General features: G+C 37.9%; 96 protein-coding genes, 1 tRNA gene and 1 pseudogene. 88 read left to right on the top strand and 10 right to left on the bottom strand.

Translation table 11 applies throughout. The annotated features are described in order from the left end of the window. Nucleotides 1-304: 304 nt before the first annotated feature. From IPL24_16530 to IPL24_16475, 12 genes are all read left to right on the top strand, one after another. A complete protein-coding gene (locus IPL24_16530) occupies nucleotides 305-574 on the top strand; it encodes a zinc ribbon domain-containing protein (GenBank protein MBK8365210.1) in 270 nt (89 codons plus the stop codon). 108 nt (nucleotides 575-682) lie between these two features. Then, the gene (locus IPL24_16525; GenBank protein ID MBK8365209.1) at nucleotides 683-1,036 is read left to right on the top strand and encodes a hypothetical protein; all 354 of its coding nucleotides are present in this window, start codon (nucleotides 683-685) and stop codon (nucleotides 1,034-1,036) included. Between the two features lie 46 nt (nucleotides 1,037-1,082). After that, complete coding sequence (locus tag IPL24_16520) at nucleotides 1,083-1,226, top strand: hypothetical protein (protein MBK8365208.1); 144 nt, start codon at nucleotides 1,083-1,085, stop codon at nucleotides 1,224-1,226. Between the two features lie 600 nt (nucleotides 1,227-1,826). Then, nucleotides 1,827-2,864: a hypothetical protein gene (locus IPL24_16515; protein ID MBK8365207.1), complete on the top strand. Its 1,038-nt coding sequence runs from the start codon at nucleotides 1,827-1,829 to the stop codon at nucleotides 2,862-2,864. Between the two features lie 185 nt (nucleotides 2,865-3,049). Beyond that, on the top strand, nucleotides 3,050-3,520 hold the full coding sequence (locus IPL24_16510; GenBank protein MBK8365206.1) for a DUF1801 domain-containing protein: 471 nt from the start codon (nucleotides 3,050-3,052) through the stop codon (nucleotides 3,518-3,520). 5 nt (nucleotides 3,521-3,525) lie between these two features. Continuing rightward, nucleotides 3,526-3,981 (top strand): hypothetical protein, encoded by a 456-nt coding sequence (locus IPL24_16505; protein MBK8365205.1) that lies wholly within the window; start codon nucleotides 3,526-3,528, stop codon nucleotides 3,979-3,981. A gap of 227 nt (nucleotides 3,982-4,208) precedes the next feature. After that, on the top strand, nucleotides 4,209-5,114 hold the full coding sequence (locus tag IPL24_16500; GenBank protein ID MBK8365204.1) for a pentapeptide repeat-containing protein: 906 nt from the start codon (nucleotides 4,209-4,211) through the stop codon (nucleotides 5,112-5,114). 107 nt (nucleotides 5,115-5,221) lie between these two features. Beyond that, nucleotides 5,222-6,025 (top strand): hypothetical protein, encoded by an 804-nt coding sequence (locus tag IPL24_16495; GenBank protein MBK8365203.1) that lies wholly within the window; start codon nucleotides 5,222-5,224, stop codon nucleotides 6,023-6,025. Between the two features lies 1 nt (nucleotide 6,026). After that, nucleotides 6,027-6,524 (top strand): T9SS type A sorting domain-containing protein, encoded by a 498-nt coding sequence (locus IPL24_16490; protein ID MBK8365202.1) that lies wholly within the window; start codon nucleotides 6,027-6,029, stop codon nucleotides 6,522-6,524. Between the two features lie 81 nt (nucleotides 6,525-6,605). Continuing rightward, nucleotides 6,606-7,175 carry a hypothetical protein gene (locus IPL24_16485; protein ID MBK8365201.1) on the top strand — a complete coding sequence of 190 codons (570 nt, stop codon included), beginning with the start codon at nucleotides 6,606-6,608 and terminating at the stop codon, nucleotides 7,173-7,175. Then, entirely contained in the window at nucleotides 7,172-8,113 is a 942-nt protein-coding gene (locus tag IPL24_16480; protein MBK8365200.1) for a class III cytochrome C family protein, read from the top strand. The genes IPL24_16485 and IPL24_16480 overlap by 4 nt, the downstream gene beginning before the upstream one ends. A 156-nt stretch (nucleotides 8,114-8,269) precedes the next feature. Then, nucleotides 8,270-9,547: a hypothetical protein gene (locus IPL24_16475; GenBank protein ID MBK8365199.1), complete on the top strand. Its 1,278-nt coding sequence runs from the start codon at nucleotides 8,270-8,272 to the stop codon at nucleotides 9,545-9,547. Nucleotides 9,548-9,746: 199 nt separating this feature from the next. Here IPL24_16475 and IPL24_16470 read toward each other — a convergent pair whose 3' ends face one another. After that, nucleotides 9,747-10,646 carry a hypothetical protein gene (locus tag IPL24_16470; protein MBK8365198.1) on the bottom strand — a complete coding sequence of 300 codons (900 nt, stop codon included), beginning with the start codon at nucleotides 10,644-10,646 and terminating at the stop codon, nucleotides 9,747-9,749. A gap of 297 nt (nucleotides 10,647-10,943) precedes the next feature. On the opposite strand from IPL24_16470, the gene rnr reads away from it, so the two are divergent. Continuing rightward, complete coding sequence (rnr, locus tag IPL24_16465) at nucleotides 10,944-13,271, top strand: ribonuclease R (GenBank protein MBK8365197.1); 2,328 nt, start codon at nucleotides 10,944-10,946, stop codon at nucleotides 13,269-13,271. Nucleotides 13,272-13,487: 216 nt separating this feature from the next. After that, nucleotides 13,488-14,006: a biopolymer transporter ExbD gene (locus IPL24_16460; protein MBK8365196.1), complete on the top strand. Its 519-nt coding sequence runs from the start codon at nucleotides 13,488-13,490 to the stop codon at nucleotides 14,004-14,006. 284 nt (nucleotides 14,007-14,290) lie between these two features. On the opposite strand, the gene IPL24_16455 is transcribed toward IPL24_16460, so the two are convergent. Beyond that, nucleotides 14,291-15,805: a hypothetical protein gene (locus IPL24_16455; GenBank protein MBK8365195.1), complete on the bottom strand. Its 1,515-nt coding sequence runs from the start codon at nucleotides 15,803-15,805 to the stop codon at nucleotides 14,291-14,293. 24 nt (nucleotides 15,806-15,829) lie between these two features. Next, entirely contained in the window at nucleotides 15,830-16,834 is a 1,005-nt protein-coding gene (gene nadA / locus IPL24_16450) for a quinolinate synthase NadA (GenBank protein ID MBK8365194.1), read from the bottom strand. A gap of 507 nt (nucleotides 16,835-17,341) precedes the next feature. Between nadA and rpiB the strand changes: the two genes are divergently transcribed. The 44 genes from rpiB to IPL24_16230 all read left to right on the top strand — a co-directional run bounded on the left by rpiB (nucleotide 17,342) and on the right by IPL24_16230 (nucleotide 72,085). Beyond that, entirely contained in the window at nucleotides 17,342-17,782 is a 441-nt protein-coding gene (gene rpiB / locus IPL24_16445) for a ribose 5-phosphate isomerase B (GenBank protein MBK8365193.1), read from the top strand. 90 nt (nucleotides 17,783-17,872) lie between these two features. Next, nucleotides 17,873-19,318 carry a M28 family peptidase gene (locus tag IPL24_16440; protein ID MBK8365192.1) on the top strand — a complete coding sequence of 482 codons (1,446 nt, stop codon included), beginning with the start codon at nucleotides 17,873-17,875 and terminating at the stop codon, nucleotides 19,316-19,318. 352 nt (nucleotides 19,319-19,670) lie between these two features. Beyond that, the gene (locus tag IPL24_16435; GenBank protein ID MBK8365191.1) at nucleotides 19,671-20,165 is read left to right on the top strand and encodes a hypothetical protein; all 495 of its coding nucleotides are present in this window, start codon (nucleotides 19,671-19,673) and stop codon (nucleotides 20,163-20,165) included. A gap of 13 nt (nucleotides 20,166-20,178) precedes the next feature. After that, nucleotides 20,179-21,792 carry a S8 family serine peptidase gene (locus IPL24_16430; protein ID MBK8365190.1) on the top strand — a complete coding sequence of 538 codons (1,614 nt, stop codon included), beginning with the start codon at nucleotides 20,179-20,181 and terminating at the stop codon, nucleotides 21,790-21,792. A 2-nt stretch (nucleotides 21,793-21,794) separates the two neighbouring features. Further along, the gene (locus IPL24_16425) at nucleotides 21,795-22,490 is read left to right on the top strand and encodes a hypothetical protein (protein ID MBK8365189.1); all 696 of its coding nucleotides are present in this window, start codon (nucleotides 21,795-21,797) and stop codon (nucleotides 22,488-22,490) included. A 581-nt stretch (nucleotides 22,491-23,071) separates the two neighbouring features. Further along, nucleotides 23,072-23,482 carry a hypothetical protein gene (locus tag IPL24_16420; GenBank protein MBK8365188.1) on the top strand — a complete coding sequence of 137 codons (411 nt, stop codon included), beginning with the start codon at nucleotides 23,072-23,074 and terminating at the stop codon, nucleotides 23,480-23,482. A gap of 25 nt (nucleotides 23,483-23,507) precedes the next feature. Next, nucleotides 23,508-23,984, top strand: coding sequence for a DNA starvation/stationary phase protection protein (locus IPL24_16415; protein ID MBK8365187.1), 477 nt, complete (start codon nucleotides 23,508-23,510; stop codon nucleotides 23,982-23,984). Nucleotides 23,985-23,987: 3 nt separating this feature from the next. Then, nucleotides 23,988-24,578, top strand: a complete 591-nt coding sequence (locus IPL24_16410) for a TetR/AcrR family transcriptional regulator (GenBank protein ID MBK8365186.1) — start codon at nucleotides 23,988-23,990, stop codon at nucleotides 24,576-24,578. Nucleotides 24,579-24,581: 3 nt separating this feature from the next. Next, entirely contained in the window at nucleotides 24,582-25,655 is a 1,074-nt protein-coding gene (locus IPL24_16405) for a hypothetical protein (protein ID MBK8365185.1), read from the top strand. After that, nucleotides 25,624-26,199 carry a T9SS type A sorting domain-containing protein gene (locus tag IPL24_16400; protein ID MBK8365184.1) on the top strand — a complete coding sequence of 192 codons (576 nt, stop codon included), beginning with the start codon at nucleotides 25,624-25,626 and terminating at the stop codon, nucleotides 26,197-26,199. Before IPL24_16405 ends, IPL24_16400 begins: the two co-directional genes overlap by 32 nt. Before the next feature lie 5 nt (nucleotides 26,200-26,204). Continuing rightward, a complete protein-coding gene (locus IPL24_16395) occupies nucleotides 26,205-26,594 on the top strand; it encodes a hypothetical protein (protein ID MBK8365183.1) in 390 nt (129 codons plus the stop codon). Continuing rightward, nucleotides 26,591-27,052 (top strand): hypothetical protein, encoded by a 462-nt coding sequence (locus IPL24_16390; GenBank protein MBK8365182.1) that lies wholly within the window; start codon nucleotides 26,591-26,593, stop codon nucleotides 27,050-27,052. The genes IPL24_16395 and IPL24_16390 overlap by 4 nt, the downstream gene beginning before the upstream one ends. Further along, nucleotides 27,049-27,336, top strand: coding sequence for a hypothetical protein (locus IPL24_16385; GenBank protein MBK8365181.1), 288 nt, complete (start codon nucleotides 27,049-27,051; stop codon nucleotides 27,334-27,336). Before IPL24_16390 ends, IPL24_16385 begins: the two co-directional genes overlap by 4 nt. 13 nt (nucleotides 27,337-27,349) lie before the next feature. Further along, on the top strand, nucleotides 27,350-28,681 hold the full coding sequence (locus IPL24_16380; protein ID MBK8365180.1) for a TolC family protein: 1,332 nt from the start codon (nucleotides 27,350-27,352) through the stop codon (nucleotides 28,679-28,681). An 8-nt stretch (nucleotides 28,682-28,689) separates the two neighbouring features. Next, the gene (locus tag IPL24_16375) at nucleotides 28,690-29,760 is read left to right on the top strand and encodes an efflux RND transporter periplasmic adaptor subunit (protein MBK8365179.1); all 1,071 of its coding nucleotides are present in this window, start codon (nucleotides 28,690-28,692) and stop codon (nucleotides 29,758-29,760) included. Between the two features lie 12 nt (nucleotides 29,761-29,772). Then, nucleotides 29,773-32,865 carry an efflux RND transporter permease subunit gene (locus IPL24_16370; GenBank protein ID MBK8365178.1) on the top strand — a complete coding sequence of 1,031 codons (3,093 nt, stop codon included), beginning with the start codon at nucleotides 29,773-29,775 and terminating at the stop codon, nucleotides 32,863-32,865. A gap of 394 nt (nucleotides 32,866-33,259) precedes the next feature. Continuing rightward, nucleotides 33,260-34,366, top strand: coding sequence for a hypothetical protein (locus tag IPL24_16365; GenBank protein MBK8365177.1), 1,107 nt, complete (start codon nucleotides 33,260-33,262; stop codon nucleotides 34,364-34,366). A 231-nt stretch (nucleotides 34,367-34,597) separates the two neighbouring features. After that, nucleotides 34,598-35,581 (top strand): hypothetical protein, encoded by a 984-nt coding sequence (locus IPL24_16360; GenBank protein ID MBK8365176.1) that lies wholly within the window; start codon nucleotides 34,598-34,600, stop codon nucleotides 35,579-35,581. A gap of 224 nt (nucleotides 35,582-35,805) precedes the next feature. Continuing rightward, nucleotides 35,806-36,141 (top strand): hypothetical protein, encoded by a 336-nt coding sequence (locus IPL24_16355; GenBank protein MBK8365175.1) that lies wholly within the window; start codon nucleotides 35,806-35,808, stop codon nucleotides 36,139-36,141. Between the two features lie 246 nt (nucleotides 36,142-36,387). Then, a complete protein-coding gene (locus tag IPL24_16350) occupies nucleotides 36,388-38,001 on the top strand; it encodes a T9SS type A sorting domain-containing protein (protein MBK8365174.1) in 1,614 nt (537 codons plus the stop codon). Nucleotides 38,002-38,088: 87 nt separating this feature from the next. Further along, on the top strand, nucleotides 38,089-38,601 hold the full coding sequence (locus IPL24_16345; GenBank protein ID MBK8365173.1) for a hypothetical protein: 513 nt from the start codon (nucleotides 38,089-38,091) through the stop codon (nucleotides 38,599-38,601). Between the two features lie 114 nt (nucleotides 38,602-38,715). Beyond that, complete coding sequence (locus tag IPL24_16340; protein ID MBK8365172.1) at nucleotides 38,716-38,952, top strand: hypothetical protein; 237 nt, start codon at nucleotides 38,716-38,718, stop codon at nucleotides 38,950-38,952. Nucleotides 38,953-39,168: 216 nt separating this feature from the next. Next, nucleotides 39,169-41,061: an NADH-quinone oxidoreductase subunit L gene (nuoL, locus tag IPL24_16335; GenBank protein MBK8365171.1), complete on the top strand. Its 1,893-nt coding sequence runs from the start codon at nucleotides 39,169-39,171 to the stop codon at nucleotides 41,059-41,061. A 40-nt stretch (nucleotides 41,062-41,101) separates the two neighbouring features. Next, nucleotides 41,102-42,559, top strand: a complete 1,458-nt coding sequence (locus IPL24_16330; GenBank protein MBK8365170.1) for an NADH-quinone oxidoreductase subunit M — start codon at nucleotides 41,102-41,104, stop codon at nucleotides 42,557-42,559. Between the two features lie 10 nt (nucleotides 42,560-42,569). Continuing rightward, on the top strand, nucleotides 42,570-43,940 hold the full coding sequence (locus tag IPL24_16325; protein ID MBK8365169.1) for an NADH-quinone oxidoreductase subunit N: 1,371 nt from the start codon (nucleotides 42,570-42,572) through the stop codon (nucleotides 43,938-43,940). A gap of 363 nt (nucleotides 43,941-44,303) precedes the next feature. Further along, nucleotides 44,304-45,119 carry a MotA/TolQ/ExbB proton channel family protein gene (locus IPL24_16320; protein MBK8365168.1) on the top strand — a complete coding sequence of 272 codons (816 nt, stop codon included), beginning with the start codon at nucleotides 44,304-44,306 and terminating at the stop codon, nucleotides 45,117-45,119. Nucleotides 45,120-45,174: 55 nt separating this feature from the next. Then, nucleotides 45,175-45,789, top strand: coding sequence for a biopolymer transporter ExbD (locus IPL24_16315; GenBank protein ID MBK8365167.1), 615 nt, complete (start codon nucleotides 45,175-45,177; stop codon nucleotides 45,787-45,789). 25 nt (nucleotides 45,790-45,814) lie between these two features. Beyond that, nucleotides 45,815-46,459, top strand: a complete 645-nt coding sequence (locus tag IPL24_16310) for a biopolymer transporter ExbD (GenBank protein MBK8365166.1) — start codon at nucleotides 45,815-45,817, stop codon at nucleotides 46,457-46,459. Nucleotides 46,460-46,469: 10 nt separating this feature from the next. Then, nucleotides 46,470-47,264, top strand: a complete 795-nt coding sequence (locus tag IPL24_16305; GenBank protein MBK8365165.1) for an energy transducer TonB — start codon at nucleotides 46,470-46,472, stop codon at nucleotides 47,262-47,264. Between the two features lie 11 nt (nucleotides 47,265-47,275). Further along, complete coding sequence (locus IPL24_16300; GenBank protein ID MBK8365164.1) at nucleotides 47,276-47,479, top strand: hypothetical protein; 204 nt, start codon at nucleotides 47,276-47,278, stop codon at nucleotides 47,477-47,479. Nucleotides 47,480-47,482: 3 nt separating this feature from the next. After that, nucleotides 47,483-48,433 carry a substrate-binding domain-containing protein gene (locus IPL24_16295; GenBank protein MBK8365163.1) on the top strand — a complete coding sequence of 317 codons (951 nt, stop codon included), beginning with the start codon at nucleotides 47,483-47,485 and terminating at the stop codon, nucleotides 48,431-48,433. An 8-nt stretch (nucleotides 48,434-48,441) separates the two neighbouring features. Beyond that, nucleotides 48,442-49,233 (top strand): tetratricopeptide repeat protein, encoded by a 792-nt coding sequence (locus IPL24_16290; protein ID MBK8365162.1) that lies wholly within the window; start codon nucleotides 48,442-48,444, stop codon nucleotides 49,231-49,233. Continuing rightward, on the top strand, nucleotides 49,230-50,138 hold the full coding sequence (locus IPL24_16285) for a hypothetical protein (protein MBK8365161.1): 909 nt from the start codon (nucleotides 49,230-49,232) through the stop codon (nucleotides 50,136-50,138). Before IPL24_16290 ends, IPL24_16285 begins: the two co-directional genes overlap by 4 nt. Before the next feature lie 174 nt (nucleotides 50,139-50,312). Next, the gene (locus IPL24_16280; GenBank protein MBK8365160.1) at nucleotides 50,313-51,761 is read left to right on the top strand and encodes an amino acid permease; all 1,449 of its coding nucleotides are present in this window, start codon (nucleotides 50,313-50,315) and stop codon (nucleotides 51,759-51,761) included. A gap of 80 nt (nucleotides 51,762-51,841) precedes the next feature. Next, on the top strand, nucleotides 51,842-53,338 hold the full coding sequence (locus tag IPL24_16275; GenBank protein MBK8365159.1) for a hypothetical protein: 1,497 nt from the start codon (nucleotides 51,842-51,844) through the stop codon (nucleotides 53,336-53,338). A gap of 130 nt (nucleotides 53,339-53,468) precedes the next feature. Beyond that, nucleotides 53,469-54,635: a PAS domain-containing protein gene (locus IPL24_16270; protein ID MBK8365158.1), complete on the top strand. Its 1,167-nt coding sequence runs from the start codon at nucleotides 53,469-53,471 to the stop codon at nucleotides 54,633-54,635. 44 nt (nucleotides 54,636-54,679) lie between these two features. After that, nucleotides 54,680-55,867, top strand: a complete 1,188-nt coding sequence (locus tag IPL24_16265; GenBank protein MBK8365157.1) for a response regulator — start codon at nucleotides 54,680-54,682, stop codon at nucleotides 55,865-55,867. Between the two features lie 296 nt (nucleotides 55,868-56,163). Then, entirely contained in the window at nucleotides 56,164-56,928 is a 765-nt protein-coding gene (locus tag IPL24_16260; protein MBK8365156.1) for an ABC transporter ATP-binding protein, read from the top strand. After that, on the top strand, nucleotides 56,928-58,073 hold the full coding sequence (locus IPL24_16255) for an ABC transporter permease (GenBank protein MBK8365155.1): 1,146 nt from the start codon (nucleotides 56,928-56,930) through the stop codon (nucleotides 58,071-58,073). The genes IPL24_16260 and IPL24_16255 overlap by 1 nt, the downstream gene beginning before the upstream one ends. Before the next feature lie 202 nt (nucleotides 58,074-58,275). Further along, nucleotides 58,276-64,392, top strand: coding sequence for a PKD domain-containing protein (locus IPL24_16250; GenBank protein MBK8365154.1), 6,117 nt, complete (start codon nucleotides 58,276-58,278; stop codon nucleotides 64,390-64,392). 205 nt (nucleotides 64,393-64,597) lie between these two features. Continuing rightward, nucleotides 64,598-66,571 carry a TonB-dependent receptor plug domain-containing protein gene (locus IPL24_16245; protein ID MBK8365153.1) on the top strand — a complete coding sequence of 658 codons (1,974 nt, stop codon included), beginning with the start codon at nucleotides 64,598-64,600 and terminating at the stop codon, nucleotides 66,569-66,571. 18 nt (nucleotides 66,572-66,589) lie between these two features. Further along, nucleotides 66,590-67,129: a YfiR family protein gene (locus IPL24_16240; GenBank protein MBK8365152.1), complete on the top strand. Its 540-nt coding sequence runs from the start codon at nucleotides 66,590-66,592 to the stop codon at nucleotides 67,127-67,129. 11 nt (nucleotides 67,130-67,140) lie between these two features. Further along, the gene (locus IPL24_16235; protein ID MBK8365151.1) at nucleotides 67,141-70,845 is read left to right on the top strand and encodes a response regulator; all 3,705 of its coding nucleotides are present in this window, start codon (nucleotides 67,141-67,143) and stop codon (nucleotides 70,843-70,845) included. Between the two features lie 151 nt (nucleotides 70,846-70,996). After that, nucleotides 70,997-72,085 carry a response regulator gene (locus tag IPL24_16230; protein MBK8365150.1) on the top strand — a complete coding sequence of 363 codons (1,089 nt, stop codon included), beginning with the start codon at nucleotides 70,997-70,999 and terminating at the stop codon, nucleotides 72,083-72,085. 22 nt (nucleotides 72,086-72,107) lie between these two features. Here the strand turns inward: IPL24_16230 and IPL24_16225 are convergent, their stop codons facing one another. Together IPL24_16225 and mnmG are read right to left on the bottom strand one after the other, a co-directional pair. Next, the gene (locus tag IPL24_16225) at nucleotides 72,108-73,016 is read right to left on the bottom strand and encodes a class I SAM-dependent methyltransferase (protein ID MBK8365149.1); all 909 of its coding nucleotides are present in this window, start codon (nucleotides 73,014-73,016) and stop codon (nucleotides 72,108-72,110) included. Nucleotides 73,017-73,056: 40 nt separating this feature from the next. Next, nucleotides 73,057-74,931, bottom strand: coding sequence for a tRNA uridine-5-carboxymethylaminomethyl(34) synthesis enzyme MnmG (gene mnmG, locus IPL24_16220; GenBank protein MBK8365148.1), 1,875 nt, complete (start codon nucleotides 74,929-74,931; stop codon nucleotides 73,057-73,059). Between the two features lie 222 nt (nucleotides 74,932-75,153). Here mnmG and IPL24_16215 point away from each other — a divergent pair, with 222 nt between their 5' ends. Together IPL24_16215 and IPL24_16210 are read left to right on the top strand one after the other, a co-directional pair. Continuing rightward, nucleotides 75,154-77,055, top strand: a complete 1,902-nt coding sequence (locus IPL24_16215) for a KUP/HAK/KT family potassium transporter (GenBank protein ID MBK8365147.1) — start codon at nucleotides 75,154-75,156, stop codon at nucleotides 77,053-77,055. 42 nt (nucleotides 77,056-77,097) lie between these two features. Next, nucleotides 77,098-77,613, top strand: a complete 516-nt coding sequence (locus IPL24_16210; protein ID MBK8365146.1) for an acyl-CoA thioesterase — start codon at nucleotides 77,098-77,100, stop codon at nucleotides 77,611-77,613. A 128-nt stretch (nucleotides 77,614-77,741) separates the two neighbouring features. Here IPL24_16210 and IPL24_16205 read toward each other — a convergent pair whose 3' ends face one another. Then, the gene (locus IPL24_16205) at nucleotides 77,742-79,502 is read right to left on the bottom strand and encodes a T9SS type A sorting domain-containing protein (GenBank protein ID MBK8365145.1); all 1,761 of its coding nucleotides are present in this window, start codon (nucleotides 79,500-79,502) and stop codon (nucleotides 77,742-77,744) included. 327 nt (nucleotides 79,503-79,829) lie between these two features. On the opposite strand from IPL24_16205, the gene IPL24_16200 reads away from it, so the two are divergent. Both IPL24_16200 and porU read left to right on the top strand, forming a co-directional pair. Continuing rightward, entirely contained in the window at nucleotides 79,830-82,217 is a 2,388-nt protein-coding gene (locus IPL24_16200) for an immune inhibitor A (GenBank protein ID MBK8365144.1), read from the top strand. A 242-nt stretch (nucleotides 82,218-82,459) separates the two neighbouring features. Further along, nucleotides 82,460-85,447 (top strand): type IX secretion system sortase PorU, encoded by a 2,988-nt coding sequence (gene porU / locus IPL24_16195; GenBank protein ID MBK8365143.1) that lies wholly within the window; start codon nucleotides 82,460-82,462, stop codon nucleotides 85,445-85,447. 169 nt (nucleotides 85,448-85,616) lie between these two features. Here porU and IPL24_16190 read toward each other — a convergent pair whose 3' ends face one another. Then, nucleotides 85,617-86,600, bottom strand: coding sequence for a glycosyltransferase family 9 protein (locus IPL24_16190; protein ID MBK8365142.1), 984 nt, complete (start codon nucleotides 86,598-86,600; stop codon nucleotides 85,617-85,619). Between the two features lie 86 nt (nucleotides 86,601-86,686). Here IPL24_16190 and IPL24_16185 point away from each other — a divergent pair, with 86 nt between their 5' ends. The 16 genes from IPL24_16185 to IPL24_16110 all read left to right on the top strand — a co-directional run bounded on the left by IPL24_16185 (nucleotide 86,687) and on the right by IPL24_16110 (nucleotide 103,030). Further along, nucleotides 86,687-87,454 carry a TatD family hydrolase gene (locus IPL24_16185; GenBank protein ID MBK8365141.1) on the top strand — a complete coding sequence of 256 codons (768 nt, stop codon included), beginning with the start codon at nucleotides 86,687-86,689 and terminating at the stop codon, nucleotides 87,452-87,454. A 120-nt stretch (nucleotides 87,455-87,574) separates the two neighbouring features. Continuing rightward, nucleotides 87,575-88,585 carry an asparaginase gene (locus IPL24_16180; GenBank protein ID MBK8365140.1) on the top strand — a complete coding sequence of 337 codons (1,011 nt, stop codon included), beginning with the start codon at nucleotides 87,575-87,577 and terminating at the stop codon, nucleotides 88,583-88,585. 119 nt (nucleotides 88,586-88,704) lie between these two features. Then, nucleotides 88,705-89,067 (top strand): sulfite exporter TauE/SafE family protein, encoded by a 363-nt coding sequence (locus IPL24_16175; protein MBK8365139.1) that lies wholly within the window; start codon nucleotides 88,705-88,707, stop codon nucleotides 89,065-89,067. A gap of 60 nt (nucleotides 89,068-89,127) precedes the next feature. Next, entirely contained in the window at nucleotides 89,128-89,448 is a 321-nt protein-coding gene (locus IPL24_16170) for a DUF3817 domain-containing protein (GenBank protein MBK8365138.1), read from the top strand. Between the two features lie 50 nt (nucleotides 89,449-89,498). Then, on the top strand, nucleotides 89,499-90,065 hold the full coding sequence (locus IPL24_16165; GenBank protein ID MBK8365137.1) for a hypothetical protein: 567 nt from the start codon (nucleotides 89,499-89,501) through the stop codon (nucleotides 90,063-90,065). A 2-nt stretch (nucleotides 90,066-90,067) separates the two neighbouring features. After that, nucleotides 90,068-90,418 (top strand): hypothetical protein, encoded by a 351-nt coding sequence (locus tag IPL24_16160; protein MBK8365136.1) that lies wholly within the window; start codon nucleotides 90,068-90,070, stop codon nucleotides 90,416-90,418. Between the two features lie 1,279 nt (nucleotides 90,419-91,697). After that, the gene (locus tag IPL24_16155) at nucleotides 91,698-92,051 is read left to right on the top strand and encodes a hypothetical protein (protein ID MBK8365135.1); all 354 of its coding nucleotides are present in this window, start codon (nucleotides 91,698-91,700) and stop codon (nucleotides 92,049-92,051) included. Between the two features lie 304 nt (nucleotides 92,052-92,355). After that, on the top strand, nucleotides 92,356-92,889 hold the full coding sequence (locus IPL24_16150; GenBank protein ID MBK8365134.1) for a carboxypeptidase-like regulatory domain-containing protein: 534 nt from the start codon (nucleotides 92,356-92,358) through the stop codon (nucleotides 92,887-92,889). Between the two features lie 84 nt (nucleotides 92,890-92,973). After that, on the top strand, nucleotides 92,974-93,270 hold the full coding sequence (locus tag IPL24_16145; GenBank protein ID MBK8365133.1) for a hypothetical protein: 297 nt from the start codon (nucleotides 92,974-92,976) through the stop codon (nucleotides 93,268-93,270). Nucleotides 93,271-93,321: 51 nt separating this feature from the next. Further along, on the top strand, nucleotides 93,322-93,921 hold the full coding sequence (locus IPL24_16140; protein MBK8365132.1) for a TonB-dependent receptor: 600 nt from the start codon (nucleotides 93,322-93,324) through the stop codon (nucleotides 93,919-93,921). A 19-nt stretch (nucleotides 93,922-93,940) separates the two neighbouring features. Then, entirely contained in the window at nucleotides 93,941-94,582 is a 642-nt protein-coding gene (locus IPL24_16135) for a TonB-dependent receptor (GenBank protein MBK8365131.1), read from the top strand. A 258-nt stretch (nucleotides 94,583-94,840) separates the two neighbouring features. Next, nucleotides 94,841-97,114 carry a pre-peptidase C-terminal domain-containing protein gene (locus IPL24_16130; GenBank protein ID MBK8365130.1) on the top strand — a complete coding sequence of 758 codons (2,274 nt, stop codon included), beginning with the start codon at nucleotides 94,841-94,843 and terminating at the stop codon, nucleotides 97,112-97,114. Further along, complete coding sequence (locus IPL24_16125; protein MBK8365129.1) at nucleotides 97,093-100,866, top strand: T9SS type A sorting domain-containing protein; 3,774 nt, start codon at nucleotides 97,093-97,095, stop codon at nucleotides 100,864-100,866. The genes IPL24_16130 and IPL24_16125 overlap by 22 nt, the downstream gene beginning before the upstream one ends. 364 nt (nucleotides 100,867-101,230) lie before the next feature. Beyond that, nucleotides 101,231-101,950: a ferritin-like domain-containing protein gene (locus IPL24_16120; GenBank protein MBK8365128.1), complete on the top strand. Its 720-nt coding sequence runs from the start codon at nucleotides 101,231-101,233 to the stop codon at nucleotides 101,948-101,950. 10 nt (nucleotides 101,951-101,960) lie between these two features. After that, nucleotides 101,961-102,776, top strand: coding sequence for a ferritin-like domain-containing protein (locus IPL24_16115; GenBank protein ID MBK8365127.1), 816 nt, complete (start codon nucleotides 101,961-101,963; stop codon nucleotides 102,774-102,776). A gap of 80 nt (nucleotides 102,777-102,856) precedes the next feature. Further along, nucleotides 102,857-103,030, top strand: a complete 174-nt coding sequence (locus IPL24_16110; protein ID MBK8365126.1) for a twin-arginine translocase TatA/TatE family subunit — start codon at nucleotides 102,857-102,859, stop codon at nucleotides 103,028-103,030. Nucleotides 103,031-103,160: 130 nt separating this feature from the next. Here the strand turns inward: IPL24_16110 and IPL24_16105 are convergent, their stop codons facing one another. The 3 genes from IPL24_16105 to dusB all read right to left on the bottom strand — a co-directional run bounded on the left by IPL24_16105 (nucleotide 103,161) and on the right by dusB (nucleotide 105,239). Then, entirely contained in the window at nucleotides 103,161-103,835 is a 675-nt protein-coding gene (locus IPL24_16105) for a universal stress protein (GenBank protein MBK8365125.1), read from the bottom strand. Next, nucleotides 103,793-104,053 (bottom strand): universal stress protein, encoded by a 261-nt coding sequence (locus IPL24_16100; GenBank protein MBK8365124.1) that lies wholly within the window; start codon nucleotides 104,051-104,053, stop codon nucleotides 103,793-103,795. Before IPL24_16100 ends, IPL24_16105 begins: the two co-directional genes overlap by 43 nt. A 196-nt stretch (nucleotides 104,054-104,249) precedes the next feature. Beyond that, complete coding sequence (gene dusB / locus IPL24_16095; protein MBK8365123.1) at nucleotides 104,250-105,239, bottom strand: tRNA dihydrouridine synthase DusB; 990 nt, start codon at nucleotides 105,237-105,239, stop codon at nucleotides 104,250-104,252. Between the two features lie 881 nt (nucleotides 105,240-106,120). On the opposite strand from dusB, the gene IPL24_16090 reads away from it, so the two are divergent. The 10 genes and pseudogenes from IPL24_16090 to IPL24_16045 all read left to right on the top strand — a co-directional run bounded on the left by IPL24_16090 (nucleotide 106,121) and on the right by IPL24_16045 (nucleotide 115,343). Continuing rightward, on the top strand, nucleotides 106,121-106,522 hold the full coding sequence (locus tag IPL24_16090) for a CPBP family intramembrane metalloprotease (GenBank protein MBK8365122.1): 402 nt from the start codon (nucleotides 106,121-106,123) through the stop codon (nucleotides 106,520-106,522). 75 nt (nucleotides 106,523-106,597) lie between these two features. Beyond that, nucleotides 106,598-106,683: transfer RNA gene (locus IPL24_16085), tRNA-Ser, on the top strand. Between the two features lie 290 nt (nucleotides 106,684-106,973). Beyond that, nucleotides 106,974-107,273, top strand: coding sequence for an SPFH domain-containing protein (locus tag IPL24_16080; GenBank protein ID MBK8365121.1), 300 nt, complete (start codon nucleotides 106,974-106,976; stop codon nucleotides 107,271-107,273). A gap of 386 nt (nucleotides 107,274-107,659) precedes the next feature. Further along, nucleotides 107,660-107,923, top strand: a complete 264-nt coding sequence (locus IPL24_16075) for a hypothetical protein (GenBank protein ID MBK8365120.1) — start codon at nucleotides 107,660-107,662, stop codon at nucleotides 107,921-107,923. Nucleotides 107,924-108,582: 659 nt separating this feature from the next. Then, nucleotides 108,583-108,735, top strand: a complete 153-nt coding sequence (locus IPL24_16070; GenBank protein MBK8365119.1) for a hypothetical protein — start codon at nucleotides 108,583-108,585, stop codon at nucleotides 108,733-108,735. A gap of 863 nt (nucleotides 108,736-109,598) precedes the next feature. After that, nucleotides 109,599-110,300: a hypothetical protein gene (locus IPL24_16065; protein ID MBK8365118.1), complete on the top strand. Its 702-nt coding sequence runs from the start codon at nucleotides 109,599-109,601 to the stop codon at nucleotides 110,298-110,300. 110 nt (nucleotides 110,301-110,410) lie between these two features. Next, nucleotides 110,411-110,806: a hypothetical protein gene (locus IPL24_16060; GenBank protein ID MBK8365117.1), complete on the top strand. Its 396-nt coding sequence runs from the start codon at nucleotides 110,411-110,413 to the stop codon at nucleotides 110,804-110,806. 974 nt (nucleotides 110,807-111,780) lie between these two features. After that, a complete protein-coding gene (locus IPL24_16055; protein MBK8365116.1) occupies nucleotides 111,781-111,975 on the top strand; it encodes a hypothetical protein in 195 nt (64 codons plus the stop codon). Then, complete coding sequence (locus IPL24_16050) at nucleotides 111,969-112,592, top strand: hypothetical protein (GenBank protein ID MBK8365115.1); 624 nt, start codon at nucleotides 111,969-111,971, stop codon at nucleotides 112,590-112,592. Before IPL24_16055 ends, IPL24_16050 begins: the two co-directional genes overlap by 7 nt. Nucleotides 112,593-114,057: 1,465 nt before the next feature. Beyond that, a pseudogene (locus tag IPL24_16045) lies at nucleotides 114,058-115,343 on the top strand (type I restriction-modification system subunit M).

The raw sequence follows: 115,343 nt of genomic DNA, 5'->3' as shown, positions 1-115,343 counted from the left end.
ATCTTTTCGCTTTTTGGGGGATCTGTTTTATTCTCGTGAGTTGCGTTAATCCTCTTAGAAAAGGAGCGTGGGATCCCCTTCCGTTAAAAAAATCAAAGAGTGAAATAACACTTTTCTCAGATACCAATAAAACTAAAACGAATAAAATAAAATAACTGCCTCTGGATCTATCAGCGCATTGCCACAACATAATTATTTTACTCTTTAAATGTTTATATTTCGGTAAAAAAATGATGCTTCGGCAATGCTAAACGTTAGGTGCAACCCAACCAAGAACTCTACCAAAATAATAACAACGCTAAAAATGGATAAAGAATTTAAAAACTGTCAGTCTTGCGGAATGCCATTAAAACGAGACGAAAAAGGAGGTGGAACAAATGCGGACAAAAGTATTAGCAAAAAATATTGTTCCTACTGCTATGAAAATGGCGAATTTGTTTACAAGGGAAATAATGTCTCAGAATTTCAAGAATATTGCCAGAAAAAAATGATGGAAGGTGGACATTCAAGATTTGTTTCTTGGCTCTTTACAAGAGGAATGAAACGATTAGACAGGTGGAAAGCTCAAAAATAAGTATGTAGTTTGAAGAAATATTTAACAACAAGTCGAAGTCAGGTGCAATGATTGATTATAATACCGAGACGTGTAGTACTTCAAGAAACAATTACAATGATATAAATAATGAATACAGTAGATACCACATTTTTATTCAGGCCTGTAAATCAAGTCGAACTCGACTTAATTGAAAAATCGGGCTGGACAAAATTTCCGCCAAGATTACCTGAACAACCAATCTTTTACCCGGTGATGAACGAAGAATACGCAATACAGATTTCAAAAGAATGGAATGTTCCGGCATATGGTGTCGGTTATGTGACAAGGTTTGCTGTCAGGAAAGACTACTTGTCGAAATTCAAAATCGAAAACGTAGGCGGACTAATTCACAATGAACTTTGGATTCCTGCTGACAAACTAGAAGAATTTAATAACAACATTGTTGGGAAAATTGAAGTAACAAAAGAGTTCAAGAAGTAAAATCAGTGATGGAACTTTTATTGTAATTTATCAAAACAAAATACACATGAAAAAGATTTCAACTTTAATCTGTCTCCTACTCACTTTTTTTCTGGTAAAAGGTCAGGAAGAAGCACAGAAAGCATTTAGCGCGGGCGTCAAACTTCTCAAAGAAACTAATTATGTTGAAGCAGAAATAAAATTTCTGTAGAAGAGAAAACTTCAAAAATAATTAAAAGTCTGGAAGGGCCATGCAGTGATCTTTTGAAAGCATAGTTCAAGTCGAGTGAAACAACTTTGAAAGCGATGAAGAACCACAATATAGAAATCAAAAAATTCAAATTGATCAATTTGAATAAAGTTGTAAGTTATGGTAAGGAATTGCAGTGTTTGATTGAGCAGGGGACCTTTATGTCGATGCCGTCCCGTGACTTCAGTTTTAAAAGTAAATTGATTGCAATTTCCGAAAACGGGAGCAATTGGTTGTTTATGAATATTGGCGAAAATTCAGCCGAGAATGTCATAAAGTTAGCACCCAATGTATGTCCTCTCGTTTTTGAGGAATAGAATTTCAGCTGCGAAGGATTTTCAATCCTTTGCTCCCGAGCTGTGGATTTTTAATCCACACCCATCCATGATTGACGTTTTATGTTTATAATTGTATTACTTCAAAATCAACATTGCCTCTTATGTACTTGGGTATGCTAATTCAAACGTTTTCAAGAATCATAAATCCAACAACATGACAAACATTGCCAGCAAGAAAATTTCTACAATAAAAAATATATTTCTCTTTGTTTGGGTTTGTCAAATGTCATCTTGCTCAGGACAGGTGAAAGAAAAACCGGTTGATGATAAAACAGAAATTGGAACTAACAATCGGTCAAGTAATCTAAATCAAAACACAACGTTTCCGCAAATTCACACCAATTTAAATGGAATGGTATCGGAGTTTGTAAGGACAATGTACCAGGATAAAAAAGGAAACTATTGGTTTGGAACTAATACTGATGGGATTATACTATACGATGGTCAGAAACTTGAAAATGTTACCATTGAACAAATACGAAAATGGTTTTCGGTTAGAGAAATTGTTGAAGATAAGGTTGGCAATATCTGGTTTGGAACATCTTCCGGACTTATAAAATATGATGGAGAAAAGTTTACAGTATTCTCCACAGAAGTTGGATTGCAAAATGAAGAAATTTGGGGTCTAGAAATTGACAACACAGGACTCATTTGGGTTGGGTCGATAGGCGGAGTTAGTCACTTTGATGGAAAAAAGTTTACTCCTTTTCTATTGCCTGAAACAAAAGTGGAAGATCCAAAACCTATGCTTTCCGATAAATTGGTTTTAAAATTTGTTGAAGATAAAAATGGAACGATGTGGCTTGTTACCGATGGTAATGGGATTTTCAAATACAAGAATGGCGAGTTTACACATTTAACAAATAAGAATGGGCTAACCGACAATAATACTGCAGATATTTTGGAAGACAAAAAAGGAAATATTTGGATCGGAACTTTTTATGGTGGTGTCAGTAAATATGATGGCACAACGTACACCAACTTTACGAAAGATGGAATTATTGAAGGTGTAGAAACCTATAATTTTTGCGAAGACAGCCGGGGAAATATTTGGTTCACGGCCGAAGGAGCTGGTGTTTACTGCTATGATGGTTCTGCTTTCACGCGATTCACAACTGAAAATGGCTTAACTTCCAATGTTACGTTAAGTATTTTAGAAGACAACAAAGAACAAGTCTGGTTTGGAAGCTGGCAAGGACTAAGTATTTATGATGGCCAAAAAATTATGGATGCCAAATTAAAAGAGCCCTGGACAAAATAAAAATATCAGCTGCGAAGGATTTCCCGCTGTGAAGGAATTTCAATCCTTTGCTTCAAGCTGTGGATTTTCAATCCCCCGTTGCGAAGGATTTTCAATCCTTTGCATTCGAGCTGCGGATTTTTAATCCGCATTTACCGTTTTAGTAGTATAGATTCATTTGTATATTTGAACTATAAATAATTCCCATGAAAGCCCAAGGCAAGACCGTTAATGAAATTTTAATCAACCTTCCGGAAGACAGAGTTGAACCATTCAACAAACTTCACGAAGTAATAGTTAAAAATCTGCCAAAAGGATTTGAGCCTGCGATTAGTTATGGTGGACTAGGTTATGTTGTTCCGCACAAGTTATATCCTGCCGGTTATCATTGCAAACCTGAAGAGCCTCTTCCGTTTGCCGGAATCGCTTCACAGAAAGGATCCATTAATTTCTATCACATGGGAATTTATGCTGATCCTAAATTGCTAAAATGGTTTGTTAGTGAATATCCAAAGCACAGCAAACAAAAACTTGACATGGGCAAGAGTTGCGTTCGGTTTAAAAAGATGGATGAAATTCCTTATAAACTCATTGGTGAATTAATGAAAAAAATGAGTTCAAAGGAATGGATCGAGATGTATGAGAAAAATCTGAATCCTAAATCAAAAAAGAAATAATTATTTTGAAACCTGTCATCTTTTTCATCTTTGTATTTTTGTGCGCATTTTCAGCCGTTCAAAGTTCAGCCGGGACATGTATTGTAGATTTTGCTTTCGTTCGCCTCGATTCTAATTATAATAAATATCCCACCAGCGAGCGATTTTTTAAATTAACAGAAACAGGAAAATCCGCAATCATTGGAAAGTGGAAAATTGTCGATATCCTAAACAAGCAGCCCGGTTGGCATGTTGATATTACCGGAAGTATATATGATTTCAAAAGCGATCAAAGTTTAGTTGTCACTCCGGCTGATTCGCTTTTTGAGGCTCAGACATATAAATATCACAAAGATGAAACTCGGGTTACTGTGATTACCGACGACGGAAACTCCTTTGAATATCATTATACACTGCATGAGGATGGGCGACTTGAACTTGATTCTTCCACAGAAAACATTATATTAAAACCTGAAAATTAAACACTGCATTTACCGGGATTCAATGGATTTCCGGATTGCCCGGAAGCTGTCGCTTTAAAAGAAAACTTTTCGTTTGTTGCTTTTTATTCTCCCTTCTCCTTAAAACAACTTAATATTGTCAAAAAACTACTGATGGTTGTGCAATTACAACTATAAGTAGCAGAATGGATTTGCATTTTGTTCATCGGGCAAAATAACTTTGCAACATCAATTTAAAACAAAAAAAGATGTTAAATTCTAAATCACTCGGCAATAAAATTGCCACAGCAAGGAAAAAAATCAATCTCTCCCAAGCTGATCTTGCTCAGCAAGTATCTATTAGTTCACAAGCCGTTGGTAAATGGGAACGGGGGGAATCAATGCCTGACATTACAACCCTAAACCGTCTGGCAGACATTTTCGGCGTTGACTTGAACTATTTTTCAGACAGTGCTCAAAACGACAACATTGTTACTCCCACATCAGGCAGCGCCGATGAACCAAGAATCCCAAACAAGGTAGAAGAGCCGGTTAAAAAATTCGAATTGAATTGGGACATGTCGCAGGGAAACTGGACTGATGCTGACTTTTCGGGATTAAAGAATCTGAAAGAAAAATTCAGTTCGTCAAATATGAAGAACTGCAAATTCATGCATTCCGATCTCTCCGGACTTGTTCTTGGAAAGAATAACATTGAACAATGTGATTTTTCATTCTCAGACCTGAGTAGTAGTAAAATTCAATCTTCCAATTTATCAAAAAATCAATTTGTCAAATGTTCATTCATAGACGCCGAGCTTTATAAAAACAATATTGAAAAATGTAATTTCACAGAAGCTGATTTTTCGGCAGCAAAAATATTGGGCCTGAATTTCGAGAGCAACGATGTCAAAAATGCTGTTTGGAAACTTACAATTTTCAATAATACAAATCTTAGTAACATTATTTTTGAAGGAACTTTTGAGGACTGTCATTTTGAAAACTGTTCTTTCTATGGGGTTAAATTTCAAAACGCCACAATACTAAATACTTTTTTCAAAAATAATGATCGGTTTAAAAAAGTCAAATTTATAAATTGTAACGTGGACAAAATTACTTATGCCTTTTTGAAAAACAACATGGCAGATATGACCGGAGTAACATTAATAAATTAACGAAATTTTCAAACAATAATAAATTTACACGGAATAAATAAATATTTGAGCACAATGCGCCATTCAATTATAATTTAATTACATTCGTTACAAATCCACAAAACAAAATGAAAAATTTATTTTCTACGCTATTGTTATTAATAACTTTTACAATAACTTCCTTTGCTCAACCCCAAGCTATACCCTTTCAGGGAGCAGCAAGAAATTCACTGGGAAATATATTAAGTAACAGGGCTATTTCTCTTCGGTTAAGTATACTCGATAGTTCTGCAACAGGACCGGTTGTATACTCAGAAACACACTCCACCACAACAAGCTTGCTTGGATTGTTCACTGTAAATGTTGGACAAGGGGTTCTTGTTTCAGGTACTTTCGATCAGATCGATTGGGGAAACGCTGACAAATACTTATCTGTTGAGCTGGACACAAACAATGGTTCAGCCTTTGTACAAATGGGGATTACACAAATGCTCAGTGTTCCATATGCACTACATTCTAAAACTTCGGGAACGAAAATTGGATTTCGTGCAAATATAATTCCCGTAACAGTTGGTGTTGGATCAGCAACACCATTGCAATTGGGCGCTATTGAATACAATGATGGGAATGGTGCTGACTCATCCGGATTCACAGCTCCTGAAGCGGGTGTATATCAATTCAACGTCAGTATCTTTTGGAATCCTTTTTCTGCATGTACACGTGTGTCTACATATCTTATAACAGGAACAGTGGCCTTAGATCATCAACAAGATTATTTTTGCGATATGGCAGTTCTAAATTCTAAGTTTTCTGATCAACTGTATTTGCAAGCCGGTCAAACGGTCAAGGTCCGGATTTTTCACAACCAATCAGCTGGTGCTACAATAGCAAATGGATTGCCATGTATTTTCTCCGGTTATAAAGTTTACTAATATGAATTTCACTTATCGCAATATTGTCATCCTTGCATTCCTTGTTGCATGCATTCATGGACCTGCTGTGTCGCAACAGATCACCCGATCTGCTCTTGTAACATCCGGTGGAACAGGAAATACACTTGAATATACAATCGGTGAACCGTTCTCCTCAACAATGATCACCGGAAACTATATGCTGACGCTGGGCATGCAGCAAATGGATCAGTCCCTTACGTTATCTGTCAACGAACTTTCGGGCAATATCATCAATCTTGTAGCTTTTCCAAATCCCTCTGACGGCAATTTTAATGTCAGAGTAAATTCGGAAACTGTTGTTGATGCAAGCCTTACAATTGTTGACGGTTTTGGAAAAGTTGTCAGGCAAAAAAAATTAAATCTCATTCCCGGAATTTCAGAATTGCACATAACAATTGATGAAGCAACTCCCGGAGTTTATTTTCTTTTTCTTTATTCGGATACCCATTCTTATCAAATGAAGGTTGTGGTTTTATAGATTGTTATCCGGTTTAATGACCATCATCATAGTCAGTATTATATTCAATTACGACATTTGAGTAATTGAGTGCTGCATGATATGAAACCTTTGTTTGTAAAATATGTTTTGCCCTTCTTTCAATGGTATGGGTTAATGATCTTGCTGGCAATTCTGGTGGATTATGCTCTTCATAAACTAGACATGATATATATTGGCCGGAGGTTAGGAATAATTGGAACGGCAGTTATTTTATTTTCATTCATATACTCATTAAGGAAAAGAAAAATAATTCAATCCGGTTCTCCAAAAAAACTTTTAGCTCTGCATGAATATCTTGCCTGGTCAGGTTCTGTAATGCTTCTTGTTCATGCGGGAATACACTTCAATGCTTTGATCCCATGGTTGGCTATTTTCATGCTATTAATAGTTGTCGCAAGCGGCCTCATCGGAAAGTTTTTATTGAAAAAAGCAAATGAATCGCTCAAAGAAAGAAAGCAAAGCCTCATTATAGAAGGACTAAATCCGGATCAAATAGAAAAGAAACTCCACTTCGATTCTCTGACAGTTAATACAATGAAAAAATGGCGTCAGGTACATATGCCTATTGCCATGGTCCTTGCTGCTCTATCTCTTTTACATATTATATCAATACTGATCTTTACAAAATGAAAAAGACGATTGCATTTGCAATAGTAATCGTTTGCATTGGACTAATGTATTTTTTTCCGCATTCAACAATCAGTCCCGGAGAATTGGTTGAAGGCCATCAATCATTGAATCAAAAATGTCTGTCTTGTCACATTCCATTTAAAGGTGTTTCAAATGCTAAATGTATCGCCTGCCATAAATTATCCGAAATAGGAAAAGATACGATAAAAGGAAAAGACGTCATTAATAGTAAAGTTTTGTTTCATGAAAATCTTTCTGATCAAAAATGTACAGCATGTCATACAGATCACAAAGGAAAAATGCCGGAAAGCTCATTGAGCGATTTCAAGCATGATCTTTTAACAGAAGCAGTAATCAGCAACTGTAATGCTTGTCACAATAAACCAACAGATAAGCTCCACAGTCTGTTATCTGGTTCCTGTAAAGATTGTCACAATACTTCAGGATGGAAATTTGAAGGGACGTTCAATCACGATATGATCACAGCAACAGAGAAAAATAATTGTGCAACGTGTCATTCGCGTCCTGATGATTCGTTTCATGCTTCACTCAAAGACAACTGCGATAAATGTCATTCTACGGATAAGTGGAAACCGTCTACTTTTGATCATTCGGATTATTTTGTTCTTGACAAAGATCACGATGTAAAATGTAACACCTGTCATACAAATAATAATTTTAAATCCTATTCATGTTATGGTTGTCATGAACACTCAGAAAACAAAATGATTGAAGAACACCGTGAAGAGGGAATTTTAAATATTTCCGATTGTGTTTCTTGTCACAAAAGCGGAAACGAACACGACATTAGAATGAATGGACGTTCAAATAAAAGATTGGATAAAAATGAAATGAAAAAAGTCCGTGATGTAATTCAATCAGATAAAAAAGAAAACAAAAAGAAAGATTCTTCAAAGAAGGAAGATGATGCAGATTGAGCTTTCTAATTATTTATTTGACGCTTTCGTTTAATTTGTTCTAATTTGTAGACAATTCCTTGTCAAGAGAAAATAAGGAAATCTCATCAATAATTTACAAAATGTTAAATATTAAAATACCGTTTTCGTTAAAAGCTCTTACTAAACATAGACATCGTGATTAAATATCTGGCGGGATTTTTTCTATTCATAACTTTAATTACCATTGCCAACGACGTACATTCATGCAGCACTTACAAAGTAACAGTAGGTGACAAAACCATGGTCGGCAGCAACTACGACACCTGGTTTGAAACTCCCAGAATCTGGTTCGAAACCCGTGGCTATGGGACAGCTTTTTCCGGAGCAAGAACTGATGAGTTTGGTTTTGTTCCTCAAACCGGCATGAACGAATTCGGACTTGCCTTTGTGACTCTGGCAACTGCCACTCCAGATAATAAACGTGACTTTTCGGATAAAAAACAAATCACAAGTCGTACGAATTATTTAAAAGACATTTTACATACTTGTAAAACTGTTGAGGAGGTTAAAATCTATATCGAAAAATATGATCACAGCACCCTTAGTAACGATGTGTTTTTCTATGTGGATAAATCCGGAAAATATCTTGTAGTCGAACCCTACGAATTAACTTTAGGAAATGACCCGAAATATGTCCTGGCGAATTTCTGTCCATCTACAATTAAAGATTTCAAAAGCATCAAACAAGCGCGATATAAAAATGGTTCCGCTTTCCTTGAAAACAAAATCGATACGTCTTTGGCATTTTGCACAGCTCTTTCCGATACAATGCATGTGTGCAGGCAAAAACATGGCGATGGCACATTGTTAACTTCTATCCTGGATTTGAATGCGGGTATTACATACCTGAACTTCTATCATGACTACGATAAACAAATCAAATTCGTTCTGAAAGACGAGCTTGCTAAAGGAGATCATTCATTAGAAATTCCTGCTTTGTTTCCTGCTAATGCGGAGTTTCAAGACCTAAAGGACTTCAAAACACCGTTGAATAGTCCGGGACTAAGTATCTTTCTCGGTCTTTGTCTGATGTTCTTTCTTTTATCAACCGTTATTTTTTCTGTCTATCATTTTCTAAAGAAAAAAGGCACGCCCTACCCGATCTTCGGTACGTTGATGATTCCTTTAAGCATTGCTATGTCATATTACATTTATCTGTTAGCTACAGAAATGAACATCTACTACTTTCCCGCGCCATATTCCAATGGATCGTTCTCTATTGTAAGCGTTGCATCATATATACCATTCGTTTTGTTACTGCTTATCATTCCCATTCTGAATATCAACAGAAAAATTCTCAAAGATTCAAGCTGGGCTTTTTTTCCAAAATGGATTTTTACTTTGAATAGTGTTGTTTACCTGGTGTTGATTGTTTTGTTTTCTTATTGGGGGTTCTATAGTGTTTTATCCTAAAAGTAAACAGGGTGATTTAACACAGAGAACACAGAGAAAAAAAGGGAGAAAAAAGGAGAATAAAATATTTCTCTTTTTTCTCCCTTTTTTTCTCTATGTCTCTCTGTGTTTAATTTTTTCTCTGCGTTTTATTCTCTCTAAAACAAAAATGCACGACCTTCCGACCGTGCATTCTTAAAAAAAATATCTCTGTTTCTAATTACCGAAGTACAGCAGAGCCGGCGCCACTTAATACACCGTCAATGTACACTTCAACCATATAGGTTCCCGGAGGAAACATTTTGTCTTCCTGCTCTTCGTAATCCATACAAACATTTTGTTTAACACCTGTATAAGAAAGCGTAGATGAAGCAGCATACATTACTTCTTCTCCAGTCGACGTTTTGAATGATGCAGAACCTGTACTCTTGTTTCCGATCTGTTTTCCACCCGGTTCAGTGATCTTCAGATAAACTGTCTTGTCACCTGTCTTAGCAATTTTATTGTCCAGTACATCGAAACACACGCTCAATTTATGAGTACGTTTTGCAAGAGCTGTCTCTGTGTATTTTCCATTTCCCTTTCTCTTGAAAGTCGCAACTTTAATGTATTCTGATTTTAATACCGATGCAGTAGCAACTGTTGTTTCAAGATTCTTTGTTAGATTCTGATTTGTGCTGGTCAATTCTTCTTTCTCATTAACCAATTGTTTATTGGCCATCAACAACGAATCGATTCGCGTAAGATATTCATCACGTAGCATCTGAAGATCTGCTAATTGTTGTTTCAGCTTCTCGTTCAGCTCTTTTGAATTTTTAGCATTCGCGCCAAGTCCTCTGATTTTTTTTGCTTGCTCGTCGATCTTTGCCTGAGCCTCATTCAGCAAGCTGTCAAGATTAGAAGAAATACCGCGGTATTTTTCCAATTCTGATTTTGTTTCTGACAACTCCTGCTCCACATTTACTTTTTCTACAACGAGAGTATCAACTTTGGATTCGTAGTTGCTTACCGATGTTGTGTGGTTTCTCCACTGGTAAATGTTCAGAACGGCAGACAAGATCAACAATACGATCCATATCGTGCCTTTGTTCTTGCCTTGTTCCTGATTCTTGTTTTCCATTTTTTCTGGTTTTGGTTGGTATTAATTGGTATTGTTTAGTTGGTCTTCGTAAATTTACGTCTGCGGTTAGCGTAGACTTAACTGAATTTTAAAAGTTATGAAACGCTTTTTTCACACATTCGTTGCATTATTACAGAGATTTTTTTGAAGGTTATTAACGGGCAAGGGTTATAATTATTTAGCCGGAGTTGGCATTCTACGGTATGAAACTGTAACTTTATGTTGTCACGTGAAACTAACAAAATAAATTGTTGTTGGTCCTGATGAATAATGACCAAAACAGAGATTATCTAAACGATGAGTAAAAACAAAAAAAAGGCCGACGATCCGTCAAGAACTTTTTTACTTGCGGAAATATTTAAGAGTTTTAACCGCCACCCTAATACGCTGTACAATTACAAGCAGCTTACCCGAATTATAAAACCTGCTTTCACTGAATTTCTTCGTCAAACGAAGGGTCCCGATGCCAGTATGGATGACCTTAACGGTGAACTGAAAACAGAAATTCTGTTTATTCTTGCTGAACTCCAGGATAAAGGCGATGTCATTGAAACTGAGCGAGGAAAATTTCAACTGAAACCGAAACATGCCTATCTGGAAGGTATAATTGATATTACAAATGGCGGAGCTGCGTATATTCTAAGTGAAAACGATGAAGACGATGTTTATATCGCTCCTAAAAATGTAAAAAACGCTTTACATGGCGATAAGGTCAAGATCTATCTCTATGCCAGACACAGGAATCAAAGGATAGAAGGAGAAGTTGTTGAGATTCTTGAACGCGCAAAGACAGAATTCGCCGGTATGGTTCAGCTCTCGGGAAAATATGCTTTCGTAGTTCCCGATAGTTCTAAAATGTTAGTGGATATTTTCATTCCACAAAACATGATCAACAATGCTCAGCACGGACAAAAAGTGATTGCAGAAATTGTTGACTGGCCAAAAGGCACAAAGAATCAAATTGGAAAGATCACTAAAATACTAGGATGGCCGGGCGAGAACGATGTGGAAATGAATTCAATTTTGTCTGAATACGGTTTCCCGCTGGAGTTTCCGAAACGTGTCGAAGAGGAGGCCGAAAAGATTCCATTGGCAATTCCTGAAGATGAAATCAAACGTCGCCGCGATTTCAGAAAGATCACAACATTTACGATTGATCCCGTCGATGCAAAAGATTTTGATGATGCACTTTCAATACAGAAATTACCAAACGGAAATTACGAGATAGGAGTACACATTGCTGATGTTTCACATTATGTAAGACCGACATCTCAGCTTGACAAAGAAGCATATTACCGCGCCACATCCATCTATCTTGTCGATCGTGTAATTCCCATGTTGCCTGAAAAATTATCAAACGGCGTGTGCTCGCTTCGTCCGCATGAGGAAAAACTTTGTTTCGCTGCAGTCTTTGAAATGAACGACAATGCAGAAGTTGTAAAAAAATGGTTCGGTAAAACTGTAATCTACAGTGATCATCGCTTTGCTTATGAAGATGCGCAAGAGGTTATTGAAACAGGTGAAGGCCCATTGAAAGAAGAGATACTCACAATGGATCGACTTGCAAAAATACTTCGCAAAGAACGCTTCAAAGATGGGGCAATTGCTTTTGAAAAAGTAGAGGTCCGCTTTCGTCTCGATGAAAAAGGAAAACCGCTTGGTATTTATCTGAAAGAAAGTAAAGATGCCAATAAACTCATCGAAGAGTTCATGTTGCTTGCCAATCGTTCCGTTGCAGAATTTGTAGGAAAGAAACACGACATTATTTCTGAAGGAAAAAACAAATCAGGTAATCAGGAAGAAACAATTCGCGTAGAGAAAAAACCATTCGTATATCGTGTTCACGATTCACCGGTAAGCGACAGACTTGAAAACTTTGTTGGCTTTGCAAGGAAGTTCGGCTATACATTAAAGATCGGTAATGACCGTGAAATTGCAAGTTCATTGAATGGATTGATGAAAGACGTTCATGGCAAAAAAGAACAGAACGTACTTGAGTCGCTTGCCATTCGAACAATGTCGAAAGCCGTTTATACAACAGAAAACATCGGCCACTACGGACTGGCTTTTGATTATTATACACATTTTACTTCGCCCATTCGCCGTTATCCGGATGTGCTCGTTCATCGTCTATTGGAACATTATCTCGCTGGTGGAAAAGGCGCTGATGCATCGTTATTAGAAGAGCAATGCAAACACAGCACGCAGATGGAGATCAAAGCATCAGAGGCAGAACGCGCATCAACAAAATACAAACAAGTCGAATATCTGCAAGACAAGGTCGGTGAAGAGTTTGATGGTGTGATCAGCGGAGTTACTGAATGGGGATTGTATGTAGAGATCATAGAAAACAAATGCGAAGGTATGATCCGCCTCCGCGATCTGGATGATGACTTTTATGAATTCGATGAAACGAATTATTGTGTTATCGGTTCACGCACAAAACATAAATACACAATGGGCGATGTCGTCCGCATTCAGGTCATGCGTTGCGATCTCCTCCGCAAGCAAATCGATTTCAAAATGATCTCGCGCATCTCCGAACAAGGTGATGTAACCATGATCAAAAAACCAGTGAAGGTTTTAAGAGGGGGAAATAGTTATCATCGGAAAAAGAAAAGGTAGGTTTCTGTGAAACAACCATTTTGTTCCCCGTGAAACAATATATTTAAACACAAGAACACTAAGTTGACAAAAGTGCACGGAATTTATCCGTGATCTTATTGTGCGCAGTGTTCTTGTGTTAAATTTTTTTCAAACATACGAGCACACGCCTTTTCTTTTCCCTCCATTTAATTTATGGAAATTTTAAATACTCTTCTCTAACATATAAACCACAACATGTCAGAGATCCAAACCACCAACACAGACCTTTCCTCCGGCCACCGGAAAGTTCGTCAGAAAAGATCCTCCACTCATATCGATATGACACCAATGGTCGATCTTGCATTTTTACTCCTGACTTTTTTTATCATGACAACGACTTTCAAGAGTCACAAGATCATTGATCTGATCATGCCCGATAATCAGTCAACCAAAAGCCCAACTCTGCTCGCTGAATCAAAAGCCTTCAACCTGTTGATCATGAACGACCGTAAACTAAAATGGTACATGGGCGCTGAAGACAAAGCAGCTAGGGCATTACCGGCAACTTTTTCAGAGGGACCGAATTCAATTCGTAAAATCTTAATGCAAAAAAATAAAATTGTCAATGACTCTGTTTTTGTCCTGATCAAGCCGTCAGATAATTCATCCTATAATGACTTAATAAACGTTTTTGATCTGATGACGATATGCAACATCAATTCATACACGATCATGAATCTGAATGAAAGCGATAAAAAGGTTATTGAGTTATGAATGGAGTGTTCCTCGTGAAACATTAAAAATAAAACACAGAGTTCATAAAGAAAAAAATTAGTGGTTCACAGAGTCTTTCTTGTAAGTCATTCCGTGTTCTCATTGTGTTCTTAGTGTTCTCCGTGTTTAAAGAAATTAAAGTTTCGCACTTTAATTTACCAACTCGGTTCCCCGTGAAACATTCAACTCCGGTAAATCTATTTCAAAATAAAAAGAAAATAGAATCCTGAAATTATCTCTCCGTGAACTTATTTTTTTTCTCCTTTTTCTCCGTGTTAATTCTACTATTCCCCACCCTCCGGCGTCGCCTCCGCCTCTATCTTCCGCGAATTCCCGCTTGAAAAAGTTTCTTTCAGAACTTCAGCACCATTCTCATCATACGTCTTCCATTCACCATCAGGTAATCCCAACCGATACGAACGGATCTGGCGGATACGGCCATTGTCCCAATAGAACTTATGTACTCCCGTTTCTTGTCCGTCTAAAAATTCGCCTTCGAAAGCAAGTTTGCCATCATCATAAAACTGTTTCCACATTCCATCTTCACGACCTTCGATGAATTTTCCTTCAGCAACATATTCACCGATTGAATATTTCCAGTCGCCCTCCTGCTTTCCTTCAACAAAATTTCCTTCGGCCATTACAATTCCTTCGTTGGAATATTCTTTCATCAGACCATCTTCCAGTCCGTTCTTATATACTTCTTCTCTTCGCACAGAACCATCTGCATAAAACCATTTCCAGGGACCATTTGGTTTTCCTTTTACATATGCACCCGTCTGTTCCAGAGAATCATTTTCATAGGTAAACTTCCAGATACCATCACGCTTTCCATCAACATAATTTCCGATTGCACGAAGCTGTCCGCTTTCGTAATATTCTTTCCATTCACCTTGCTCTAATCCCTGGTTATCCATTCTTCCTACACGAAGCAATTTTCCTTGAGTAAAAACTTTTGCGCTGTCGATGTTTCCTTTTTCATCATACATTCTGAACACACCTTCAGGAACTCCTTTTTTGTAAGTGCCGACGATCTTCGTTGCACCAGTCGGATAATACTTTCTCTTGACTTCAAACTTTTCTTTGTCTTCTACCAATGTCGGAATCAAAACATCCATCCTGTATTCTTCCTTTTTTATCACACGACCTTCTGCATTGTATTCTTTAAAGATTCCGTCTTTCTTATCGTCTTTATAAAATCCCTCCGTTTTTACTTTATCATTTTCAAAATACTCACGATAAAGTCCCTGACGTAAACCATTTTTATCGATGCGGTTTATTTTTTCTTCTTTTTGAAAATAACCATTTCTATAATTTGTCACTGTTATCAACACACCGTCTTTTCTGTATTCCTTTGCCAGACCGTTTTCAACACCACTTGTAAATGGAATTACTTTATAAAGTTTTCCTTCTGTATCATACAATTTAAAAAGTCCGTGCTTCACACTCATGGAATCCATTTCTTCCGATTGAATGATTCCGTTTTCATAATAAGTTTTCTGAAGTCCGTCTTTCAATCCTTCTCTGTAATTATATTCTGCAGTAACAAATCCGCTGTCATTATAAAACTTCCATAAACTATCGAGTTTAAAATTCAATCTGTTACCCTCTGATTTTATTCTTCCGCTTTCAAAATAACTTTTCCAGTAACCATCCGGTTTACCTTTCAGCAAGCGGCCTTCACTGGAAATAGTTCCATTCGGATAATAAAATTTACTGATGCCTGCAGAATCGGTATCCTGAGCAACAACATTCATGAAAGAAAAAAACAGACAGATATAAAATATTCGGAATTTCATAGTGTTATTTTTAGTTGAATAAAATTACAATCCAAGATCTTTGGAAATTTGTAACATTCTTTTTATCGGAATTAATGCTTTTACTCTGATCGCTTCGTCCATCAGTAATTCAGGCAGTTCTTCTTTCAGACATAAATATAATTTTTCAAGCGTATTCAATTTCATATGCGGACAATCATTGCAGGCACATGCATTATTCGGTGGAGCCGGAATGAAAGTTTTATCGGGCGAATTTTTTATCATCTGATGTAAAATTCCTGTTTCAGTTGCAACGATGAATTCTTTATCCTGACTCTTTTTTGTGTAATTCAATAATCCTGTTGTTGATCCAATAAAATCTGCAACATCAAGAACAGGTGTTTCACATTCAGGATGAGCGATCAGTTTAGCATTCGGATGCATTGCTTTCAGTCTTGTAATTTTTTCAAGAGAAAAGATCTCATGCACCATACATGCACCATCCCATAACAACATCTCTCTGCCTGTTTTCTTTACGATGTAACGTCCCAGGTTCTTGTCAGGTGCAAAGATGATCTTCTGATCAGGAGGCAAGCTGTTAACGATTCCTATTGCATTTGAAGAGGTGCAGATGATGTCGCTCATAGCTTTGATCTCTGCAGAACAATTGATATACGAAATTACAATGTGATCAGGATTTTTTGCTTTGAAAGCTGCAAAGTCAACCGGCTGACAAGCATCTGCGAGTGAACATCCTGCGCGCAGATCCGGTAAAACAACTTTTTTGGTTGGGTTTAAAATTTTCGCCGTTTCGGCCATGAAATGAACACCGGCGAAAACGATGATCGAAGCTTCAGTTCGCTCTGCTTCCTGCGAAAGTCCGAGACTGTCTCCGATAAAATCAGCAACATCCTGGATGTCTGCATCTTGGTAATAATGGGCGAGAATAATTGCATTTTTTTCTTTTTTCAGTCGAGCGATCTCTGCAAAGATATCGATTGTCGGATCAACTTTCACATCCAGCCATCCCCGCTTGCCTACCCGATCCAACTTTTCATCAATAGTAATCATAACATATTTTATTTTTTAAATTTATAAAATCTACTACTATTATTAGCCTGTTCATACTGTTTGTAATTCGACTTCATTTTGCTTGACTTCTGAGTTACACACTTTTTTATTTGAGTAATGAACACTTTATCATTTCACAATCGTTTGAATTGTAAATTCATCCTTAGATATTAACAAGTGGTGAATAATGACTCGTTGTATAAAAAGTCAGAGCACTCCGGTTCATAACCACCCTGAATTTTGTGCGTAAGTCGGTATACAACTCTAACATCTTTTCCTTGACTGCTGTTTTAATTTGATTAAGGCGATTAACAAGTGAACAAAACAAGACAATCTTCTCACATCTTAATAACCGTTTATACAATGAATGCACAAAATTACTGTTAATAAATTGTTTTGCACTCGCTTTATTTCCAGCTTTATAATTATTGACTTTTCCATGATGTTGAAAACAAAATACTACTTTTGTTATTAAGCATATAGTCATTTCCCTTAATTTCAAATACGATGAAAACACCCAGAATTGCAATAGGTTGCGATCATGCAGGATTCGCTTACAAGGAAATTGTTAAAGAATTCCTTATTTCGGAAGGTTATGAAGTTAAGGATTTTGGAACCAATTCTGAAACCTCTGTCGATTATCCCGATTTTGTACATCCACTGGCGGAAAGTATTGAAAAGAACGAAATGGATCTTGGAATCTTGTTGTGCGGAAGCGCAAATGGTGTAGCTATTACAGCAAACAAACATCAGCAGATTCGGGCAGCAATTGCCTGGCGAAATGATCTGGCATCGCTGGCTCGTCAGCATAATAATGCTAACGTACTTTGCTTACCGGCTCGCTTTATTTCACCAGACGAGGCAAAAGAATTCACAACAACCTTTATTTCAACTGATTTCGAGGGCGGAAGGCATCAAAACCGTGTAAACAAAATAGCTCTTTGTTAACAAAGTATGCGTTTACGAAACTTACTCCTACTCTTTAACTTACTCTTACTTTTAAATTTCTTCCCCCGGAAGTCAGCATTTTCACAGTCTTTGAAAAAAGATTATGCCGATGCCCTTTCCGAAGATTCCATCAGATCTTACCTATCTGTTTTAGCCTCAGACTCATTAGAAGGCCGTGAAACCGGTTATCCCGGACAGAAAAAAGCGGCCGCTTTTTTAGCCTCAAAATATTCCGGATGGGGAATTCCTGTTCAAATTCAAAAACACTCTTTAAGTATTAGGGCAAATACAGGAAGAAATCTGGCGATCGATGGTAAATATTTCATTTACTATAATCACTTCTATTATGTTGGTCCACCTAAAGACACTTTTCTGATATTAAATAATATTCTGATCACCGGTTTTGGAATTTCAAGTAATACCTATAATGATTTCCAGGAAAAAAACATAACAGGAAAAAATATTTTAGTCCGCTGGAAAAAACCGGAATGGAAAGAAAAGCTAAAAGATTCTTCGCTTCCTGAGTCCGGACAAGAATTGATTCCCTATATAAAAAGTTTAAAAGAAAAAAATCCCGCCACTATTTTTATTGTAGTTGATAGCATTCCGGAAATTATTCACCGCATCGAAAACGACTCTTTATTATCCTCCGAACTAAGTCGCTCATTAATTCCGATACTTTTTTTAAGCCCGAATACAGCAGAAAACTTCCTACCGCACCATAAAAAAAAACTGTATGATGCATATATAAAGAAGCTTGAAAAAAAAGGCAAACCGAAAATCATCAGCAAGATCGTTGAGTGTAGTCTTAAAATGATTAGTGAAACCAAATCTCTCGTCGGTGAAAACGTTCTGGCAATAGTTTCAGGAAAATCAAAGAAAGATGAATACATCGTTATCTCGTCTCATTACGATCATTTAGGCATCAGAGATTCTCTGATAAACTATGGTGCTGATGATAACGGAAGCGGAACATCTGCAGTTCTTGAAATGGCGCGACTTTTTCAGAAAGCAAAAAACGAAGGACATGGTCCGGAAAGAAGTATTTTGTTTATGAATGTTAGTGGAGAAGAAAAAGGACTACTCGGATCTTCGTTCTACGTGAAACATCCGATTGTTCCTCTGGAAAAAACTGTAGCCAATCTGAATATAGATATGATCGGAAGAACAGACGAAAAGCATGATAGTCTGAAAGTCACCGACTACATATATCTTATTGGCGCCGATCGCCTGAGTAAAGAACTTGCCCAAATCAATTTTAATACGAATTCAGAATTTACAAAACTTGAACTTGATTCAGCTTTTGATAATGATAAAGATCCCAACAGATACTATCAGAGAAGCGACCACTATAATTTTGCAAAAAATAATATTCCGGTCATTTTTTATTTTAATGGTACCCATGCCGACTATCATAAACCAAGCGATACTTTGGAAAAGATAAACTTCCCACTATTAAGAAAGAGAGCCCAGTTGGTTTTTTTAACAGCGTGGGAATTACTCAACCGTCATGAAAGAATAAAGCTGAATAAGTAATTAGTAAAGTTTTGTTTTAGGTGTTCAAGACTATACATATTTTACCCCGGGGGCCGCGAAAAAAAATCGCTGCCTTTGCTTACAAGCAAACCCAATAAGTTGAATAGATATGTAATAAAAAAACGCCGCTTTCGCCGGCAAGAAGCCCCACGATTTCCCCTCTTGCACGACTATCCACCACATGGCAGACAGCAATGATAAATGGCCAAAGGACAAAATTTAAAACCGGAATCGTAACCGCGTAAATGTGGGTTCTTTTTTGCAACAAGAACCTCAACTTATCACCCATAACTGTTTGTGGATTGCCGTTGTTTTATCTCTTTGTAATAAATAAAAGTGTATTTTTGAAATCGTGAGAAAACTATTTACCGCACTTCTACTATTGATCAGCATTCATTCGAATGGTCAGGAACTTTTATCGGAAGAATCGTTCCGCACTTACTTCGTTTCAGGAAAAGATTCCCTTGATCCTATCGAAGGAATCTGGAACGTTTCCACAACCCAGGAATTTTATCGATATGATACCTTGTACGATGTCCGTAAATATCCAAAGGCAGCGAAAGTCGCTGTCGTTAAAAAAGAAGACGGCTATGAATCATACAATCTCACCGGAGAATCATACGATGTGCAGTTTTTAACTACTGATGTGAAAGGTGTGTATCTATACAAAAATTATTTCCCCGAGATCAAACAGTATTCAAAGGCAAAAGCAATCATCAGTAAAGGCCAGGAAATGGAATACACCTATGACTTCCCTGATGATTACCTCCGCATAAAATTTGGTGATACATATGAAGATGGAACACGTGTAGTAAATATTCTTAAGTGGACAAAAAAGTTTTCCTGAAACAAGATAATGAATGGCAAACAGACTGAAATATGTAATTGTCATTATTCTGCTTATTCATTCACGGAATCTATTTGCTGAAAAATATTGGATAAGTTTTACTGACAAATCAGGTGTGGAATTCGATCCATACGCTTATTTTTCTCAACGAACGATTGACCAAAGGTTGTCACAAGGATTGAATCTTTGCGATGAAAAAGATTTTCCGGTCAACGAAAATTACTGTTCACAAGTACTTTTATTAAGCGATTCTGAAAGTTATTCCAGCAGGTGGTTAAATGGAATAGCAGCGTATACTTCTCCAGATAGAATTGAATCCATCAAAGCACTGCCTTTTGTTTCTTCTGTTCGCGAAATGAACGGACAAGTTGTTTTAGCCTTTAAAACAGAAGAGTCGAAAGATCTAAACACATACAATCGTGCGCTCTTACATTATCAGACAGATCGTTTGGGTGGCAAGCTTTTCAACGAAAGAAACATCGATGGAAAGGGGATTCGTATAGCAGTATTGGATGCCGGTTTTAAAGGAGCAGATGAAAATAGCGTATTCACTAAATTGAGAAATGAGAAACGGATCATTGCTACTTATGATTTTGTAAGAAAGAAAGAAGACGTTTTCGTCAGCCATTGGCATGGAAGCGCCGCTCTCTCATGTATTGTTGGTGAGCTCGATACTGTTAAGATCGGACTCGCTACAGGTGCAGAAGTGTTGCTGGCAAGAACAGAAAAAGTTTTTTCAGAAACCATTAGCGAAGAAGAGAATTGGCTGGTAGCAGCTGAATGGGCAGATAAAAATGGTGCGAATATTATCAGCAGTTCATTAGGATATACATACAACAGATATTTCAACGATGAAATGAATGGCCGGAATAGTCTCATCGCAATGGCAGCTACAGTTGCTGCATCGAAAGGAATTCTGGTTGTAAATTCAGCGGGAAATGAAGCTCGCGACAACTGGCACTACATCGATACACCTGCTGATGCTGATAGTGTTTTGGCAGTAGGTGGCACAGATCCCGGAACCGACCTACATATTTATTTCAGTTCATTTGGTCCAACAAGTGATGGACGTCTGAAACCAAATGTAACTGCACCCGCAGATATCATAGCAGCAAGCGTTAGCGGTATAAAGGAGGCTTTCGGAACATCATTCTCTGCTCCCTTGGTTGCAGGATTTGCAGCATGCGCCTGGCAGACGAACAGATCACTTTCAAACATGCAATTGTTTCGCGAGATTGAAAAGAGCGGACATCTTTATCCATATTTTGATTATGCACATGGCTACGGAATTCCTCAAGCGAAATATTTTACTGACACGACCAGAACGATAGAGCCTACATTTGATTTCGTAATTGTGAATGATCAGATAAAAGTTGTCCTCCGCGAAAAGTATTCTTATCCCGACCAGGAAATCGCATTAGGTTATAATGCTCAAAGAAATCTTTTCTATAAAGTAACAGATAAATACGGATCAGTAAAATCGTATACTGTTTTTCTTGCCGGTAGAAAAGAAATGCTGAACCTGCAGGCGCAGGATTTTAACGAAGGCGATGAAGTTACAGTTCATTTTGAAGGCTATACCAGCAAACTGGATTTTCCAAAATTAGAATCTGAAGAAATTAAATAAGAATGAAAAAGCTAACACAAATTTTATTCCTGATTTTTATTCTAAACGCAGTTTCTGCACGGGCACAAACTGTTTTATTAAACTACGACAGAGCTCTCGAAAAGAAATACGATAAAGGACCCAATCAGGAAAAATTCACACAAGGGTTGATAAAATTCGGATTTGTGCTTCCGGTTTCAGACAGACAGGAAATTATTGCAGGCAATTCTGTTTCATGGGGATTTGGTCTCAGGAAAAAATTTAAGATCAGTCCGCTCTATTCATTAGGTTGGGAATTTCAAATCGACTTTACGAATTATAAACTGAAAAGAGCACCCGGAGCACTTTCACCTTACGGAACTCCGATTGAAGACAGACGTTTTGATGTGTCGGCTGTTTCGCTTGGACAATTCAATCGGTTTAACTTCGATGTGAACAGAGGTAATTTCATGGGAACTTATTTAGATCTCGGAGTAACAGGAAAATATTGTTTGTCTATGTCGGAAGTCTATAAGTATGAAACAGGATATGGCACCGCCCGTACCGAAGTCGACGATCTCGATTACGTAAAAAAAATACAGGCTGAAGCGTTTGCCAGATTCGGATATAGCCATATCAGCCTCTGGGCGTCTTATCGTTTTACCGATTTGTTCAAATCCAAATATCAGATGCAGGAGATGCCGCAGGTGATTTTGGGACTTGAGATTGGGCTTTATTGATTTTACAAAAGTGTTTATGTGCCTCCGTGTTTTAGGTAAAAGCCGGATTTAGTGGGAGATTTAATTTGTATACTTGTTTACTAGAATTAATTTTATACTATTTCTATAAAGGCAATTAGTTTCATAAAGCCTGCTTAAATAGAGGGTTAATGCAACTGATGCGTAAACACAAACGTTATAAGCAAGCCTAAAAGACGACCGTGCAACCGTAAGACGGACACCAAAACGACCAGACTTTTGACTGCCAAATAAATTCTCGGACGACAAAAACTCGGTTGACAATTTCGCTGTAACTCGACACCGCCAGACCATTTTGCCGACACTAAAGCCAACGCATTTGTTTTAAAAATTTCCCCACCGCACATTTTAAAAAATAATTTTAGCCAGCCCACATTGGCACATTTGGGGTTTGCCCCTTCACACAAGCCGACACACAGGCAAACCCCAAAAGAGCCAATTTCCCACCGCACCAGATGATTTTCGTCATATTTTAAAGTTTTCTCAAAAAAAACTTGCAGGCGTGAATATAATTCAATTACCTTTGTGAGTGAATATTCACTAACATTATAAATACAATCAAAATGAACGGCAAAAACAACATCGCAATTGGCTTCCTGACAATGGGGCTTTTTATGGCTTATGGCTTTCTATTAATCTACCTCCGTGACTTTGCTCCGGGTAAAGAAGAATGGGCAAACTCATACAGTATCGGAAAACATTTTGAAAGCAGACTGGCTCACGTTCACGGGAACTTGTTTGCCTTTCTAAACATCCTAATTGGTTATTTGCTTCTACATTTCAGAGACAAACTCCAAAACGTGAAAGTCATTTCTTGGTTGGCACTTACTGGATTGTTAATGCCAATAGGAATACTAACAGAGGTGTATTTTGGTTTGCCTCCTGCTTTAGTATTAATCGGAGCAATTGCAATGACAGCTTCGGTAATTTGGTTAGGTGTTGCCTTTTTGAAAATGAAATCTGTCACTCAATAAATCATAAACTCTAAAATAAATAAAGATGAAAAAAATAAATGCAATTGGTTTACACCAAGACAAAGCCGAAGATTTGGCAAATAAATTAAACAAGTTATTGGCAAACTATTCAATCTTTTATCAAAACACGAGGGGCTTTCACTGGAACATCAAAGGTGAAAAGTTTTTTGAGCTGCATTTAAAATTTGAAGAACTCTACAATGATTTGTTGCTAAAAATTGATGAAGTTGCTGAACGTATATTAACATTGGGGCATACACCCGAGCATAGTTATTCTCAATATTCTAAAACATCAACAATAAAGGAAAGCAAGAAAATTTCTGATGGTTTAATTGCAGTTGAACAAATTCTGGAAGCATTTAAAACAGTAATCGTAATGCAAAGAGAAATTCTTGCATTAGCTACTGATGCGAACGATGAAGGAACAAATGCTTTAATGAGCGATTATATCCGTTTTCAGGAAAAACAAGTATGGATGTATTCTTCATTCTTAAAAAAATAACAAATGACAACAGCAATTTCAGACAGACAACTTGAAATTATAGAAGCAGCAGGTAAAATACTTACTACTTCGGGAGTAAGTGGCTTAACAATTAAGAACCTTGCTAAGGAAATGAAGTTTTCTGAAAGTGCCATTTACAGGCACTTTACAAGCAAGGAAGAAATAATTATTGCCTTGCTCGAATATCTTGCTAAGAGTATGGATGAACGCTATACTAATGCAATTTCCAGCGATCAATCACCCGAAGAAAAATTCATAACGCTGTTTCAAAATCAGTTTTCATTTTTTAAAAAGAACCCACACTTTGTAGTGGCGGTATTTTCTGATGGACTTATGGAAGAAAGTCAACGCATAAACGAAACTATATTGAAAATAATGGGTGTAAAAATGAAACACTTAATGCCTATAATTTTGGAAGGGCAACAAAAAAAAGTTTTTACAAATTCTATAACATCTGATGAATTAATGCATATCGTGATGGGAACTTTCCGACTGAAAATGTTTAAATGGAGAGTTGCAAATTTTCAATTTGACATAAGTAGAAACGGTGACAATATGATACAATCGGTTTTAACATTAATAAAAAACAAATAGATGATGAACAGAATTAAAATTTTAGCAATACTATTAATTGCTTTCACCTCACAAGGCAATGCTCAAACTGCACCATTTCATATTGCTATTGAACCAATGAATATAAGTGGCTTGGGTGGTTTACAAGCTTATGCTTGGGGTCAACACAATGGTAAGTGGTTAATTATTGGTGGACGATTAGATGGCTTGCACCGTAGACAACCCTTTGCTGCATTTGATGTGGCGGGACACAACAATCAATTAATAGTTGTTGACCCAGTTGCACAACAAAAATGGACGGCTCCATTATCATCACTTCCAATTGGTTTGCAAGAACAATTAAGTTCAACCAATATGGAATTTTTTCAGGAGGGAAATTATTTATACTTGGTAGGCGGCTATGGTTACAGCAACACTTCTGCTGACCATATCACCTACCCAAATCTTAGTGCAGTTAAAGTTCCCGATGTTATAAATGCAGTTATCAATGGAACATCGTTTGCAACAAATTTTAGGCAGATAACAGACACAATGTTTGCTGTTACTGGCGGTTATCTCAATAAAATCAATAACACTTTCTATCTTACTGGCGGTCAAAAATTTATCGGCAGGTATAACCCAATGGGTCCAACTCATGGACCTGGATTTGTTCAAATCTATACTAACGCAAGCAGAAAATTTACAATCTTCGATAATGGTGTAACGCTTTCTGTTACACATCTACCTGCAATAGTAGATGCTGCAAATCTTCACAGAAGAGATTATAATGTAGTTCCGCAAATAATGCCAACAGGCCAAGAAGGTTTAACTGCATTTTCGGGAGTATTTCAAGTGGGTGTTGATTTACCTTATTTAAATTGTGTAAATATAGACAGCACAGGGCATACAGTAAACAATGCTTTTTCTCAATATTACAATCACTACCACTGTGCTCATATTCCAATATATAGTGCTTCAAACAACGAAATGCACACGGTGTTTTTTGGTGGTATTGCTCAATATTATGATAGTTTAGGAATATTGGTTCAAGACAACAATGTTCCATTTGTAAAAAACCATAGCACGAGTGACAAGAGATGCAAGTGGCACAATGGCTGAATATAAATTACCTATTGCAATGCCTACTTTACTCGGTGCAGGTTCTGAATTTATTCCCATAAATACATTGCCACATTATAGCAACGAAGTATTTAAATTAGATAATTTTACGGCTGACACAACTTTGGTTGGTTATATCTATGGCGGTATAAGCAGCACAGCAGCTAATATCTTTTTTACAAATACTGGCACGCAAAGCAGTGCAAGCAGTCAAATATTTAAAGTATTTGTGATAAAAAATTCAACGGTTGGCATTCACGAGTTGAACACTCATAGCATTGGAACATTGCAAATGCAAGTGTATCCAAATCCTAACAATGGCAATTTCATGGTGAAATTTAATCTTAGGGATAAAGGTGAAGTAAAACTTACAATTAGCGATGCCAGCGGGAAATTAATTGAAAATACAGTTCTTAAAAACTTACAAGCAGGAGAAAACACCTACTCTAAAAGAATTAAAAACCTTATCAATGGCGGAATTTATTACATCACCATTGAAACCACTTATGAAAAAGCAACTCAAAAAATAATTGTAGAACCATAAAGATTATGAAAAAAATACTTCCATATTTATTTGCAATTATTTTAGCCGGATTTGGCTTGCTTACTTTATTCCTAAGCACTTCCGTAATATTTGATTTGTTTGGCATTAGAGCCAAAGAGGGCAATTATGTTCTGTTTGTGGTTTGGTCAAATTTCATCAGTAGCATTCTTTATCTGTTAGCTGCTTATGGGTTTATTAAAAGCAAGAAATGGACTACATCGCTTTTAGGAATTTCAACACTTATTCTACTAACAGCTTTTATCGGTCTTAAAATTCACGCAAGTTCAGGCGGTATTTATGAAGAAAAAACCATCGGTGCAATGATTTTTAGAATTGCTGTAACTCTAGCATTTGCAAGTATTGCTTATTTCACAATTACAAAAAAGAAAATATGAAAACAAAAATAATTTCACTTCTAACATTCAGTTTGATTCTTATCGGTTGTGGAAACACAACTAATGTAAAATCAAAAGTACAAACGAAATCGGCCAATCACAAGGAACACCTGCACGATGAAGAAAGTGAAGCCATCGAACTTAATAATGGAGAAAAATGGAAAGTTGATTCCAATATGATAATACATATTCGCAATATGGAAACTGATATAAATTCATTTATTAAGGTTGAGCAAAAAGATTACAAATCATTATCTGAAAAATTACAATCCAATATTGATTTACTTACTACTAATTGCACAATGAAAGGCAAAGCACACGATGAACTTCATAAGTGGCTTTTGCCATACATTGATTTAGTAAAAGAACTTTCAGAAGCTAAAGACGAAACAGAAGCATCAAAGCAATTTGAAAATATTCAAACTTCATTCACAACATTTAATCAATACTTCCAATGAACATAAAAGAATTACACACACAAGAAAAACCAGTTTCAGCAACTTCTCTTTTTAAAAGCGAATTAGGAAATGCAACTGCCATACAAATTTTGGAAGGCGAAAAACTAAAAGAACATATCACCAAAACTCCTGCACTTTTGATTTGCATAAAAGGAGAAGCGATTTTTGAAAACGAAAACGGTGTAAGAGAAACATTAAAAACTGGAGATTATGTAAACATTGAACCAATGGTAAAACATTGGGTTGAAGGAAAAATTGAATGTCAATTAATACTCATCAAATAAAAAAAATTGACCAATGAAGTTAGCGAATATTCACAAACACATTTTAATTCTACTTTTAACGATAGGATTTCAAACTGCCCAAGCACAAACTTGGACTTTGCAACAATGTATTGATACGGCAAAGGTTCGGAATAAAAACCTACAAATAAGTAGAAATAATATTTCCATTGGTGATCAAAAAGTAAAAGAAGCAAAAGCTAATTTAATTCCAAAGCTTTCTATCAATGCAGACTATAAATATTTTACAAATCTGCCATATCAGTTGATGCCTATGTCTGTTTTTAATCCTTCGGTTCCAGAGGGGCAATTTAAAGAAGCTCAATTTGGTGTTCCACACAACATCAATGCAAACTTACAATTGTCAATGCCATTGTATAATCCGCAAGTTTACGGGGCAATTCAAACGACAAAAATTGCATCGCAATTGAACGAATTACAATCCCAAAAAACCGAAGAACAAATCTATTTTGAAATCTCAAATCTGTATTACAACGCACAAATACTGCATCACCAATTAGCTTTTATTGACAGCAATCTTATAAATGCCACTCGACTGGTAAAAAATATGCAATTGCTCAATGAACAATTGGTTGCCAAAGGAACTGATGTAAGCAAGGTGAAATTGCAGGTTGCACAACTAACAACCCAAAAAGAAAGTATCAGCAGCAAATACGAGCAAGTTCTGAATGCGTTAAAATTTGCAATGGGTATTTCCATTGAACAAAATCTACAAATTGAACCAAACATTCAATATCAAAACACAAATGAATATACTCCTTCATCAACTTTAGATATTCGTATTATAAAAACTCAAAACCGTATATTGTCGAGTGAATTAAGCATGTTAAACAGATCAAGGTTTTTACCTTCGCTTAATCTTATTGGAATGTATGGAACAACAGGTTTCGGTTATGACAAACAACCGAATGATTTTCTAAAATTCTACCCTATTGGTTTTGCAGGTATTCAACTCTCTTATCCACTATTTAACGGAACCGTAACACAAAGAAAAATAAATCAGAAAAAAATTGAACTTCAAAACAATGAACTTCAAAACGGTTTACTCTCTGAACAAAATAATATGCAGGTTCAAAATGCAAAAATGCAAAGAGAAGTTGCTAAAAAAACAGTAGAAACAACAACGGAACAAATTGAACTGGCGAAAACTATTTACAAGCAAACTATTCTCCAGCAAAAACTAGGAACAGCAAGTTTAACAGATGTTTTACTTGCGGACAATGCTTTGCGTGAAGCACAACAAACCTATCTATCTGCTGTAATTGATTATCTAAAAGCAGATTTAGAACTTAAAAAACTAACTGGGAATATTTCAACAAATAAATAACATCAACAATGAATTCAAAATCATCACTGCTAAAAAAAGCGCTATTTATCATTATACCGTTGGTATTGATTGCCATTGTTGTAATTAAATTGAAAAACAACAAAGAAATTACGATGAGTAAAGTGTATCGATACAATAAAGAAGAAGCTGTAAATGTTCAGGCAGATACAATACAATTTGAAAATGTGAATGCAGAATATTTTTATTCAGGAACATTTGAGCCCAATAAGGAAACAAAAATAAGTGCAGAATTACAAGGGAAAATCAATACTTTTTTAGTTGAAGCTGGAAGTGTGGTTCGAAAAGGTCAAACTTTAATTCAATTAGATAATTCATTGCTAAAATTGCAACTTCAAACTATTGAAGTGCAAATAGAAGGATTGGAAGCAGATGTAAATCGTTATTCCATTTTGGTTAAAGCAGATGCCATTCAAGGCATTCAGTTAGAAAAAGCAGAGTTAGGTTTAAAATCTGCAAAAGTTCAGAAAGCAACTTTACTTGAGCAAATAAATAAAACCATAATCAAAGCCCCTTTTAATGGGGTAGTTACCGCAAAGTTAAGTGAGGAAGGTGCATTTGCAGCACCCGGTGTTCCATTGCTTCAAATTACTGAAATTACAACTTTAAAATTCACCATAAATGTTCCCGAAAAAGATTTAAGCCAATTCAAATTAAATCAAATCTATTCTCTAACTGTAGATGCTTATTCTGAAATTCTATTAACTGGAAAAACTAATATGATAGGCAGTAAATCCAATATGGGTAATAGTTTTCCTGTTCAATTTATGGTAAATAACACATCCGATTTGAAAATAAAATCAGGAATGTTTGGCAAAGTGAATTTGAAAAACGACATACAAGAAAAGGGAATTATTATTTCGTCCTCTTCTATTCTTGGATCCGAAAATCAACCACAAGTTTACATAGTAAAAAATGGCAAAGCCCATTTGCAAAATATCACTATTTCAAAAAAGATAAAGAACAAATCAGTATTGTCAAGCGGTTTAAAAACAGGTGATGTAATTGTAACGAATGGCTTTATAAATCTTTTTGACGGTGCAAATGTTACTGTTAAATAAAATCAGCGAAAAATGAACATTACAGAAATTTCAATCAAACGACCTTCGCTCATAATAGTGCTTTTTAGCGTATTTACTTTATTAGGATTTATCGGTTATAAAAATTTGAGTTACGAGTTAATGCCCGACTTTAATCAGCCCGTAGTTGTAATTAAAACTGTTTACCCTGGTGCCGAACCTAACGAAGTAGAAACATCGGTGTCACGAAAAATAGAAGATGCCTTATCCAATTTGGAAGGTGTAGATTACTTGGTTACAAAGTCGTTACCAAACGCTTCCATCATCATCGCAAATCTGAAATATGGAACAGATTTAGATAAAACAATGCAAGATGCTCAACGCTATATTGACAACATTCGTAAAGATTTACCACAGGATATTTTAAGTCCTGTAATGAGTAAAGTTTCGCCAAATGATTTGCCGATAATGTCCATCAGTGCTACAAGTAATTTGTCTGCCACCGAGTTTTATCAAAAAATGAAAGACGATTATCTTCCACAAATTCAACAAATAAAAGGTGTTGCAGAAATTACCATTTTAGGAGGAGAAGAAAGAGAAATACAAGTAAAAATAAATCAAGACAAACTGAAATTGTATAAAATTTCAATGATTCAGGTTGTTGAAGCTATCAATCGTTCGGGCTTAGACTTACCTGCTGGAAAAGTGCAAACTGAGAAAGAAAGTAATTCAGTTCGTTTAACTGGAAAATTTACATCATTAAAAGACATTAAAAACGTTCAAGTGGCTATGCCTGTTTTAGGAAGTCCAGTTTATGTAAAAGATATTGCAGATGTTATTGATGGTATAAAAGAAACGACTTCCATCAGTCGCTACAACGGTAAAAACGGCATTGGTTTAATGCTGAAAAAACAAGGTGATGCAAACGCTGTAGATGTTTCAAAAGCGGTTCGGGAAAAATTTCATTCAATTGAACAACAAAATGAAAGTTCAGGAGTAAAATTTATTATAGCAGACGATAGCACCGACAACACGATTGCAGCGGTTAATTCTGTTATTTTTGATTTGATTTTGGCGGTTATATTGGTTTCATTAGTAATGCTTTTATTCCTAAGAAGTTTAAGAAACTCATTGATTGTAATAATTGCAATTCCTACTTCATTGGTTACAGCGTTTGCGGTGATGTGGCTTTTGGGTTACACACTTAACCTAATGACTTTGCTTGCAATGTCTTTAATCATTGGGATTTTGGTAGATGATGCCGTGGTAGTTTTAGAAAATATTCAAAAACATTTAGACAAAGGAAAAGATAAACGAACTGCTGCAATGGATGGTCGTATGGAAATTGGCTTTGCTGCATTATCAATCACTCTGGTTGACGTAGTGGTATTTTTACCAATTCTTTTTTTACAAGTATTTGTTGCTGATATGCTCAAGCAGTTTTCGGTTGTTGTAGTAACTTCTACACTTACCAGTTTATTGGTTGGTTTTACTCTTACACCTTGGCTGGCTTCACGAATTGGAAAGAAAGAAGATTTACAACCGACAAATATTTTCAATCGTTTCTTACTTTGGTTTGAGAATCAATTAGAAAAATTTACCAATTGGTATGGTAGACAATTAGAATGGGTTTTGAGCCATAAACTAATTTTTACTGGAATTGTTTTATTGCTTTTTGTAATGACTTTGGGCATTATGAAACAAGGAATTATTGGTAAAGAATTAATTTCAACAGGCGACCAAGGAAAGTTCAGAATGGCTTTGGAGTTTGACAAATCAACTTCCATTCAGCAAAATAACTTGATTGCTCAAAAAATTGAAACATACATTATTCAACAACCCGAAGTAGCAACGGTATTCAGCAACATTGGTGGACCAAGCACAGGCATTGGAAGTTTGGGTGTAGGTTCTGCAAACAAAACAGAATTTACCATTCAATTAAAATCTAAAAAGGAACTTAAAAATGTGCCGACCGAAACATTTATGAAAAATCTTCGGGATGAATTGAAGTCAAAATTTCCGAGTATCAATTATTCAATGGCAGCATTGGGCTTAATACCTCGTTCTGCACCCATTGAAATTACCTTAAGCGGAAGTAATTTGGATTTGGTGATGAAAACTGGTGATGAACTAAAAGCGGTAATTGAAAAAATTCCAGGTGCTGATAATGTTCGCTTATCAGTTGAAGCAGGTAGTCCTGAATACAAAATAATTCCCGACAAAGATAAAATGCAACGATTAGGTTTAACAACGACTTATGTTGGATTGAACCTAAGAACAGCGTTCACTGGAAATGATGATGCCACACTTACCGAGAACGGAACAGAATATCCAGTGAGAATTTGGTTGAATGAATTTAGCCGACAAAACTTTGAAGATGTTCAACAACTTTCCATTGTTAATCCGATGGGTTTGCCAGTGGAAGTTTCACAATTTGCAACAGTTGAACAAGACAATTCCCCTTCATTATTGGAACGAAAAGACCGTCAGCCCGCTATTACACTTACCGCTGACGCATTGGGTAGACCATCAGGAACTGTGGCAGATGATGTAGTGGCTTATCTAAAAGAAAATCCGCTACCAAACGGGATACAAATGACTTGGGGTAGCGACATCAAAAGACAGAATGATAGTTTTGGAGCATTAGGTTCAGTGTTGCTCATTTCGTTTTTGCTGATTTACTTGATTATGGTAGCACTATATGACAGCTTTGTTTATCCATTTGTAGTTTTGTTTTCTATACCAGTTGCAGCAATTGGGGCTTTTTTCGCTTTGAATTTATCTTTAAGTAATTTGAGTTTATTCGCCCTATTGGGTTTAATTATGCTAATGGGCTTAGTGGTAAAAAATGCTATTCTAATTGTGGATTTTACCAATCAATTAAAAGCAGAAGGTAAACATTTTAAAGAAGCCTTAATCATAGCAGGAAAAGGTCGTATGCGACCAATTCTAATGACAACCCTTTCAATGGTAATTGGTATGCTTCCTATTGCAATGGCAACAGGAACAGCAGCAGAATGGAAAAACGGACTTGCTTGGGTAATCATTGGCGGACTTCTATCATCTTTAATTTTGACTGTGTTTTTAGTACCTATGATCTATTATTTAGTGGACACAGCAAAAGAGAAATTAAACAGAAGAAAATAGCCATCACACAGGTGTAAGCACATTTGCAATTCGCACAAGCCAACGCACAAACCAAAAATTGCAAAAGAGCTTACACCTTTACCACCCAAATAAAAATTATTTTTTAAAATTTCCTTCCCTTATAAAATTTTTAAAACCGCTACCCACAGCCGACACAAACAGACCCAATCTTAACTCGACAACAACACCGAAACTCACAGTGGACAAGGACTTTACAACTTCGACAGACAGAAGGCCAGCTTATAACATCACCTATACGCAAGCAGGGGTTTCGTGCTTCGTAGGACAGAAAAGTGCTATATTTGAAATTCAGTTCTTCGTAGGAAGTTCAGTGGTGAAAATCCCTGCCTGCGTATAGCTGAGAACCGTTAGCAACAATTATTTAACCGATGCTATGACAATCATTAAAAGAACGGAAATATTCATCGCAAGAAATCTCTTTGTGCTTCTAATGACTTTTAAAATCACGTCAAGCACAGGACAAGTGACAGAAAAATCGGATAATATTATAATAGAAAATGACGTAAACACCCAAGCACACATATTAAATCAAAGCACTACATTTCCGCAAATTCACACAAATTTAAATGGAATGGTAAGAGAGTTTGTAAGGACAATGTATCAGGACAAAAAAGGGAATTATTGGTTTGGAACAAATGGAAATGGTATTATCCGGTATGATGGGCAAACACTTCAAAAAATTTCAATCGAAGGACTCCGCCCATTAAAAGTTGTTTATGAAATTGTTGAAGACAAGGCTGGCAATGTTTGGTTTGCAACTTCTACCGGACTAGTAAAATTTGATGGTGAGAAATTTGCGTCATACTCGACAGAAGTCGGTCTTCAAAAAGAGGAAATCTTTAGTATTTGTATTGATAAAAAAGGCTTGATATGGATAAGTAATGGCGAAGGCGTCAGTCTTTTTGATGGTAAAAAATTTACACCTTTTATCTTACCTGAAACAAAGGTCGAAAGTCCAAAACCTATGTTATCAGAAAAATTGGTTTTTCAATTTTTAGAAGACAAAAATGGAACGATGTGGTTTGTTACCGATGGAAACGGAATTTTCAAATACAAGAACGGGGAGTTTACTCATTTAACAACTAAAAATGGACTTGCCGACAATAATGTCTTTGATATTTTAGAAGACAAGCAAGGAAATATTTGGATTGGTACTTTTAATGGTGGTGTAAGTAAATATGATGGAAAAACATTCACTAACTTCACAAAGGACGGAATTATTGAAGGTCTAGAAACCTATAATTTTTGTGAAGATAGCAAAGGTAATATATGGTTTACGGCAGAAGGATATGGAGTGTATCGTTTCGATGGAACAGATTTCACCCAATTCACAACTAAAGACGGATTAACCACAAACGTGGTTCAAAGTATACTTGAGGACCACAAAGGTCAACTATGGTTTGGCACTTGGCAAGGAATAAGTATTTATGATGGACAAAAATTTATGAATGCTAAAGACAAAGAACCTTGGACGAAGTAAAAATAACTGTTGCTAACAGCACATTTGCAATAGGCGGGGTTTCGTTCTCCGTAGATAGTTTGTGGTTACATAAAGATTGTATCTTTTCGATTAAACATTTGTGCTGAAAAGCCCGCCCATAGCAAATATGTGGAACGTTGTGCGTTATATTAAAACAGAAAATAAATGAAGCTGATTATTCTATTAACGTTAACAATTTTATCAGCTTCTTGTAACTTACAAGAAAAGAGAGTGAACACTAATAAAAAAAGTGATTCAGATAAAGTAGAAATTGAATCTCAAATTGGAGAATATGTTACAAGTGCATTTGAAGATTCGAAAGGTAATTTATGGTTTGGAACAAATGGAAATGGAATTGCAAGGTATGATGGTGAAAAATTAAAGTACTTTACAACAAAGGATGGGTTGCCATCTGATAGAGTTACTGCAATAAAAGAGGATTCAAATGGTATCTTTTGGTTAAATACGGGAGAGGGCTTAACCAAATATGATGGGAAGAATTTCACCAATTTTTTAGTAGGAACCAACTCCGGCAGCAATATGATTGCTAATTTACTTATTGATAGGAAGAACGTTTTTTGGGTTGGCACCTGGAATGGTGTCTATAAATTTGATGGACTAGCGTTTCATCCATTTCCGGTTCCTTACCCAAAAGTAGACACCAAAATAAATGAAGATACCAAGTATTGGATAATGGGTATAAGTGAAGATGCCAAGGGCAATATCTGGTTTCTAAGAGACGGCTATGGCGTTTGTAAATATGATGGAAATTCGTTTACTCATTTCCTGAAAAAAGATGGGCTGCACTCAAATAATGTCACCCAAATTGAATTCGACAAAGATGGAAACGTTTGGATTGGAACGAGAGTTGCTGAAAGAGATGATCCGGATCCCCAAAAGCGATTTGGAAAGGGTGGAATCAATAAAATGATAGGGAATGATATTATTTCATTTCCAGAAATAAAAGGATTTAATGATGGTGATGTGTACCAAATCTATAGAGACAAATCTGATAATATATGGATAAGTACAGTAAAAAATGGAGTATATAGATTTGATGGCAAAGACTTTAAACACTATGAAGTTCCAATTTCAATTATGGGAATGATGGAAGACCGAAAGGGAAATTTATGGTTAGGCGGAGCAGGTGGATTATACAGAATTAATCAGAACGGGGAAGTTATAAACGTAACAAAAAAAGGACCTTGGAAATAATACAAAATATCATGTCGATATTTTGTATTATCAAACTACACTTAATAACATAACAAACATCACTGCAAAACAAAAATCATCAGCAGACTCTCTTATAAAATTAATTAGGAGAGAATACAACATAACAGAATAATTTGTCAAATATAATTGGACAAAAGCACATGCAAAAACAATGAATCGCGAATCTTTAAATAAAAAATTTAACCTTAAAAAAAATTAAAACCATGTTAGGATTTTTACTCATCTACTTCATCTGGAAATATTATTCAGAACTGGCTGTTGAACACAACAAAAGCAAATGGGGGTATGCCTTATTAGGCATTGCTACTTATTACATTGGAACTTTTATTGGAGGACTGGCAATTGGCATCATCGATTTATTAGTTGGCACCGATCTCGTCGAATCAAACACCATCATTCTAAGCCTTATCGCTTTGCCTTTCGGTTTATTGTTTGTTTGGGCGCTGTATAAGATTCTGGAGAACCAATGGAAAACTCAAAAATTTCCTGAAGGCGATTCATTGGATAACGATCTTCTTAAATCAAACATTAAGGAGTAATTCATTTAACCCAGGAAATTATACTTGATAGATATGAAAAGTCTTACACTCATTAAGAGAAATATATTGCGTGATAACAAAACAGTAAAAATAAAACCGGAATAATAAGAACATCGTCTCATAATTTGTTTCTTGCCCAATGAAATACACAAATTTTATCTTATAACCCCCTTTTTTCCACAATTTTTATTTCGCTTTGAATTACTGATGTTATTTGTATAGCTTTAAAATCTAAACACACGTACCATGAAAAAATTAAAAATTACTCTCACGCTTTTAGCTTTCATGTTTTGTAAAGCTAACCTTTCGGCGATCGACAGCGAATGGTCGAAACGATACGACGGAGGAATGAATGACCGTGGTTTGCACGTAACAACTGAAGCCGGACTTGAATATCTTGCCGGAGTTTCTGTTTTTGCCGGCGGCTCGAAGATCGTTACTTCTACTTATGATGAGGACGGAACTCTAATGGCACTCAATGTTGCAAATACTTTTCTGAGTAATGCCAACGTTAAGCAGATCGAAAGAGACGATGCACAGTCTATTTATGTTCTATGCGAAAATTCACCTTCGTCTTTTACGCTGATCAAATACAATTCAGTTGCAAAGGAAAAATGGCGTAAAAATTATTCCAATTTCGTTGTAAAATTTGCAATTGCAAACGGAAGCGGACTTTACATCAGTTACCTTACTTCTGCCGGAGTAAGCGTAAGAAAACTTAACCGTGGAAATGGTAATACCGACTGGACAAGAAATATTGCCGATGTTAATTTACTTAGTAATTCGGCGAATGCTGATATGTCGCTTGACATAAACGACAACATTTATTTTGGCGGAACAACAACTACCAGCGGAAGTAATTACGATTACCGTATTGTGAAAATAAAGAAGAACAACACTGTTCTTTATAATATCAGATATTCAACTGCCGGTTTCCGCGACGAAGTTGTTTATAAGATCGTTGCTAATGCGGCAGGACAATTATTTGTTGTTGGTGATTACGATAATTACATTCCGGTACGCACAGATTTCCATGTTGTAAAATTCAGTTCGGTAGGCGCATTCCTTTGGGCAACTTCTTATGAAAGTTCAGGAGGGCCATCAGGATTTTCTCCTGTAGATGTTCAGATAGGTCCCGATGGCAATGTGGTAACGGTTGGAAATGATATTGACTTTTATAATATCAATCCGTCAGGAGAAGTTCAACGTGTAAAAGTTTCTAAATTTAATTCTGCTACCGGTGCAACAATCTTCAGTGTATTTCCAAATGCTCCCGATGGCGACGAAGATGATCTGAAAGAAGTAGCAGTTTGCATGACGATCGACATCAACAATAATATTTATTTTGGCGGAAACTCTAATGTGTATGCAGGTATAAGTGTGCCGAGAAACAGATACATGATTGCAAAAGCAAGCGGTGTTGACGGAGACCTGCAATGGGTTGATGCAAGTGTTGGTGGCGACGACGATCCTGCAAATATTGTGAATGATATTACAGTGACTACCGGTGAAGATGTGTATGTAGCATCTTCATGGGATCTTGGTGCAACCGTTGACATGCAGATTTCCAAATATTGTCAGGTTGGATGTTTTGGTCTGCGCACGAAGAAAGAAACGATCAGTTCAATTGATGTAAAAGTATATCCCAATCCAAGCTCTTCTTCATTTACAATATACACGAATGGAAATGACAAGGCAATTCAGGTAAAAGTATTTGATCTTGAAGGAAAATTAATCGAAGCAAGAACTGAAACAGAAAATGAATTTACAATTGGGTCAGATTTTTCAGCAGGTATATATATTCTGAATTTGCAAAATGAAAACTTTAATAAAACAATCAGGATGATCAAAACAGAATAGTCAGATTACTTAATCACAGAAAAGGGGGCCATCAAAATTATTGATTGCCCCCTTTTTGATTTATATTTGTAAAAAAGAAGGGATTGTATGAAAAATAAAACAGCGGGATTAATATTATTTTTTTTGTTTACTAAGTCATTCTGCTTTTCTCAGAAAGATGGAATAAACATGATATCACTGCGGGGAGAAAATTTTAAGGAAGAAGTAATTACTGTTCTTACTTGTAATGACAACTGTCTGGTCATTGATAATGAATCCGGATTTATTGCATTTACCCTTTCGGGAAAAATCGGAGAAAGAAATATTCTTGTTTCAGGTGAGACGCCTGTTATGAAAGGAACAAAGAAGATAAAGGTCGACAAGGATGGTGATCCGGCCTCACATCAAAAGCTAACCATTGAAATTTTCGGTTCGAATCCGGCTGTCGATAAGGACACCTATGAAATACAGGGCGAATCGGATGAAGCCATAATCACCATTCAACGATATGATGAGGCAAAGGGAGAACTGGTTGGAAATTTTAGTGTAAAGTATATCGACAGTACCACCGGATTAAAAAAACTAGGCGCTTCGTGTCGCTTTTTTGTGCAGGGAAAATAGAATCACGTTATTAACAATTGAAGTTCATAACCAAGTTTTCCGGATGACATAGGTCGTAACCTTAAACATCGTAATTCTGTTAAATTTGACGTAAACATTAACAACCCACAAGTTATGTCATTGTCCAGAGAACAGAAGAAAGACCTGAATCAATTAGGTGAATATTTCCGTCAGCTTGAACACATTGCAGTAGAGAACAAGATTGATCTTGATGTATTTATGTCTGAATACAAAGCAGATGGCTTCTCAGTTTATGCAACCGAAAAGGTAAGTATCGACGCAACAACGGAGAAACGCAAGCAAGCATTTCAAAAATCCGGTAAAGAGCAAAAAGAGAAGATCGCCAAGTAAGCCGTAATTAATTTTGTTGGCGACAGGTCTTTCGTCGACGCGTATACAATTGCCCCCACAATTTTAGATAAAGTAACTTCGCCATAATATCTGCTTTACAATATTATAGTCGTTGTTGATTTCCTAATAAATTATACTTTTGCCATCTTATAAAACCCTTCCGGGTTTTATGCTCAAATATTTATTTTTGAGTAAAAAATAAAGAAAATAGAACGCATGATTCAGTTGGCGTGGCTTATTCCTGTCTTTCCGCTTGTTGGTTTTTTAATTACCAGTCTGGGAGGCAAGAAGATGCCCAAATCGGTTAGCGGAGCTTTGGCCTCCTTAATGGTCTTAGCTTCATTTGTAGTTACAATTGCGATTTTTACTCAATTTGACGGTCAGCCTGTAACCCTTGATCTTTTCAACTGGATTTCTTCAGGCACTTTAGCAATTCCATTTTCATTTATGATCGACCAGTTAAGTCTGATCATGTTATTGATAATCACCGGTGTAGGTTTTTTAATTCACTTATATTCTATTGGCTATATGCACAGTGACGAAGCGTTCACCCGCTTCTTTTCATACCTTAACATGTTCATTTTCTTTATGTTATTGCTGGTAATGGGCTCGAATTACATCGTCATGTTTGCCGGTTGGGAAGGTGTTGGTCTGTGTTCTTATCTATTGATCGGATTCTGGTTTAAAAATCCGGAATATAACAAAGCAGCGAATAAAGCATTCATAATGAACCGTATCGGAGACCTTGGTTTTCTTCTGGGTATCATTTTGATCTATATGACTTTTGGAACTACCTCTTTCAACATAATATTCCCATCCGCAGGAGCATTTCCAACTGATCAACCTGTAATCATTGCAATAACAATGTTACTATTCATCGGGGCAATGGGAAAAAGTGCACAGATTCCTTTATACACCTGGTTGCCTGATGCCATGGCCGGCCCTACTCCTGTTTCAGCACTTATCCATGCTGCGACGATGGTTACTGCCGGAATTTACATGGTCATTCGTTCCAATGTATTGTATTCACTTGCGCCGGCAACATTAACGGTCATCACTGTGATCGGTGCAGCAACTGCAATATTCTCCGCTGCGATTGCCATCACTCAGACAGACATTAAAAAAGTACTTGCCTACTCTACGGTTTCACAACTGGGATATATGTTTGTTGCACTTGGTGTTGGCGCGTACTCAACAGCACTATTTCATGTAACAACACATGCTTTTTTCAAAGCACTGTTATTCCTTGCAGCAGGAAGTGTAATTCATGCAATGAGCGGCGAACAGGATATCCGTAAAATGGGTTCTCTTAAAAAGAAACTTCCAATCACCTATTTTGTTTTTCTTATCGGAACACTTGCAATCGTAGGTTGTCCTCCGCTTGCAGGATTTTTCTCTAAAGACGAGATCCTTGCAAAAACATGGATGCAGAACAAACCCGTCTTTTGGGTACTTGCCATTACAACCGTCATGACATCTATCTATATGCTGAGATTGTTCTTCCTCACATTCTTCGGAGCATTCAGAGGAACTCATGATCAGGAACACCACTTGCACGAGTCGCCAAAATCAATGACCATACCTCTGATCATTCTTGCAATACTTTCTGCAATTGGCGGATTCATGGGATTGCCGGAAGTATTTTCAGAGCATCACTCATTGAATCATTTCCTTGAACCGATTCTAACTTTTCCGGAAACATTTATTCACGCAGAAGCCTCACACAGTTTTGAATGGACATTAATGATCGGGTCTACGATCATACTTGCTATTATTTTCTTTGTTACAGCTAAAATATATTCTTCGGCAAAAGGAGTTCCTGCAGCTCAGGAACAACAGCTTTCGTTTTTTGCAAGAGCATCATATAACAAATTCTACATCGACGAACTATATGATATGATCATCGTTCGTCCACTTCGCGCAATAAGCGAGATCTTCTATAAGGTCATCGACATAAAAATAATCGACGGACTTGTGAACTCTGTGAACAAGACTGTGGTATTTGGATCTAAAACATTACGCCTTGTACAAACCGGAAATGTAGGCTTCTACATTTTCGCAATGGTATTCGGAGTCATTGCAATCCTATTATTTAAACTGGTACTCTAAATAAATTTCCGGAAAGCTGAATTGTTCCGGCCGATAAACAATGTTATCATTATTGATTTTCTTTCCGCTGATTGCGGCACTTGTTACTGTCTTCTCAGGAGAGCACGCAAAAAAAGTTGCGCTTGTAGCATCAGTGGCAGAGTTTGCGTTTTCATTATGTTTCTTCTTTCGCTTTGATCCTGCTGCGGGTATTCAGTTTGTAGAAAATTATTCCTGGATCGCAAATCTGGGAATCAGTTATCACATAGGAATCGATGGAATCACTTTGTTGCTGGTAATGCTTACAACGTTCCTTGTACCGTTGATCATTCTCTCGTCATTCAATCATACTTACAAGTCTCCGGGATTGTTTTACGGACTTATACTAACAATGCAATTTGCATTGGTAGGTGTTTTCTGTGCATACGATGGATTTTTGTTTTACGTTTTCTGGGAACTTGCCCTCATTCCAATCTATCTGATTTGCCTTATGTATGGCGGTAAAGAACGCCTCCGCATAACACTGAAGTTTTTCATTTATACACTTTCTGGAAGTTTGCTGATGCTTGTTACATTGATCTATCTATGGCTTCAAACTCCGGGAACACATAGTTTCGATCTGCAGGCACTATATGCACTGAATCTTTCTTCCGGTCATGAATCATGGATCTTCTGGGGAATGTTTCTTGCCTTTGCTATTAAGATGCCGATCTTTCCATTTCACACATGGCAGCCCGACACGTACGTTGACGCACCTGCTCCGGGAACCATGTTACTTTCCGGAATCATGTTGAAGATGGGTGTGTTTGGTGTAATGCGTTGGTTGTTGCCGATCGTACCCGCAGGAGTTGCTGAATGGGGAAATCTGGTTATGATCTTATCTGTTATCGGCGTAGTATATGCATCGTGTATTGCATGGATGCAAAAAGATTTCAAACGATTGATCGCTTACTCTTCTATTGCTCACGTTGGATTAATTTCTGCCGGAGTATTCAGTCTTACGTTTCAGGGTTTGCACGGAAGTGTGATTCAAATGTTGTGTCACGGTATCAATGTTGTTGGTCTTTTCTTCATTGCCGATATGATCGAACAAAGAACAGGCACACGTAAGATGGACGAACTGGGAGGCTTAAGAACAAGCGCGCCAATATTCTCTACATATTTTATGATCATCATGCTTGCCTCTGTAGCTTTACCATTAACCAATGGTTTTGTTGGCGAGTTTTTATTGATCAATGGAATTTTTCAATATGATCAGACCATGGCAGCATTTGCGGGACTAACGATTATATTAGGAGCGGTATACATGTTGAATGCCTATAAAAAAATCTCATTGGGAGAAGTAGGTTCTCTTACAAAGAAATTTGCAGCATTGAGTATAACAGAAAAAGCAGTTCTTATCCCGTTAGTCATTATGATCTTCTGGATTGGAATTTATCCCAAACCACTTCTCGATATTTCCGGCCCGGCAGTTGAAGCCCTCAAGCTTTCAATTCAGACGGCCACTACATTGAAATAAAAACAGGACCTTGAATACGCTCTTAATAATTGCCGGAATCGGAATTTTCGGTTTGTTTTCAGAAATTTTCAGGATCAAAAAGACCTTATTACCGGTTGTCTTTTTGGGACTGGCCGCAGCATTGGTAACAACCATTCTTGATTGGAATACAAATGTTACGTATTTCAATAACATGATGCAGGTTGATAATTTTTCTCTGGCTTTTACAGCAGTTCTTATTGGAATTACATTCTTGTGGTTCATTGTTTCACCGGGATTTTTCCTCGACGAAACAAGCAAGAGCGACCATTTCACTCTTATCCTATTTGCTCTTACCGGTGGAGTTCTATTGACTTCATTCAACAATATGATCATGTTGTTTCTCGGAATTGAGATCCTTTCTATTTCAATGTATATTCTGGCCGGGAGCAATAAAAAAAGTCTTGCATCAAACGAGTCAGCATTCAAATACTTTTTGATGGGATCGTTTGCAACAGGATTTCTGCTATTCGGTATCACATTAGTTTACGGGGCAACAGGAAGTTTTGACCTGGACGTAATTACAACACAGATCTCAGCGGGAAATTTGAATTCATCCATCATGTTATTAATGGGAATTCTTTTGATCATGATAGCAATGGTGTTCAAGGTTTCTGCAGCACCATTTCATTTCTGGGCACCGGATGTATATCAGGGAGCGCCAACTGTTATCACAGCATTTATGTCTACCGTTGTAAAGACAGCTGCGCTTGCGGCCTTCTTCAGACTGTTTGCTCACACCTTCACCGGTATGGCAGATGTGTGGCGTACGATTCTCGTTGTAATTTCCGCTACAACCATTCTTATAGGTAATATCACTGCTGTTTATCAAACGAATGTAAAACGCATGTTAGCCTATTCGAGCATTGCACATGCAGGTTATATGATCATGGCAATTGTTGCACTAAATACAGCAGCAAGTTCTGCGCTATTGTTTTATGCTATAGCTTATTCTATATCATCGATTGCATCATTTACAATTTTGTTGATGGTCAGCAACTCTACCGGAAACGATTCTATAGAATCATTTCATGGCCTTGCGAAAAAGAGTCCGTTTTTAGCAGTAATGACAATAATTTCTATGCTTTCTCTGGCCGGAATTCCTCCGACAGCCGGATTTTTCGCAAAATACTACATCTTCGTGGCGGCAATGGAGAATTATTTGACCCCTTTGGTGTTAATTGCCATCATAGGTTCATTGATTGGCGTGTATTTTTATTTCAAAATAATAATTGCCATGTTCAGAGAAGGCAATGAAAAGGAAATGCAGTTTAGCGGTACTTACAAGATAGTTCTAGTAATTGCCGGAATACTTGCCGTAGCTCTGGGAGTATTTCCCGGTCTGATTACCGGCTTGCTATAAATCCACTTTGCAAGCAACCGTTTAAAAGCTAGAGCATTAAGTAAACAATTGATTGCCTAAACAGTTCTTTAGATCTATTCTGCCGATTTTGTCGTATTTAATATTGGTGATGAATCGAATCTGTGTAAATTAGCGGTATCGAATAAAAATTGATTTCAGTGCGTTTTAGTTACAACCCGATAATCGGATAAATAATATTTAATTGTCAGGCTACGGTTAAATCGCAAGTATACTTTTTGGAATTAATCAGAATTTCCTATTATTGTCGTCCGGAAAAACTATTCATGTGAATAATTTTTTGTGGAAAAACATATTTAACCGAGTCTATAATCAATCCCATAACCAATAACTAACAGTACAATCATGAGCAACACAGCATCTAAAGGTGGAAATGGCGTTCAAGCCTTATTTTCGATTCTTGTAATTCCAATTTCACTCTTAATCGGATTTTTGATTTGGAAATTTGTCATGGGTAATCCTGCCGGATTTGAAGGCGGTGATACTGAAAAGGGCCCATTGAACGGAAATCTTTTAGCAACAATGTACAAAGGCGGAGTCCTTGTACCTGTATTGATCTGTTGCTTCCTGACATGTATCACATTTGCAATCGAGCGTTTCATTACCATTGGTAAATCAAAAGGCACAGGACGTATCGATGTGTTCATTTCAAAAGTTCGTTCAGCAATGGCGAATGGCGATCTGAATGCAGCGAAAGCAGAATGCGCAAAGCAACGTGGTTCTATTGCCAATGTTGTATCTGCAGGTATCGATGCTTACCGCATGATGGAAACAGATAAAGAACTTGATAAAGAACGTAAGATCCTTGCTATCCAGAAGGAACTTGAAGAAGCAACAACTCTTGAGTTGCCAATGCTTTCAAAAAATCTTGTTATCATTTCTACGATCGCTTCGATCGCAACCCTGCTTGGACTACTTGGAACGGTAATGGGTATGATCAAGGCCTTCCAGGCTCTTGCAACAGCAGGTGCTCCGGATGCAGTAGCTCTTTCAACAGGTATCTCTGAAGCCCTGATCAACACAGCTCTTGGGGTATTGTCTTCTGCAACCGCTATCGTATTCTATAACTTATTTACAAGCAAGATCGATAACATCACTTATGGTATCGACGAAGCAGGTTACAGTATCGTTCAATCATTCGCTGCGCGTAACAGAAACTAATTCGGTTTCCTTTATGGAATTCGAAAAGTAAACGACTCATCATTTTAAGTTACCGATGCCAAAAATAAAAATAGCCAAAAAGAGTCCTTCACTGGACATGACGCCGATGGTTGATCTGGCCTTCCTTCTTGTTACATTCTTTATGTTAACAACGAAGTTTCGCCCCGATGAACCGGTGATCGTTGACCAGCCATCTTCAGTGAGCCAGATTCCACTACCCGATAAAGGTGTGTTAATGCTTACAATAGATGGTAAAGGCCGGGTGTTTTTCAATGTTGAAGGTCAGCAGATAAGAAGAGATATTCTGGATCGTCTGGGAAGTCACTTTAATATGACTTTCGACGAAAACGAAAAAAAGCGGTTTTCAGTGCTTTCTTCAATAGGAATGCCAATGAAAGATTTGAAGAAATATTTGAATGCTGAATCAGAAGAGCGAAAAGTATTGAATGCAGAAACAAAAGGTATTCCGATTGATTCCACGAACAATGAATTAGCTATCTGGGTAAACTCAGCTCGTAAAGCAGCTCCAAGATTCAGCCTGGCAATTAAAGGTGACCGTGAAGCAGATATTCCAACGATCAAAAGAGTAATTTCAATTTTACAGGATAATAAAGCAAACCGATTCGCGCTCATCACCAATTTGGAAGGTGCTCCGGAAGCGGCAAAGTAAATAACGGTTTTAGTCAAGAAGTAAAATGTCAGAAGTACAACAACAAGAAAGCTCCGACAAAGGAGGCAAACATAAAAAGGTCCGTGCAAAGAAGTCGTCAACTCACGTTGACATGACTCCGATGGTTGATCTTGCCTTTCTTCTGCTTACATTCTTTATCATGACAACAACGTTCTCTAAACCGAAGACCATGGACATTACCATGCCGGTGAAAGACGAGGTTAAGGATGAAGACAGAACAAAAGTTCCGGCATCACAGACGATGTCAGTAATTCTTACAGCTGACAATAAAGTGATCTGGTATTTCGGTCAGGAAGACCCGGAGAAACCACCGGTAACAAGTATGGCAACGTTTTCTCAAACAGGAGAAAACAGTATTCATAAAATATTGCTTGAGAAAAATGCTCTTGTGAACAATCAGGTTAAAGCGGTTGAAGATTCAGTAAAACGCGGATTGATCGAAGACAAAGAAGATGTAATTAAAGCACACAAAGCAGCAGTAAAAAATGCTGAGAAAAAAGGATTGATCGTTCTTATCAAACCTGATGAGACATCAAAATATAATAATCTGGTAGACATCTTAGATGAAATGTTGATCTGTAACGTAGCACGTTATGCAATTGTAGATCTGTCAGAGTCAGAAAAGGAACTGGTTAAAAACACTAAATAAATTAGTAAGGATGAAAGTATCATTTGACTGGTCGAGTGCAGTAAGTCCCGAAAGGAATGAGCTGGTGTTTGAAGGCCGCAACAAAGAATATGGCGGTTATGTTTTACGTCAGAAATACCAGAAACGCATTATCATTGCGATGATAGCATCTATTACCGGTCTTGGACTGGCAATTGCGATACCTATGATCGTAGCTTACATCAACAAGGTTGTTGTTACAAGAGAAACAGCGATCACAGAATCGATTACTCTTGCAGAACCACCACCGATTGACAAATCTACTCCACCGCCGCCACCGGTAATTCCTCCGCCACCGGTTCAGCAAACAATAAAATTCACTCCGCCAAAAGTTGTAAAAGACGAAGAGGTTGTAGAACCACCGCCAACACAGGATGAAGTAAAAGAAGTTCAGGTTAGTACAGTAACCCAAGAGGGAGAAGACATTGTAGATATTCCGGAAGATCCAATTGTAGGAGATCCTGATGAAGGGAAAATTTTTCAGTTTGTTGAAGAGCCACCATCATTTCCGGGTGGAGAAGATAAACTGATGGAGTATTTAAGCAAGAACATTAAATATCCAACCATTGCGAAAGAAAACAATATTCAAGGCCGCGTATATGTAACATTTGTCGTAGATAAAGATGGCAAGGTTACCGGGGCAAAAGTATTGCGCGGTATTGGCGGAGGCTGTGACGAGGAAGCTCTTCGTGTTGTAAAGAATATGCCTGAGTGGAAACCGGGACGTCAGAACGGAAGAAGCGTATTGGTACAATACAATCTGCCGGTTGTATTTAACTTAAAGTAATACCAAGCCAAATGCCTGTACGAAGAACGGCTGCTGAACGAGTTTCTTTTATACTGAATATTTTTATGATCCTTGCATATGCATTCGGCGGTATTGCATTGTTTTTCTGGAAACTTCCGTCAGTTCCTGATCAGAATAGGAAAATTGCAAGCGGTGTTTTAATTTTATATGCCGGATACAGAACATTTAAATTACTGCGCACCAAAAAGAATTGACCGATGAAAATAAAAGCAAGAGTACTCTCACTTTTTACGGTCGTCGCATTTTTTTTTTCATGTAGTAACGATGGTGCTAAACACGCACCCTATACCGATACTCCCACCAGCGGAGAAATCCTGATACTTGCCGATGAATCCTATGAGCCTTTGATTCAGGTTCAGATAGACACATTTCAGGAAATTTATGTAAAGGCAAAGATCAATGTCCGGTATTTACCCGAAGAGGAATTATTCAAGCAATTGATGAATAACGACACCGTTCGGATTGCAATTACTGCGCGCGACCTGAATGATGCCGAGCGAAAGGATTTTGAAGTTAGAACGATCGTTCCACGTAATTTGAGAATAGCATCTGATGGAGTTGCATTGATCGTTAATCCGGAAAATCCGGATACGCTTCTTACAACAGATCAGCTGCAATCAATTTTGCAGGGGAAATACAGTACCTGGAAAGATCTTTCCGTTACCGGAATCAAAGACAGCATACTTGTTGTCTTCGACAAGAACGGTTCTGCTAATGCACGATACTTAAAAGAAAAATTTCTGGGCGACAAATCTTTTCCCAAAAACAGTTATGCAACCAACTCCAGTGCTGCTGTTGTTGAGTATGTAAGCAAAACAAAAGGTGCCATTGGAGTGATCGGAGTGAACTGGATCAGCGATTCTGATGACTCAACTACAACTTCTTTTCTCGATAAAATCAAAGTAATGGGAATTTCCCAGATGGACTCCGCAGGTGTTCAATTAGACTATTATAAGCCATTTCAAGCGTATATTGCGTTGAAAAGCTATCCATTGATCAGAGACATTATGATCGTCAATATCGAGGGCCGGAGTGGACTTGGCACAGGCTTTGCTTCCTTTGTCGCAGGAGATAAAGGCCAAAGGATGATTCGGATGATGGGACTACTTCCGGCAACAATGCCGGTAAGGATCATTCAGGTTAATTAAATCGAATTATGAAAAAAACAATAATATATTTCAGTCTGATTATTCTGGGTGCATTAAATGCATCAGCACAATCAATTCAGGAAGCAAGAAAGCTGACGGAGAACGAACAATATGAGGAGTCGTCGGCAATGTATAAACAGCTTATTTCTGCGAAGCCTACAGATGCAAATCTGTATTACTTTTTTGGGGATAATCTCTTGTCTGATGAAAATGCTGATTCTGCAAGAATAGTTTTTGAAAAAGGAAAAACGATCGATGCGAATAATGCTTTGATAAAGATCGGTACAGCAAAATTGTTAATGGATGCGATAAATGTCCGTGAAGCAAAAGCGTCTCTCGCAAAAGATGGTAATAATCCGGAACTAAAAAATCGTAATGAAGATGCAGTAGCGAATGTTGCATCTGCTGTTAAATTATTGGATGAGGCCGTTGCGACAGCACCTGCGAAAGACCCATTGATTTTAATTGAAGCAGCTGAGGCTTATATTCATTATGAAAACAAAGATCTGGATAAAGCTAAATTGTTATTAGATAAGGCAAATGCCATTGATCCTAAAAACGTAGAAGTAAACATTCTTTATGGTGAGATCTATGGAAATCTATCGAATGCAACACTTGCAGCAGAGTATTTTAACAAAGCTCAGGAGCTTGATCCAAAATCAGCGCGTGCAATTGTAAGTAAAGGTCGGTTGTATTACAATTCTACAAATTACGATGCAGCCGCAGAAGAATTTGAAAGAGCAATCAAATTAGATCTGCCTATGCACCTGCTTATAGCGCTGTTGCATATGCTTATTTGAAACAAGGCAAACTTGCAAAAGCAAAAGAAGCGGCAAAGAAATATTTAGATCTTTCAAAGAACAATTGCAGCGCAAGAATTTTTTATGCCTCACTTTTATACGCTTCGAAAAGCTACCAGGAAGCATTGGATGAACTTGCTTTAGTATCTCAACGATGCGATTCCAACAATATTAAAATGTTGCGTATTCAAGCTTATAGTAATTATGAAGCCGATAAATATCCTGAAGGCATTGCTGTTATGGAACATTTGTTCCGCATTGTTCCGGCAGATAAACGGATTATTCAGGATTTTGAATTCTATGGTAAGTTGCTTATAAAAACAGACAAAGATTCTCTGGGAATTGAACAGTTGTTGAAGGCTTATGCATTAGACCCAACTCGCGCCGACCTGCTTTCAGAAATTTCAAATGCCTGGTTCAAATTAAAAAACTATCCTAATGCAATTTTGTATATGCAGCAAAAAATTACATTGGGAAAAGATATAAAAGTTGCCGATTATTACTTGTTGGGTCGAGCAAATTATTTCATTGGACAATATCATTCTGCTGATTCAGCATTTATGAAAGTAAATGAAATAACTCCAACATATGCCGGTGGGTGGTTGTGGAGAGCAGATGTTAGCAGTAACATCGACAGTACAGGAAAAGATAGTCTGGCAAAACCATTCTATGATAAGTATATTCAAATTGCAGATTCGGACTCTGTTAACATTTCCAAGTATCAAAGCGGTCTTATTAGAGCTTACAGTTATATGGCATCGTATTATTTACTTATAAGAAAGGATAATGAACGGGCGAAATTTTATCTGAGAAAAAAACTGGATCTGATCGCCGAACCGGAAGAGAAGAAAAAGATCCAGATCCAGATCGATCAGATTGACGGCAAACTACCGAAAGGCAAATAAAATATAAATTAATTTAAGTAAAAAAAGACCTCCCGAAATATTTCGGGAGGTCTTTTAATTTTCTGCCAATTCCTATAATCCATTATTCCAGTCCCCTAATCCTAAAATCCTTGAATCCTTGAATCCTAATCCGTTTTTATATACATTGCAACCTCACAGAATTAACCACTCACTATGGCATCAAAGCACTTTAACAAAAAGTCGTTATCAGTACTTTTTGCAGAAGCAGACGAAACCGGAGAACACACACTCAAGAGAACACTAGGCCCAACACAATTAGTTATGTTGGGAATAGGTGCCATCATTGGCGCCGGACTTTTCAGCATAACCGGTGGTGCCGCAGCGCATAATGCCGGACCGGCCGTTACGATTTCATTTGTTATTGCAGCAGTTGCATGTGCCTTTGCAGGATTATGTTATGCAGAGTTCGCATCGATGATTCCCGTTGCAGGATCTGCATACACGTACTCTTATGCAACCATGGGAAGATTCATTGCATGGATCATCGGATGGGATCTTGTACTTGAATATGCAGTAGGAGCAGCTACTGTTTCCATTAGTTGGTCCAGGTATCTTGTAAAATTTTTCGAACACTATAATGTTCACCTCTCGCCACAGATGACCATGTCGCCATGGGATTCAGTCACCATGGCCGACGGATCGATCGTTACAGGAATTATGAACCTGCCTGCAGTTTTCATAGTTGTTTTAATGTCTTTGATCCTCGTCAGAGGAACTCAGGAGTCGTCAAGAATAAATGGCGTGATCGTAGGATTAAAAGTTGCCGTCGTTCTGATCTTTATCGGACTAGGATGGAATTATATTGACACTGCAAACTACACACCATACATTCCTGCAAACACCGGCAACTTCGGTGAATTCGGATGGAGTGGAATTGTCAGGGCTGCCGGAATTATTTTCTTCGCTTACATTGGTTTTGATGCAGTTTCTACTGCTGCCCAGGAAGCAAAGAATCCGAAGAAGGATATGCCTATAGGTATTTTAGTCTCGCTGGCAATATGTACGGTCTTATATATTTTGTTTGCACACGTAATGACAGGTTTAGCGCATTACACAGAATTTCAGGGACAAGACGGAATTGCCCCGGTTGCAGTTGCCATTGAGCATACTCCGTATGAATGGTTAAAGCAAGCGATCATACTTGCTATTCTTGCGGGTTATTCTTCTGTGATACTTGTTATGTTACTAGGACAATCCCGTGTGTTCTTCTCTATGTCGAAAGACGGTCTGCTTCCACCTGTATTCTGTAGAATACATCCGAAGTTTAAAACACCTCACAAATCAAACTTACTGTTTGCAGTATTCGTTAGTTTGTTTGCTGCATTTATTCCTGCACGTGTTGTCGGTGAGATGACAAGTATAGGAACACTCTTCGCTTTCGTTCTCGTTTGTATTGGAGTATTGGTTTTACGAAAAACTCAACCGGATGCACCACGGGTATTTAAAACTCCTATGGTACCATTGGTTCCAATTTTAGGAGTATTGTTCTGTGTATTTATGATGGCATCATTACCATTTGATACATGGTTACGACTGATGGCATGGATGGCTGTAGGTGTCGGAATTTATTTCTGGTATGGGGCTAAGAATGCGAAGTTTTGATAAAAAATACATTTTGAAAAGCGGCTCCTTCGGGTGCCGCTTTTTTATTTGGATAAATGAAGAGAGTATTTTTAAATGATATGCAGAAAAATAGAATTAAATATTATTTTTTACTGTTGTTTTTTTTGACTTCTGCAATAAGCCATGCACAGGAGGTTAATTATTTTACCGGCCCCCCAATAAAAAATTTTGACGACGAGAATTTTAAAATTATAGGTTCTCAAGGACAGAACCTTTATACTTTTAATGGAAAAGATAACAATTATTACCTGACTACTTACGATACAGATTCACTGAAAATAATAAGTACTGTTCGCATACCGCTGCCGCCAATAGACTCAGTAAAATATTATCTGAGAGATTATTTTGTAAGGAACGATACGATTATAATTTTCTATTCTTTCTATCAGAATTGGCGATTTACTGAGAAACTGGAAATGATTACATTCAGCAGCGACGGTAAAAAATTTGGTGAAGCGAAATTTATAGATGATTCGTATGGGTTTGACAGAAAAAAATACAGCCGGTTTTATATAACGGAGAATAAGGACAAAAGCGAAATTTTATCTTATTCATATAATGTTGAAAAGGATTCTCTAAAACTAAGAATTAACCGGATCAGTTATTCAGGAAAGATACTTTCGACGGAGGAATTTAAGTTTGAAGCAGATAAGATCTATTATGGGTCACTTCGTAACGATGTGGATGGCAATGTTTATTTGGTCAGCCGCGACAGAAGAAGAAAGAGGAATGTACAATGGCAGCTTCAGGTGTATGCCAACAATACCGATAGTGTTTTTAAAATTGACCTGAAACTTCCGGCAGAAAAGAATGTATTTTTAATAAATGAATTTGAATTATATTATGATTCAGATGAAACAGTTTTACTAGCAACTCCATATTCTTTGGAGCAACAGAATTTTCTTGCGAGAGGAATATATATTTTGAGAATGAATATGAAAACCCACAAACTCGTAAGCGAAAGGGTTGTTCCATTCAAGACAGCTAAAGACACTCTTGAAAAATCCGAAGGGTTTTCGTTACGATCTTGCTTTTTAACAGATTGTCTACCGTTGACAAACAAGGGAAAACGATTCCTTTTTGAAAGCCGGCTTGAAATTCTTCAAAAAGTTTATGGCATTACTGTTAGCAAGGAATATGATATGGGAAACATATTTACTGTTGACATGGATTCGTCTTTTAATGTTACAGAAATTCATAAAATAAAGAAGCAACAATATTCTTCAGTCGATGCTTTTAAATTCATTGGGTTTACTTCACTTTGTCGTGATAATGAAACATATTTTATTTATAATGAATTACCTGAAAATATAAGTAAGTCGCCGGATGATATGAAACCATTGAAAACAGGTAAACTCGATGAAGCTGGTGTAATCTATACTAAACTTGGTCAGGATAAGGTTTCCAGAAAAATATTGATCCCCAAAACCGGACCGAAAAATGTTGATCTGCTCCTACCCTGGAGTTCGTTTGTCAGTCGACCCGAAAATGAAATGTTTGTTGTAAGAAAAATCAAAGACGATTTTTTCCTGACAAAAATAGTTCTGACAAAATAAAACAGGCGCGATCAGTAAGCCTGTAAATTTTATAGGACGGTTTTAGATATTCTGCAATTATAAAATCCCTTGGTTAAGTGAACTTTTTATTCATTCTGAAGTAAAAACAGAATTATTTATTGATATCAGAATGGAAATAACCCCCTTTTGGCGCGACGTCATACTCATACTCATTAGTTTCCTGATGTTTATGGGGACGATCTACGTTTATTTCCGTTTGAGGAGCAGCACCTTTCGCCGGACCAGAAAACTTTTAGAGGAACGAGTAGAAGTTAAAACCAGACAATTGCGAGAGAAGAATCTTGAATTGGAAAAACTATCACTTGTTGCCAGCCGGACTGATAACTCAGTTATAATTGCAGATTCAACCGGAGAAATAGAATGGGTCAATGATGGATTTATCCGTTTGATTGGAATGCAAAAGGAAACGGTTATAGGAAAAAAACTTTCCGAGATAAATGTGTACAGTAATGTTGATGCAGAGATAAAAGATGCAATTGAAAATAAGCATTCGAAGATCTTTCAGAGTAACGTTACGACTCATAATCTGAAGAACATCTGGCTTTCATCTACCCTTACTCCTATTTATGGAGAAGATGGAATTGTGAAGAAGATCGTTGTCGTTGATACCGATTTTACCACAACAAAAAATATGCAGAACGTAATTGAAGCTTCTTTGAAAGAAAAAGATGTTTTGCTGAAAGAGATCCATCATCGCGTAAAAAATAATTTACAGATCATCATCAGTTTATTGAATCTTCAGAGTGGATACATTAAAGACGAAGATACACTGAAGGCAGTTCAGGATGGACAGAATCGTGTACGTTCAATGGCTTTGGTTCATGAAAAATTTTATCAGGCTGAAGAACTGACGGAAATAGATTTTGGAGAATATGCTTCAAAACTATGTCAGTACCTATACCAATCCTACGGCGACAAAACGGAACGTATCGATGTTAAAGTTACCGGCGACCACGTTGGTCTTGATATGGACACAGCAATGCCTTGCGGTTTACTGGTGAATGAAGTCGTTTCCAATTCCTATAAATATGCATTCCCGGGTAGTTCGACGGGAGACATTGAGATCAATCTGAGAAAAGAGGCGAAAAAAGTTATTTTGAAGATGTCCGATTCAGGAATCGGATTACCGGAAAATGTTGATTTTGAAAAGTCGGAAACACTTGGAATGCAATTAATTCAAGCACTAACCAGTCAACTGGACGGGGAATTGAAGGTTTCACGTGAAAAAGGTACAACTTTCGAAGTATCTTTTACGTATCCCCGCCATAACGGCTAATTATAAACACTATTTTCAGGTTTTAGTTAACTAGAAAAACTACTATGGCAGCATTAAAAATAATGATTGTTGAGGACGAGATCATCGTTGCAAAAGACATTCAACGAATTTTAAAGAAGCTCGGCTACGAAGCTTTTGATCCGTTTGCCAATGGAAAAAAGGCACTTGATTCAATCGAGAAACTGAACCCGGATATTTTATTGCTCGACATCAATTTGAAGAGCAGCGAGATCGATGGAATTCAGGTTGCCGAACAGATTCATCAGCACTATCAGATTCCGTTTATATTTCTTACGGCCTTTTCCGATAAAACAACTTTAGAACGCGCTAAATTAACGGAGCCTTATGGCTATATCATCAAACCTTTTGAAGAAGATGATATTCGTACAGCAATAGAGATCGCTTTTTATAAATATACCAAGGATCTTGAGATGCAAAACAAAGGAAATCGATTTGCAGCTGCATTGGATAGTCTGGAAGTTGCCGTTATCATTACCGACTCAAATGAGAAAGTGATTTTCATGAACAAGATGGCTGAAACACTTACCGGTTGTCTGAAGCAGGAAGCTCTTGGAAAAGATATCTCCATTGCAATGAAGAATTGCAATCAGGATACCCGCAATGTATTTAAAACGCTTGCACATTCTGTTATCGGCGACACAAACAAGAAAGACGGTGATGCAGAAGTTCCCGTATCAAATGGTGCAGCTGAACAAAAAGTATCAGTAAATACATTTCCTATCCTTACCGTAAATAATAAAATTAATGGCTGTGCTTTTGTTATGACCTCACCCGGTCGTCGTGATGCAGTTCAGGAAACAACAACAGATAAAAATCTATTCAACTTCCTTGAGAATATTTATGCAAACAACAGTTTCTTCGTAAAGAAAGACTCACGTTTTGTGAAAGTGAATTTTCAGGATATTCTTTGGATTGAAGCGTTGGATAATTATGTTATCATAAAAACAAGTTCGAAAGAACAGTTCATTCTGCATAGTTCAATGAAAGACATTGAAAGTAAACTTCCGCAATTGAACTTTGCACGTGTTCATCGTTCTTACATTGTACAATTAGAAAAAATTAATGCATTGGAAGAAAATGCATGTATCATAGACGGTAACAGAATACCGATTGGTAAAAGCTATAAGGACAATTTGATGAGCAGGTTGAATTTGTTTAGCAGGTCGCTTATTAGGTCAAGGGTTAAAGGTCAAGGGTCAAATGCTACATAGTGTTTGGGCTTGACCTTTTTTAATTTGAGTTTAAAATGATTTAAAGTGTTTAATGAGTTTAAGGTGTGTTTTGTCTCACACCTTAAACACTTTAAACCCCTTAATCTCTACCTAACCGAAGATTAATTATTTCTGCAAACTTCAAATTGCCGATTAATACTTCGACTAAGCACTAAAACCTGACCCTTGACCTTTGACCCTTGACCCCAAGACCTTAAGTCCCTTATTCTGAACTTCAACCTTAAATTTCCCCGTACATCAAAAAAAATACAATAGTTTCGCATAAAAATTTGCCGGTGGTCAGATCCGAAATTATTGCAGTTAAAGATTTAGTAAAACACTATAAGGAGATTGAGGCTGTCAATGGCATCAGCTTTTCAGTGATGGAGGGAGAGATCTTCGGATTGTTAGGTCCCAATGGTGCCGGGAAAACGACTACTCTTGAAATCATAGAAACACTGAGGGAGAAAACATCCGGATCTGTAGTGGTTGATGGTATTTCACTGGATGCAGATCCAAATTCGATCAAACAAATTATTGGAGTACAACTTCAGGCTGCGAATTATTATCCGAATTTAATGTTGAATGAATTACTGGACCTTTTTGCCGGTTTATACAATACATCAATCAATAACTTTGAGATGCTTTCATTAGTCGGATTGGAGACGAGAGGCAAATCAAAATACAAAGAACTGTCGGGCGGACAAAAGCAACGGTTTTCTATTGCAACAACATTGATCAATAAGCCTAAAATCGTTTTCCTCGACGAACCTACAACAGGACTTGATCCCCAGGCACGCAGAAATTTATGGGATCTGATCAAGGAGATCCGGTCGAAAGGAACAACAGTGGTGATCACAACTCACTACATGGACGAAGCGGAAATTCTTTGTGACCGTGTGGCCATTATAGAAAAAGGAAAAATTATTTCAATCGACTCGCCTGAAAAATTAATTGATAATCTGATCGCTTCCGGTTTTGAAAGAAAGAAGGAAGTGAAGAGTGCCAATCTGGAAGATGTATTTTTATCGCTCACCGGTTATGAATGGAGGGATCAATAATGGAGCAGAATAAAAAATACAGTCAGATCCGCGCGATGAAGGCTATTGCAATAGCAAGTTTTCGTTCGATAATCAGAAATCCTTCTGCAGTTATATTCAGCATTGCATTTCCGTTGGTGTTTATTGTTGCTTTTGGTTTTATCAATGGCAATAGTATAAAAATGGAAGTTGGTATTGATCCTGAAAGCGACACAACGGGAACAATTTATCATTCGTTCATTAGTTCACCCGGTATTGCACTTAAGCAGAATCTTTCAACTGTTGAATTGAATGAACGACTGAACAGAGGAAGGGTAGATGCTATTTTGAAATTTGACCATACCGATGAAACAGGTTTGGAAGCAGTAGAAATTATTACTTCACAGGCTTCACGGGAGAAAGGAATGTTTGTTCGTTCGCTGATCACAAATTTAGTCGACAAACAAAATTTAGAATACTATAAAAATGTTTCCCGCTCTATTGATAGCAGCACGATAGCAGTTGCACGTGAAACTACAAGACCCACAGAACTGCGTGAAACGAAAGTCACCGGAAGAGAATATAAAATGATCGATTTCATTTTACCCGGTCAGCTTGGATTTTCTATTTTAAGTGCAGCAGTTTTTGGAACAGCGTTTGTGTTTTATTCTCTGCGACAAACAATGGTATTGAAACGGTTCTTTGCCACTCCGATAAAAAGGCCATATATTATTTTAGGAGAAGCACTAAGTCGTCTTGTTTTTCAATTGCTGGGATCATCAGTAATTCTATTTATAGGACATTTTGTTTTTGGATTCACATTGATACACGGACTATGGACAGCAATTGTGATGTTACTTTTATCGGCACTTGGATTAATTGTTTTTATGGGATTTGGATTTGTAGTTTCAGGGATTGCAAAATCTGAAAATGTGATTCCTCCGATAGCCAACATTATTACATTGCCTCAATTTCTCCTTTGCGGAACTTTTTTTCCAATCGATGCTTTTCCGAAATGGCTGCAGGTGATCAGCAATGTTCTGCCCTTAACATATCTGAACGATGCCTTACGACGGGTAGCCTTTGAAGGGGCAGGATTGGCCGATATCTCCACTCAAATACTGATTTTAGTGCTTTGGGGAGTCGTAGTTTATGCTGCTGCTGTGCGTTTTTTCCGTTGGGAATAGAGCTTTTGTCTGAAATCTGTAATTATTAACAGATAATGTATGGTAATTCAGCAAATTAAGTACCTAATGGCACGGGCTTTTTGTACTTTTGTAATAAGTTAATGTCCACACCCCAATGAACCAATTTATATCGGGAAGAACTTTTGTCCGGTACGCACTTCTTTTTGCTTTTATTTTAACTCCTTTTTTGCTCAAAGCTCAAATGGGAAAGAATGGCGCTTTGACTACAAGCACCACAAGTATTCTTAACGATTACACTACTTTAACCTCAGATGCATCTTCAGGAACAAATAACCTCAATGTAGCATCAAGTGTTTTAAATGCAACACTTGGTTCTCCACTTGCTGCGGGCGATTTAATTTTCATCATTCAGATGCAAGGTGCATCAATGACAACTGCTAATGACACGACATACGGCAGTTTGATCTCTTACGGTAATTGCGGAAACTTTGAATTTCTTGAAGTGGCTGATGTGCCATCATCAACTCAGATAACAACAGCCTGTCAGTTAAAGAATAGTTATTCATCATCAGGCAGAACACAAGTTGTACGTGTTCCACGTTTAACTACATTAACAGTTGGGTCAGGCGGATCTATGACATGTCCGCCTTGGAATGGAAGCACAGGTGGTGTATTGATCCTTGAAGTTGTAAATGGAATAACAGTTAACAGTGGCGGAACAATTAATGCTACTGGCAAAGGCTTCAGGGCCGGACAAAATGCAGGCGAGAATAATACTGATTATGGCATACAGAATTATGTTTTTAATCTCAGCACTTTCGGAGCAGAAAAAGGCGAAGGTATTGGTGGAAATACATCTGACTATGATGGTATGTCTGGAAGATATTGTAAAGGAGCGCCATTGAATGGCGGAGGTGGTGCGAATGCTCACAATGCCGGTGGCGGTGGCGGTGGCAATTGCGGTACACTTGGTTGGACAGGAAGAGGAGTACCGGATGTATCAAATGCATCCTGGGCAAATGCATGGAATTTAGAATACAGTGGCTTTGCTTCATCGAATTCATCAGGTGGAGGGAAGGGCGGATATTCTTTTTCAGCAAGTAACCAGAATGCACTGGTTCAGGGACCGACAAATGCAATCTGGGGCGGAGATATAAGAAGGGAGAATGGCGGAAGAGGAGGCCATCCACTTGACTATTCAACAGGAAAGATTTTTATGGGCGGAGGCGGTGGTGCCGGTGACCAAAACAATAATTATGGTGGTGCCGGTGGAAATGGTGGCGGTATAATTTATCTCCTTTGTTACAGCACAATTTCAGGTAGTGGTCAGATCAATTCAAACGGCGATAATGGAATTTCAACCAACAGTTCCGGTACAGATGGTGCCGGCGGTGGTGGCGGTGGCGGAACAATATTTTTAGATGCAACGGGACTGATCTCCGGTGTTACAGCAAATGCTAATGGCGGAAATGGCGGAAATCAGAGCGTCGCTATTTTTGAATCAGAAACTGAAGGACCGGGAGGTGGTGGCGGCGGTGGTTATATTGCAGCATCCAGTGGTGCAATTACCCGCAATGCAAATGGCGGAAATAATGGTACAACAAACGGAAGCAGTTTATCTGAATTCCCAGCTAACGGGGCTACCAAAGGTGGTGCCGGTATGCCTTCGCAACAAACAAATACATTTCACATAATTACTTCTACGGTTTACATCTGTCCGGGAACTTCAACAACACTTTCATTTTCTACAACAGGCACAGTTCCTCCGGGAACAACGTTTGCATGGTTCAATCAGGCTGTAGGCGGAACACTTCTTGGAAGCGGAACAACATTTACAACACCTGTACTTAGCAGCGGACAAATTACTTATTATGTTTCTGCTTGTCCGGGCGCAACACGTTTCCCTGTTCAGGTTCAGGTTTCGCAAGTTACAGCTTCAATTTCTGCCTCCGCTGTTTGTAGTGGAAGTGCAACAAACTTTACAGGAACCGGAACAGCTTCTTCAGGATCCATTGCAAGCTGGGACTGGGATTTTGGAGATGGATCAGGAACATCATCATCTCAAAATCCGTCTTATACCTATTCATCTTCGAATTCATATACAGTTACTCTGACTGTTACCGATAATAGTGGTTGTACTGCAAGTGCAACTCAGTCTGTAACAGTTCTCTCAGCACCTACTGTGAACTTTGCTACAGTTGACACATTCGGATGTGCGCCATACAATGTAGATTTCACAAATACCACAAGCAGTGCAACATCTTATTCATGGAATTTCGGTGATGGAAGTCCATTGTCATCTGCCGTTGCTCCGACACATCTTTACGCTACAAACGGATTATATACAGTAACGCTTACGGCATCAAATAGTGGATGTACAACAACAGCTACTCTACCATACATTATCAACGTAAGGCCTGTTCCTACTGCATCCTTTTCAGCACCATCAACTATTTGTCTGGGTGATGTTGCTTCATTCAATAATCTATCGGTTGGTAACGGATCAACGATAAACAGTTACTCCTGGAATTTCGGTGATGGAAGTCCTGCTTCCGGCACAGCTAGTCCGACACATACTTTTACCACTGCATCTACATTCAATGTCGTGCTCACTACTTCATCTGTATTCTGTTCTGACGATACCACAATTGCAATAACAGTAAGTCCGGCACCGGTGGTTAATTTTTCTACACTAACCACAACAGGTTGTGCACCACTATTGGTTACATTTTCCAATACCACTACAGGGGCTCCGGTATATTCCTGGAATTTTGGTGATGGAAGTCCATTCACAACGGGCGCAACACCGTCTCACATTTATTCAACAACAGGAACTTTTACAGTTACTTTAATTGCTACACAAGGATCATGTGCAGACACATTGACAAGAACCAATTACATTCAGGTTGGAGCAGGTCCGAATGCATCTTTCACCAGCAGTGTTACATCAGCTTGTCTTGGCGACAGCATTCGATTTACAAATGCATCATCGGGAACAATTACATCCTACACCTGGGACTTTGATGACGGTACTGTTATAACATCAGCTTCAGGAACAACTCAATCGCATTTATACACATCGCCCGGAACATATGATGTTCATCTTTCTGTCGTAGCAAATGGGTGTACAGACGATACGACTATTACGGTAAATATTTTATCCGGCCCTGTTGTAAATTTTGCAGCGTCAGCACTAAATGGTTGTGGAAGTCTGACAACCAATTTTACCAATACTACAACAGGTACTACAATTTATAGCTGGAATTTTGGCGACGGAAGTCCGCTGAGTAGTACAGCAAATCCAAGTCATACTTATTCATCGACGGGTACATATACTGTTACTCTCATTGCAGGTCAGGGAAGTTGCATTGATACGCTGATCAGAACAAATTACATTTCAGTCGGCACAGTTCCTACCAGTTCATTTTCTACAGCATCAGTTTGTCTCGGTGACTCGGTAAGATTTACAAATCTTTCTACAGGAAACGGTGACCCTATTACCGGTGTCACGTGGAACTATGATGATGGAAATTCATCAACCGTTACAGCACCACATTTTTATACAGCAGCCGGAACCTATGACGTTAATCTGATCGTATCAACAGCAAATTGTACTGATGATACAACGATCACTGTAACAGTATCACCGGGACCATTAGTAAATTTCAGCGCACCTGCATTAACAGGTTGTGGTTCGCTCTCAACGACATTTACAAATACAACAACGGGTTCGCCAACATATACCTGGAATTTTGGTGACGGCTCACCTGCTTCTTCGGCAGCAACTCCAACACATGTTTATTCTGCAATAGGAACTTACACTGTAACATTAATTGCATCTCAAGGGTCGTGTTCAGATACCCTGGTTCGCACAAACTATATTACAATTTACAATGCTCCTATAAGTTCATTTTCTACAAACAATGTATGTTTAGGCGACAGTGTCAGATTTACAAATTTGTCGAATGGAAATGGTGAGCCGATCACGAATTACACCTGGAATTATGGCGATGGAAATTTTTCATCGCAGTTTTCTCAGTCACATTACTACACTGCTGCAGGAACCTACAATGTTTTACTTTCAATTATAACTGCGCATTGTGTTGATGATACAACGATAACAGTAACAGTTTCACCGGGACCGGTTGTTGATTTCAGCACTCCAACTCTTACTTCTTGTGGACCATTGAATGCATCTTTCATAAATACAACGACAGGTTCACCAAGTTACACGTGGAACTTTGGTGACGGTTCACCAACATCATCAACTGCGTCACCAACTCATACTTATGCTTCGGCAGGAACATATACTGTTTCATTGATTGCTTCACAAGGCTCGTGTTCCGATACGCTTGTAAGGACAAATTATTTAACAGTTTATAATGCACCTCTAAGTTCTTTCACAACTGCGAATGTTTGTATCGGAGACACGGTTAGGTTCACAAATTTATCGAGCGGCAATGGTGAACCGATCACGAATTATACCTGGAATTATGGAGATGGAAATTTCTCTTCACAAATTTCTTCGCCACATTATTATACTGCAGCGGGAACATACAATGTGCTCCTTTCAATCATTACTCCGCATTGTGTTGATGATACAACAATTTCAGTAACTGTATCTGCCGGACCGGTTGTAGCATTCACACCTGATGCAACAACGTTCTGCGGAAATCAGAGTGTGACTTTTACAAACAATACCACAGGGTCTCCTTCTTACATCTGGAATTTCGGTGATGGAAGTCCTGTTTCAAATGCAGTAAATCCAATACACCAATATAACCTTCCGGGTACATATACTGTTTCTCTCATTGCCAGTCAGGGAAGTTGTGCAGATACACTGGTTCAGAATTCTCTGATCAATGTTTATGCTTCACCGCTTTCATCATTCAGCACAAGTGATGTTTGTTTATACGACAGCGTTCACTTCCAGAATGCTTCAACTATGAATGGCGGTGTGATCACATCCTACAACTGGAGTTTTGATGATGGTCTTACATCATCTGTTTCTTCACCTTCGCATTTCTACACTTCTCCGGGAACTTACAACGTAACATTGAGTGCCATCTCCGCAAACTGTACTGATGACACAACGATAACAGTAAATGTAAATCCAAACCCGGCAGTTAATTTTGCTTCTTCAACAATAAGTGCATGTGATAGTATAACTATTAACTTCAATAATTCAACGACAGGTGCAGCCACTTATGCCTGGAACTTTGGTGATGGCAACACATCGACAGTTGTTTCTCCGTCGCATCTGTATGCAGTTGAAGGTACTTATAGCGTTCTATTAACGGCTACTTCGGCGGAAGGATGTTCAGCATCTAAGTATGCAGCATCAATGGTAATTATAAAGAGTACACCGCAGCCGGCTTTTTCAGCTTCAAGAACTTCTGTTTGTCCGGGCGATTGTGTTGCATACACAGATCTTACTCCGGGAACAAATACAAACTGGCAATGGCAATTAACGGGCGGTAATCCATCTGCTTCGATTGCAAGAAATCTGAATTCAGTTTGTTATAATACAATTGGAAATTATTCCGTAACGCTTACGGTTTCGAATGGCTCATGTACGGGAACATCAACTCAATCAGCATTGATACATGTTGTAGATTGTAATGCAAAACCTCAAGCATCTTTCGTCAGCAGCGATACAAGTCTTTGCGGAGGCAGTTGCATTTCATTTGTAGACCTGTCACTTAATTCTGTTAGCTGGTCGTGGCAGTTTCCCGGTGGAACACCTTCTACTTCAACCTTGGAATCACCGACAAACATCTGTTATTCCACATCAGGAGTTTATCCTGTTACACTTATTGCCAGTAATACTTCCGGATCGGACACGCTTACTGTTACTTCATTCATCAGTGTGTCTGCAATGCCGGCACAGCCAACATTTACACAAAGCGGTAATGTTTTAACATCGACATCGGCGGTGAGTTATCAATGGTATTACAATAGCATTCCGATATCCGGTGCAAACAATCAGCAATATACAGCAACTTTATCTGGACCATATTCAGTAGAGATAACGAATGCTAATGGTTGTACATCTGTTTCTGTTGTTTCACATGTTTCTTTAGTTGGAGTAAATGAATTGTTGGATCCGTTGAGTTTTATAATTTATCCGAATCCGGCAACCAATGAATTATTTATTCAATCTGACAGATCAGTTAACGGTGAAATTTCAATTCAATTGATAGATCTTGTTGGACAGGTTTTAATTTCGAAAACAGAAAAACATAATCTGTCAGGTGCTATCTGGAAACTGGATCTTACACTGCTTGCTCAGGGAGCTTATTTTGTCAGGGTAACGAATAAGGAACATGAGTGGAAGTCTGTTATTTTGAAACAATAAAAATCATTTTTTCTTCCGTCAGCTAAAGCAGACGGCAATGAAGTAGACGTCAATAAATACAGCCGGAATTATTTTTAATTTTTGGTAAAATCTTACAGTTGTAAGGTATGAGACCCTCTATAAATTTCATTAATAAACATCCTTTCACTTACCGTGTATAATAATTTTGGACAATGGCATTAATTCCATTGGAGAAGTTATTCATATGCGAAAATTCAAATTAATATTATTCTGCCTTTTCTGCGCAAATATTGCTTTAGCAGAGGGTGAAGGAGCGTTAACAGATTCGGTACCGTTTTATAAGATGTCATTGGAACAGCTTATGAATGTCAGCGTTTCTGTGGTTTCAGATCAGCCCGAAATAGGAAGAGAGTCATCGGGGATTGTAACGGTTGTTACAAGAGATGAGATTTTAAAGTCAGGAGCGAGGGATTTGATGCAGGTATTGCAATTAATTCCCGGATTTGATTTTGGTGTCGATGTAGAAGGGATAGTAGGAATAGGTGTCCGGGGAAACTGGGCACATGAAGGCAAAGTTCTCATGTTATGGGATGGTCTTGAAATGAATGAAGACCTCTACTCTACACTTCAGTTTGGCGGACACTATCCTGTCGGTCAGATTAAACGCATTGAAATTATTCGTGGTCCCGGTTCTGCTATTTATGGTGGATATGCAGAATATGCAGTTATAAATGTGATCACAGTAAACAACGACCTCGACGGTGTTTTAGTTGATGCACAATACTCATCTTACAGTTCTGCGCATGCTTCAAGTGGAGTTTCTGCTGCATTCGGAAAGAAATGGACCAATTCACATCTTGCAATTTCAACATATCAAAGCAAATTTATCAGAAGTGACAGAGATTACATTGACAATTACGGCAATGCCTATTCTCTGCAAAATCTGTCAGCGATGAACTCTGAACAATATCGGGTTGATTATTCATATCGTAAATTCAGCATCATTGCATTTTGTGATAATTATAAAATACTTCAGAGAGATGGATATGACGAAGTCTATTCGCAAGCATACAGAAGCCGCTTTTTTAATTCTGCAATAAATGCAAAAGTTGAATACAATATCGGAAAATGGAAGTTTACACCTGGTGTAAAAATTAAATTCGAACATCCCTGGTACTATAATGATGATTCTTCGGGTGATACTTTTGAACCGTATGATGTTACAAGCAATAAGAATCAGGCATATTTAAATTATGCAATAGACCCTTCGAAAAAAGTGAATATCACAGGCGGAATTCAGTATACAACATTGTTAGCAACAAACCGACTTGAGGGTTCAACATTTACTGATGGCAACAAGAAATTTGAAAACTATAATTACGGCGGAAACGTTCAGGCTCTGGCCAAGACAAAAATTGTAAACTTTACTTTAGGTAGCAGAATTTCTTACAACAAATATTATGGAACTTCTTTTGTACCGCGGATTGGTATAACAAAGACATGGGAAAAGTTTCACGTGAAAACTTTGTATGGGATTGGTTATCGTGCACCATCTGTTGAGAACATCAATCTGAACTGGTCAATCAAACCGGAATACACATATGTGATGGAGCTGGAAGGCGGTGTCAGGCTTGGCAGAAATTCATATCTGACGACCAATATTTATGACATTACTACAAAAGACCCGATCATATTTTCTTATGATCCCGGAACAAGTATGGAGATGTATAAAAACGAAGGTCGTGCAGGAACTCGGGGTATTGAGCTGGACTATAAATGGAAAGCCAACAAGTGGTTTGCTATGATCAATTATTCATTTTATACCACAGAAGGACACAAGGTTGCCGAAGAATATAATCCGAAGAATGGCGAAAATTTAAATCTGGCATTTCCTGCACACAAATTAAATATTATCAGCAACTGGAATATCGGTTCCGCAATTACTTTGTCACCTTCTCTTACTTTTAATTCTAAGAGGTATTCAATATCGAGGAGTAAAGGCGACCTGGTAACTATACACCCGGAGACAATTTATGTAAATGCGAATGTTTCAGCAGACAATTTTTTCACAAAAGGTTTAACAGCGCAATTTGGAATATTCAATCTGCTGGATGAAGACGTAATTTATATTCAGCCATACAACGGCGACCATGCACCATTACCCGGTGGCGGAAGAGAGTTACAGATACGACTGAATTATAGTTTAATTAAAAAATAAGTAAGAAGAAAGTTGAATTTGAGAAACAACATATCACGTTTTATCCGTCAGGTGCTTTTAAGCATCCTGCTGGTTATATCGTGTCATCGCTCCGATGCCGTTCCTGACGGAAACGAATACCGGATCAAGGCGATGTTTCTGTTGAATTTCATTAAGTATGTTGAGTGGCCTATTGAAAATAATAAGCCTGTCATCAGAATTGGTATTGTAGGAGAATCAGAGATGTTTGATGCACTGACAATTCTTGCAGCACAACGTTCAGCAGATGGCCAGAAAGTTGAGATAAAGCAGGCAGACGATAGTAATGCAAGCGGCTTCCAGGTAATTTTTATTTCAAATACTGATAACAATAAGGTCGATCAAAGAATCAGAAAACATTCAGGTAAAGGGGTTCTTGTTATTTCAGAAGACGACAGATGTAAGACAAGAAATTCGGGAATCAATTTGTTTAATCAGAACAATAAAATCCGTTTTGAAATAAATATGAGCTCGGTAAAAAATAACGGAATTAAAATTTCCTCTAAGTTGATGGAACTGGCATCAGCAGTTCACAATTAATCACACACGATATGAAGAATAAATCTTATAAAATTGATTTCGAAATTTACATTGTATTTATAATCGTAATAAGTATTTCTGTATTTAATGCCATTTATAGTACAATAAATATTTCGAGAAATCAGGATGCCACCAGCAGGATCATGGTCGTGGATGTCCCTTCTTTGCAATCACTCGAGAACATGAACCTATTGATCACGAAATCGAAAATGTACTCGACCAATTGGGTTTATCTGCAAAGTAACAAGGAAGACAAAGGCAAATTACGAATGATCCATGAAGTGGAATATCCGACACTCAAAGGTGAAATCAGTAATCTGATGTCGAGCTGGAAAGACAAAGAAGAAATTGATTCGATGAAATATGTTTTTGCTGAATTTGAAAAATGCATGGTAGCACAAAGTGAATTGATGCGGACCCTGATAAATTTCGACGATTATGAAGATGCTGCAAAGAAATTTCAAGCGGAAGGAATTATTGAAAACCAGATATTACCACAGACAACAAATATTATAAGTCAACTAAACCGGTTGATTCAAAAAAAGAAATCGAATGCTGATCTGATGCACACGGAAATGTTGTCGAGTTCACGCACATTGATGTGGAGTGTATTGGGAATTGCCATTCTCATTGTAGTGGTAATTTTGATTGCGGCGTTTTATATGTCAAATCACATCATTGTTCCTACAATGAAGCTCAAGAATATTATCGTACAGATGGCCCGAGGAGAAATTCCCGAAGTAAAGCTGATGCAACGTAACAATGCTGTCGGACAAATGACAGAAGCCGTAAGTACGCTTGCCGGAAGTTTGAAAAAGACAACTCATTTTGCCCATGCAATTGGTGATGGTAATCTTGCAACAGATTATCAGCCTTTGAGTGAAAATGATGAACTTGGTAATGCCTTGATTCAAATGCAGGCAAATTTGCGGAGCGCCGATGAAGATAATCGCCAGAGAAACTGGGTTTCCTCTCGTTCAGAAAAGATCAATGAAGTTCTCAGAGAAAATACGGATGACATAAACAAGCTTTCCGATGCTGTTATTTCTACGATGGTAAAGTATCTTAATGCTTTTCATGGCGGACTTTATTTATTGGAAGATATAAATGCAGGAACTGAAAGTAAGATCGTTTTACATGGAAGTTATGGAATGCACAATAAAGTTAAAGCCAGAAATATTCTGGATTATGGTGAAGGATTAATCGGGCAGGCAATAAAGGACGGCGAAGTAATTTACCTGCAGGATGTGCCAAGCAGTTACACAATTATTGGAAGCGGACTTGGCAGTATGCCGGCTTCTCATGTTTTGATCATTCCATTAAAGCATCACGATAAAGTTTATGGAGCTGTTGAGTTAGCCGGTTTTAATTCATTTCAGTCATTTGAAATAGGTTTTGTTAAGAGTATAGGTGAAACTATCGGGTCAACACTTTCTTCTGTAATTTCCAATACGCTTACTAAACGGCTTCTTGAAGAAACAAGATTACAGGCTGCATTATTGAAGGCTCAGGAGGAAGAGTTGCTTCTTACGAATGAAGAGCTTTCGAATCAGTCGAGATTATTGCAGGCATCAGAAGAAGAATTAAAGCAGGGAAATATTGAAATGAAAGGGAAAGCACGCGAGCTTGAACACAAAAATGAAATTCTGGAACAGGCGCGTGAAGCAATCAGTATTAAAGCAAAAGAACTGGAGCTAAACAACAGATATAAATCTGAATTTTTGGCGAACATGTCTCATGAATTGCGAACACCTTTAAACAGTGTTTTGATATTGGCAAAATTGCTTTCTGAAAATAAGGATAAAAACCTGAGCGATAAGCAAGCCGAATACGCACGTGTAATTCATAAATCAGGAAATGATTTGTTGGTGCTGATCAATGACATTCTGGATCTTTCAAAAATAGAAGCCGGGAAAATTGAACTACATCCTGAGCAGGCAAGTATTCAGCTGATAAAATCGGATCTTCGATCATTGTTCACAGAAGTGGCCAATGAAAGAGAGATCGATTTTGAGATAGAGAACCATAGTGAATTGCCCGAATCTATTTACACCGATAAAGTTAGACTTGAGCAGATCATTAAAAATCTTCTGGGAAATGCATTTAAGTTTACACCGGCAAAAGGAAAAATTATTTTAAGGATAAAACGTCCGAACAAGGGAACACTTTTTTCCAATGCGTCTTTGCGCGGACAAAAAGACATAATTGAATTCTCGGTTTCGGATACAGGTATCGGTATTCCTTCAGAGAAGCAAGCTTTGATCTTTGAAGCTTTTCAACAGGCCGATGGAAGTACAAGTCGTAAATATGGTGGTACCGGATTGGGTTTGTCAATAAGTAAAATGCTTGTCTCCATGTTAGGTGGTGAAATGCAATTGATCAGTGAGCAGAATGTCGGAAGTACGTTCTATGTTTATCTGCCCGAAAATTTTGTTTCACTAGAACAAACTGATCCGAAAACAGAAGGCAAGTCGAAAGGAACAACGATGATGAATTATCGTCCGATGGACGATAGAGACTCCATTAAGGATACTGATAAGCTATTGCTGATCGTTGAAAGTGACATTACCTATGCGAATGTTTTACTGGATATGGCGCATGAGAAGAAATACAAAGCAATTTTAGCGATTGAAGAAGGTGAAGTTATGGCCTATGCCGAGAAGTATAAACCGGCTGCGATTATAATTGATGAAAAGATTTCCGGAGTTACATCGAGTACAATTATCGGGAAGATCCGGTCAAACAAAAGTTTTGAAAAGATACCGATGCATATCCTTTCTGAGTTCAACAGAATTGCTTCTGCTAAAGACATTGGTGCTACAGCTTACTTAAGAAAACCACTTGACAAAAGAGATCTTGATGATGCATTCTCATCGCTGAATAAAAATCTGAGTAATGCAATCAGAAATGTATTGATTGTTGAAGACATGAGTTTGCATCAGGAGATCATTAAGAATTTACTTTCCTCTCATTACAATAACACAGATGTTCATATTGCAAAAACGGTTTCTGAAGCGCAGAATCTTTTATCAAAAATTTCATTTGATTGTATTATCCTGGATCTTGATCTCGGAAACGGTTCAGAGGAAGGCTGTGCATTGCTTAAGTCAATTAAAGAATCTCCCTCTACAATGTTAATTCCTGTCATTGTATTTACAGGAACAGATATTGATTCTATGAATGATGAAACGCTAATTGGATTATCAGATGCTATCGTTTCCAAGGATGGCGAATCTCTCGATAAATTAATGAAAGAGACAAGTAACTTTTTGTCATCGATCGAGAAGCCTAAAGATGTTGCCAAACCGGTCATGCCTGTTTATATGGAAGAGATGCTTGCAGGAAAACAAGTGCTCTTGGTAGATGATGATATGCGTAACATTTATGCTTTGACGAATTTGCTTGAGAATAATAAAATGCGGGTGATACCTGCATCGAATGGACGGGACGCACTTGAGAAACTGGCAAAGTATAAGGATGTAGATATTATTCTGATGGATATCATGATGCCTGAGATGGATGGATTTGAGGCTATGCAACAGATCAGAAAGATCGATAGGTATAAGTCCACTCCTATTCTTGCACTAACTGCGAAAGCAATGGTTGGCGATAAAGAGAAATGTATTCAGTGTGGAGCTTCCGATTATATTTCAAAGCCTGTTAATATGGAGAATCTTTTTTCCATGATGCGGGTTTGGCTGTTTAAAGAAGATTAAATGATGAGCGAAAATAATATTAAGCAAAGTGTAAGATTTAAACAATATTAGTATCACCAAAGCTCTATGATTGATTAATATTGGGGCACACACAATTATCAATATGTTAACACACACAGTTTCGACTACTGACACCAAAGATGGTTTGAGTATGTTACACCCTATTAAAATTTTGTTGGTCGATGACCGGCCTGAAAATCTTATTTCTTTAGAAAGTATGCTTGAAAACAGATCGCGAACGATCATCAAAGCGACTTCAGGAAATGAGGCACTCAAGCTTGCACTGGAGAATGAGATCGCACTTATTCTTCTGGATGTTCAAATGCCGGATATGGATGGATTTGAAGTTGCTCGTTTATTGAAAGAGAATTCGAGGACGAAAGATGTTTCCATCATTTTTGTGACAGCTTTAAGCAAAGATGAAAAATTCACTATTCAGGGATATGAAGAAGGTGCGGTCGATTATCTGCATAAGCCTTTGGATTATAATATTGTTTTAGCAAAAGTTAATGTATTCGAACGGTTGTTTCTTCAGCAGAAGGAATTAAAGGCCGCTAACGATAAGTTGCAGCGAACGAACAAACAGCTTGATGAGTTTGTGTACGTCGTCTCACACGACTTAAAAGCACCTCTACGTGGACTTTCCAGTCTGGCCAGCTTCCTGGAAGAAGAATTGGGTGATAAACCCCGTCAGGAAGCGATTGACATCCTGAATATGATGAAAAGCCGCACAAGCAGACTGCAAGGTCTGATTGATGGAATTCTTCATTATAGCCGGATGGGCAATGTTACTGATACAAAAGAAACATTTTCAACTAAAGAGTTGGTTGTCAGTATAATAGATTTATTAAGTCCGCCACCAAATTTCAGATTTGAGGTTTCTGACCATTTACCGGAGATCCATGCAGAAAGAATTAAGCTTCATGAGGTTTTTCAGAACTTAATATCTAACAGTATCAAATACAATACAAAGGAGAATGCAATTATAAAAATAGAGCATCAGGACTACCCTACTCATTTCGAATTTTCTGTTACTGATAATGGAATTGGAATTAAAGAAGAACACTTAGTAAAGATCTTTGGAATTTTTCAGACTTTGGTTCCGAAGGATAAAGTAGAAAGTACAGGAATTGGATTAACGATCGTAAAAAAGATTGTTGAACAGCAAGGTGGAGAAGTGATTGTTACTTCTAAGATTGGAGAAGGATCCTGTTTTAAATTCACCTGGATGAAGTCATAGCCGGTCTATGTAAAAATATTATTTACTTAACAAACACGTAAATGACGCTGGAGAATTTTTCGGCGTCATTTTTTGCTTTTAGGTTAGACTTCAATCCATTCGTAAAGGCTTTAAACAAATGGTTTGTCCCGGAAATATTTTTTTCTGTAAGCATTGAAACATAGAAACTATCAAACTTCATTGGTAGTGCACGAACAAATTTAAAACCATATTTAGAAAAGATCGCTTTCATTGTGATCGGGGTAAAATGATATAAATGTCTGGGAACATCATAAGCCGCCCAATTCTCCCCATAGATTTCTGCATCCAGGGAAACGCAATTAGGAACCGCTATAATTGCCTTTCCTCCTTCTTTTAGTAAATTATGAATCTCCCCTATTCTTTCATTCAAAGTATGCACGTGTTCTAATACATGCCACATTGTAATGATATCAAATGACTCTTTATGCAGATCTGAAATGCCATTTTGATTTGACACATCTAACCTATGGTTTGAAATTGCTTGTTTCCTTGCTTTATCACTAGGTTCAATTCCTTTCCCGCTCCAACCATTTTTTACTGCAGCAGATAGAAATTCTCCCGTGCCGCATCCAATATCTAGTAACGCTCTTGTATCTGAATTTGCTTTAGGTTTTCCTGAAGCATATTCCTTATTGATCAATTTTACTTTTTCATTCAGTGAATATGACCTGACCCAATGATAAACGGTATTTACGATTCCCTTAGTTGAATTGCTATGACTTACATAGTCTTCGCTTTCATAATACCGGCCTATCTCTGATTCCGACGGTCTGGGATTAGTGAATTTAAAACTACAATCAGGACATTGAACGATAGAAAACGTTTCACGTGAAACAGTGTAGTCTAAGCAATCCATAAGTTTTTTGAAGGCAGTTCCACCGCAAAGTGGGCAATTGGCTAAATTTTGCATATATTATTGTTCCACGTGAAACATTGAGGTTTTAAAGCAATTATCTGCTTAAAAAAACCATTAAAACCGAGATATCAGATGGCGAAATTCCGCTAATTCTGGACGCTTGTCCTAGTGTTGAAGGCTTAATGGTCGATAACTTTATTCTGGCTTCCATTGACAAGGAATTCAGCGAATGGTAGTCGAAGTCCTCTTTTAAGAAGATTTCTTCCATTTTACTGAATTTTTGCACTATTTCATTCTCTTTTCCTATGTAACCTTCATATTTCATTGAAATTTCGGCTTGTTCTATGGCATCTGCCCTGAAATCAGCAGGAATTGTATCAATAAAATCGCTCAAAGGTTTAACAGCACCTGCAATCAATTCCATGTTTAGTTGCGGACGTAAAAGAACGCCCGAAAGTTTAACTTTTTGGCGAAGTTCATCAGTTCCGGCTTCTGCCATCATTTCATTTACTTCTTCAGGTGATACTGAATAGTTCTTAATAAAATCAATAAGTTCATCACAATAGGCAACTTTCTTTTCTACTCTTTCTAACCGAGCGTCTGAAGCTAATCCTAATTTATTACTGATCGGTGTTAACCGAACGTCAGCATTATCTTGTCGGAGCAGTGTTCTGAATTCAGCCCGTGAAGTAAACATACGGTAAGGTTCATCAGTTCCTTTTGTAACAAGGTCGTCAATAAGAACACCGATATAAGCTTCTGAACGTTTTAAAATGAATGGTTCCTTTTGATTAATACTTAAGTGCGCATTCATACCGGCCATTAATCCCTGACAAGCGGCTTCTTCGTAGCCAGTAGTACCATTAATCTGTCCCGCAAAAAATAAATTCTTTACCAGTTTAGTTTCAAGGGTAAGTCCCAACTGTTGTGGCGGGAAGTAATCGTATTCTATAGCGTAACCGGGACGAAACATTTTAGCTTTTTCAAAGCCCGGAATCATTTTCAATGCACGAAGTTGAACGTCTTCAGGTAAGGATGTCGAGAATCCATTCAAATAGATTTCAACAGTATTCCAGCCTTCCGGTTCAACAAATAATTGATGTCTTTCTTTATCAGCAAATCGATTTATCTTATCTTCAATAGAAGGACAGTAGCGTGGACCAATCCCTTGAATTCTTCCTGTGAACATAGGAGATTGCTCAAAGCCTTCTTTAAGAATATTGTGAACGGCATCATTAGTATAAGTGATCCAACAGCACCGTTGTTTTTCGGGAATAGGAGTATCCAGGAAAGAAAATCTTCCGGGAATAACATCACCATCCTGAACTTCCATCTTTGTGTAATCAAGAGATCGTCCATCGATACGTGGAGGTGTTCCCGTTTTCATTCTACCACTCTGAAATCCAATTGAAACCAATTGTTCTGTTATACCGGTAGCAGCCTTTTCACCGGTTCTTCCGCCGCCAAAATTCTTTTCTCCGATATGTATTATTCCATTCAGGAAAGTTCCGTTAGTTAAAACTACAGACTTGGCTCCAAACTCAATTCCCATGCTGGTTTTGACTCCTGCAATCCGTCCGTCATTGATAATCAACGAGTTGACCATGTCTTGCCAGAAATCTACATTCGGAGTTTGTTCCAGCATATTCCGCCATTCAGTAGCAAAGACCATTCTGTCATTTTGCGTTCGTGGGCTCCACATTGCCTGCCCTTTCGAGCGATTAAGCATACGAAACTGGATCATGGAAATATCGGAAACAATTCCGCTATATCCGCCCATAGCGTCTATCTCCCTCACAATCTGACCTTTAGCAATGCCGCCCATAGCAGGGTTGCACGACATCTGCGCTATTGTCTGCATATTCATAGTGATCAACAAAACTTTTGATCCCATATTAGCAGCAGCAGCAGCAGCTTCGCATCCGGCATGTCCGGCACCAACAACAATTACATCGTAATGAGCTTGCATAATGCAAAGCTAGTGAATTTTCGTCTGTGGATTTGGTCTTTCGTTTTTCATCTCTCGTCTTTCGTACAGGTTCTTGCGAAAGACGTAAGACGAATAACGAAGTCGGAAAACCCCAATAGTTTATTCCATCAAAACGCATAGACCTTTAAAAATCTTTTTACTTTTGCTCGCCCAATAAATTTTTGCTTGAGTAAGCACAACGACCATAAAGTATCGGCAGCAATGCTGCTTGTTACACTTGGAATCATTTACGGAGACATTGGTACTTCACCACTGTACGTAATGAAAGCCATTGTAGGTAAACAACCAATCAATCCTGAAGTTGTCTTAGGTGGTATCTCTTGTATCTTCTGGACGCTTACAATACAAACAACTTTCAAGTATGTCATGCTTACTTTGCGTGCAGACAATAAAGGTGAAGGTGGAATTTTTTCTCTGTATGCATTAATTCGCCGAACGAAAGTAAAATGGTTGATCTGGCCGGCAGTAATTGGTGGATCAGCATTGTTAGCAGATGGAATCATTACTCCGCCTATTTCGATTTCCTCCGCCATTGAAGGGCTTCGAATTTATAATCCGGAAATACCTACCGTACCGATTGTAATAGCGATCCTTACTGCATTATTTTTCATTCAGCAATTCGGAACAAAATTCGTAGGACAATTTTTTGGTCCGATGATGTTCGTTTGGTTTTCGACTATTGCAGTGCTTGGAGTTTATAATATGGCAGCCCATCCATATGTTTTAAAATCGCTCAATCCCTATTATGCCATTCATCTCATCACTCAGTATCCGGGAGGATTCTGGTTATTAGGTGCAGTCTTTCTCTGTACAACAGGAGCGGAGGCGTTGTACAGTGATCTGGGACATTGTGGACGAAAGAATATCCGAATCACCTGGGTATTTGTAAAAACATCTTTGTTATTGAATTACTTTGGACAAGCAGCATGGCTACTTGAGAGAGAAGGATCTTTATTGAAAGAGAAAAATCCTTTTTTCGAAATGATGCCACAGTGGTTTCTCATTCCGGGAATTGTTATTGCAACAGCAGCAGCCATTGTTGCCAGTCAGGCATTGATCAGCGGATCGTTTACATTGATCAACGAAGCCATCCGGTTAAATTTCTGGCCGAAAGTCAGAGTCGTTTATCCGACCGACATGCGCGGACAATTGTATGTTCCCTCAGTGAACTGGGTTTTGCTTGCAGGTTGTATAGGAATAACATTGTTCTTTAAAGAGTCGAGTGGGATGGAAGCCGCATATGGATTGGCCATCATCATAACAATGTTGAGTACAACAACGTTGTTGTCATACTACTTGTATCTGCGACGAGTTTCTATCTTCTTTATCATTTTTGTACTTGTATTGTTCCTGACAGTTGAACTTGCCTTCCTTGTTGCCAACCTCGACAAATTCCCGCATGGAGGTTGGTTGACACTTATGATAGCGAGTGCATTGATCTTCCAGATGTGGGGTTGGTATGCAGCCCGAAAGATCAGAAACAGGTTCGTTGAATTTGTAAAGCTGAAAGACTATCTGAATTTATTACGCGACCTGAGTCACGATTTTTCTATTCCAAAATATGCAACGCATCTTGTTTATCTGACGAGTGCGAATATGTCTGACGAGATAGAGGCAAAGGTCATCTATTCCATTTTACAAAAACAACCTAAGCGAGCTGATATGTATTGGTTCGTTCACGTTGATGTAATGGATGAGCCCTATACGATGGACTACAAAGTGATAGAGCTGATAAAAGGAAATATCATCAGGATAGATTTCCGGTTAGGTTTCCGTGTTGAACCAAGGATCAATCTTATGTTCCGGAAAGTTGTCGAAGACATGGTGAAGAATTTCGAAGTGGACATTACATCGCGTTATGAATCTTTAGGAAGAAAGAATCTTATCGGAGATTTCCGTTTTGTTGTGATGGAAAAATTCCTGAGCTACGAGAACGAACTTCCTTTTTATGAAAAGATCATTCTGGACTTTTACTTCTTTTTCAAACATGTTTCACTCTCGGAAGAAAGAGCATTCGGGCTTGACACAAGTAGTGTAACGATTGAAAAAGTTCCGCTGATCGTTAATCCTATCGGAGAGATCAATCTCAAACGAATAAAATAATCTGAGGGCGTTCTGTGTGACGCCCTTTTTAATATTTACAATATGTCTTTAAAACCGAAAAGTCCCCACGATTCACTTACTATAAATACCGAACTGGTTTTACCAAACGACACCAATACACTTGGAAATTTAATGGGAGGCCGTTTATTGCATTGGATGGATATTGCAGCAGCAATTGCAGCTCACCGTCATTGTGGCCGTATCGTAGTAACAGCAAGTGTGAACAATGTAAGTTTCAATCAGCCGATCAAATTAGGAGAAGTAGTAACATTGCATGCAAAAGTTTCACGTGCATTCAGTTCGTCAATGGAAGTTTTTATTGATGTGTGGGTAGAGAATAATGCAACCGGTCAGAAAATAAAATGCAATGAGGCTATATATACTTTTGTTGCAGTTGATCAGTTGGGGAATCCGATAAATGTTCCGCAGTTAGTTCCTGAGACGCATGAGGAAAAGCAGCGTTTTGACAGTGCGCTTCGCCGCAGACAATTATCGTTGATACTTGCAGGGAAAATGAAACCTGCGGAGGCTACGGAGTTGAAGAAGTTATTTGAATAGTTGAAATAAAAATCTGTGTAAAAAATAAAACACTAAGATCACTAAATTTTTGTCACAAGAACACAATGTGCCCTTGAGAAAAAAACTTAGTGATCTTAGTGTTAAAAAAACTTATTAGTCTTAAAAATCTAGTCTCTTCTTACAATAACTCGACCCAATTCATTCTTCTCCCCATTTTTAACAAGAAGAATATAAGAACCATTCGCAACAGAAGAAACATCCATTGTATTGACTCCGCTATAAACTTTTTGAGTAAGAACAATTCTGCCGGTTATATCGACAAGATTTACGATTCCGTTATTATCTGCATTACTCATTAAGAATGATATTAACGACGAAGCCGGATTTGGATATACGTTGAATACAGTCGACAGATCGTTATTAGTAATTCCTGTCTGAACATATGTATAATCAGGTGAAACGCTAACGCAACCGGAAATATCATATACTACAACAGCATATATTCCATCAGCAGTAGGTGTATAGGTCTGAGTGTTTGATCCGGGAATATAGTTTCCGTTGAAATACCATTCGTATGAATTTCCTGCAGACGCTTCAAGCACACCTGCATTGAAAGTGATAGTTGCAGGAGTAGAGCTACCCAGCGTTACTGAAGTAGCAGCAGTGTTGGTACATCCATTTGCATCTGTAACTGTCACAACATAATTTGTTGCAGCACTGGCAGTACAAATTGGATTTGCAGATGTTGCATTGTCAAGTCCGGTTGCAGGATTCCATGAATATGTAAAAGAACCAGCACCACCTGAAGCAGTAGGAGCACCGCCGATAGTTACAGAGCTACCATTGCAGACAGATTGATTTGCTCCGGCTGAAGCAACAATAGCTGCCGGCTGAGTGATCACAACGGAACTAGTAGCGATACAACCGGTATTATCTGTTGTAGTTACAACATAAGTTCCGGCAGCAAGATTATTAGCAGTTGCGGCAGAGCCACCGGAAGGTGACCAGGAATAAGTGAAAGGAGCAGTACCACCGGAAGGTGTAATTGTAGCAGAACCATTTGTTCCGCCATTACAAGAAATGTTTGTTATACTTGATGAAAGAGTATATGTACTTCCACTTACTGCAAGAGTTGCAGCAATACTTGTACCACATGCATTGTTGGCAGCAACAGAAATATTTCCTGAAGAACTTCCTGATGTTACGCTGATCGAATTAGTTGTTGATGTTCCTGTCCAGCCGGAAGGTAAATTCCATGTATAAGTAGTTGCTCCGGACACAGCAGCAACAGAGTAGGTAGCAGACGTTCCGCTGCATAAAGTTGCCGAACCAGATATAGAGCCAGGTTGAGCCGGTGCGGAACAAGTTACTTCCGAAACCAATTGCGTACCTGAATAAACATAATCACCACTTTCATTACCATCGCCATCTCCGGCAACACCTGCGAAATAGAAGGTAACGTTACCCGTACCGGCAGCAGGAGCAGTCCAGCTGAAGTTGAAGACTTTTGAATTTGCAGTTGCACCGCCATCTAAAGTATGTACGATATTTCGGCGCGAAACACCACCTGCAGTTGCACTTTTTATTTGAGTAGATGCACCATCTGTAATATTTAATGTTCCCGCATTTTGATTTGCAGATGTTAATGCTTCAATGCCCACACCAAATAAACTATTGGCCGAACGAGAAACGGTTACGCTCATATTATAAGTTTGTCCGGGTGTATATTGAAAACCCGTCATTGAAGGTGAAGAAATTGTAATTGAACCTCCACCAGTGTTGCGTGAGTAATCACCGTGACAATCGTCGCAGTAAACTTCATTAGGAGAACCTGTTTTTGCAGCTTTACCATTGTCGCTCATTTGTTCGCTTGTGAAAAAAGCGAAGGCAATAATTGGCAGCGCAGTGAGTAATAATTTCTTGATCATTGTTTTGAATGTTTAGTAGTGAATATTTTTATTGAGATAATGATTCTCGCAGTAGCCGCAAAGCCGCTTCCCATGCGGCTTTTGGCAGAATCATTATTATGGATACAAAAGAAGAATAAGATTTTGTTATGAAAATGAGAATTGAGAGTAGAATTAATAATTTAAAAAAACCTCATGTTAATGTCAAAATCTGCGCTATTTATTTTAATTATTATATTATTGATTCATAAGATGTTTTTCTTGACGTTTATCATACTCGACAATTTCTTATCTTGTTCCGCATAAAGCCATAGTACTATTTCTAATTAGAATAATCCACACAGTAAAATGAAAAAGATCTTCAGTATTCTCTTATTGCTTATTATTATTTCATCAACTTCATTTTCTCAACAACAAAAATACCGGAAGGTTAAGATCTGGTTTGATGGGAAATCATCAACGCAACTTGCAAAACTAGGTGTGGACTTACTGGAAGGCGAGTATAAACGTGGTACTTGGTTTGTTTCAGATTTCAGCGAAGGCGAATTGGACAGAATAAATAAAGGGGGCTTCCGGACAGAAATAATTATTGACGACGTTCAGAAATATTATCGTGAGCGCGCTCAACAATCTGCTTCTGCTCAACAAAGAGTAAGTAGTGCAACATGTGGATCCTCGGGTCCGACATATACTACGCCATCTCATTTCTATCTTGGTGAAATGGGCGGATACTTTTCTTACGACCAGATGATAAATATCATTGATTCGATGGCTTTGCTTTATCCGACTTTGATCACAGTCAAACAACAGATCGATCCGACCCTTACTATTGAAGGTAATCCAATCTACTATGTAAAAATTTCTGACAATGCTACAGTTGATGAATCAGAACCGGAAATACTTTATACAGCAGTACACCATGCGCGTGAAGCAGAATCATTATCGCAATTGATCTATTATATGTGGTACTTATTAGAAAATTATTCCACAGACGTTACGATACAATCGCTGGTGAATAATACAGAAATGTTTTTTGTACCATGTCTGAATCCTGATGGATATATGTATAATCAGTTGATAGCACCTAATGGTGGTGGTATGTGGCGGAAGAACAGAAGAGATAATCTGGATGGCGAGTTTGGTGTTGACCTGAACAGAAATTACGATTACTTCTGGGGATTTGATGATACAGGCTCATCGCCCCTTACAAGTGATGAAACCTATAGAGGCACAACTCCATTTTCAGAACCTGAAACACAGGCCATCAGTAATTTTTCAATTGCACACGAGTTTAAATATGCGTTGAACTATCATACATATGGAAATCATCTTGTTCAACCTTTCGGTTATATTCCTGATCTGTACCCGGTCGATTCAGCGCAGTATTCAATTTATGGAAATGCTTTGACTGCGGAAAATAATTATCATGTTGGTCCGCCGAATCAAACTGTAAATTATGTTGTGAATGGAAATTCCGATGACTGGATGTATGGTGAACAATCATTAAAGCCAAAGATCTTTGCATGGACTCCGGAAGTTGGATTGCAGACAGATGGATTTTGGCCAGCACCGGACAGGATCATTCCATTGGCAAATGATAATATCTATGCTAATCTAATGCTTCCGAAACTTGCGACTAAATATGCGAGAGTCACACATAACGAAGACTTGAATATTGCACAACTTGGAAATTATTTTGCATATGATTTTAATGTTCTCGGTCTGGACACATCAGGAACTTTTACAGTTAGTCTCACTCCGGTTTCTGCAAATGTTATTTCTGTTGGATCGGCCCGTACTTATACCAATGTAACATCGCTGCAGATTTCACGTGATTCGATTTCATTTAATCTTGATCCTACAGTTTCTAATGGTGATCAGGTTATTTATATCGTAACATGTGACAATGGTTCATACACTGAAAGTGATACGATCATTCAGACTTATGGCATACCTCAGCCACTCATTATAGATGATTGTTCAAATCTTGCGAACTGGAACAGCGGATCTTTTTGGGATACAACGACAGAGTCTTTTGTTTCAGCATCAACATCAATTACGGATTCTCCATTTTCCGATTATTTTCCAAGTAGCTTTAATGAGATTGTGCTTGCAAACAATGTTGACTTGTCAGGAGTAATTAATGCGTCGCTGACTTTCGATGCAAAATGGATTACGGAGAAAGGGTTTGACTACGTGCAATTGTCGGCTTCGGCAGATAACGGGATTACATGGACACCATTGTGCGGAAGATATACACAACCATCAACAGAGGGAACGATCTTCGGTGAGCCATCATATGAAGGAACTCAAATTGATTGGGTAAAAGAAACGGTGAGTCTGAATGATTATATCGGACAAAATATTAAGATTCGTTTTTTACTTGTGAGTGATGCGTTTGCGGAATTCGACGGATTTTATTTTGATGACCTTTCAATAGAGACATTGAGTTCGAATACGGGAGTTACTTCAAAGCCATTAAACATTTTCCTTTCTCAGGCTTATCCAAACCCGGCGACAGAAAAAGCAGTGGTGAATTTTCATCTTGCGAATGTCGGTGATGCATTTGTGGTCTATAATTCATTTGGTCAATTGATGATGAAAAAAGAAATTACATCAACTAGTGGAACAATTGAAATAGCAACTGAAAATTTCAGTGGCGGGATGTATATGTATTTAATTAAGATGAAGGATGGGGGCAGGAGTAGGGTTGGGAAGTTTTTGGTGAGCGAGTAGGTGGTTAATTTGAGAATGTACGGCATTGATTTTTTTAACACTAAGTTCACTTTGAAATAGTCACAATCCTGATAGCGGAGCACATGATTATTTAAAACTACACTTGTGCTCTTGTGCTAAAAACTTAGTGAACTTAGTGTTTTATTTTTTTCAACAATTTTTCTTCTAATCTTACGTTTCCCAAAAACGGAAAACCACTTTCCATACACTCTTTCTAATTCTTTTTTAAACCACACGCACCAATGAAAAACGCACTAGCTTTTAAAGCAGGGCTGATTCTTGCTTTAATTTTGAATTTTAGTACAATTACGAAAGCAGGCAATTCAGTTTTGAGTACCGGTAACTGGTATAAGCTTTCGGCCTATGAAACAGGAATTCATATCATCACTTATAATGATCTGGTAGCTCTTGGAATTCCTGTATCGACAATTGATCCGAGAAACATTTCACTTTATGGAAATGGTCCGGGAGAATTGCCTTTATTAAACAGCGATCCGCGACCGGAAGATCTTCAGGAAATGGCAATTGAAATCAATGGAGAATCAGATGGAATCTTCGATGTAGGCGATACAATTTTCTTTTACAATCATTCTCAGATTACCTGGAAAGTAACAGGAAGTCCGACAAGCTCATGGCGCTTTCAGCATAATACAAATCATTATTCTGACAGCACTTATTTTTTTCTCACAGTTGGAAGTGTTCCAGGCAAAAGGATTACAGACCAGCAAAGTCCGGTAACATTTACTGATAGCACTACAACTTACACAGGACATGCAGTTCATGAATCAGAGCAGATAAATTTTCTTCATTCAGGACAAGAGTGGTATGGAGAACATTTTAATGTGATTTCAGGACAAACAATATTTTTCCCTGTCATGTTGAAAAATATCAGCCCAATAGATTCAACAACTTTTAATATAAGTTTTGCCGGCAAAGATACCAGCGGCCAAGGATCACTCATTTTTTCATTCAATGGATCAAGCTCATTACAACCTATTCCTGCTGTAGGAACGACTGCACAGGACAATTATGCATCACTTGTTAATTTCAGCAGATATGCTTATGTCCCTTCCTCAGTGGATAGTTTAGGATTACTACTACAATCATCAAATTCAAATGCAGTAGGCTGGTTAAATTATATTGAGATAAACTCTATTTGCAATTTGATCTTTGATGACTCACCTTTAAGTTTTCGTGATAGCCGAAAAACCGGTCCGGGAAGAATTGTAAAATATGATCTGATTGCAAATACAGGTATAAAAATCTGGGATGTAAGTTCATTCAGTGACGTTAGAAATCAATTCTACACAGTGAACGGGCCATTGATCAGTTTTAATTCAGCAGCGGATTCACTTCGTGAATTTATAGCGTTTGATGGAAGTAATTTTATACGGCCAACATTTATCGGAAGCGTTCCAAATCAGAATTTACATTCTATTGTAAATCAAAACATGATCATTGTTACGGACGAATCATTTATAAATGAAGCAACAACACTTGCGCAATATCATTTTACAAATGATAATCTTTCAACATTAGTCGTAATACCACAGCAGATCTATAATGAATATAGTTCCGGAGCTCAGGACGTAGTAGCGATCCGTGATTTTTTCAGGCAAGTTTATCATTCTGCGAGTTCACCTTCGGATTCATTAAAATATGTTCTGATGTTTGGGTCGCCGTCCTATGATTATAAAAATATTTTAGGGCAAGGAAAAAATTTCGTTCCTATTCATGAATCACCGGGTTCTATTAATCAGACACAAACGTATTGTACGGATGATTTTTATACTCTGATGGATTCATCCGAAGGGCAATTTTACACCAATGAAATTCCCGACTTTGCAATTGGAAGACTACCTGTTAGAAATTCGCCGGAAGCACAGGTTATAAATAAAATAATGGCATATAGTTCTGGTTCTGATTTTGGAATCTGGAGAACAAAAGTAACTGCAGTAGCCGATGATCAGGATTATAATATTCATTTAATTCAATCAGATATGCATGCAAATAGAATTGAAGGTTTTGACTGCGGACTAAATATTTGTAAAATTTATATTGATGAATTTATTCAGCATCATGATACCATTACGAATTCTGATACTTATCCGGACGCAAATCTGAAGATCCAGGAAGCGTTTCAACAAGGTAGTGCTGTTATTCAATACATGGGTCATGGTAATTCTCAAGGATGGGCAGAGGAAAGAATTCTGGAATATGAGTTTCTTGATAGTGTCACCAACATTTCTAATCTTCCTTTGATTTTGGCCGGAACAGTAGCCTTTAATGTGGTTGATGATCCGTTTGTATCTTCTGCTGCAAGTACAGCAATAGTTAATCAGGCGGGCGGTTGTATTGCCAGTATAGCGCCTACGCGATTAGCATACTCTTCGAGTAATAATAATTTTGTAACAAGGATGAATAAGAATCTCTTTGAAAGATCTTCCGGCAAATGGCCAAGTCTGGGTGAGGCTTTTTTAAATACCAAGAAGGATGTGTCCGTCGATCCGTATATACGTTCAGTCAGTTTACTGGGAGATCCGGCAGTAAGAATTTTATTTCCGGAAAATGAGGTAGTGGTAACTTCGATAAATTCTGACACTTTGAGTTCAGGCCAAGCGGTACAGATTTCAGGAGAGATCCGTGACAGCAACGGTTCATTGTTGTCATCTTATAATGGTCTTATGGATATGACAGTGTTCAATACTAAAACTCTTCATATGACTTTAGGAAATGATTCTTCAAGTACCGGAAATCCGGGAGTACCGAGTCCTTTTTATGTTTGGGATGATACATTGTATTATACAAGTGTAAATGTGGTCAATGGTGTGTTCAGTCAGAGTTTTATTATGCCCTTTGGATTGGATTCAGGGTTTGGAGCAGGAAGAATTGCATTCTATTCAAGCGATGGGATTGTTGATGCGATGGGATGTTACACAAACATAGTTTACAGGAATCTTACTCCGGGCATTCCTGAGTACTCAGATCTTCAGATCAAAATTTTTCCAAATCCTTCAATTGACCGGATAAAATGTACACTTAATATAAGCGATGTAAAAGACTGGTCTTATACTTTGATGGGAATTGATGGAAGAAAATTGAGGAGTGAAAAAATTATTTCGGGGGAATTTTATATTGATAGAAAGTCAATTGCTCCGGGAGTTTATTTTTTGAGGATAGCTGATGAGGGGAATAGGAGTGTTAGGGTGGAGAAGGTTGTTTTTGAATAGAGATTTTATAGTGGAGAGAGTATACCTTCGAATTTTTTTTAACACTAAGAACACTAAAATTTGTCACAAGAGCACTTATGAAAAATGAATCACTCTTGTCCCGATAGGTATGGTGGTGGTACTAAAAACTTAGTGATCTTAGTGTTAAAAAAAAATCAGAGTCGAAATCCTAACTATCAATATATGCATTCGCTATAGCATCCACATCCTGTAGATTCATACACTTAAAATGCCCTCTGGGACATTTGTCAAAACCGATCTTAGAGCACGGTCTGCAGGGTAGATTTCGGATCTCAAAAATTTTGTTGTTAGCGTGCAAAGCTTTTGGCAGATAAGGATACATTCCGAATTCAGGAATTGTATTTCCCCATACAGAAACAATTTTTTTTCTGTATGCTGCAGCGATATGCATCAGTCCGGTGTCGTGGGAGATGACATGATGTGAATGTTTTACAATAGCTGCAGATTGATTCAGAGAAAATTTTCCACTGCCATCAATTACCGGAACACTAAACTGCGAAACAATTTCAATTCCTCGCTGTACATCTTCTTTACCACCAAGTAAGATGACAGGCATTTTAATTTTTTTCGCGATCTCAATCATCTTTAGTAAAGGCAATTGTTTGGTAGCATGCTTTGCGCCAATCACCCAGGCAATATATCCGTTTTGAAAAGCCGGCGGAAGAGTAGAAATTATTTTTTCATCATCATTAGTAATAAAATAGTCGAGCCCTTCGCCATCATTTTTTACTCCATAAGAAGAAACTGTTTCAAGATACCGATCTACAATATGTTTATCCGGCAGCGATTTCGTTTTGAAATTTACCGCCAGCCATTTTTGAATATTAAGTTTATCGAATGAATGCGAAGGCACACCCAGTGCGCGCTTTACTTTTAGTGTCCGGAAATTATGATGCAGATCGATCACAGCATCATACTTCTCGATCTTAAGAAGATCCAGAACCTCTTCAACATTGTTTTCGAATAGAAATGTTTTAAAAAGATAAGGATTGTTTCTTGTAACAGACTCAAAACTTTTTTTAGTCAGAAAATGGATTTCAGCATTTGGAACTTGTTTTTTCAGACAACGGATCACCGGAGAAGTGAGCACGATATCACCGATTGAAGAGAAACGAAGCAGAAGAAATTTCATCTGAAAGAAGGCCGATTAATTATTACTTTTATGCCCGAAGGCACTGAAAGAGGTGCAAAGATAAACTTACAGCGATAATATAAAAGATGATTATTACAGATACGCACACCCATCTTTATGCGGAAGAATTCGATGCAGACAGGGATCAATTGGTAGATCAAGCGGGAGTTTTGGGAGTTCAACGGTTTTTTATGCCGAATATTGATAGTACCAGCATAGAACCAATGCTGGCGTTAGAAAAAAAGTATCCGGGAAAAGCTTTTGCAATGATGGGCTTGCATCCTTGTTATGTAAAAGAGAACTGGAAGCAGGAACTTGAACTGGTCGAAAGCTGGCTGAATAAAAGAAGTTTTGTGGCAGTCGGCGAGATTGGAATCGATTTATATTGGGACAAAACTTTTTTGGAGCAACAGAAAGAAGCATTCTCGCTTCAGATCCAGATGGCCAATGAAAGAAACCTGCCAATTGTAATTCATACGAGAGATTCTTTTGATGTAACATATGATTTGTTAGTTGAAACAAAGAAAGAGCACCCTCAAGGGATCTTTCATTGCTTCACGGGAACAGAAGAACAGGCGAAGAAGGCAATTGATCTAGGGTTTATGCTAGGAATAGGTGGGGTAGTGACTTTTAAAAACAGTGGCGTTGATAAAGCGATTGAAAACATTCCGCTAGAGCACATCGTTTTGGAAACGGATGCACCTTATCTTGCACCGGTTCCGTACAGAGGAAAAAGAAATGAACCGTCATATATAGTAAAGGTAGCGGAGAGGTTATCGGAGATTTATAAATGTTCGGTGATGGAGGTGGCGCGAGTTACAACAGAAAACTCAAAAAAGTTGTTTGGTGTGTGAAAAAATAAAACACTAAGTTCACTAAGTTTTTAGCACAAGAGCACAAGTGGATGTATGTGTTCTTGTGACGAATTTTAGTGAACTTAGTGTTAAAGATAATCTTTAAAGTAAAATCTTCGGATGAAGAAAAAAGTTCTAATAATTTACACAGGCGGAACAATAGGAATGATCCGTGATCATAAGAAGCGGACGTTGATTCCATTCAACTTCCGTACGATCACTGATCAGATTCCGGAGTTGAAGCATTTGAATTGTCATATTGCATTTCATGCATCGCACAAAGCGATTGATTCGTCTGATGTGCAACCGGATTTCTGGGAAGAACTGGCAACGATCATTGAAAAAAAGTATCAGCAATACGATGGATTTGTGATTTTACATGGGACAGATACGATGGCGTACACAGCTTCTGCATTAAGTTATATGCTGGAGAATTTGTCGAAACCGGTTATACTTACCGGCTCGCAATTACCGCTTGGAGTGATCCGTACAGATGCAAAAAGAAATCTCATTACAGCGATTGAAATAGCGGCATCCAAAAAATTGGTTCCTGAAGTTTGTATTTATTTTAATAGTCAGTTATTCAGAGGAAACAGAGCAGAGAAATTTACGTCGAGTAAGTTTGATGCTTTTCAGTCTTTGAATTTTCCTGTGTTGGCGGAAGCGGGAGTTGAAATGGTTTTTGATGAACGAATGATCTTACCAAAACCCAAAAAGAAATTCAAAATAAACCGTGGTTTCAACGAACATGTTTTAGTGTTGAAACTTTTCCCGGGTTTATCGCCAAGTGTAATTGATGCATTGTCTGAAATAAAAAATTTGCGTGGAATTGTTCTGGAAACATTTGGCAGCGGCAATGCGCCATCGACAAAAAAGTTTCTTGACAGTATTGAGCGATTAATTAAAAGTGGAATTATAGTTTTGAATATTTCTCAGTGCAGTGGTGGAATGGTCAATCAGACCAAGTATGAAACAGGAATAGGATTGAAAAATATTGGAGTTGTATCCGGTGGCGATATGACAACGGAGGCGGCTATTACGAAGATGATGTTTCTTCTTGCCCGTTATCCGAAATTGAAAGACATTAAAAAACAGCTGACAAATAATTTGGCAGGCGAACTGTCTCGGTAAAATCGTTTGCAGGTTATCAGGTTATCAGGTTATCAGGTTCGCAACCTGCAAACCTGATAACTTAGAACATTTAATTTAATAAAGTCATGGACACACTTAACAGTACAAACCGAAAAAAAATGGAAACAGTAATCATCATTCTGATCGTAGGAGTATTTGCGGGAATTTTCAGTGGCTTTATTGGAATTGGGGGCGGACTGATCGTTGTTCCGTGTCTGGTTTATTTTTTAGGGATGACACAACATGCAGCACAGGGAACTTCGTTGGCGATGATGCTTCCGCCGATTGGATTTATGGCAGTTTACAATTATCATAAGACCGGAGCGGTAGATTTCAAAGTTGCAGGAATACTTTGTCTGAGTTTTGTGATCGGTAGTTTTTTCGGAAGTAAGATTGCAATTTCACTTTCACCGGAACAATTGAAACGGACATTTGGAGTGATCATTATTTTGTTGGGGGTGAAGATGGTTTTTTGGAAATAGGGGGCAGTTAATTTCAAAAAGACGTCATTAAAAATATTGTTAATCATAATTGAATAATATATGAAAAAATATTTCAACTCATCAGTCGGACGCCTCAGATTACTTGGTTTTCTGGAAGGGACTTCGCTTTTGCTTCTTGTACTTATTGCTGTTCCGATGAAATACTGGATGGACGACCATAGTCTGGTAAAATCAATCGGTCCGGTACATGGAGCGTTGTTTTTGTTATTTGTCTTTAACGCTCTACAGGTTGGTGTTGAACAAAAATGGAAATTCATGGGAACAACGATGAAGGTTTTGATTGCCTGTATAGTTCCGTTTGGAACTTTTTATATTGATAAAAAAATTCTGAAGGCGATTCATGTGAATGAGTTACATTAATATTTTTGTATTGAAGCAATAAAATTATTAATTATAATTGTGAAAAAATTTTGGCTTTAAGATTGATACGACCGAAAACTTATGTTGAAAAAAATCTTTCTGCTGAATTAAGGGAGATAGAAAGAAGTGCGCGAAATTCAAGAGTTTCCGAACTTAACAAGTATGAAAAAGCGTTAATATATAAATATTCCGATGATGGTTTTGACCAAGTTAATACAGAGTTGAGAAAGAAAAAAGGCAAGAACGAAACCCAATTTGGTTTATTATTGGCTCAAGCATTAGAGAAACTACCAAATTATGAAGGTCTAGTTTATCGTGGTGTTTTCTTAACAGAAAGTGAATTACAAAAGTATAAAAAAGCCTTGGAAAACAATATGGAAATTATTGAGTACCCGTTTATTTCTACAAGTAAAATGCGTTCAATTGCAATGCAATTTAGCGGAAATGTAATGTTCAGAATAGTGTCAAAAACGGGCAAGGAAATCGAAGAAATTAGCAAATATGGCATTGATTCGCAAAATGAATTCGAAATTTTATTTCTTCCCAATACAAGATTTAATATCTTAGCAGTAACAAAGGAGAACGATTATACGTTGGTAACAATGGAGGAAATTTAAAAATGGCAATAAAAGAAGCACAACAGAAAAATGCAATTAAACCGGCAGAATTTGACAGAGTGTCTAAGATTATTTATAATTCTTTTAGCCTAGATCGGAATATTACGGACGTGTCAGATATTTTAAAGAGAGAAAAGTTTCTTATATTTTTCTCTGATTTTTTCAATCAATTGATTAATAATCAAATTTTGGACTCTAAAAGTAAATTGGAGTTCATTGATTTTATTGACAAATTGAATTTGCAAAAGGAGAGATTGGAATTGGAAAAAGGTAAATTAAATTTGCCTGATATTCAAGCAGCAGGAAAGAGAATTCAAAAGAAAGCTCAGTCAGCGTTTAAAACCAAGCGATAGATTTTAAATGTTATTTTGATGACATTAAGTTAAAAAAACAAGCCGCACACTCTCCATGCGGCTTGAATCAAACCTCCTGAAAAAACTATTTTGAATCAGGGAAGACAAGTAATTTTAAAGCAACAAGTGCTACAATTACAATTCCAACCCACAAGAATACCATTCCGAATCCGGATTTTTTTTCACCATCATTCAGATGGTCGATATTATTTTCCATAAATATTTATTTTTGAAATAAGTGAAATAGCTAAATTCATTACAAGCGAACTTTGCAACGGATAAAGCAGATTTATTAATAAAGGAAAAGGGAAAATCTCAGATAAGAAGCACCCGCAGAAAAACATGTAGATCCGTTGAAGGTTTTACATCAGCATACGGTGTGATAAGAAATTGAAACTGATTTTGCCTGTTAATTTTATTCTGTGTTGTGACAGATGAATTACATGAACCAATATTAACAGTCCGTTACAGGATTAAAAGTGGAATGGACAATTCCGTTCCCGGTTGAATAATTCCTTCTTCGAATACAGAAAGAAAATTGGAAACGATTCCGGCAGTCGTTGAAAAGTCGTCGGTGTTTTTAACAATAGCATCTTTTGCAATGAATTTACAGACGTAGTTTTTCCGTTTGCGAAAAGCAATCCGGAAAACAGCAAGAAAAAATTAAGAATGACTTTTTCATTGATAGTGCGAAGATACGGATAAATGCCCGGTAAAAAACTCAACACTAAGATCACTAAAAGTCAGCACAAGGGCCAAGTGAAGCGAAGTATCATTTGTCCCGATAGCTATCGCACAGACGTAAAATTAAATTTATTTATATATATCGAAAATAATGCACTGGCGCCAACTTTATTGCAGTCAGCTTTGCTGACGGACTAAAAAAGAATGTAGTAGCCTGTTTAGCTCATGACACCATAATCCATCATACCATTGAAAAAAGTGGCAAGCCGCAGTATTACTCCTTTTTTTCTCCGTCAGCTAAAGCTGAATAAAGCCATCCTGTAGAGATATCAACAAAAATTAAGTGACGCCTATGTGATAGCTATAGTCTCATAATGATCATTAACTCTTCTTGTTTTTAATAATTCAGTAATCTCAGTGTTAAAAATTTTATCATATAAAAGAACCATCATTTGATGCCGAAAAAGTTGTGTTTTTAAAGAGTTCGCCCTTAAAGGGTGTCCGCCGCGCTTGGAGTCCACGAGGAACAGGATTATGGCCCTAACGGGCCTAATCATCTATAAGTTCGTATTTATTTCAGGTGTATTTAGAAGTCATGCGTAAATCAATTGCAATTATTCTTTTAGTGAGTCAGATGTTGATCGCCGTTGGTGGTGTATTGCCGACGATGATCAACTATTTTGTTCAGAAGCAATCCGAAATTGCAATGAATAGCAAACTCAATAATTTACCGCCACGCACGAATATACTTTTTGCACTAAACGACATTGCCCGTCAGCATGAAAAAAACAAGCAATCAAAACCACTCCCGGAATCATTGGTCACCTCCAATGTTGTTTTTGCCTGTATTGACGAAGGTTCTGCGATGATCAAATTTTCTTGTCAGCTAAAATTGTTTTTAATCACTTTAAAACGCTGGATACGTTGGAAGGATTTCTTGGACTTTTAATTCCGCCACCTAAATTCTAATTGAATAGCTGGTTTTTCGATTGGCGAAAATTGTTTAGTGTTTAAAGTTGCAGGGATACTTGTTGTTGAACGGTGTTCAAATAATTAAAGTAGTATCAGATTCATTTGGTTAAAAAGTGAATTCTTCTCACGGCTTCTTACAGCTATAGATAAACATCTTCAGAAACAATTTTCAGTTTTAGTAACTCAAGCCATTACCGGTTGCCAGACTATGAGAGTTTTAGCTGAACCAAAACTTATAAATTATTTTAAAAAGTAGAATCCCCGAATTTAATAAGATCCCCATGAAAAAATTGTACATAATTTTGTTCATTATCCTTAACACAATCATGAATGGTTCGGCTCAGGAATTGACAGGTCAATTGAAAGACTCAATATCTGATGAACCAATTTCTGATGTTCTGATAAAAATTGACGATACAGAAATTCATACTCATACAGATGCACGGGGCAAGTTTGTTATTCAAAATCTGAATGAAGCAACATATGATGTATCGTTTTCAAAATTCGGCTATGAATCATTTACCAGGACAGTGACTATCATTAAAGATCAATCGACAATCATTGACACAAGAATGATTGTCAAATCGATCAGTTTGCCAACTGTTTCCGTTGCAGCCGAACGTCCGGTGAGTGCGGCTTCTTCGAAACATTTATCGGCGATAGATTTTGAAAACAGACCGAAGAATTCGGCTCAGGACATGTTGAGACTTGTCCCTGGATTATTCATCGCACAACATGCAGGTGGTGGAAAGGCTGAACAGATCTTCATCCGTGGATTCGATTGTGATCACGGAACGGATGTGGCTTCATGTTGACGGTATTCCGGTGAACATGGTTAGTCATGGACACGGACAAGGTTATATGGATCTGCATTTTCTGATTCCTGAAACAGTAGGGAGATGGACGTTTTCAAAGGACCCTATTCACCGCAGTATGGAAATTTTGCCACGGGCGCAGCGGTTAGTTTTTCTACCAAAGACACATTAGAAAACAATCTGATCAAACTTGAACAAACATTTATTCCGGAGATTGGAAATCTTTCAGTGCCAAGAGTTCTTGCTATGTTCAAAGCACCGTTCAATTCGGAAAACGTAAAAACTTATTTAGCAGCAGATGTTCTGAATAACCGCGGTTACTTGATGCTCCGCAGGATTTCGCAAAGTGAATCTTTTTTCGAAAACAATTTTTTCAGCTGAATGATCATTCAAGCCTGAAACTATCATTATCAACTTTCAGTTCTTCGTGGAATGCTTCGGGGACAAATTCCGGATCGCGAAGTTTTGGCCGGACGACTTTCGCGTTTCGGAAGCATCGATGATTCAGAAGGCGGCAATACTTCGCGAACAAATTTCAACCTGGCATACGTTCAAAGAACATCTAACGGTGAATTTGAAACCCAGGTGTATTCATTTAAATATCGCTTTCGTTTATTTTCCAACTTTACATTCTATCTCGAAGACCCGATCAATGGAGACGAAATCGAACAAGATGATAACAGAAGTGTTCAGGGATTAAATACACGGTATTCATTTTTTCATAAGCTTGGAAAGATGAATAACAAACTTACCATTGGTCTTTCATATCGTGCCGATGATATTCAGAATGAACTATGGCACACAATAGACAGAACTCGTCTGGAGTCAAAAGCCCTGGCGAATGTGCTGGAAAATAATTCGGCAGTTTATCTCAATGAAACATTTCGCTTCAGTGACTTTTTCCGGATAGAGACCGGTATGCGCTATGATTATTTTGTTTTCGATGTAGCGGATCAATTGCCTACGGATTCTTTGCATACGAATTATTCAGGAACAAATTATCAGTCCGGCCTCCGGTCGAGGATTTCATAGTAATGATGCAAGATCAGTTGTGCAGGATAAATCGAATCATACTTTACCGGTGGCAGATGCCGCGGAGATTGGTACTGTTATGACACTATCAAAACGTCTTGTGTTAAGTGCAGCTATCTGGTGGATGGATATGTCGAACGAACTCGTGTATGTCGGAGATGACGGCTCAACAGAATCGAAAGGACCAAGCAGGAGATCAGGTATTGACATTAGTGCACGATATCAGCTGTCAAAAAACCTGCTGGCAGATGCAGATCTGAACATCAGTCGTGGGCAATTTATTGAAAAACAATTTGGCAAAGAACTGAGCGAGGATTTTTATATTCCGCTTGCACCAACACTAACATCAAGCGGCGGATTAACTTACACAGGAAAAATATTCGAATCATCAGTTCGCTATCGTCACATTTCTGACCGGCCTGCCAATGAAGATAACAGCATCATTGCAAAAGGTTATACATTATTAGATCTGTCATGCGCCTATAAATTCAAAAAAGCAAAATTCAGTTTGTCCGTTGAAAATTTATTGAACATAGAATGGAATGAAGCGCAGTTTGCAACAGAGAGCCGCTTAAAAAATGAAATTGAAAGTGTGGAGGAGTTGCATTATACGCCGGGAGCGCCATTGGCAATCAAGCTTGGGGTTATAGTTTTACTTTAGGATAAGACCTTACTGAACTCGTATGTTTGAAAAATAAAACACTAAGTTCACTAAAAATCGTCACAAGAACACAAAATTGAAACTTGTGCTCTTGTGCCAAAAACTTAGTGAGCTTAGTGTTTAAAAAAATCAATGAATGAACTTTTAAATAAAAAAAGGGGAAGCACTACTACAAACTAAGTACTCCCCCCTTACTACAAACTGAGTATTGCCGCGATGTTTGGAGGTCTTGACCTTTGTCAGACAAACACACATCTCATGAAAAAGATATTTTTACTATGTATGCTTTGCTTATTAAAATTTAGTAATGCAAATGCACGAACGGAGGTTGAACCAAATGGTATATGGAATCAATCATTAGCAATCACTTTAGGCAATACAGCTGACGGTTCTGCGGGCCTCGGTCATGAAGAAGACTGGTGGCGTGTAAGCATTCCGGAAGATGGGGCTTTGACGGTTAACTGGGGGTCGAATGGTTTTCACCTTTATTGTCAGATCTACGACACACTTGGTACGGTTGTTCTTTTCAGCAATTATACGAATGGAAGTTCATCGGGTACAGCTTCAGGTATAGCAAAGGGAACTTATTACATAAAGATGGTTAATTATTATCCCGGTGAAATTTCAAATTATACACTTACGCCATCATTTACTCCTGCACCGGTTGCTAATGATGCAGAGCCTAACGGCACATTCGCAACAGCAAATACTTTTCCATTGAATTCAACAACAACAGGTCATTGTCATTATTATTTCAATAATGAGAAAGACACTCTTGATTGGTATACAATAACAACAACAGTTAGCGGTCAGCTTTCCTGGACAATTTCGAGTCAGAACGGAAATCTTATTTTTGCAGATTTGATCAACGGTGATGGTGTAACATTAATAACGGGGAATTTTACATCAAATACTCTTACACAAACAGCGAATGGTTTGGCTGCAGGTACTTATTATCTACGCTTACATACTTTTTACGATAATCAATTCGTTCCTTATACATTGTCCAACACTTTTACAGCACCTACCTATTCAACCGATCCGGAACCAAATGAAACCGCAGCAACTGCAACATCTTTTCCACTGAACGGTTCAGTGGTAGGACAGATTGGTTATAGATATAATGGTACACGTGATAACTACGACTGGTGGGCAGTGAATGTGAATGCTGATGGACGATTAAATGTTACACTTACTGTTGATAACGGACAAAATACTTATGCGCAGTTATTTGATGGGGACGCCGTGACTTTACTTGCCGGAAGCTATACAACTACGGTAATGAATTACTCAAAGGATGGTCTTGCACCGGGAACGTACTATATTCTTGTTCAGACCTTCTATGTAGATGGTTTCAGTTCATATTCACTTACGAATAATCTTGTGGTTCCTGTTCAGCCCGTTGATGTCGGTTCAAATAATGTTTTTGCAAATGCAGGAACTCTTCCTTTGAACGGAAGCGCTACAGGTCATATAGGATATCGATACAATGGAACTGTTGATACAACAGATTGGCTTAAGGTAACGTTGCCTTCAGACGGCAAACTTGAATGGACATTAGCAGTAGCAAATGGTCAGAATGTGCATGCAATGTTGTATGATGGAAATGGTATATCATTTCTCGCAGGTTCTTATACAACAACAACTAATACTTATTCTAAAAACGGATTGGCGGCAGGAACTTTTTATTTAAAGTTCTACACGTTTTATGACACGGAGTTTGCTCCTTATACGATCAGCAATGTATTTACTCCAAGTCCGCTCACAAACGATAGCGAACCTAACAGTGATGCCGCATCAGCAAATACAATTGTAATTAATTCTACAGTTACCGGACATATCGGTTATTTCATAAATCAAAGTCGTGATACAGCGGATTACCACAAAATAGTTTTGCCTGTTGATGGAAAACTGACATATACAATTACATCTCAGAACGGAGCTAATGTTTATGCAGTACTATATGACAACAACGGCACAACATATCTTGCCGGAAGTTATACGAGTTCGTCTGTTTCTTTTTCAAAAAATGATCTTGCAGCGGGTACTTATTATATTGGCATAAAAACTTTTTATGATATAGAATTTACATCTTATACTCTTTCAAATTCATTTGAGCCAATGACATTTCTTGCAGAAGTTCCGGGAAATAATTCTTCTGCCTTACAGGGAACGCTTTTGCCGGCTAATACAAATACAGGTGGACACATTGCATTTTATTATAATCTGAATACAGACACATACGATTGGTGGAAGATCGGATACGATGGAGCAGGAACAATGGATCTGCATCTCGACCTTGAACAAAATCATTTCAATACAGATTATCCATATATCAATTACAGATTATATTCAGACACAAATGCAGCACCAATTCTATCAGGAACGGCTCATGCTGCAACAAATACATTCAGTTTATCAGGACTTTCTGTTGGAGTTTATTACTTATTGATCGATCCGGGGTTCGGAACATTTGGTGCATACAGATTAAATGCAACATACCAGGAACTGTGCGCAAATACAGTAGTATAACTTCTTCAGCACAGGAAGCAGGTTGCAATGGAACGATCACATACGACATTAGCGGCGGACTAGCTCCTTATACAGTTCAGTTATATAAAGATGGATTACCATCAGGCTCACCGCAAACAACGAATGGTACAATAACTTTCAGTTCTCTGGGACTGGGAACATATTATGCACGATCTTATTCATTTGGCGCTTCAGGAATTTGTAATAATGTTTCATCTGACATTACTTTTTCATCTCCGGTAACTCCGACGATTACTCCACAAAGCACGACAACATTTTGTCAGGGTGGAAGTGTAACATTAAGTTCATCCGCTGCCGCATCTTATTTGTGGAGTACCGGAGCAACAACACAAAGCATTGTTGTTTCATCAGGAGGAAATTATTCTGTAACAACATTCAATGCAGCAGGCTGTGAAAGCATTGTTTCATCTGAAACAACAGTCACAGTGAACCCGCTTCCTGCTATTCCAACAATTTCAGCAGGTACATCAACAACATTTTGTCAGGGCGGAAGTGTTACTCTTACATCAACTCCTGCAACATCTTATTTGTGGAGCAACGGATCAACATTGCAATCGATATCAGTGAACTCTTCAGGTACATTCTCTGTTGCCATTTCTGATGCTAATGGATGCTCTGCATCTTCTGCAGGAACAACAGTTACTGTAAATCCTTTACCTGCAACACCGGTAATTTCAGCCGGTGGACCAACAACATTCTGCCAGGGTGGTAGTGTTACATTGACTTCAACTTCTGCTAATGCATACTTGTGGAATACAGGAGCAACAACACAAGCCATATCAGCTATAGCAAGCGGATCATATACTGTAAGAGTGACAAATGCTAACGGATGTTCTGCAACATCGTCATCAACTACTGTAATAATGAATCCACTTCCGGCAGTTTCGCTGGCACCATTTTCTTCCGTATGTAATACGAACGGAGCATTTGCATTGACCGGAGGATCGCCTGCAGGTGGAAGTTATTCCGGAACAGGAGTAAGCGGCGGAATGTTTGATCCGGGAGTATCAGGAGTGGGCACAATTACAATTACCTATTCTTATTCAGATGGAAACGGCTGTACTAATTCTATAGAGCAATCACTTCAGGTAACAAATTGCAGTGGTTGTACTGCATCTATCACACCGGCAGGAAGTACAACATTCTGTGATGGTGGAAGCGTAGTATTGAATTCTTCCGCAGGCGTTTCATATTTATGGAGTACAGGTGAAACATCACAAAGCATTACAGCATCAAGCAGCGGAACATATATTGTAGCAGTGACGGATGCAAATAATTGTACAGCGACAGCTTCTGTTGTTGTAACAGAAACAACACCGGTAATTGCATCGTCATCATCAACTGCAATAGTATGTAGTGGAGGTTCGGCAACAGTTACTGTATCTGCTACAGGTGGAACAGCACCATACACGGGAACAGGAACGTTTACAAGAACTGCAGGAACATATTCATTCACCGTAACTGATGCAAACAATTGTTCGGCATCAACAACAATAACTATTACTGAACCAACTGCAGTAGCAGCGTCATCATCAGCAACTCCGATACTTTGTAACGGCGGATCATCAACAGTTACCGTTTCTGCAACCGGCGGAACAGCGCCATATTCAGGAACAGGTACGTTCACACGTGCTGCAGGTACATGGTCATTCACAGTGTCTGATGCAAATGGATGTTCAACATCAACATCAGTTACAATAACAGAACCAACTGCATTGAATGTAAATGCAATTGCAAGTGGAACTATTTTGTGTTTCGGTGCAACTACTAATGTGAATGTATCTGCCACAGGCGGAACAGCACCTTATTCCGGAACAGGAACATTCAATCAAGGTGCAGGAACAATTTCTTATTCGGTAACAGATGCAAATGGATGTACATCTTCTTCATCAGTAACACTTACGCAGCCAGCAAAAGTTGAAGGCGTAACATCAAGCACTGCTGCATCTGGTTGTTCAATTGCTGATGGAACAGCATCGGTAGTTGTAAGCGGGGGAACAGGAAGCTATACTTATTTATGGTCAGATGGACAGACAACATCAACAGCAACTGGACTTGTGGCGGGACCATATTCAGTTACATTCACAGATGCAAATGGATGTACAGGTTCAGCGACTGTTGCAGTTTCCGGATCAGGCGGATCGATTGGAACACCGGGTGCAATCAGTGGAGCACAAGGTGCATGTCGTAATACATCAGGAATTGTTTATTCAGTTTCAGCTGTTCCGGGAGCGACAAGTTATACATGGACACTTCCGGCAGGAGTAACCGGGTCTTCAACAACAAATTCAATCACTGTTGCATTTGCAAATTCATTCAATGGCGGATTTATTTGTGTTGCTGCAAACAATGCATGCGGATCAAGCATGTCGAGTTGCCAGAATGTACCGGTGATCACAACATATCCTTCACAACCTGCAGTGATCACAGGACCTGCGGTTGCATGTGGACCGGGAGTTTATACTTACTCAACAAATTCTGCGAATGCTTTGAGTTACAACTGGGTTGTAACCGGATCAGGCTTGTCAATCACAAGTGGAATCGGAACAAATACAATTCAATTAACAGTAGCAGCGGGATTCACGCAAGGATCTTTGCAAGTAAGAGGTGTGAATTGTAACGGCTCAAGTGCAGTCAGAGGTATGACGATCACAGGAATTCCTGCGCATTCAAATGCAGTGAGTGGTCCATCGTTTGTTTGTGCGAATGGTTCTGCGACGTATTCAATGCCTGTTGTAAATGGAGTAACAACATACACATGGTCGATCACTGGCGGTGCAACTTTAGGTAGTCAGACAACAAATGCTACGACAACATCAGCAACATTTAATTTTGGTCCGACATGGAATGGTGGAACAGTAACAATTACTGCATCAAATTCCTGTGGATCATTTGCAAGAACATTTGCAGTGCGATCAACTCCTGCTCAACCGGGCGGAATTACCGGACCAGGAACGGCGGTATGTGGTGCAAGTAATGTATCATATTCAATTGCACCAGTAGCAGGTGCAACATCTTATTCATGGACAGTACCGGGAGGAGTTTCAATTGTATCAACTGCACCGAACGGACTATCAATTGTTGTGAATTTTACAGGAACGTTTACTAATACAGGAAGTATTTGTGTGACTGCGAATAACAGTTGCGGAGAAGGACCGGCGCGATGTTTTAAAATTACTGCACGTCCGGCAGTACCTGTAATTTCAGGACCGGCATCCGTTTGTAAAACACAATCGAGTGTTGCGTATTCTATTTCACCTGTGAGCGGAGCAACGTCGTATTCATGGTCAGCAACAGGCGGAGCATCAATTTCTCCAAGTGGAAATACAGCATTGGTAAATTATAACACTGCTCTTTCCTCATCTGTTGTGATTCGTGCTAATGCAAACAATGCCTGCGGATCATCGCAGCCGGGTGCATTGGGAGTGAATGTAAATCTATTCTGCAGATCTGCTTCTGAAAATGTTGATGAGAATTCGACGTCATTCGAAGTATATCCTAATCCGGCTTCTACTAGTGCGACCATTTCTTTCAATTCATTAGCAGATCAGAAGTATGTAATTACATTGACTGATATGATTGGAAATATTGTTTATTCAGATGCGATATCGGCAACAAAGGAATTTAATTCAATGGAGATAAATGTTGCTGACCTTGCGAAAGGTGTTTATATACTAAGCATCAAATCTGAGAACGGCGGAACTGAATCTCAAAGAATTCAAGTTCAGTAAAACAGGTAAAAAATAAACACAAGAGCACAAGTTCACAATAAGATCACGGAATTATAAAATCAATAATTCCGTGTTCTTATTGTGAACTTGTGCTCTACGTGTTTTTTTCTTAAGGGGTTTAAAGTGTTGCGAAACATCTTAAACCCCTTAAACATTTTAAACCAAAACAATAGATTCCGTGTTCTCCTTGTGAACTTGTGCTCTGAGTGTTTATTTGTTTTTTTATTTCCCACCACTGCGGCACAACTTTTAATATAGGTAAAAATTTTCTCAAACGTTAAAGATCTTCTATTTCAAAACCACCGACCATCATTGAGGCGTAAGTTGAATTAACTGACACAATTTTAAAATTAATTCAATCATGATGGAAAAAGATCTGATCAAACAAACACCTGAAGAAACGGCTCTCATCAACCGTGCAACTTCCAGAAGAAGTTTTCTGGGATTTTCAGGAGTAGCGCTTGCATCTGCAGCCTTATTTATGGCCGGATGTAAAAAAGATGATGAACCTATGGTAACACCACCACCCTCTAATACGATTGACCTGGGCAGCGGAGACGTAGGAATTTTAAACTATGCTTATGCACTGGAACAACTGGAAGCGGAATTTTACAGACAAGTAACGTCAAACTTCTTTTCAGGCAGCACTTCTCTGGAAAGAGATATCTTGAATGATATCTATCAGCACGAGATCGCTCATCGTGATTTTTTTAAAGCAGCAATAGGTTCTGCAGCGATTGGAACATTGAATATTAATTTATCCTCTGTTAATTTTACGAGTCGTGCAAGTGTACTTGCAACAGCAAAGGCATTCGAAGATCTGGGAGTTTCTGCATACAATGGCGCAGGACATCTAATCAGCAATGTTGACTATTTGCTGGTTGCAGGAAAGATTGTATCTGTTGAAGCCCGTCATGCATCAGCGATCCGTGATTTATTAAATCCGAATTCTGCAGATTTTGCAGGAGATGATATCGTAGATTCATCAGGACTTGATGCTTCAAGAACTCCTCCGCAAGTTATTGCAATTGCAAATACTTATTTCGTAACACCACTGAGTGCTGCTAATTTACCAACGTCTTAAAAAATCAAATATGAATATTCTCAAATTATTAGATACATTTAATTTCGGCGACAATAGTCCCAAGTTAGATCAGCCTGCAAGCCGCAGGGAATCTCTGAGTTTTTTCGGAGATATCGGAGCAAAAGTAGCGCTTGCTGCAATTCCTGCTGTTGTACTTGCAGCATTACCAAAAAATTCTTTCGCCAGAACGATGGACATTCCCGGCGTACTGAACTTTGCACTCACACTTGAATTTCTTGAAAAAGAATATTACACAAGAGGTGTAGCATCAGGTGTTATTCCATCTGCTGATCTGGCGATTTTTCAGCAGATAAAAAAGCATGAAGTTGCCCATGTAACTTTTCTTCAGGATGCAATTACATCAGTTGGAGGAACTCCTGTTGCAGAACCAATGTTTGATTTTACTGCCGGTGGAAATTTCAGTCCGTTCAGTATGTATGGTGATTTCCTCGCACTGGCACAAGCTTTCGAAGATACGGGAGTACGAGCTTACAAAGGACAGGCAGGGAATCTAATGGCCAGCGATACAGTGTTGAATGCTGCACTACGTATTCACTCAGTAGAAGCACGACATGCAAGTCAGGTTCGCCGTTTGCGGATGTCGTTAGGTCAGGATCCGAATGCCAAAGGATGGATCTCAGGAAATGATCGCGGCACTTTACCTTCGCCTACACAACCTGTTTATGATGGCGAAGAAAATGTTATGCAAGGGGGAGTTGATGCAACGACTGTAACAACAGCAAGTGCAGCATCGGTAAGAGAAGCATTTGATGAACCATTGGATGAAGCTACTGTTAATACAATTGCAGGACTTTTCATTATGTAAAAAAATAAAATGAATTGCTCAGACATGATCTGTGCAATTCATTTATTTTAAAATAAGTTAATCAGTATAAAAATCAGATCATGATAAATTCAATCTTGTTAGGAATGCTTGGAATGAATGAAATTCTAATCATCGCTTTTGTAATTCTTCTCATCTTCGGTGGAAAAAAGATTCCCGAAATGATGCGTGGAGTTGGGAAAGGAATGAAAGAATTTAAAGATGCTTCGTCGGGAGTTGAACCGAGAGAAGGATAAAATATAAAGGGAAATAAAAATTATTTAACACTAAGGGCACTAAGATCACAATAAGAACACGGAATTTATAAATTATAAATCAATATTTCCGTGTTCTTATTGTGATCTTAGTGCTCTCAGTGTTTAAACTTTAAAGACCGAAGCCCGGCGTATCAATACTCACCGCCCCATCCAGATGCTTAAAACTAAGTACAGCAACATTAGAATGATTCACGATCTGTTGCGAGAACATACCCATGAACATACCTGTAGTTTTTGATTCATGTCCGGTATTGATAACGATGAGATCACATTTATTTTTTGTTGCATACGATAATGCAGCCTCCGCAGTATTAGTTCCGGAAACAATTTTAGAAGAATAAGAGAAGCCCTGATCTTCGATATGTTTTTCAACAGATTTTAATTTGATATTGAATTTACTTACTTCCGTTTTATCTTTTGTTCCCGGTAAACCGATGAGATGAATATTTGCATTGAAAAGATCTGCAAAGATGAGAGCAATATTTACTTTCGCACGACTGTGAATGGAGTTGTCGATCGGGATAAGAATATTTTTGAAACTCATCTTCTTTGCTTTCACCGGAGTTGTGAGAACTGGAACATCAGAGATCGTAACGACACGTTGCGCATTACTTCCGATAAAATATTCTTTGAATCCTGAAGCGCCATGTGTACCCATGACGATCAGATTAATTTTTTTCTTTTTCGCCAGCGTTTTTATTTCAGTGTGAATATGGCCGTTCAGAATATGAATGGTGCATTTTATTTCATACTTTTTGTTAATGTGTTTTTGTAAGTCGGCCATTTTTTTGCCGATCTCTTTTTTATTGCGCCGAAATTCGGCAAGATCACCTCAACAGTATCCAAAGCGGAGGCAGCATACACACGGTCTTCAACGACGTGAAGTAAAACCAATTCAGATTTTAAAAGAACAGCCAATCCCGCGGCTTCAGCAACAGCTGTATCCGAAGCATCAGAGAAATCAACCGGTACAAGAATTTTTTTAATATCAGATTTTTTCATGGAGACAAGGATTTAGGTGAGAATTAGTACCATTAAAATTAGAGAAAATATCATGAATGCAGCATGATGAATGTTTTATAATTTGAAATTAAAATCTGACCAATGGCATACATAAAACGGTCCCACAAGAACACTGATTTTTCTTGACTTGAGCCTCTTAAATGACTTTTACAAGATTTGTACCTTTGTTTTCAAATCAAACCGCTACACCCAAATAATTCCCCAACACCTCATCCAGAATCTCATTCACATCCCCATCCGTCAACGCCGTCACCATTCGCAATCTGTATTCTTTAAAATTCTCCATGCCTTTGAAATAATTTGAATAATGTCTGCGCATTTCATTGATACCAAGACGCGGGCCTTTCCATTCGATGGATTTAGTAAGATGTGTACGACACACTTCAACGCGTTGCTCTATTGTTGGCTGCGGAAGCATTTCGCCCGTCGCCATAAAATGTTTGATCTCATTAAAGATCCACGGATAACCGATACTTGCGCGACCGATCATTACACCATCGACACCATAGCGGTTTTTCATTTCGACAGCTTTCTGCGGAGTATCGACATCACCATTTCCAAAAATAGGAATGTGAATGCGCGGATTATTTTTCACTTTACCGATAAGATCCCATTCCGCCGGACCTTTATACATTTGTTTGCGGGTACGACCGTGAATTGAAAGCGCTTTGATACCGATGTCTTGTAAACGTTCTGCAACTTCAACGATGTTCAAAGTATTTTCATCCCAACCCAGACGAGTCTTTACAGTAACCGGAAGCTTCACAGCTTTCACGATCTCTTCCGTCATCTTCACCATCTTCGGTATGTCTTGCAGTAATGCAGCACCTGCACCTTTGCAAGCGACAGCTTTCACCGGACAGCCGTAATTGATATCGATCAGATTCGGTTTAGCAGCTTCAGCAATGAGAGCCGCTTCTATCATTGATCCGATCTCACCACCAAAAAGCTGAATCCCGATCGGACGTTCATATTCAAAAATGTCGAGTTTAATTCTGCTCTTTGCCGCATCGCGGATCAGACCTTCGCTCGATATGAATTCAGTGTACATCATATCCGCCCCGAGCATTTTGCAGAGGTAGCGGAATGGCGGATCCGACACGTCTTCCATCGGCGCCAGTAAAAGCGGGAAGGGTCCTAATTCTATGTCGGCGATCTTTGTCATTTTTTGGTTGTTGCAGATTTGCAGGTTTAAAGCTATCCAGGTTCACAGGTTTGCAGGTTTCAGGTTCTGCGTTTACTTTAGAGTTTATTCAAAGTTGATACTGTTATTTTATTTTAATCATTTTGATTGTCATAATTCAATAAATGAATACCATTTTAGAATAATGATAATTAAATCTTGTAATATGTATCTCCTTTCAAATTCGTTAGTAGGTGCCTAAGTCCAGAACCTGCAACCTGCAAACCTGCAACCTGCAAACCTTCCCAAAAAACTACCCCTCCACATTCACCGCGAAACGCTACCTTCGCGGCCACAAAATTAATCAAAAAGACGATGAAGGCAATCTGGCAGCAAAATACCCCCTATTCTCAGTTTTTGGTCTCCGTTGGCATTATTTTGCTGTCTGCGGTGTTATTTACTGTGATCGGCATGGTAGCAGGTACGGCGATTTATGGTCTGACGATGACAGAACTGCAATCCATCCTTGGTCAGAACAATACGCCTCAGGCATTGTCCATCTTCCGTCTGATCCAGACCATATTTGCTTTCGGAGCCTTTGTGATCCCGCCATTTGTGATCGCCTATTTGTTCAGTGAAAAGCCATTGGAATATTTAGGTCTGACAAAACGCTCCAAAGCTGCGACCTATTTTCTGATTGCAATTTGTATGATCACCATTACGCCGCTCATCAATTTTTTAGGCGAAGTAAATTCCCAGATGCACCTTCCCGGCTTTTTAAAAGGTGTTGAAGAGTGGATGCGTGCCGCCGAAGACGAGGCAGGCAAGCTCACAAAAATGTTTTTGAAAATGGACACGCCCGCTGATCTGATCATCAACTTAATTATGATCGCCCTGATTCCCGCCATAGGCGAAGAGCTTGTATTCCGTGGTGTAGTCCAACGAATTTTCACCACCTGGTCAAAGAACATTCACCTCAGCGTCTGGGTCGCAGCATTTTTATTCAGCGCCATGCACGCCCAATTCTACGGTTTCATCCCCGCTTTTTACTCGGCGGAATACTTGGTTACCTGTTCGTCTGGAGCGGCAATATCTGGCTACCTATCACAGCCCACTTCGTCAACAATGCCGGCGCGGTGATCTTCACTTATCTCTATCAGCACGGCAAGACGTCGATCGATCCGGATGCTATTGGGGCGCAGAGTGATTTTGGGAGTGTCGCCATGAGCATTGCCTTAGGAGCAGCGTTGCTGTATGTGATCTGGAAGCGGGAAAGCCATAACCCTCCGAAGCAGAATTACAGTGTAGAAGAGACCTTTAAATAGTACCCAATCCGCAAAAATTCCCTTTCTTTGCGTCCCCGAAAAACGACTCGGGGAATTAAGAGTTTTGTAATAACAGGAGAGATGTCCGAGTGGCTGAAGGAGCACGCTTGGAAAGCGTGTGTATCAGAAATGGTACCGTGGGTTCGAATCCCACTTCTCCCCTTAATTTGATTTATTAAAAAATTTTAATCAATCTATTTGTTCTGCTTTAAGTGCAAATTTGGTAGTAATATTTTTTTTTCCTATTATTGTAATTATTCAATAGACTGCATTCAGGTGTTTAATGTTTTAAAGTGAAAGTTTATTATCTAAATTTTGGAAGTTTACTATTATTTAATTTCCAAAAAGCGTTAAACCGTTAGTGTTGTTTGTTGGAAAAGTGAAACATTTTTAAATTTAAAAGACAAGCGGTCTTCACATTTAGAATTACGCGCAATAAATAATTAATAAAATGAGCTCAATCATTGACTTTGTAAAATGGGACACTCGACCGGAAGAACAATTGTTCGCATGGAAATTTCCTGAAACAAATCTAAGTACATATACCCAACTGATAGTTAGTGAATCACAGGAAGCAATCCTTTTTTCCAAAGGGCAAGTTGTTGGAAAATTTGGACCAGGAAAACATACTCTTAATACCGAGAACTTACCAATTCTCAGAAATCTATTCGGAATTCCTTTTGGCGGCAAAAATCCTTTCACAGCAGAGGTATGGTTTGTAAATAAGTTGATGCCCTTAAACCTGGACTGACAACCGATTCTATGATGTATCACGACCCTGATTATCAAAACAATGGTTCCATTACTTGCAAAGGCTGATATGGGATTAAAGTTGTAGATGCAGAAAGGTTCTTAATTAAATTAGTGGGGACTACGTCAACTTTCACGGACCTCAACTCACGGAGAATTTTTACGGTGCTACGGTTGCGAAAACTAAATCGACAATTTTACAATTTATAATGTCAAATAAGATTGGTATTAAAACTATTTCAGCCTACCTAGAGGGGCTTTCGGAAAGTTTGAGAATATCAATTTCTACTTTCTGGAAGATTACGGATTTCAACTTATAAGTTTTTACATCACTACAATTGAAGTCGATTCAAATACTGAGACAGGCAAAAATGATTTTTCAAAGCAATGTCGCAACAAAGTGCTCAAATAATCGGTGGTTATACATGGCAGCAATCACAAGTTTTTGAATTAGGAGACAAAGCAGTTGATTCAATGGGAAAGGGAAATAATCAAAGTAGTTTGTTAGGCGCAGTTCTAGCAACAAACTTGATGGGAAATATGTCGGGTGGAGGCTTGCTCAATCCTGTTTCTTATAAAAACCAAGAATCAACTCCGAATATTCAAAATCCTGTTACTTCAAATCGTGAAATCTATTGTTCAAATTGTTAAGAAATTTTCGGAACAATGTGAAATTTTGCCGCATTGTGGGACCCTTATAATGGTTGTTTTTAAATGCAGGAGAACAGTGATAAAAATGCGAAGAAATGTGTGAGTTGCGGAACAATTTTATCTGTAAGCGGAGCAAACTGCTGCACTAATTGTAATACATCATTAGCAGAAGGTGCAGCTTTTTGTGCGACTGCGGTAAAACTGCATTGAATCTAAAGAAGGATGCTGCAAACGGTGTGGACACAAATTAGGAAGTACGCCTTTCTGTTCTCAGTGCGGATTTAAAAACAGTTAAATATGAAACAGAGAAGCCAAACATTTGGTCTTGTTGTCTTATTAGCAGGCCTAGCATTAATATTTACAGGTTTTTTTCTATTTGTACCAGAAGGAAAAAGGAACGATGTCTTTTGGCTTGACTTAACAACTCTTTGTTTGGTTTATCTCGTTACTTCACTAACAGAGTTAGGACTTTTGGAATCAATTTGATTTTGAAAAGCAAATTGTGGATTAGGCATTCGTCTCGTTTATATTCGTTTATATTCCTTTCTTGCGATTGCAATAATCATAATAGTTATTTTGCCAAAGCAGATTTTCGTTTCAACTTTTCTTTCAACTATCAGCTATTTTTTTTTCTATTGGTAGGTTACTTTCTCTCTCATTTGAGTTCAGAAAAAGCAGTTTCCGTTCAATTGGAACAAAATAAAAATAGAGAAGGGAAAGATGATATATTAAGAGCACTAAATCAATTTGAAGTTTTATTCTCTGTAGATTCTATAAAGTGGGCAAGAGAAGAACAAAATTATTTTCTTTGAAAGAAAATGTTCGCTACTTGCTCCATCAAACAACTAGTCTTCTACCAATCTTGAGTCTGAAATTGCAAGTTCAATCAACAGGCATATATAATTGCTAAAAACAAGGGTGCAGGCGGGGAAGAGGTAGTTTCTCTGCTTGACAAGAGTGAGAAATTATTAAGACTAAGAAAAATATTTATTCAAATTAACCACTTATTCAAACCTAGTTATGAGCGGAAAATATTCAAGACATCTTCAAACATACAACAAGACCAGGCAAAAATACTTTTTGAGTATTACAAGCAAGCCGCTGAAAGAATTGTTAGTGAGGAAGAGGTTGGAAAAAGAAATTGCAGTTTGCAAAGAAAATGTTGCACAACCAGTCTGGACTATTCGAAGTCAAAGACACGATTGATATGCATAATATTTTCCTTCACACTTATACCTATCTATTTTGCAATCAGGGCGCATTTAAAAATGAAATTATTACGAGGCGAAATTGAGAACAATAAGGCAAAAGATTGCCGAGTTTGAAAAAAATGCACAATGAAATTTTCAGAGACTTTAAAGTTACAAAATTAGGTGTTGGCTATATTCCTATTGCGGCTCAAATTCCTTTTGAGGATAAAAGTTTCATGATTGATTATACCAACTCAGTAAAATGCAGGTTTCAATTTAAACACATTAAAACAGGCGGAGTTATTTACAAATGCAGTAAGTGAACTTGATAAATTAATGAAAGAAGCTCCGATAATTGAAAGTCCGAGGATACAGAATCAGTCGGCACTGACGACTATTCACTTTCAATTCAAAATGTTACTTATCACGATTACTTAGGTAAAATAGACAGAACACTACGCACTTCTTCTTTTTGCCTTTCGGATTTGGATTTAACTTCTGTATCGCTTCCTGTTATTTTACCTGATAGCGAACATTCTAAATTTATCAATGAACATTCAACAACTGAAACAGGTGACGCACCGGTATTCAATATATTTGACAGCACACCGTATCAGGACGAAATTTTACGATTTCACTCTTTGAATGAAATGAAAAAGTCTTTAGAAAATCATCAAACACAGTTTGAAGAGGTTTTGAAATCGTTGATGATGAACATGGCTAATTCGGTTCAAGCCATAACTCAGGTAAAACTAGCTTCAACCAATATGATGGTTGACTCATCAAATAAAACTCTATTTAAAGTTTTAAAGTGCTCTTACAACCATTATTCGCCACATCTTGAAGCTGATGAAATAGATCGCATCAGAAACGAGAATTTTAATTATCAGGAATCAGTTGAAAATTATCAGCCATTTCAACTTAAGCCAAGTTCCAAAGTCAAGTATGATCTTGTTTCTGATTGTTGGGTTGGTGAAGATGGAAGTAAAACCAACTTTCCTTTTGGCGTTCATCAAATTCATGAAGAAATTGTTGCGCCTATCGTACAGAATCTGATGGAAGAGACAAGATTGGAGCGAATGAAAATTTACAACAACATTAAAGATCAAAAGACTACATCTGGAACCAGTGGCATCAGGAAACAATGGATTTTTATGGTAGAAACAGAGCCGAAAGTAATGATCTGATTAACATTATGCGATCAACTTTGGCGAGTACATTTCTTCCTACAATCTAATGGTGGCCTTGAAAGACAGAGGAAAATCTGGAAAAGAACTCTTCTATTGATGCGTCATTGGTGGAAACAGAGGAAAATGAAGCTGAAGTCTTTGCAGCGTTTGAGCCAAAGTCGAAGGACTTCAAATTAATCCAAGATGATTTCATGCATTATATGGACAGGTTGAAAGAAGATATCGACAGACGAGCAGAGAAGTTTGAATATATTGAATTTTTGGATGCTTCATTACGAGACACAAACTTTAAAGAATATGCAGTTGCAAGTGGAAGGGTCAATCGATTAGATGCAAGACGAATGCCTTTGGCTGCTGTAAATCCTTTTTTTCGCAGAAACATCAGAGTTGCCTCCAGCACCTTCTATAGAAGACATTACTTACGAACATATGTCAATCAATCTGCCCAAAATAGCGAAGGCTGCTTTGGACGAATTAAAAGGAAACAAAGATCCCGGGGTTGAGGCAAACTAAATTGAATTAAAGGATTGAAATATAATTTAACTCATACTCGATTTAACAATTATTATATGGCTCATTTTAATTTTAAAGTTGATTCACAGTGCCCATAGCCGAAAGTATCGAAGACGTGGCGGTTCATGTTGACGGAACTACCGCTGGTAGTGGCAATGCAATCTGCAAGTGTAATTGCTGAGCAAAGAGGAGCTGATAAAATTTGCAGCAATGTTAATTTTGGCTTTACTTTAATCCGCTCACAGATTTCTCAAAGATTGCAACGCACAAAAGCAAGGCCGATGCAAAGATTATGGAACTGCAACAGCAATCTATTTCGCTTATAGCAATTAAGGACAGAATGGAGAAAGATTTCGCATGATGCTTGCAAGTCGTTATTCAAAATTGTTTGAAGGCCTGAATAAGACACTAAGGGCAAGGATTTTTGAACTCGACAAAACCAACAACAAACTTTGTTATGAAGGATGTTTTTCCATCTGCTAACAGAACTAAGTATTTATCTGGATCTTCATCAATATCACAAGTTGAAAGCATCACAAGTAGTCAAATGATGTCAGTATCAAATACAAGATACAACGCAATGAAGAATATTTCGTCAATGTGCAGGATTTTATTTACAGTTCTGAGAACCAAAAAAATTGATTGGAGTATCTTAATAGATGATTTAGTAATCAAGCCAACAGAAAAATATTCCTATTATTATTTCTGAATCGGAAGGACTAAATGTAAGGAAGTCGTAATGGATGATAACTCAACCGCCATTAACGAAGAACCTCAAACTCAAAAAATTGAATCGTATGTATATCTTTCTCTGATAAATTTGCGATGGGCGGAGGCCGATCAAACACTCTAAGTCGGGTGAAACAAGAGTTCGCAAATTTTGTAAATCAATCCGACTTTCAGTAAGAATTAAAAGCAAATGGAGAAATTCATTGAATCATCAACCTGGCAAAAATTAAATTAAATGAGTTATTCAAGGAGTTATTCAGATGTGGTCTCTAAAACTGTTACTGTTCATTATAACTATCCTAAATCCGATACCGGAGGATCTGATAGCAAATCGGTAACTGTTGAAATTCCTGTGTCATGGATGTACTATGTTGATACAAGCCCTTTGACAAAAGTATTAATTATGCAAAACGTCAGGTTAATTTGTTAACGGGCTCAATTGTAGCAACTGAAACGGCTCATATTGCTGCGAAAATTAAAAGTTCAGAAGACATCTCTCATTCAATTGTTAATGGATTTTTCGGACTTATTAAATCTGAAATTAATCAACAGCTTACAGAAATTAAACCTCATGTAGATGCTCTAATTATTGAACTGATGCAATATCAGCATGCATGCACCCAAAAGAAAACGCAACTTGAAGAGGACTTTGGAAGAATCTTCAGAAAAGGTATGCAAAGATATTTTGATCTGGATAAAGAATTACGTAACAGAATTCTTTTACCAAATCAATCTGCGGTAGGAGTTCATGGAACTCTTTACTTCACGCGTCATCGTTCATTCAGTGATATTAGTTCAGGCGTAGCAACCATTTACAACAAAGAAGGAAGTAATCTTCAATCCATGCTTTATTCAACAAATTTAAAAGTTAAAGCATTATCACTAATAAACAGCGCAAAAAATTATTTATTCTCTGAAAAAAATCTTTCAACGCAGTTGAGCCAGATTTTAATGCCACATCAAATTGAAAAGGTAATTACCTGGACAAATTCCTCATTGTTTATTTTGAAAGTAAAAATCAATCAAATGGAGATTATGTTGCAATAATCCCGAGCAAGTTTCTTCCCTAGCTAATTCACTTGTCGAAATTGAAAGAAGGGTTTGCAAATCCAAACTCCAAATGGAGTATACTGGATTTAAGATCCAGAGAAATCTTCAATACGTTTATAAAAATAGAAGTGGCTAATCAGGAAAGTAGCAAAGAAAGCATCAATCCGAGGGTTGCAAAACAAATAATGCAGCTTTGGAAGGATAACATAAACATTCAAATCAATAACTAAATTTATTTTCCATGAACGAGTTAAAAGAAATCCGAGTAAATGACAAAAGATTATTGCTAAACGACAATCTTGTTAAAAGCGCAACCTTCCAAGAGTTTCGAGTGAATTGGAAAGAGATGTTATTATTCAAGGAGATACAACCATTGAAGGTGCGGTTTATGCAAGATATTTCGAAATTCAAAAGGAAAAATTGAAGTCCATGGCGAGTATTCACTCAAATAGAAATGCACATTAATACTGATGCAAAAGGTTCGGCAACTTTTCATAAATCTGTTGGTTCTGCCGATTCGATTAGAGCTTCTCTTGCACCCGGCTTCCGGGTAATTTCTAAAGCTGATGTAATGCAAAGCAAGTGAAACTTCGGAACGCTTTTTGTTGCCGGAAGTATTTTTGCTGGATGAAATCATTTTGGAAGACTGTATAGTGATTGAGGCGTATTTGCTTCTTTGAACCTTGAAATTACTAATTCAATTATTGGAACATTCAACAGCCCTTTAGCAAGGGTTTCAAAAACAAACTATCTACTATTACCTAGTGCATTTACTGTAGAAAAAATAAATGTGATACCAGGAACCGAAATGTATAATTTGAGTCTGGCAGACCTTGGGTCACTATATGGGGAAAAGCACAATCCAAAAAATCCGGGAAAATTAAAATGAGTTTTGAATCTGATGAAGAAATCGGTTTTAAGGTCAGAGGAATCACAAGCAAATTATTCGGAGTTATACAGTAATTGGTAAGTTTTGGCAGCCGATCTTTTGGATATGGACAAATTCAGTAATCACTTTGACTGCGGTATCTTCTTGGATCACAGTTGTTGGAAAACGTATCATTTGGGAGGTGAAATGGAATTGACGATAAAATACCTACAATTGAGAACATTTCAGATTTTTTCTTTGATATACCCTTGGAAGAATTGACATTCAGGAAATGTCCGTGAATTCTGCATGAAGGATATTGTAGAGAAATTTAGTTAACGGATAGAAGTATGCTGTAACAGATGAACATCTTCCATATATATTCATTTTAAGAAATTTTGTATCGTATCAAATTTCAGTTTTTCGAATATATTTACCACTCTTAAAACGCAAGTTCAAATTTATGCCCTGGACAAAAAAACACCTTCTCGAACATCAACTCTGAAAATCGCCGACACCTCCGCGGAAAAATGGACGCCGACGATTTCCGGACTACATTCTAGGATTTATATTTTATAAATACCAGCGGAAAAAATGCATTTGCATGCGAATGACATTTTGAAAGCCGGATAAAATGAGGTATGAAGAAGTTGAGAAGGAAAGGACAAGAAAGAGATACTAGCGGCGGTGAAAGATGAAGCTCTGGATAAACTCGGCTACTTTTTAAAACCTTCGGAATTGTTCAGTGAGTTAGCTCGAAGAGGAAATGCGGAAGGAAAGACAAAGTTTATATTAGATGATCTTTCAAAAGTACTTACAAGCATTGAGCAAAGCACCATGGGTTCCGAAAGCGAAGAAGACTTTGGGAATTTGTTCGAGGATCTTGATTTGACCAGTAGCAAACTTGGGAAAACTGAAACAGCAAAAAATGAATTGATCATTAAAGTGCTTTGCATTGAATGAGATCGATTTCGACTTGAAGAATACGGAAAGCGATGTGTTGGGAGATGCCGGTGGAATATCTGATAGGTAAATTTGCCAGTGGTGCCGGAAAAGCGGGCGAGTTTTATACCCGCAACAAGTGGGGATTGTACTTGCAAGACTTGTTACAGTTGGAAAAACGAAATTGAAAAATGTTTATGATCCTACATGCGGTTCAGGATCCTTGTTGTTACGTGTTGCAAAAGAAGTGAAGGAGGTCGGTGCATTTTACGGACAAGAAAGTAATCCGACGACATACAACTTGTGCCGCATGAATATGATCATGCATGATGTGCATTATAAGAAGTTTGATATAAAAAATGAAGACACACTTGAACGCCCTCAGCATATTGACAAACGTTTTGAAGCAATTGTGGCAAATCCGCCATTCTCTGCTGAATGGAGTAAGAGCCCTTGTTTATGAGTGACGATCGCTATTCTCCATATGGACGACTTGCTCCCTAAAGGAACTGCTGATTTGCATTTGTACAAATATATGGTTCATCAATTAGATGACAAAGGGACAATGGCTTGTGTATTACCTCATGGGGTTTATTTCGCGGAGGTGCGGAGGACATATCCGTGAGTATCTGATAAAGAGAAAAATTATTTAGATTCAGTAATCGGTTTACCGTCCAATATTTTTATGGAACAAGTATTCCAACATGTATTTTAGTATTGAAGAAAAAGCGCGAGCATAGTGACAATGTTTTATTCATTGATGCCAGTCAGCATTTTGAAAAAGTGAAAACACAAAATGTATTGCGCACAGAAGACATTACTAAAATTATTGCTGCATACAAAACACGCAAGTCAGAAGGCAAATACAGTTATGTAGCTGCAATGATTGAAATAGCTAAAAACGATTACAACCTGAATATTCCTCGTTATGTTGATAC

This window comes from Bacteroidota bacterium (genome assembly GCA_016711505.1).
In the GTDB taxonomy this organism is placed as follows: Bacteria; Bacteroidota; Bacteroidia; order AKYH767-A; family 2013-40CM-41-45; genus JADKIH01.
The sequence above is the reverse complement of the archived record's forward strand: the minus strand, read 5'-3'. Positions and strand labels throughout refer to the sequence as shown.

Coding starts and splice junctions, on each gene's coding strand:
- IPL24_16295 (MBK8365163.1), top strand. CDS start 47,483: ATGAAAATAAAAGCAAGAGTACTCTCACTTTTTACGGTCGTCGCATTT.
- IPL24_16330 (MBK8365170.1), top strand. CDS start 41,102: ATGTTATCATTATTGATTTTCTTTCCGCTGATTGCGGCACTTGTTACT.
- IPL24_16320 (MBK8365168.1), top strand. CDS start 44,304: ATGAGCAACACAGCATCTAAAGGTGGAAATGGCGTTCAAGCCTTATTT.
- IPL24_16080 (MBK8365121.1), top strand. CDS start 106,974: ATGAGCTCAATCATTGACTTTGTAAAATGGGACACTCGACCGGAAGAA.
- IPL24_16290 (MBK8365162.1), top strand. CDS start 48,442: ATGAAAAAAACAATAATATATTTCAGTCTGATTATTCTGGGTGCATTA.
- IPL24_16490 (MBK8365202.1), top strand. CDS start 6,027: ATGAATTTCACTTATCGCAATATTGTCATCCTTGCATTCCTTGTTGCA.
- IPL24_16110 (MBK8365126.1), top strand. CDS start 102,857: ATGATAAATTCAATCTTGTTAGGAATGCTTGGAATGAATGAAATTCTA.
- IPL24_16395 (MBK8365183.1), top strand. CDS start 26,205: ATGAAAAAAATACTTCCATATTTATTTGCAATTATTTTAGCCGGATTT.
- IPL24_16385 (MBK8365181.1), top strand. CDS start 27,049: ATGAACATAAAAGAATTACACACACAAGAAAAACCAGTTTCAGCAACT.
- IPL24_16275 (MBK8365159.1), top strand. CDS start 51,842: ATGCAGAAAAATAGAATTAAATATTATTTTTTACTGTTGTTTTTTTTG.
- IPL24_16210 (MBK8365146.1), top strand. CDS start 77,098: ATGTCTTTAAAACCGAAAAGTCCCCACGATTCACTTACTATAAATACC.
- IPL24_16105 (MBK8365125.1), bottom strand. CDS start 103,835: ATGGCCGACTTACAAAAACACATTAACAAAAAGTATGAAATAAAATGC.
- IPL24_16245 (MBK8365153.1), top strand. CDS start 64,598: ATGCGAAAATTCAAATTAATATTATTCTGCCTTTTCTGCGCAAATATT.
- IPL24_16250 (MBK8365154.1), top strand. CDS start 58,276: ATGGGAAAGAATGGCGCTTTGACTACAAGCACCACAAGTATTCTTAAC.
- IPL24_16420 (MBK8365188.1), top strand. CDS start 23,072: ATGAACGGCAAAAACAACATCGCAATTGGCTTCCTGACAATGGGGCTT.
- IPL24_16375 (MBK8365179.1), top strand. CDS start 28,690: ATGAATTCAAAATCATCACTGCTAAAAAAAGCGCTATTTATCATTATA.
- IPL24_16520 (MBK8365208.1), top strand. CDS start 1,083: ATGAAAAAGATTTCAACTTTAATCTGTCTCCTACTCACTTTTTTTCTG.
- IPL24_16460 (MBK8365196.1), top strand. CDS start 13,488: ATGTCAGAGATCCAAACCACCAACACAGACCTTTCCTCCGGCCACCGG.
- IPL24_16155 (MBK8365135.1), top strand. CDS start 91,698: ATGCGTAAATCAATTGCAATTATTCTTTTAGTGAGTCAGATGTTGATC.
- IPL24_16230 (MBK8365150.1), top strand. CDS start 70,997: ATGTTACACCCTATTAAAATTTTGTTGGTCGATGACCGGCCTGAAAAT.
- IPL24_16500 (MBK8365204.1), top strand. CDS start 4,209: ATGTTAAATTCTAAATCACTCGGCAATAAAATTGCCACAGCAAGGAAA.
- IPL24_16185 (MBK8365141.1), top strand. CDS start 86,687: ATGATTATTACAGATACGCACACCCATCTTTATGCGGAAGAATTCGAT.
- IPL24_16200 (MBK8365144.1), top strand. CDS start 79,830: ATGAAAAAGATCTTCAGTATTCTCTTATTGCTTATTATTATTTCATCA.
- IPL24_16310 (MBK8365166.1), top strand. CDS start 45,815: ATGTCAGAAGTACAACAACAAGAAAGCTCCGACAAAGGAGGCAAACAT.
- IPL24_16485 (MBK8365201.1), top strand. CDS start 6,606: ATGAAACCTTTGTTTGTAAAATATGTTTTGCCCTTCTTTCAATGGTAT.
- IPL24_16190 (MBK8365142.1), bottom strand. CDS start 86,600: ATGAAATTTCTTCTGCTTCGTTTCTCTTCAATCGGTGATATCGTGCTC.
- IPL24_16270 (MBK8365158.1), top strand. CDS start 53,469: ATGGAAATAACCCCCTTTTGGCGCGACGTCATACTCATACTCATTAGT.
- IPL24_16365 (MBK8365177.1), top strand. CDS start 33,260: ATGACAATCATTAAAAGAACGGAAATATTCATCGCAAGAAATCTCTTT.
- IPL24_16115 (MBK8365127.1), top strand. CDS start 101,961: ATGAATATTCTCAAATTATTAGATACATTTAATTTCGGCGACAATAGT.
- nadA (MBK8365194.1), bottom strand. CDS start 16,834: ATGATTACTATTGATGAAAAGTTGGATCGGGTAGGCAAGCGGGGATGG.
- IPL24_16225 (MBK8365149.1), bottom strand. CDS start 73,016: ATGCAAAATTTAGCCAATTGCCCACTTTGCGGTGGAACTGCCTTCAAA.
- IPL24_16315 (MBK8365167.1), top strand. CDS start 45,175: ATGCCAAAAATAAAAATAGCCAAAAAGAGTCCTTCACTGGACATGACG.
- IPL24_16175 (MBK8365139.1), top strand. CDS start 88,705: ATGGAAACAGTAATCATCATTCTGATCGTAGGAGTATTTGCGGGAATT.
- mnmG (MBK8365148.1), bottom strand. CDS start 74,931: ATGCAAGCTCATTACGATGTAATTGTTGTTGGTGCCGGACATGCCGGA.
- rpiB (MBK8365193.1), top strand. CDS start 17,342: ATGAAAACACCCAGAATTGCAATAGGTTGCGATCATGCAGGATTCGCT.
- IPL24_16530 (MBK8365210.1), top strand. CDS start 305: ATGGATAAAGAATTTAAAAACTGTCAGTCTTGCGGAATGCCATTAAAA.
- IPL24_16410 (MBK8365186.1), top strand. CDS start 23,988: ATGACAACAGCAATTTCAGACAGACAACTTGAAATTATAGAAGCAGCA.
- IPL24_16145 (MBK8365133.1), top strand. CDS start 92,974: ATGGACGTTTTCAAAGGACCCTATTCACCGCAGTATGGAAATTTTGCC.
- IPL24_16160 (MBK8365136.1), top strand. CDS start 90,068: ATGGCAATAAAAGAAGCACAACAGAAAAATGCAATTAAACCGGCAGAA.
- IPL24_16525 (MBK8365209.1), top strand. CDS start 683: ATGAATACAGTAGATACCACATTTTTATTCAGGCCTGTAAATCAAGTC.
- IPL24_16480 (MBK8365200.1), top strand. CDS start 7,172: ATGAAAAAGACGATTGCATTTGCAATAGTAATCGTTTGCATTGGACTA.
- IPL24_16425 (MBK8365189.1), top strand. CDS start 21,795: ATGAAAAAGCTAACACAAATTTTATTCCTGATTTTTATTCTAAACGCA.
- IPL24_16140 (MBK8365132.1), top strand. CDS start 93,322: ATGCTTCGGGGACAAATTCCGGATCGCGAAGTTTTGGCCGGACGACTT.
- dusB (MBK8365123.1), bottom strand. CDS start 105,239: ATGACAAAGATCGCCGACATAGAATTAGGACCCTTCCCGCTTTTACTG.
- IPL24_16055 (MBK8365116.1), top strand. CDS start 111,781: ATGAGTTATTCAAGGAGTTATTCAGATGTGGTCTCTAAAACTGTTACT.
- IPL24_16300 (MBK8365164.1), top strand. CDS start 47,276: ATGCCTGTACGAAGAACGGCTGCTGAACGAGTTTCTTTTATACTGAAT.
- IPL24_16455 (MBK8365195.1), bottom strand. CDS start 15,805: ATGAAATTCCGAATATTTTATATCTGTCTGTTTTTTTCTTTCATGAAT.
- IPL24_16235 (MBK8365151.1), top strand. CDS start 67,141: ATGAAGAATAAATCTTATAAAATTGATTTCGAAATTTACATTGTATTT.
- IPL24_16265 (MBK8365157.1), top strand. CDS start 54,680: ATGGCAGCATTAAAAATAATGATTGTTGAGGACGAGATCATCGTTGCA.
- IPL24_16515 (MBK8365207.1), top strand. CDS start 1,827: ATGTCATCTTGCTCAGGACAGGTGAAAGAAAAACCGGTTGATGATAAA.
- porU (MBK8365143.1), top strand. CDS start 82,460: ATGAAAAACGCACTAGCTTTTAAAGCAGGGCTGATTCTTGCTTTAATT.
- IPL24_16370 (MBK8365178.1), top strand. CDS start 29,773: ATGAACATTACAGAAATTTCAATCAAACGACCTTCGCTCATAATAGTG.
- IPL24_16280 (MBK8365160.1), top strand. CDS start 50,313: ATGGCATCAAAGCACTTTAACAAAAAGTCGTTATCAGTACTTTTTGCA.
- IPL24_16255 (MBK8365155.1), top strand. CDS start 56,928: ATGGAGCAGAATAAAAAATACAGTCAGATCCGCGCGATGAAGGCTATT.
- IPL24_16495 (MBK8365203.1), top strand. CDS start 5,222: ATGAAAAATTTATTTTCTACGCTATTGTTATTAATAACTTTTACAATA.
- IPL24_16170 (MBK8365138.1), top strand. CDS start 89,128: ATGAAAAAATATTTCAACTCATCAGTCGGACGCCTCAGATTACTTGGT.
- IPL24_16150 (MBK8365134.1), top strand. CDS start 92,356: ATGAAAAAATTGTACATAATTTTGTTCATTATCCTTAACACAATCATG.
- IPL24_16405 (MBK8365185.1), top strand. CDS start 24,582: ATGAACAGAATTAAAATTTTAGCAATACTATTAATTGCTTTCACCTCA.
- IPL24_16215 (MBK8365147.1), top strand. CDS start 75,154: ATGCTGCTTGTTACACTTGGAATCATTTACGGAGACATTGGTACTTCA.
- IPL24_16205 (MBK8365145.1), bottom strand. CDS start 79,502: ATGATCAAGAAATTATTACTCACTGCGCTGCCAATTATTGCCTTCGCT.
- IPL24_16390 (MBK8365182.1), top strand. CDS start 26,591: ATGAAAACAAAAATAATTTCACTTCTAACATTCAGTTTGATTCTTATC.
- IPL24_16380 (MBK8365180.1), top strand. CDS start 27,350: ATGAAGTTAGCGAATATTCACAAACACATTTTAATTCTACTTTTAACG.
- IPL24_16305 (MBK8365165.1), top strand. CDS start 46,470: ATGAAAGTATCATTTGACTGGTCGAGTGCAGTAAGTCCCGAAAGGAAT.
- rnr (MBK8365197.1), top strand. CDS start 10,944: ATGAGTAAAAACAAAAAAAAGGCCGACGATCCGTCAAGAACTTTTTTA.
- IPL24_16130 (MBK8365130.1), top strand. CDS start 94,841: ATGAAAAAGATATTTTTACTATGTATGCTTTGCTTATTAAAATTTAGT.
- IPL24_16120 (MBK8365128.1), top strand. CDS start 101,231: ATGGAAAAAGATCTGATCAAACAAACACCTGAAGAAACGGCTCTCATC.
- IPL24_16100 (MBK8365124.1), bottom strand. CDS start 104,053: ATGAAAAAATCTGATATTAAAAAAATTCTTGTACCGGTTGATTTCTCT.
- IPL24_16470 (MBK8365198.1), bottom strand. CDS start 10,646: ATGGAAAACAAGAATCAGGAACAAGGCAAGAACAAAGGCACGATATGG.
- nuoL (MBK8365171.1), top strand. CDS start 39,169: ATGATTCAGTTGGCGTGGCTTATTCCTGTCTTTCCGCTTGTTGGTTTT.
- IPL24_16510 (MBK8365206.1), top strand. CDS start 3,050: ATGAAAGCCCAAGGCAAGACCGTTAATGAAATTTTAATCAACCTTCCG.
- IPL24_16180 (MBK8365140.1), top strand. CDS start 87,575: ATGAAGAAAAAAGTTCTAATAATTTACACAGGCGGAACAATAGGAATG.
- IPL24_16415 (MBK8365187.1), top strand. CDS start 23,508: ATGAAAAAAATAAATGCAATTGGTTTACACCAAGACAAAGCCGAAGAT.
- IPL24_16075 (MBK8365120.1), top strand. CDS start 107,660: ATGTCGCAACAAAGTGCTCAAATAATCGGTGGTTATACATGGCAGCAA.
- IPL24_16430 (MBK8365190.1), top strand. CDS start 20,179: ATGGCAAACAGACTGAAATATGTAATTGTCATTATTCTGCTTATTCAT.
- IPL24_16355 (MBK8365175.1), top strand. CDS start 35,806: ATGTTAGGATTTTTACTCATCTACTTCATCTGGAAATATTATTCAGAA.
- IPL24_16345 (MBK8365173.1), top strand. CDS start 38,089: ATGAAAAATAAAACAGCGGGATTAATATTATTTTTTTTGTTTACTAAG.
- IPL24_16350 (MBK8365174.1), top strand. CDS start 36,388: ATGAAAAAATTAAAAATTACTCTCACGCTTTTAGCTTTCATGTTTTGT.
- IPL24_16340 (MBK8365172.1), top strand. CDS start 38,716: ATGTCATTGTCCAGAGAACAGAAGAAAGACCTGAATCAATTAGGTGAA.